This is a genomic window from Streptomyces sp. NPDC051555, assembly GCF_044454405.1.
In the GTDB taxonomy this organism is placed as follows: Bacteria; Actinomycetota; Actinomycetes; order Streptomycetales; family Streptomycetaceae; genus Streptomyces.
Genome location: NZ_JBITDP010000017.1, coordinates 75,373 through 178,267 on the forward strand (window position 1 = coordinate 75,373; position 102,895 = coordinate 178,267).

147 protein-coding genes, 1 tRNA gene and 1 pseudogene are annotated in these 102,895 nt (G+C 70.0%); 33 read left to right on the forward strand and 116 right to left on the reverse strand.

All coding sequences use genetic code 11. The features are described 5' to 3' along the window. Positions 1 to 138: 138 nt before the first annotated feature. From ACIBEA_RS29475 to ACIBEA_RS29495, 5 genes are all read right to left on the reverse strand, one after another. The gene (locus ACIBEA_RS29475; protein ID WP_385776113.1) at positions 139 to 1,404 is read right to left on the reverse strand and encodes a beta-ketoacyl-[acyl-carrier-protein] synthase family protein; all 1,266 of its coding nucleotides are present in this window, start codon (positions 1,402 to 1,404) and stop codon (positions 139 to 141) included. 79 nt (positions 1,405 to 1,483) lie between these two features. Further along, entirely contained in the window at positions 1,484 to 1,735 is a 252-nt protein-coding gene (locus ACIBEA_RS29480) for an acyl carrier protein (RefSeq protein ID WP_399266017.1), read from the reverse strand. A gap of 60 nt (positions 1,736 to 1,795) precedes the next feature. Continuing rightward, entirely contained in the window at positions 1,796 to 2,800 is a 1,005-nt protein-coding gene (locus tag ACIBEA_RS29485) for a ketoacyl-ACP synthase III (protein WP_399266018.1), read from the reverse strand. A gap of 19 nt (positions 2,801 to 2,819) precedes the next feature. Next, positions 2,820 to 3,737, reverse strand: a complete 918-nt coding sequence (locus ACIBEA_RS29490; protein WP_399266020.1) for an ACP S-malonyltransferase — start codon at positions 3,735 to 3,737, stop codon at positions 2,820 to 2,822. A gap of 89 nt (positions 3,738 to 3,826) precedes the next feature. Beyond that, a complete protein-coding gene (locus ACIBEA_RS29495) occupies positions 3,827 to 5,053 on the reverse strand; it encodes a PucR family transcriptional regulator (RefSeq protein ID WP_399266022.1) in 1,227 nt (408 codons plus the stop codon). A 95-nt stretch (positions 5,054 to 5,148) separates the two neighbouring features. On the opposite strand from ACIBEA_RS29495, the gene ACIBEA_RS29500 reads away from it, so the two are divergent. Beyond that, a complete protein-coding gene (locus ACIBEA_RS29500; RefSeq protein ID WP_399266024.1) occupies positions 5,149 to 5,877 on the forward strand; it encodes a pirin family protein in 729 nt (242 codons plus the stop codon). A 10-nt stretch (positions 5,878 to 5,887) separates the two neighbouring features. Here the strand turns inward: ACIBEA_RS29500 and ACIBEA_RS29505 are convergent, their stop codons facing one another. Both ACIBEA_RS29505 and ACIBEA_RS29510 read right to left on the reverse strand, forming a co-directional pair. Then, positions 5,888 to 7,048 (reverse strand): peptidoglycan recognition protein, encoded by a 1,161-nt coding sequence (locus ACIBEA_RS29505; RefSeq protein ID WP_399266026.1) that lies wholly within the window; start codon positions 7,046 to 7,048, stop codon positions 5,888 to 5,890. Positions 7,049 to 7,197: 149 nt separating this feature from the next. Then, positions 7,198 to 8,019: a serine hydrolase domain-containing protein gene (locus tag ACIBEA_RS29510; protein ID WP_399266319.1), complete on the reverse strand. Its 822-nt coding sequence runs from the start codon at positions 8,017 to 8,019 to the stop codon at positions 7,198 to 7,200. Between the two features lie 70 nt (positions 8,020 to 8,089). Between ACIBEA_RS29510 and ACIBEA_RS29515 the strand changes: the two genes are divergently transcribed. Next, complete coding sequence (locus ACIBEA_RS29515; protein WP_399266028.1) at positions 8,090 to 8,530, forward strand: MerR family transcriptional regulator; 441 nt, start codon at positions 8,090 to 8,092, stop codon at positions 8,528 to 8,530. Next, the gene (locus ACIBEA_RS29520) at positions 8,527 to 9,600 is read left to right on the forward strand and encodes an aldo/keto reductase (RefSeq protein WP_399266030.1); all 1,074 of its coding nucleotides are present in this window, start codon (positions 8,527 to 8,529) and stop codon (positions 9,598 to 9,600) included. The genes ACIBEA_RS29515 and ACIBEA_RS29520 overlap by 4 nt, the downstream gene beginning before the upstream one ends. Positions 9,601 to 9,644: 44 nt before the next feature. On the opposite strand, the gene ACIBEA_RS29525 is transcribed toward ACIBEA_RS29520, so the two are convergent. The 3 genes from ACIBEA_RS29525 to ACIBEA_RS29535 all read right to left on the reverse strand — a co-directional run bounded on the left by ACIBEA_RS29525 (position 9,645) and on the right by ACIBEA_RS29535 (position 12,617). Further along, the gene (locus ACIBEA_RS29525) at positions 9,645 to 10,505 is read right to left on the reverse strand and encodes a DUF4429 domain-containing protein (RefSeq protein ID WP_399266032.1); all 861 of its coding nucleotides are present in this window, start codon (positions 10,503 to 10,505) and stop codon (positions 9,645 to 9,647) included. 74 nt (positions 10,506 to 10,579) lie between these two features. Next, positions 10,580 to 11,719 (reverse strand): alpha/beta hydrolase, encoded by a 1,140-nt coding sequence (locus ACIBEA_RS29530; RefSeq protein WP_399266321.1) that lies wholly within the window; start codon positions 11,717 to 11,719, stop codon positions 10,580 to 10,582. Between the two features lie 199 nt (positions 11,720 to 11,918). Beyond that, positions 11,919 to 12,617 (reverse strand): TetR family transcriptional regulator, encoded by a 699-nt coding sequence (locus ACIBEA_RS29535; protein WP_399266034.1) that lies wholly within the window; start codon positions 12,615 to 12,617, stop codon positions 11,919 to 11,921. Between the two features lie 129 nt (positions 12,618 to 12,746). On the opposite strand from ACIBEA_RS29535, the gene ACIBEA_RS29540 reads away from it, so the two are divergent. After that, positions 12,747 to 14,351, forward strand: a complete 1,605-nt coding sequence (locus tag ACIBEA_RS29540; protein WP_399266037.1) for an MFS transporter — start codon at positions 12,747 to 12,749, stop codon at positions 14,349 to 14,351. 221 nt (positions 14,352 to 14,572) lie between these two features. Then, on the forward strand, positions 14,573 to 14,953 hold the full coding sequence (locus ACIBEA_RS29545; RefSeq protein WP_354381865.1) for a peptidase inhibitor family I36 protein: 381 nt from the start codon (positions 14,573 to 14,575) through the stop codon (positions 14,951 to 14,953). On the opposite strand, the gene ACIBEA_RS29550 is transcribed toward ACIBEA_RS29545, so the two are convergent. Together ACIBEA_RS29550 and aceE are read right to left on the reverse strand one after the other, a co-directional pair. Continuing rightward, a complete protein-coding gene (locus tag ACIBEA_RS29550; protein ID WP_399266039.1) occupies positions 14,934 to 15,728 on the reverse strand; it encodes a potassium channel family protein in 795 nt (264 codons plus the stop codon). The two genes, ACIBEA_RS29545 and ACIBEA_RS29550, sit on opposite strands and share 20 nt — an antisense overlap. 91 nt (positions 15,729 to 15,819) lie before the next feature. Continuing rightward, positions 15,820 to 18,552 (reverse strand): pyruvate dehydrogenase (acetyl-transferring), homodimeric type, encoded by a 2,733-nt coding sequence (gene aceE, locus ACIBEA_RS29555; protein ID WP_399266041.1) that lies wholly within the window; start codon positions 18,550 to 18,552, stop codon positions 15,820 to 15,822. A 435-nt stretch (positions 18,553 to 18,987) separates the two neighbouring features. Between aceE and ACIBEA_RS29560 the strand changes: the two genes are divergently transcribed. The 6 genes from ACIBEA_RS29560 (at position 18,988) to ACIBEA_RS29585 (ending at position 23,435) form a co-directional block, all read left to right on the forward strand. After that, positions 18,988 to 19,419: a DUF3052 domain-containing protein gene (locus tag ACIBEA_RS29560; protein ID WP_351044148.1), complete on the forward strand. Its 432-nt coding sequence runs from the start codon at positions 18,988 to 18,990 to the stop codon at positions 19,417 to 19,419. A 144-nt stretch (positions 19,420 to 19,563) separates the two neighbouring features. Continuing rightward, complete coding sequence (locus tag ACIBEA_RS29565) at positions 19,564 to 20,022, forward strand: peroxiredoxin (RefSeq protein ID WP_399266043.1); 459 nt, start codon at positions 19,564 to 19,566, stop codon at positions 20,020 to 20,022. A gap of 125 nt (positions 20,023 to 20,147) precedes the next feature. Continuing rightward, positions 20,148 to 20,723: a TerD family protein gene (locus ACIBEA_RS29570; protein ID WP_330330217.1), complete on the forward strand. Its 576-nt coding sequence runs from the start codon at positions 20,148 to 20,150 to the stop codon at positions 20,721 to 20,723. Positions 20,724 to 20,868: 145 nt separating this feature from the next. Continuing rightward, the gene (locus tag ACIBEA_RS29575; protein WP_399266046.1) at positions 20,869 to 21,444 is read left to right on the forward strand and encodes a TerD family protein; all 576 of its coding nucleotides are present in this window, start codon (positions 20,869 to 20,871) and stop codon (positions 21,442 to 21,444) included. Between the two features lie 25 nt (positions 21,445 to 21,469). After that, positions 21,470 to 22,585 (forward strand): DUF475 domain-containing protein, encoded by a 1,116-nt coding sequence (locus ACIBEA_RS29580; RefSeq protein ID WP_399266048.1) that lies wholly within the window; start codon positions 21,470 to 21,472, stop codon positions 22,583 to 22,585. 100 nt (positions 22,586 to 22,685) lie between these two features. After that, positions 22,686 to 23,435, forward strand: a complete 750-nt coding sequence (locus tag ACIBEA_RS29585; protein ID WP_399266050.1) for a Tellurium resistance — start codon at positions 22,686 to 22,688, stop codon at positions 23,433 to 23,435. Between the two features lie 81 nt (positions 23,436 to 23,516). Here the strand turns inward: ACIBEA_RS29585 and ACIBEA_RS29590 are convergent, their stop codons facing one another. Beyond that, positions 23,517 to 24,284 carry a TerD family protein gene (locus tag ACIBEA_RS29590; RefSeq protein ID WP_399266323.1) on the reverse strand — a complete coding sequence of 256 codons (768 nt, stop codon included), beginning with the start codon at positions 24,282 to 24,284 and terminating at the stop codon, positions 23,517 to 23,519. Positions 24,285 to 24,490: 206 nt separating this feature from the next. On the opposite strand from ACIBEA_RS29590, the gene ACIBEA_RS29595 reads away from it, so the two are divergent. The 4 genes from ACIBEA_RS29595 (at position 24,491) to ACIBEA_RS29610 (ending at position 29,786) form a co-directional block, all read left to right on the forward strand. Further along, entirely contained in the window at positions 24,491 to 25,654 is a 1,164-nt protein-coding gene (locus tag ACIBEA_RS29595) for an HpcH/HpaI aldolase/citrate lyase family protein (RefSeq protein WP_399266052.1), read from the forward strand. Between the two features lie 69 nt (positions 25,655 to 25,723). Continuing rightward, positions 25,724 to 28,309 carry a phosphoribosyltransferase gene (locus ACIBEA_RS29600; protein ID WP_399266325.1) on the forward strand — a complete coding sequence of 862 codons (2,586 nt, stop codon included), beginning with the start codon at positions 25,724 to 25,726 and terminating at the stop codon, positions 28,307 to 28,309. Continuing rightward, positions 28,306 to 29,127, forward strand: coding sequence for an HAD family hydrolase (locus ACIBEA_RS29605; protein ID WP_399266054.1), 822 nt, complete (start codon positions 28,306 to 28,308; stop codon positions 29,125 to 29,127). Before ACIBEA_RS29600 ends, ACIBEA_RS29605 begins: the two co-directional genes overlap by 4 nt. Beyond that, positions 29,124 to 29,786 (forward strand): O-methyltransferase, encoded by a 663-nt coding sequence (locus ACIBEA_RS29610; RefSeq protein ID WP_399266056.1) that lies wholly within the window; start codon positions 29,124 to 29,126, stop codon positions 29,784 to 29,786. The genes ACIBEA_RS29605 and ACIBEA_RS29610 overlap by 4 nt, the downstream gene beginning before the upstream one ends. 57 nt (positions 29,787 to 29,843) lie before the next feature. On the opposite strand, the gene ACIBEA_RS29615 is transcribed toward ACIBEA_RS29610, so the two are convergent. The 3 genes from ACIBEA_RS29615 to ACIBEA_RS29625 all read right to left on the reverse strand — a co-directional run bounded on the left by ACIBEA_RS29615 (position 29,844) and on the right by ACIBEA_RS29625 (position 32,172). After that, positions 29,844 to 30,065: a zinc ribbon domain-containing protein gene (locus ACIBEA_RS29615; protein WP_354381856.1), complete on the reverse strand. Its 222-nt coding sequence runs from the start codon at positions 30,063 to 30,065 to the stop codon at positions 29,844 to 29,846. 9 nt (positions 30,066 to 30,074) lie between these two features. Next, the gene (locus ACIBEA_RS29620) at positions 30,075 to 30,827 is read right to left on the reverse strand and encodes a DUF4383 domain-containing protein (RefSeq protein ID WP_399266058.1); all 753 of its coding nucleotides are present in this window, start codon (positions 30,825 to 30,827) and stop codon (positions 30,075 to 30,077) included. Positions 30,828 to 30,927: 100 nt separating this feature from the next. Then, positions 30,928 to 32,172 carry a hypothetical protein gene (locus ACIBEA_RS29625; protein WP_399266060.1) on the reverse strand — a complete coding sequence of 415 codons (1,245 nt, stop codon included), beginning with the start codon at positions 32,170 to 32,172 and terminating at the stop codon, positions 30,928 to 30,930. Between the two features lie 115 nt (positions 32,173 to 32,287). Between ACIBEA_RS29625 and ACIBEA_RS29630 the strand changes: the two genes are divergently transcribed. Both ACIBEA_RS29630 and ACIBEA_RS29635 read left to right on the forward strand, forming a co-directional pair. Continuing rightward, positions 32,288 to 32,359, forward strand: a tRNA-Val gene (locus tag ACIBEA_RS29630). Between the two features lie 390 nt (positions 32,360 to 32,749). Then, on the forward strand, positions 32,750 to 32,980 hold the full coding sequence (locus ACIBEA_RS29635) for a helix-turn-helix transcriptional regulator (RefSeq protein ID WP_399266062.1): 231 nt from the start codon (positions 32,750 to 32,752) through the stop codon (positions 32,978 to 32,980). Positions 32,981 to 33,234: 254 nt separating this feature from the next. On the opposite strand, the gene ACIBEA_RS29640 is transcribed toward ACIBEA_RS29635, so the two are convergent. Then, entirely contained in the window at positions 33,235 to 33,435 is a 201-nt protein-coding gene (locus ACIBEA_RS29640; RefSeq protein ID WP_399266064.1) for a hypothetical protein, read from the reverse strand. 225 nt (positions 33,436 to 33,660) lie between these two features. Between ACIBEA_RS29640 and ACIBEA_RS29645 the strand changes: the two genes are divergently transcribed. From ACIBEA_RS29645 to ACIBEA_RS29665, 5 genes are all read left to right on the forward strand, one after another. Next, complete coding sequence (locus tag ACIBEA_RS29645; RefSeq protein WP_399266327.1) at positions 33,661 to 34,818, forward strand: helix-turn-helix domain-containing protein; 1,158 nt, start codon at positions 33,661 to 33,663, stop codon at positions 34,816 to 34,818. Then, positions 34,784 to 35,227 (forward strand): GNAT family N-acetyltransferase, encoded by a 444-nt coding sequence (locus ACIBEA_RS29650; RefSeq protein WP_399266066.1) that lies wholly within the window; start codon positions 34,784 to 34,786, stop codon positions 35,225 to 35,227. Before ACIBEA_RS29645 ends, ACIBEA_RS29650 begins: the two co-directional genes overlap by 35 nt. 32 nt (positions 35,228 to 35,259) lie before the next feature. After that, positions 35,260 to 35,406: a hypothetical protein gene (locus ACIBEA_RS29655; RefSeq protein ID WP_399266068.1), complete on the forward strand. Its 147-nt coding sequence runs from the start codon at positions 35,260 to 35,262 to the stop codon at positions 35,404 to 35,406. 9 nt (positions 35,407 to 35,415) lie between these two features. Continuing rightward, the gene (locus tag ACIBEA_RS29660; protein ID WP_399266070.1) at positions 35,416 to 35,643 is read left to right on the forward strand and encodes a hypothetical protein; all 228 of its coding nucleotides are present in this window, start codon (positions 35,416 to 35,418) and stop codon (positions 35,641 to 35,643) included. A gap of 188 nt (positions 35,644 to 35,831) precedes the next feature. Further along, a complete protein-coding gene (locus ACIBEA_RS29665) occupies positions 35,832 to 36,086 on the forward strand; it encodes a hypothetical protein (RefSeq protein WP_399266072.1) in 255 nt (84 codons plus the stop codon). Positions 36,087 to 36,250: 164 nt separating this feature from the next. Here ACIBEA_RS29665 and ACIBEA_RS29670 read toward each other — a convergent pair. The 40 genes and pseudogenes from ACIBEA_RS29670 to ACIBEA_RS29865 all read right to left on the reverse strand — a co-directional run bounded on the left by ACIBEA_RS29670 (position 36,251) and on the right by ACIBEA_RS29865 (position 64,183). Next, positions 36,251 to 36,353, reverse strand: a pseudogene (locus ACIBEA_RS29670). Positions 36,354 to 36,387: 34 nt separating this feature from the next. Then, positions 36,388 to 36,561: a hypothetical protein gene (locus ACIBEA_RS29675; protein ID WP_399266074.1), complete on the reverse strand. Its 174-nt coding sequence runs from the start codon at positions 36,559 to 36,561 to the stop codon at positions 36,388 to 36,390. 37 nt (positions 36,562 to 36,598) lie between these two features. Next, positions 36,599 to 36,766: a hypothetical protein gene (locus tag ACIBEA_RS29680; RefSeq protein ID WP_399266076.1), complete on the reverse strand. Its 168-nt coding sequence runs from the start codon at positions 36,764 to 36,766 to the stop codon at positions 36,599 to 36,601. Between the two features lie 47 nt (positions 36,767 to 36,813). Beyond that, on the reverse strand, positions 36,814 to 37,848 hold the full coding sequence (locus ACIBEA_RS29685; protein ID WP_399266078.1) for a hypothetical protein: 1,035 nt from the start codon (positions 37,846 to 37,848) through the stop codon (positions 36,814 to 36,816). Next, entirely contained in the window at positions 37,845 to 38,150 is a 306-nt protein-coding gene (locus ACIBEA_RS29690) for a DUF6221 family protein (protein WP_399266080.1), read from the reverse strand. Before ACIBEA_RS29690 ends, ACIBEA_RS29685 begins: the two co-directional genes overlap by 4 nt. A gap of 116 nt (positions 38,151 to 38,266) precedes the next feature. Further along, positions 38,267 to 38,584 (reverse strand): hypothetical protein, encoded by a 318-nt coding sequence (locus ACIBEA_RS29695; RefSeq protein WP_399266082.1) that lies wholly within the window; start codon positions 38,582 to 38,584, stop codon positions 38,267 to 38,269. A gap of 46 nt (positions 38,585 to 38,630) precedes the next feature. Then, entirely contained in the window at positions 38,631 to 39,065 is a 435-nt protein-coding gene (locus ACIBEA_RS29700; protein WP_399266084.1) for a hypothetical protein, read from the reverse strand. Continuing rightward, the gene (locus ACIBEA_RS29705) at positions 39,066 to 39,428 is read right to left on the reverse strand and encodes a hypothetical protein (protein ID WP_399266086.1); all 363 of its coding nucleotides are present in this window, start codon (positions 39,426 to 39,428) and stop codon (positions 39,066 to 39,068) included. 19 nt (positions 39,429 to 39,447) lie between these two features. Continuing rightward, positions 39,448 to 39,789, reverse strand: a complete 342-nt coding sequence (locus ACIBEA_RS29710) for a hypothetical protein (RefSeq protein ID WP_399266088.1) — start codon at positions 39,787 to 39,789, stop codon at positions 39,448 to 39,450. Then, positions 39,790 to 40,428: a hypothetical protein gene (locus ACIBEA_RS29715; protein WP_399266090.1), complete on the reverse strand. Its 639-nt coding sequence runs from the start codon at positions 40,426 to 40,428 to the stop codon at positions 39,790 to 39,792. A gap of 49 nt (positions 40,429 to 40,477) precedes the next feature. Further along, positions 40,478 to 40,633, reverse strand: coding sequence for a hypothetical protein (locus tag ACIBEA_RS29720; RefSeq protein ID WP_399266092.1), 156 nt, complete (start codon positions 40,631 to 40,633; stop codon positions 40,478 to 40,480). An 8-nt stretch (positions 40,634 to 40,641) separates the two neighbouring features. Then, the gene (locus ACIBEA_RS29725; protein WP_399266094.1) at positions 40,642 to 41,358 is read right to left on the reverse strand and encodes a hypothetical protein; all 717 of its coding nucleotides are present in this window, start codon (positions 41,356 to 41,358) and stop codon (positions 40,642 to 40,644) included. Next, positions 41,355 to 42,437 carry a hypothetical protein gene (locus ACIBEA_RS29730; protein WP_399266096.1) on the reverse strand — a complete coding sequence of 361 codons (1,083 nt, stop codon included), beginning with the start codon at positions 42,435 to 42,437 and terminating at the stop codon, positions 41,355 to 41,357. The genes ACIBEA_RS29725 and ACIBEA_RS29730 overlap by 4 nt, the downstream gene beginning before the upstream one ends. After that, positions 42,437 to 43,558: a hypothetical protein gene (locus ACIBEA_RS29735; protein ID WP_399266097.1), complete on the reverse strand. Its 1,122-nt coding sequence runs from the start codon at positions 43,556 to 43,558 to the stop codon at positions 42,437 to 42,439. The genes ACIBEA_RS29730 and ACIBEA_RS29735 overlap by 1 nt, the downstream gene beginning before the upstream one ends. Positions 43,559 to 43,567: 9 nt before the next feature. After that, the gene (locus ACIBEA_RS29740) at positions 43,568 to 44,419 is read right to left on the reverse strand and encodes a hypothetical protein (protein WP_399266099.1); all 852 of its coding nucleotides are present in this window, start codon (positions 44,417 to 44,419) and stop codon (positions 43,568 to 43,570) included. A 14-nt stretch (positions 44,420 to 44,433) separates the two neighbouring features. After that, positions 44,434 to 47,772, reverse strand: coding sequence for a phage tail tape measure protein (locus ACIBEA_RS29745; RefSeq protein WP_399266101.1), 3,339 nt, complete (start codon positions 47,770 to 47,772; stop codon positions 44,434 to 44,436). 17 nt (positions 47,773 to 47,789) lie between these two features. Further along, a complete protein-coding gene (locus tag ACIBEA_RS29750; RefSeq protein WP_399266102.1) occupies positions 47,790 to 48,116 on the reverse strand; it encodes a hypothetical protein in 327 nt (108 codons plus the stop codon). A gap of 80 nt (positions 48,117 to 48,196) precedes the next feature. Beyond that, a complete protein-coding gene (locus tag ACIBEA_RS29755) occupies positions 48,197 to 48,541 on the reverse strand; it encodes a hypothetical protein (protein ID WP_399266104.1) in 345 nt (114 codons plus the stop codon). 2 nt (positions 48,542 to 48,543) lie between these two features. Continuing rightward, on the reverse strand, positions 48,544 to 48,891 hold the full coding sequence (locus ACIBEA_RS29760; protein ID WP_399266106.1) for a hypothetical protein: 348 nt from the start codon (positions 48,889 to 48,891) through the stop codon (positions 48,544 to 48,546). Positions 48,892 to 48,963: 72 nt separating this feature from the next. Then, the gene (locus ACIBEA_RS29765; protein ID WP_399266108.1) at positions 48,964 to 49,731 is read right to left on the reverse strand and encodes an Ig-like domain-containing protein; all 768 of its coding nucleotides are present in this window, start codon (positions 49,729 to 49,731) and stop codon (positions 48,964 to 48,966) included. Between the two features lie 50 nt (positions 49,732 to 49,781). After that, on the reverse strand, positions 49,782 to 50,231 hold the full coding sequence (locus ACIBEA_RS29770) for a hypothetical protein (protein ID WP_399266110.1): 450 nt from the start codon (positions 50,229 to 50,231) through the stop codon (positions 49,782 to 49,784). Further along, positions 50,219 to 50,500, reverse strand: a complete 282-nt coding sequence (locus ACIBEA_RS29775; RefSeq protein WP_399266112.1) for a hypothetical protein — start codon at positions 50,498 to 50,500, stop codon at positions 50,219 to 50,221. Before ACIBEA_RS29775 ends, ACIBEA_RS29770 begins: the two co-directional genes overlap by 13 nt. A gap of 10 nt (positions 50,501 to 50,510) precedes the next feature. Then, positions 50,511 to 50,852, reverse strand: coding sequence for a hypothetical protein (locus ACIBEA_RS29780; protein ID WP_399266114.1), 342 nt, complete (start codon positions 50,850 to 50,852; stop codon positions 50,511 to 50,513). Continuing rightward, a complete protein-coding gene (locus ACIBEA_RS29785) occupies positions 50,849 to 51,391 on the reverse strand; it encodes a mobile element protein (RefSeq protein WP_399266116.1) in 543 nt (180 codons plus the stop codon). Before ACIBEA_RS29785 ends, ACIBEA_RS29780 begins: the two co-directional genes overlap by 4 nt. Further along, complete coding sequence (locus tag ACIBEA_RS29790; protein WP_399266118.1) at positions 51,381 to 51,608, reverse strand: hypothetical protein; 228 nt, start codon at positions 51,606 to 51,608, stop codon at positions 51,381 to 51,383. The genes ACIBEA_RS29785 and ACIBEA_RS29790 overlap by 11 nt, the downstream gene beginning before the upstream one ends. 116 nt (positions 51,609 to 51,724) lie before the next feature. Next, entirely contained in the window at positions 51,725 to 51,937 is a 213-nt protein-coding gene (locus ACIBEA_RS29795) for a hypothetical protein (protein ID WP_399266120.1), read from the reverse strand. A gap of 11 nt (positions 51,938 to 51,948) precedes the next feature. Continuing rightward, positions 51,949 to 53,271, reverse strand: coding sequence for a phage major capsid protein (locus ACIBEA_RS29800; RefSeq protein ID WP_399266122.1), 1,323 nt, complete (start codon positions 53,269 to 53,271; stop codon positions 51,949 to 51,951). Positions 53,272 to 53,286: 15 nt separating this feature from the next. Next, positions 53,287 to 54,150 (reverse strand): HK97 family phage prohead protease, encoded by an 864-nt coding sequence (locus ACIBEA_RS29805; protein ID WP_399266124.1) that lies wholly within the window; start codon positions 54,148 to 54,150, stop codon positions 53,287 to 53,289. Between the two features lies 1 nt (position 54,151). After that, positions 54,152 to 56,086 carry a phage portal protein gene (locus ACIBEA_RS29810; RefSeq protein ID WP_399266126.1) on the reverse strand — a complete coding sequence of 645 codons (1,935 nt, stop codon included), beginning with the start codon at positions 56,084 to 56,086 and terminating at the stop codon, positions 54,152 to 54,154. Further along, positions 56,086 to 56,307 (reverse strand): hypothetical protein, encoded by a 222-nt coding sequence (locus ACIBEA_RS29815; protein ID WP_399266128.1) that lies wholly within the window; start codon positions 56,305 to 56,307, stop codon positions 56,086 to 56,088. Before ACIBEA_RS29815 ends, ACIBEA_RS29810 begins: the two co-directional genes overlap by 1 nt. A 21-nt stretch (positions 56,308 to 56,328) precedes the next feature. Next, a complete protein-coding gene (locus ACIBEA_RS29820; protein ID WP_399266130.1) occupies positions 56,329 to 57,981 on the reverse strand; it encodes a terminase large subunit in 1,653 nt (550 codons plus the stop codon). Between the two features lie 31 nt (positions 57,982 to 58,012). Then, positions 58,013 to 58,483, reverse strand: coding sequence for a phage terminase small subunit P27 family (locus tag ACIBEA_RS29825; protein ID WP_399266132.1), 471 nt, complete (start codon positions 58,481 to 58,483; stop codon positions 58,013 to 58,015). A 261-nt stretch (positions 58,484 to 58,744) separates the two neighbouring features. Then, complete coding sequence (locus ACIBEA_RS29830) at positions 58,745 to 59,101, reverse strand: HNH endonuclease (RefSeq protein WP_399266134.1); 357 nt, start codon at positions 59,099 to 59,101, stop codon at positions 58,745 to 58,747. Positions 59,102 to 59,147: 46 nt separating this feature from the next. Then, complete coding sequence (locus tag ACIBEA_RS29835) at positions 59,148 to 59,870, reverse strand: SGNH/GDSL hydrolase family protein (RefSeq protein WP_399266136.1); 723 nt, start codon at positions 59,868 to 59,870, stop codon at positions 59,148 to 59,150. Further along, positions 59,867 to 61,258: a hypothetical protein gene (locus ACIBEA_RS29840; protein ID WP_399266138.1), complete on the reverse strand. Its 1,392-nt coding sequence runs from the start codon at positions 61,256 to 61,258 to the stop codon at positions 59,867 to 59,869. The genes ACIBEA_RS29835 and ACIBEA_RS29840 overlap by 4 nt, the downstream gene beginning before the upstream one ends. Before the next feature lie 9 nt (positions 61,259 to 61,267). After that, positions 61,268 to 61,552, reverse strand: a complete 285-nt coding sequence (locus tag ACIBEA_RS29845; RefSeq protein ID WP_399266140.1) for a hypothetical protein — start codon at positions 61,550 to 61,552, stop codon at positions 61,268 to 61,270. Between the two features lie 10 nt (positions 61,553 to 61,562). Next, on the reverse strand, positions 61,563 to 62,783 hold the full coding sequence (locus tag ACIBEA_RS29850) for a hypothetical protein (RefSeq protein ID WP_399266142.1): 1,221 nt from the start codon (positions 62,781 to 62,783) through the stop codon (positions 61,563 to 61,565). A gap of 18 nt (positions 62,784 to 62,801) precedes the next feature. Then, entirely contained in the window at positions 62,802 to 63,248 is a 447-nt protein-coding gene (locus ACIBEA_RS29855) for a hypothetical protein (RefSeq protein ID WP_399266144.1), read from the reverse strand. Between the two features lie 11 nt (positions 63,249 to 63,259). Continuing rightward, entirely contained in the window at positions 63,260 to 63,922 is a 663-nt protein-coding gene (locus ACIBEA_RS29860) for an SGNH/GDSL hydrolase family protein (RefSeq protein WP_399266146.1), read from the reverse strand. 15 nt (positions 63,923 to 63,937) lie between these two features. After that, the gene (locus tag ACIBEA_RS29865) at positions 63,938 to 64,183 is read right to left on the reverse strand and encodes a hypothetical protein (RefSeq protein ID WP_399266148.1); all 246 of its coding nucleotides are present in this window, start codon (positions 64,181 to 64,183) and stop codon (positions 63,938 to 63,940) included. A gap of 141 nt (positions 64,184 to 64,324) precedes the next feature. Between ACIBEA_RS29865 and ACIBEA_RS29870 the strand changes: the two genes are divergently transcribed. Together ACIBEA_RS29870 and ACIBEA_RS29875 are read left to right on the forward strand one after the other, a co-directional pair. Further along, positions 64,325 to 64,711 carry a DUF6221 family protein gene (locus ACIBEA_RS29870; protein WP_399266150.1) on the forward strand — a complete coding sequence of 129 codons (387 nt, stop codon included), beginning with the start codon at positions 64,325 to 64,327 and terminating at the stop codon, positions 64,709 to 64,711. A gap of 50 nt (positions 64,712 to 64,761) precedes the next feature. Beyond that, positions 64,762 to 64,950 (forward strand): hypothetical protein, encoded by a 189-nt coding sequence (locus ACIBEA_RS29875; protein WP_399266152.1) that lies wholly within the window; start codon positions 64,762 to 64,764, stop codon positions 64,948 to 64,950. A gap of 1 nt (position 64,951) precedes the next feature. Here ACIBEA_RS29875 and ACIBEA_RS29880 read toward each other — a convergent pair whose 3' ends face one another. The 21 genes from ACIBEA_RS29880 to ACIBEA_RS29980 all read right to left on the reverse strand — a co-directional run bounded on the left by ACIBEA_RS29880 (position 64,952) and on the right by ACIBEA_RS29980 (position 74,704). Further along, positions 64,952 to 65,695, reverse strand: a complete 744-nt coding sequence (locus ACIBEA_RS29880; RefSeq protein ID WP_399266154.1) for a SpoIIE family protein phosphatase — start codon at positions 65,693 to 65,695, stop codon at positions 64,952 to 64,954. Between the two features lie 23 nt (positions 65,696 to 65,718). After that, complete coding sequence (locus ACIBEA_RS29885; protein WP_399266156.1) at positions 65,719 to 65,991, reverse strand: hypothetical protein; 273 nt, start codon at positions 65,989 to 65,991, stop codon at positions 65,719 to 65,721. A gap of 7 nt (positions 65,992 to 65,998) precedes the next feature. Next, complete coding sequence (locus tag ACIBEA_RS29890) at positions 65,999 to 66,394, reverse strand: DUF3307 domain-containing protein (protein ID WP_399266158.1); 396 nt, start codon at positions 66,392 to 66,394, stop codon at positions 65,999 to 66,001. A gap of 18 nt (positions 66,395 to 66,412) precedes the next feature. Further along, on the reverse strand, positions 66,413 to 66,616 hold the full coding sequence (locus tag ACIBEA_RS29895) for a hypothetical protein (RefSeq protein WP_399266160.1): 204 nt from the start codon (positions 66,614 to 66,616) through the stop codon (positions 66,413 to 66,415). Between the two features lie 100 nt (positions 66,617 to 66,716). Beyond that, positions 66,717 to 67,199, reverse strand: a complete 483-nt coding sequence (locus ACIBEA_RS29900) for a hypothetical protein (protein ID WP_399266162.1) — start codon at positions 67,197 to 67,199, stop codon at positions 66,717 to 66,719. Beyond that, a complete protein-coding gene (locus ACIBEA_RS29905) occupies positions 67,196 to 67,633 on the reverse strand; it encodes a hypothetical protein (protein ID WP_399266164.1) in 438 nt (145 codons plus the stop codon). The genes ACIBEA_RS29900 and ACIBEA_RS29905 overlap by 4 nt, the downstream gene beginning before the upstream one ends. 210 nt (positions 67,634 to 67,843) lie before the next feature. Further along, positions 67,844 to 69,874, reverse strand: a complete 2,031-nt coding sequence (locus tag ACIBEA_RS29910) for a hypothetical protein (RefSeq protein WP_399266166.1) — start codon at positions 69,872 to 69,874, stop codon at positions 67,844 to 67,846. A gap of 18 nt (positions 69,875 to 69,892) precedes the next feature. Then, on the reverse strand, positions 69,893 to 71,008 hold the full coding sequence (locus ACIBEA_RS29915; protein ID WP_399266168.1) for a hypothetical protein: 1,116 nt from the start codon (positions 71,006 to 71,008) through the stop codon (positions 69,893 to 69,895). Between the two features lie 29 nt (positions 71,009 to 71,037). After that, positions 71,038 to 71,253: a hypothetical protein gene (locus ACIBEA_RS29920; RefSeq protein ID WP_399266170.1), complete on the reverse strand. Its 216-nt coding sequence runs from the start codon at positions 71,251 to 71,253 to the stop codon at positions 71,038 to 71,040. Continuing rightward, complete coding sequence (locus ACIBEA_RS29925; protein WP_399266172.1) at positions 71,250 to 71,564, reverse strand: hypothetical protein; 315 nt, start codon at positions 71,562 to 71,564, stop codon at positions 71,250 to 71,252. Before ACIBEA_RS29925 ends, ACIBEA_RS29920 begins: the two co-directional genes overlap by 4 nt. Before the next feature lies 1 nt (position 71,565). Continuing rightward, positions 71,566 to 71,748, reverse strand: coding sequence for a hypothetical protein (locus ACIBEA_RS29930; protein WP_399266174.1), 183 nt, complete (start codon positions 71,746 to 71,748; stop codon positions 71,566 to 71,568). Between the two features lie 290 nt (positions 71,749 to 72,038). Beyond that, positions 72,039 to 72,221 (reverse strand): hypothetical protein, encoded by a 183-nt coding sequence (locus ACIBEA_RS29935; protein WP_399266176.1) that lies wholly within the window; start codon positions 72,219 to 72,221, stop codon positions 72,039 to 72,041. A gap of 76 nt (positions 72,222 to 72,297) precedes the next feature. Beyond that, positions 72,298 to 72,816: a hypothetical protein gene (locus tag ACIBEA_RS29940; protein WP_399266178.1), complete on the reverse strand. Its 519-nt coding sequence runs from the start codon at positions 72,814 to 72,816 to the stop codon at positions 72,298 to 72,300. Further along, positions 72,816 to 72,971: a hypothetical protein gene (locus ACIBEA_RS29945; protein ID WP_399266180.1), complete on the reverse strand. Its 156-nt coding sequence runs from the start codon at positions 72,969 to 72,971 to the stop codon at positions 72,816 to 72,818. Before ACIBEA_RS29945 ends, ACIBEA_RS29940 begins: the two co-directional genes overlap by 1 nt. Before the next feature lie 20 nt (positions 72,972 to 72,991). Next, positions 72,992 to 73,168, reverse strand: coding sequence for a hypothetical protein (locus ACIBEA_RS29950; RefSeq protein WP_399266182.1), 177 nt, complete (start codon positions 73,166 to 73,168; stop codon positions 72,992 to 72,994). Between the two features lie 17 nt (positions 73,169 to 73,185). Then, the gene (locus ACIBEA_RS29955) at positions 73,186 to 73,512 is read right to left on the reverse strand and encodes a hypothetical protein (protein WP_399266183.1); all 327 of its coding nucleotides are present in this window, start codon (positions 73,510 to 73,512) and stop codon (positions 73,186 to 73,188) included. A gap of 41 nt (positions 73,513 to 73,553) precedes the next feature. Beyond that, on the reverse strand, positions 73,554 to 73,715 hold the full coding sequence (locus ACIBEA_RS29960) for a hypothetical protein (RefSeq protein WP_399266185.1): 162 nt from the start codon (positions 73,713 to 73,715) through the stop codon (positions 73,554 to 73,556). Continuing rightward, on the reverse strand, positions 73,715 to 73,900 hold the full coding sequence (locus ACIBEA_RS29965; RefSeq protein WP_399266187.1) for a hypothetical protein: 186 nt from the start codon (positions 73,898 to 73,900) through the stop codon (positions 73,715 to 73,717). The genes ACIBEA_RS29960 and ACIBEA_RS29965 overlap by 1 nt, the downstream gene beginning before the upstream one ends. Further along, entirely contained in the window at positions 73,900 to 74,100 is a 201-nt protein-coding gene (locus ACIBEA_RS29970) for a hypothetical protein (RefSeq protein ID WP_399266189.1), read from the reverse strand. Before ACIBEA_RS29970 ends, ACIBEA_RS29965 begins: the two co-directional genes overlap by 1 nt. Continuing rightward, positions 74,100 to 74,462 carry a DUF6907 domain-containing protein gene (locus ACIBEA_RS29975; protein ID WP_399266191.1) on the reverse strand — a complete coding sequence of 121 codons (363 nt, stop codon included), beginning with the start codon at positions 74,460 to 74,462 and terminating at the stop codon, positions 74,100 to 74,102. Before ACIBEA_RS29975 ends, ACIBEA_RS29970 begins: the two co-directional genes overlap by 1 nt. Further along, positions 74,459 to 74,704, reverse strand: a complete 246-nt coding sequence (locus ACIBEA_RS29980; protein ID WP_399266192.1) for a helix-turn-helix domain-containing protein — start codon at positions 74,702 to 74,704, stop codon at positions 74,459 to 74,461. The genes ACIBEA_RS29975 and ACIBEA_RS29980 overlap by 4 nt, the downstream gene beginning before the upstream one ends. A gap of 252 nt (positions 74,705 to 74,956) precedes the next feature. On the opposite strand from ACIBEA_RS29980, the gene ACIBEA_RS29985 reads away from it, so the two are divergent. Next, a complete protein-coding gene (locus ACIBEA_RS29985) occupies positions 74,957 to 75,724 on the forward strand; it encodes a GntR family transcriptional regulator (protein ID WP_399266194.1) in 768 nt (255 codons plus the stop codon). Positions 75,725 to 75,781: 57 nt separating this feature from the next. Here ACIBEA_RS29985 and ACIBEA_RS29990 read toward each other — a convergent pair whose 3' ends face one another. Continuing rightward, positions 75,782 to 76,189, reverse strand: a complete 408-nt coding sequence (locus ACIBEA_RS29990) for a helix-turn-helix domain-containing protein (protein ID WP_399266196.1) — start codon at positions 76,187 to 76,189, stop codon at positions 75,782 to 75,784. Between the two features lie 176 nt (positions 76,190 to 76,365). Between ACIBEA_RS29990 and ACIBEA_RS29995 the strand changes: the two genes are divergently transcribed. After that, positions 76,366 to 77,172 (forward strand): phage antirepressor, encoded by an 807-nt coding sequence (locus ACIBEA_RS29995; protein ID WP_399266198.1) that lies wholly within the window; start codon positions 76,366 to 76,368, stop codon positions 77,170 to 77,172. A 48-nt stretch (positions 77,173 to 77,220) separates the two neighbouring features. On the opposite strand, the gene ACIBEA_RS30000 is transcribed toward ACIBEA_RS29995, so the two are convergent. The 32 genes from ACIBEA_RS30000 to ACIBEA_RS30155 form a co-directional block, all read right to left on the reverse strand. Continuing rightward, positions 77,221 to 77,820 (reverse strand): hypothetical protein, encoded by a 600-nt coding sequence (locus ACIBEA_RS30000; protein ID WP_399266200.1) that lies wholly within the window; start codon positions 77,818 to 77,820, stop codon positions 77,221 to 77,223. A 32-nt stretch (positions 77,821 to 77,852) separates the two neighbouring features. After that, the gene (locus tag ACIBEA_RS30005; protein WP_399266202.1) at positions 77,853 to 78,332 is read right to left on the reverse strand and encodes a hypothetical protein; all 480 of its coding nucleotides are present in this window, start codon (positions 78,330 to 78,332) and stop codon (positions 77,853 to 77,855) included. Positions 78,333 to 78,552: 220 nt separating this feature from the next. Further along, on the reverse strand, positions 78,553 to 78,735 hold the full coding sequence (locus ACIBEA_RS30010) for a hypothetical protein (RefSeq protein ID WP_399266204.1): 183 nt from the start codon (positions 78,733 to 78,735) through the stop codon (positions 78,553 to 78,555). After that, positions 78,732 to 78,941, reverse strand: coding sequence for a hypothetical protein (locus ACIBEA_RS30015; RefSeq protein ID WP_399266206.1), 210 nt, complete (start codon positions 78,939 to 78,941; stop codon positions 78,732 to 78,734). The genes ACIBEA_RS30010 and ACIBEA_RS30015 overlap by 4 nt, the downstream gene beginning before the upstream one ends. 106 nt (positions 78,942 to 79,047) lie before the next feature. Beyond that, positions 79,048 to 79,323: a hypothetical protein gene (locus tag ACIBEA_RS30020; RefSeq protein ID WP_399266208.1), complete on the reverse strand. Its 276-nt coding sequence runs from the start codon at positions 79,321 to 79,323 to the stop codon at positions 79,048 to 79,050. Continuing rightward, positions 79,320 to 79,478 (reverse strand): hypothetical protein, encoded by a 159-nt coding sequence (locus ACIBEA_RS30025; RefSeq protein WP_399266210.1) that lies wholly within the window; start codon positions 79,476 to 79,478, stop codon positions 79,320 to 79,322. The genes ACIBEA_RS30020 and ACIBEA_RS30025 overlap by 4 nt, the downstream gene beginning before the upstream one ends. A gap of 103 nt (positions 79,479 to 79,581) precedes the next feature. Then, positions 79,582 to 79,833 (reverse strand): hypothetical protein, encoded by a 252-nt coding sequence (locus tag ACIBEA_RS30030; protein WP_399266212.1) that lies wholly within the window; start codon positions 79,831 to 79,833, stop codon positions 79,582 to 79,584. Then, complete coding sequence (locus ACIBEA_RS30035; protein WP_399266214.1) at positions 79,833 to 80,018, reverse strand: hypothetical protein; 186 nt, start codon at positions 80,016 to 80,018, stop codon at positions 79,833 to 79,835. Before ACIBEA_RS30035 ends, ACIBEA_RS30030 begins: the two co-directional genes overlap by 1 nt. Further along, the gene (locus ACIBEA_RS30040) at positions 80,015 to 80,350 is read right to left on the reverse strand and encodes a hypothetical protein (RefSeq protein WP_399266216.1); all 336 of its coding nucleotides are present in this window, start codon (positions 80,348 to 80,350) and stop codon (positions 80,015 to 80,017) included. Before ACIBEA_RS30040 ends, ACIBEA_RS30035 begins: the two co-directional genes overlap by 4 nt. Beyond that, complete coding sequence (locus ACIBEA_RS30045) at positions 80,347 to 80,664, reverse strand: hypothetical protein (RefSeq protein ID WP_399266218.1); 318 nt, start codon at positions 80,662 to 80,664, stop codon at positions 80,347 to 80,349. Before ACIBEA_RS30045 ends, ACIBEA_RS30040 begins: the two co-directional genes overlap by 4 nt. Next, the gene (locus ACIBEA_RS30050; protein WP_399266220.1) at positions 80,661 to 81,332 is read right to left on the reverse strand and encodes a hypothetical protein; all 672 of its coding nucleotides are present in this window, start codon (positions 81,330 to 81,332) and stop codon (positions 80,661 to 80,663) included. Before ACIBEA_RS30050 ends, ACIBEA_RS30045 begins: the two co-directional genes overlap by 4 nt. Continuing rightward, positions 81,329 to 82,291, reverse strand: coding sequence for a hypothetical protein (locus ACIBEA_RS30055; protein WP_399266222.1), 963 nt, complete (start codon positions 82,289 to 82,291; stop codon positions 81,329 to 81,331). The genes ACIBEA_RS30050 and ACIBEA_RS30055 overlap by 4 nt, the downstream gene beginning before the upstream one ends. A gap of 48 nt (positions 82,292 to 82,339) precedes the next feature. Continuing rightward, positions 82,340 to 82,897: an HNH endonuclease gene (locus ACIBEA_RS30060; RefSeq protein WP_399266224.1), complete on the reverse strand. Its 558-nt coding sequence runs from the start codon at positions 82,895 to 82,897 to the stop codon at positions 82,340 to 82,342. Positions 82,898 to 82,961: 64 nt separating this feature from the next. Beyond that, the gene (locus ACIBEA_RS30065; RefSeq protein ID WP_399266226.1) at positions 82,962 to 83,921 is read right to left on the reverse strand and encodes a DNA cytosine methyltransferase; all 960 of its coding nucleotides are present in this window, start codon (positions 83,919 to 83,921) and stop codon (positions 82,962 to 82,964) included. Continuing rightward, on the reverse strand, positions 83,921 to 84,745 hold the full coding sequence (locus ACIBEA_RS30070) for a hypothetical protein (protein WP_399266228.1): 825 nt from the start codon (positions 84,743 to 84,745) through the stop codon (positions 83,921 to 83,923). The genes ACIBEA_RS30065 and ACIBEA_RS30070 overlap by 1 nt, the downstream gene beginning before the upstream one ends. Beyond that, a complete protein-coding gene (locus ACIBEA_RS30075) occupies positions 84,742 to 84,951 on the reverse strand; it encodes a hypothetical protein (RefSeq protein WP_399266230.1) in 210 nt (69 codons plus the stop codon). Before ACIBEA_RS30075 ends, ACIBEA_RS30070 begins: the two co-directional genes overlap by 4 nt. Continuing rightward, entirely contained in the window at positions 84,948 to 85,319 is a 372-nt protein-coding gene (locus ACIBEA_RS30080; protein WP_399266232.1) for a hypothetical protein, read from the reverse strand. Before ACIBEA_RS30080 ends, ACIBEA_RS30075 begins: the two co-directional genes overlap by 4 nt. 77 nt (positions 85,320 to 85,396) lie before the next feature. Beyond that, positions 85,397 to 86,005, reverse strand: a complete 609-nt coding sequence (locus tag ACIBEA_RS30085) for a hypothetical protein (RefSeq protein WP_399266234.1) — start codon at positions 86,003 to 86,005, stop codon at positions 85,397 to 85,399. Continuing rightward, positions 86,002 to 86,805, reverse strand: coding sequence for a hypothetical protein (locus ACIBEA_RS30090; RefSeq protein WP_399266236.1), 804 nt, complete (start codon positions 86,803 to 86,805; stop codon positions 86,002 to 86,004). Before ACIBEA_RS30090 ends, ACIBEA_RS30085 begins: the two co-directional genes overlap by 4 nt. Continuing rightward, the gene (locus tag ACIBEA_RS30095) at positions 86,802 to 87,050 is read right to left on the reverse strand and encodes a hypothetical protein (RefSeq protein WP_399266237.1); all 249 of its coding nucleotides are present in this window, start codon (positions 87,048 to 87,050) and stop codon (positions 86,802 to 86,804) included. Before ACIBEA_RS30095 ends, ACIBEA_RS30090 begins: the two co-directional genes overlap by 4 nt. A 107-nt stretch (positions 87,051 to 87,157) precedes the next feature. Continuing rightward, complete coding sequence (locus tag ACIBEA_RS30100) at positions 87,158 to 87,598, reverse strand: hypothetical protein (protein ID WP_399266239.1); 441 nt, start codon at positions 87,596 to 87,598, stop codon at positions 87,158 to 87,160. Beyond that, positions 87,598 to 87,951 carry a hypothetical protein gene (locus ACIBEA_RS30105; protein WP_399266241.1) on the reverse strand — a complete coding sequence of 118 codons (354 nt, stop codon included), beginning with the start codon at positions 87,949 to 87,951 and terminating at the stop codon, positions 87,598 to 87,600. Before ACIBEA_RS30105 ends, ACIBEA_RS30100 begins: the two co-directional genes overlap by 1 nt. Beyond that, complete coding sequence (locus ACIBEA_RS30110; RefSeq protein WP_399266243.1) at positions 87,941 to 88,294, reverse strand: hypothetical protein; 354 nt, start codon at positions 88,292 to 88,294, stop codon at positions 87,941 to 87,943. Before ACIBEA_RS30110 ends, ACIBEA_RS30105 begins: the two co-directional genes overlap by 11 nt. Then, positions 88,291 to 88,854, reverse strand: coding sequence for an HNH endonuclease signature motif containing protein (locus ACIBEA_RS30115; protein WP_399266245.1), 564 nt, complete (start codon positions 88,852 to 88,854; stop codon positions 88,291 to 88,293). The genes ACIBEA_RS30110 and ACIBEA_RS30115 overlap by 4 nt, the downstream gene beginning before the upstream one ends. Then, positions 88,851 to 89,072: a hypothetical protein gene (locus ACIBEA_RS30120; protein ID WP_399266247.1), complete on the reverse strand. Its 222-nt coding sequence runs from the start codon at positions 89,070 to 89,072 to the stop codon at positions 88,851 to 88,853. Before ACIBEA_RS30120 ends, ACIBEA_RS30115 begins: the two co-directional genes overlap by 4 nt. Further along, on the reverse strand, positions 89,072 to 89,254 hold the full coding sequence (locus ACIBEA_RS30125; RefSeq protein WP_399266249.1) for a hypothetical protein: 183 nt from the start codon (positions 89,252 to 89,254) through the stop codon (positions 89,072 to 89,074). The genes ACIBEA_RS30120 and ACIBEA_RS30125 overlap by 1 nt, the downstream gene beginning before the upstream one ends. Then, positions 89,251 to 89,463 (reverse strand): hypothetical protein, encoded by a 213-nt coding sequence (locus tag ACIBEA_RS30130; protein ID WP_399266251.1) that lies wholly within the window; start codon positions 89,461 to 89,463, stop codon positions 89,251 to 89,253. The genes ACIBEA_RS30125 and ACIBEA_RS30130 overlap by 4 nt, the downstream gene beginning before the upstream one ends. Further along, complete coding sequence (locus tag ACIBEA_RS30135; protein ID WP_399266253.1) at positions 89,460 to 89,642, reverse strand: hypothetical protein; 183 nt, start codon at positions 89,640 to 89,642, stop codon at positions 89,460 to 89,462. Before ACIBEA_RS30135 ends, ACIBEA_RS30130 begins: the two co-directional genes overlap by 4 nt. Further along, positions 89,639 to 89,923 carry a hypothetical protein gene (locus ACIBEA_RS30140; RefSeq protein ID WP_399266255.1) on the reverse strand — a complete coding sequence of 95 codons (285 nt, stop codon included), beginning with the start codon at positions 89,921 to 89,923 and terminating at the stop codon, positions 89,639 to 89,641. The genes ACIBEA_RS30135 and ACIBEA_RS30140 overlap by 4 nt, the downstream gene beginning before the upstream one ends. Further along, positions 89,916 to 90,188: a hypothetical protein gene (locus ACIBEA_RS30145; RefSeq protein ID WP_399266257.1), complete on the reverse strand. Its 273-nt coding sequence runs from the start codon at positions 90,186 to 90,188 to the stop codon at positions 89,916 to 89,918. Before ACIBEA_RS30145 ends, ACIBEA_RS30140 begins: the two co-directional genes overlap by 8 nt. Positions 90,189 to 90,299: 111 nt before the next feature. Continuing rightward, positions 90,300 to 90,596 carry a hypothetical protein gene (locus ACIBEA_RS30150; RefSeq protein WP_399266259.1) on the reverse strand — a complete coding sequence of 99 codons (297 nt, stop codon included), beginning with the start codon at positions 90,594 to 90,596 and terminating at the stop codon, positions 90,300 to 90,302. Beyond that, the gene (locus ACIBEA_RS30155) at positions 90,593 to 90,802 is read right to left on the reverse strand and encodes a helix-turn-helix domain-containing protein (RefSeq protein ID WP_399266260.1); all 210 of its coding nucleotides are present in this window, start codon (positions 90,800 to 90,802) and stop codon (positions 90,593 to 90,595) included. The genes ACIBEA_RS30150 and ACIBEA_RS30155 overlap by 4 nt, the downstream gene beginning before the upstream one ends. A gap of 217 nt (positions 90,803 to 91,019) precedes the next feature. On the opposite strand from ACIBEA_RS30155, the gene ACIBEA_RS30160 reads away from it, so the two are divergent. From ACIBEA_RS30160 to ACIBEA_RS30185, 6 genes are all read left to right on the forward strand, one after another. After that, complete coding sequence (locus tag ACIBEA_RS30160; RefSeq protein ID WP_399266261.1) at positions 91,020 to 91,523, forward strand: helix-turn-helix transcriptional regulator; 504 nt, start codon at positions 91,020 to 91,022, stop codon at positions 91,521 to 91,523. A gap of 377 nt (positions 91,524 to 91,900) precedes the next feature. Continuing rightward, entirely contained in the window at positions 91,901 to 93,241 is a 1,341-nt protein-coding gene (locus ACIBEA_RS30165; RefSeq protein ID WP_399266262.1) for a hypothetical protein, read from the forward strand. Positions 93,242 to 93,790: 549 nt separating this feature from the next. Then, a complete protein-coding gene (locus tag ACIBEA_RS30170; protein WP_399266264.1) occupies positions 93,791 to 94,150 on the forward strand; it encodes a VOC family protein in 360 nt (119 codons plus the stop codon). Beyond that, the gene (locus tag ACIBEA_RS30175) at positions 94,150 to 94,776 is read left to right on the forward strand and encodes a nucleotidyltransferase domain-containing protein (RefSeq protein WP_399266266.1); all 627 of its coding nucleotides are present in this window, start codon (positions 94,150 to 94,152) and stop codon (positions 94,774 to 94,776) included. The genes ACIBEA_RS30170 and ACIBEA_RS30175 overlap by 1 nt, the downstream gene beginning before the upstream one ends. A 61-nt stretch (positions 94,777 to 94,837) precedes the next feature. Then, the gene (locus ACIBEA_RS30180; protein ID WP_399266268.1) at positions 94,838 to 95,560 is read left to right on the forward strand and encodes a hypothetical protein; all 723 of its coding nucleotides are present in this window, start codon (positions 94,838 to 94,840) and stop codon (positions 95,558 to 95,560) included. Between the two features lie 63 nt (positions 95,561 to 95,623). Beyond that, positions 95,624 to 95,875, forward strand: a complete 252-nt coding sequence (locus ACIBEA_RS30185; protein WP_399266270.1) for a DUF2277 domain-containing protein — start codon at positions 95,624 to 95,626, stop codon at positions 95,873 to 95,875. Here ACIBEA_RS30185 and ACIBEA_RS30190 read toward each other — a convergent pair. The 5 genes from ACIBEA_RS30190 to ACIBEA_RS30210 form a co-directional block, all read right to left on the reverse strand. Next, the gene (locus ACIBEA_RS30190) at positions 95,865 to 96,767 is read right to left on the reverse strand and encodes a universal stress protein (protein WP_399266272.1); all 903 of its coding nucleotides are present in this window, start codon (positions 96,765 to 96,767) and stop codon (positions 95,865 to 95,867) included. The genes ACIBEA_RS30185 and ACIBEA_RS30190 overlap by 11 nt on opposite strands. Positions 96,768 to 96,955: 188 nt before the next feature. Continuing rightward, a complete protein-coding gene (locus ACIBEA_RS30195) occupies positions 96,956 to 97,474 on the reverse strand; it encodes a hypothetical protein (protein ID WP_399266274.1) in 519 nt (172 codons plus the stop codon). A gap of 252 nt (positions 97,475 to 97,726) precedes the next feature. Then, positions 97,727 to 98,353 carry a DedA family protein gene (locus ACIBEA_RS30200; RefSeq protein WP_399266276.1) on the reverse strand — a complete coding sequence of 209 codons (627 nt, stop codon included), beginning with the start codon at positions 98,351 to 98,353 and terminating at the stop codon, positions 97,727 to 97,729. Between the two features lie 248 nt (positions 98,354 to 98,601). Further along, a complete protein-coding gene (locus tag ACIBEA_RS30205; RefSeq protein WP_399266278.1) occupies positions 98,602 to 100,284 on the reverse strand; it encodes an alkaline phosphatase D family protein in 1,683 nt (560 codons plus the stop codon). A gap of 255 nt (positions 100,285 to 100,539) precedes the next feature. Then, on the reverse strand, positions 100,540 to 101,184 hold the full coding sequence (locus tag ACIBEA_RS30210; RefSeq protein ID WP_399266280.1) for an HNH endonuclease family protein: 645 nt from the start codon (positions 101,182 to 101,184) through the stop codon (positions 100,540 to 100,542). A 501-nt stretch (positions 101,185 to 101,685) separates the two neighbouring features. Between ACIBEA_RS30210 and ACIBEA_RS30215 the strand changes: the two genes are divergently transcribed. Then, the gene (locus ACIBEA_RS30215; RefSeq protein WP_399266282.1) at positions 101,686 to 102,267 is read left to right on the forward strand and encodes a TMEM165/GDT1 family protein; all 582 of its coding nucleotides are present in this window, start codon (positions 101,686 to 101,688) and stop codon (positions 102,265 to 102,267) included. Positions 102,268 to 102,895: the final 628 nt, after the last annotated feature.

Consider the following 102,895-nt stretch of genomic DNA (forward strand, 5'->3'; position numbering starts at 1 on the left):
TCCTTGGCGCTCCCCGGCGGGCCGTGGTGCGCGTGGCGCGGCGCCCACTCGTGTCTGTCGCTCCGCAGGGCCGCGCCCGCGTCCAAGAGGGCGCCCCCCCCCCCCCCCGCCCCCCCCTTCTCGCTGCTGTGTGCGGGATCAGACGGAACGGAAGGCGAGCGACACGTTGTGGCCGCCGAAGCCGAACGAGTTGTTGATCGCGGAGATCGGACCGTCCACGGGCAGCTTGCGCGGCTCGTCGCGGACGATGTCCGCCGTGATGTCGTCGTCCAGGTCGTCGACGTTGATCGTCGGCGGGGCGATCCGGTGGTACAGCGCCAGCACCGTCGCGACGGTCTCGACACCGCCCGCGCCACCCAGCAGGTGACCCGTCATCGACTTGGTCGCCGAGATCGCGATGTGGTCGAGGTCGTCGCCCAGGACCTTGCGCAGGGCCTTCAGCTCGGCCGTGTCACCCTGAGGGGTCGACGTGGCGTGCGCGTTCAGGTGGACCAGCTCGGCCGGGTCCAGACCGGTGTTGTCCAGCAGGTTGCGCAGCGCGGCCGCGACACCGCGACCGGTGGGCTCGGGCTGCGCGATGTGGTGGCTGTCCGCGGACAGACCCTGGCCCAGCACCTCGCAGTAGACCCGGGCACCGCGCGCGGCGGCGTGCTCGGCGGACTCCAGGACCACCACGCCCGCGCCCTCGCCGAGGACGAAGCCGTCGCGGGCCTTGTCGTACGGGCGGGAGGCCGTGGTGGGGTTGTCGTTGTTCTTGGACATCGCCATCATGTTGGCGAAAGCGGCGATCGGCAGCGGGTGGATCGCCGCCTCGGTGCCGCCCGCGATGACCACGTCGGCGCGGCCGGTGCGGATCATCTCGACGGCGTAGCCGATGGCCTCGGCGCCGGAGGCGCACGCGCTGACCGGGGTGTGCACACCGGCCTGGGCGTTGACCTCCAGGCCGACGTTGGCCGCCGGGCCGTTCGGCATGAGCATGGGGACCGTGTGCGGGGAGACCCGCCGCACGCCCTTCTCCTTCAGTACGTCGTACTGGTCGAGCAGGGTGGTGACGCCGCCGATGCCGGAGGCGATCACGGTGCCGAGGCGCACGGGATCGACCGCGGGGTCCTCACCGGCCGGGCCGGTGTAGCCCGCGTCGGCCCAGGCCTCGCGGCCCGCGATCAGCGCGAACTGAGCCGAGCGGTCCAGCTTGCGGGCGAGCGGGCGGGGCAGTACCTCGCCCGGGTCCACGGCGGCCAGAGCCGCGATGCGGACCGGGAGTTCGGCGAAGCGCTCGCCTTCGAGGGGCTTGACCCCGGAACGACCGGAAAGCAGACCTTCCCAGGTCGAAGCGCTGTCGCCACCCAGCGGAGTGGTTGCGCCGATACCGGTGACGACCACGGTGCGATTGGTCGGGCTCACAGGAATTCTTTCTCCACGTGTAAGAGGGTGCTGAATTGTCACGGCGCCACCGCCGGGTGGCGACAAACGCTCGTCAGGCTCAGGCAGCCTGGTGCTTCAGGATGTAGTTCGCGGCGTCGCCGACCGTCTTGAGGTTCTTGACGTCCTCGTCCGGGATCTTGACGTCGAAGCGCTCTTCGGCGGCGACGACGACCTCGACCATGGACAGGGAGTCGACGTCCAGGTCGTCCGTGAAGGACTTCCCGATCTCGACGTCTTCGGTCGGGATACCGGCGATCTCGTTGACGATCTCCGCGAGACCCTCGACGATCTCTTCCTGCGTGGCGGCCATGTGGCGCTCCTTCTTAGATAGCTAACTCTGGTGGTACAGGTCGGGAAAGGATCCCGGGCCCTAGGGGAGGGTAACGACCGTGGCTGCGTAGACGAGGCCCGCCCCGAAGCCGATGACGAGCGCGGTGTCGCCGCTCTTCGCCGCCCCGGTCGCCAGGAGCCGCTCCATCGCGAGCGGGATCGAGGCGGCCGAGGTGTTGCCGGTGGTTTCGACGTCACGGGCGACCGTGACGTGTTCCGGCAGCTTCAGAGTCTTCACCATCGAGTCGATGATCCGCATGTTCGCCTGGTGCGGGATGAAGACGTCCAGGTCGTCGACGGTGATCCCGGCCGCGTCGAGCGCCTGCTGGGCCACCTTGGCCATCTCGAAGACGGCCCAGCGGAAGACCGCCTGACCCTCCTGCGTGATGGCCGGGAACTTCTCGCCGCCGTCCTTGCCGAGCCACTCGTCCCACGGCACGGTCTGCTTGATGGTGTCGGACTTGTCGCCCTCCGAACCCCACACGGTGGGGCCGATGGCCGGCTCGTCCGAGGGGCCGATGACCACGGCGCCCGCTCCGTCACCGAAGAGGAAGGCCGTCGCGCGGTCCTCCAGGTCGGTCAGATCGGACAGCCGCTCGACACCGATGACCAGGACGTACTGCGCCGAGCCCTCGACGACCAGGCTCTTGGCCAGGGTCAGTCCGTAGCCGAAACCGGCGCAGCCGGCGGAGATGTCGAACGCGGCGGGCTTGCCCGCGCCGATCCGGTGCGCGATCTCGGTCGCGACGGCCGGGGTCTGCTTGAAGTGCGAGACCGTCGAGACGATCACGGCGCCGATCTGCTCCGGCGAGACCCCGGAGTCGGCCAGCGCCTTGCCGGAGGCCTCGACCGACATCGCGGCGACGGTCTCCTGCGGCGAGGCCCAGTGCCGGGTCGCGATGCCGGAGCGCGAGCGGATCCACTCGTCGGACGAGTCGATCGTCTCCAGGATCACCTCGTTGGGGACGACCCGCGTGGGGCGGTAGCCGCCGACACCGAGGATGCGCGCGTACGGGGAACCCTTTGCAGGCTTGATCTTCGACATGCTGTGTGGGCTCCTTCTCTCAGACCGCGTGCTCGGCGATGAGCGCAGCGGCCTTCTCGAGATCGTCGGGCGTCTTCAGCGCCACGGTCGGCACGCCCTTGAGGGCGCGCTTGGCCAGCCCCGTCAGGGTGCCGCCCGGGCACAGCTCGATGATCCCGGTGACGCCTCGCGCGGCGAACGTCTCCATGCACAGGTCCCAGCGGACCGGGTTGGCGACCTGGCCGACGAGGCGGGCGACGACATCGGCGCCCGTGGTGACGATCTGCCCGTCCTTGTTGGACACGTATGTCAGCACCGGGTCGGCCGGAGCGAGGGCCTGGGCGGCCTTCTCCAGCGTGGTGACCGCGGGTGCCATGTGGTGCGTGTGGAAGGCGCCCGCGACCTTGAGGGCGACGACCTTCATGGTGCCTTCGGGCTTGTCGGCCACCAGGGCTTCGATCTGCTCCACGGTGCCCGCGGCCACGATCTGGCCCGCGCCGTTGACGTTGGCCGGGGTGAGGCCCATCGCGGTCAGGTGTGCGACGACCACGTCCGGGTCACCGCCGAGCACGGCGGCCATGCCGGTCTCGGTGACCGCGGCGGCCTCCGCCATGCCCAGCCCGCGGGTGCGGACGAAGGACAGCGCGTCCGCCTCGCTCAGCACACCGGCGTACGCGGCGGCGGTGATCTCGCCGACGCTGTGACCGGCGACCGCGCCGAAGGCGGCCGGGGAGCCCAGTGCGGAAGCGGACAGCAGACCCGCCGCCACCAGCAGCGGCTGGGCCACGGCGGTGTCGCGGATCTCGTCCGCGTCGGCCTTCGTGCCGTAGTGGGCAAGGTCGAGCTCGATGGCGTCCGACCAGGCGGCGACGCGATCAGCGGCACCGGGGAGGTCGAGCCAGGAAGTCAGGAAGCCGGGCGTCTGAGCGCCTTGGCCGGGAGCGACGAGTACGAGCACCCTCACACTCTCTCTTGAGTTCGGCCTGCGCCGCCCGTGGGGACAGGGACGAAGAACCGTCGGGGTAATTGTTGATGTCCGACAAAAGTCTAGGACGGCTGTTCGCCGTCGGCCAGACGCCCCAGGATCAGGGCGATCCGCAGAGTGAACGCCGAGCGGACATCTGACGGCGACCAACCGGTGACGTCGGTCACACGTCGGAGCCGGTACCGCACCGTATTCGGGTGCACGAACAGCATCCGCGCCGCCCCTTCGAGACTGCTCGCCTGCTCCAGGTAGACGCTCAGCGTCTCCAACAGGGCGGATCCGGCCTCTTCGAGCGGTCTGTAGATCTCCTCCACCAACTGCTCCCGCGCAGAAGGGTCGGAGGCGATCGCGCGCTCCGGAAGGAGATCATCCGCGAGGACCGGCCGCGGGGCGTCCTGCCACGCCGTGCACGCCTTCAGTCCGGCCGCGGCGGCCTGCGCCGACTTCGTCGCGTTCAGCAGGTCGGAGACGACCGGACCGGCCACCACCGCCCCCGCCGCGAACGGCCCGATCAGGGACTTCGCGACCTGCATCGGGTTGTCGCTGCCGCCCGCGATCACGACCAGCCGGTCGCCGAGGACCCCGGTCAGCACCTGGAGCTTGTGGTGCCGCGCGGCCCGCCGGATCGCCTCCACCGTCAGCTCGCTGTCCCCCTCCGGGGCGGTTCCCAGCACCACGCACACGTGGTCGGGGGAGCTCCAGCCGAGCGCCGCGGCACGCGACAGCGCGCCCTCGTCCGCCTCGCCGGACAGCACCGCGTTGACCACGAGGGACTCCAGCCGGGCGTCCCAGGCGCCGCGCGCCTCGGCCGCCTGCGCGTACACCTGGGCGGTCGCGAAGGCGATCTCCCGGGCGTAGACCAGCAGCGCCTCGCGCAGGATCGACTCGTCGCCCGGGGCCGCCACCTCATCGATGGCGGACTCCATGACCTCGATCGTCGTACGGACCATCTCGACGGTCTGGCGCAGGGTGATCGCCCGGGTCAGCTCGCGGGGGGCCGTCCCGAAGACGTCGGTGGAGATCGCCTGGGGGGTCTCCGGGTGCCGGAACCACTCGGTGAAGGCGGCGATGCCCGCCTGCGCGACCAGGCCGATCCACGAGCGGTTCTCCGGGGGCATCGCCCGGTACCACGACAGCGTCTCGTCCATGCGGGCGATCGCGTTCGCGGCGAGGCGCCCGGAGGACTTCTCCAGCCGCCGCAAGGTCGCCGCATGGGGGTGGGCGGGTTGCACCTGGTGGGCGGGATGCGTGGGATGCGCGGGGGGCTGCTCACGTTCGGGTTGGGGCACGGGACAAGACTGCCCTATCCGGACCCCGCCGCGGAGTGCCGGGTCGGCGGCCCGGCCCCGGGGCCGGGAGCGGCCGGGCCGCTACGGTGGCCCCCATGATGGAAGTACGACGCGGCGCGGACCGGTACCCGGGCGGGGACCAGGAGGCCGGGATCAGCACCCGGCACGCCTTCTCCTTCGGTAGTTCCTACGATCCGGACAACCTCGGCTTCGGCCCGGTCCGGGCCTGCAACGAGGAGTTCCTCGCCCCCGGCGCGGGCTTCGAGGAGCACTCCCACCGGCACACCGAGATCGTCACCTGGGTCGCCGAGGGCGAGCTCACCCACCGGGACAGCACCGGGCACGCCACCGTGGTGCGGGCCGGGGACGTGCAGCGGCTCAGCGCGGGGGACGGCGTCCGGCACGTCGAACGCAACGACGCGCGGGTGCCGCTCCGTTTCGTCCAGATGTGGCTGGTCCCGCTGGCCGCCTTCGACGTCCTGGACGGCGGGGACGGCGGGGACGGCGGGGACGGCGAGCAGGACGGGCGGTCGCCCTCGTACGAGATCCTCCGTGACGTCGCGGACGACGCGCCCTACGCGGTCCCCGCCGCCGGCGCGGTGCTCCGGGTGCGCAGGCCCGGCGCGGGCGAGCGGATCGCCGTACCGGCCGCGCCCCGGGTCTACCTGCACGTGGTCCGCGGGGACCTGCGGCTCGACGGCGCGGACGACGGCGCGCCCGGCGTGGAGCTGGGGCCCGGGGACTCGGTGCGGATCACCAAGGAGAGCGGTCTGGAGGTCGTCGCGGGCTCCCCGGGGGAGCTGCTCCTGTGGGAGCTTCCGTAGGGCCCGCCGCTCAGCCGTGGTGACCGGCGAGGGAACCGATCAGCCCGTCGAGTGAACCGCCCTGCGGGTCCCCGGCCGGGTCGGCGGCGCGTGAGCGGATCGCCGGGAGCCGGCGGTAGAGGGCGGTGCCCGGGCACTCGGTGGAGAACGCGTCGCGGTGGCCGGAGATCCGCTCGAAGCGCGCCTGGACGCCGGTGCGGAACTTGCCGTTGTCGAGCCCGGACGTCAGCGTGACGCTGCCCTGCGGGTCGTACCCGTACCGGCCCAGCTTCCAGGCGGCGAGCCGGGCCACCGCGCTCATCGCGGCGTCGGAGGGTTCCTGCGTGGAGTACTCGCCGATGACCGCGACGCCCATGGTGTCGGTGTTGAAGCCGAGGGTGTGCGCGCCGGTCACCGGCCGGTCGACGCCGCCGCGACGGCCCTCGAAGACGGTGCCGCACTTGTCGACGACGAAGTTGTAGCCGAGGTCCTTCCAGCCGTTCGTGCGCACGTGCAGGGTCTGCAGGCCGCGCATCAGGGCCGCCGAGTCGGTGCAGTCGTAGGCGTTGGTCTGCGCGGTGTGGTGCACGAAGACCGCCTTGACCTCCTTGCCGTACACGGGGTCGTTGCCCGGTTGTTCCTCCGCGCCCCAACCGGAACGGGACACCACGTCGGGGTGGGCGACGCCGTCGCGCCGGGCGGCGGGGGCGCCCGCCGGGTACGCGGCGGGTACGGCGTCCCCCGCGGCCCCCGCGTCCATGTCCGATGCCGCCGGGTCGGCGCCGGGGTCGACCAGGTCCAGTCGCAGTCCGGCGGGCAGCGCGGCGCCGTGGCCCGCGACCTGGACCTCGACCCCGGTGGAGGGCCCGGCCCACAGCGGCTCGGACACCCCGCGCACGCCCTCGCCCCGCTCGGTGCCCAGCACGGTCCAGGGCGACCAGTCCCCGGTCCGCGCGGACTTCGTCCGGACCCGGATCGCTCCGTCGAGGGCCCGGTCGGGCTCGTCCCAGGAGACGGCGAGCATGCTGAAACCGGCGGTGTCCCCGTCCTCGAAGGAGGCGCCGGACCCGTTCGCCCGCAGGGGTTCGGTGCGCAGGGCGGCGCCCGGCACCCCCCGTACGGCGAGCAGTCCGACGATGCCGGTGGTGAGGGCGGCGGTGGCGGCCGTCACCACGATGCTGCGGGTGCGCACCCGGTTCTCCCCGAAGATCAACGGTGGATGGGAACCGGAATCTATCGATGCGGCGGGGCCGGAACCGGGACGCGGGTCCCGGCAATCGGGTCGGATGGGGGCATAGCCCCGGCGGCGTCACCCGTTCGACACCGCCGTCGAACGTCCTTTCAGCGGCGCCCGGTCAGCGCGGCGAGCACCCCGTCGGTGAACGGCGGCCAGGCCTGGACCGCCCACGGCCCGAAGGGCCGGTCGGTCAGTGCCACGCAGGCGGCGCGGGCGTCCGGGTCCACCCAGAGGAAGGTGCCGGCCTGCCCGAAGTGGCCGAAGGTGCGCGGGGAGGAGCCGGCGCCCGTCCAGTGCGGGGACTTCCCGTCGCGGATCTCCAGGCCGAGGCCCCAGTCGTTGGGGGACTGGTGACCGTAGCCGGGCAGGACGCCCTTGAGGCCCGGGTGCACCACGGCGGTGGCCTCGGCGACCGTGCGGACGTCCAGCAGCCGGGGGGCCTGGAGCTCGGCGGCGAAGCGGACGAGGTCGGCGACCGTGGAGACGCCGTCCTTGGCGGGGGAGCCCTCCAGGGTGGTCGAGGCCATGCCCAGCGGCTCCAGCACCGCCTGGTGCAGGTACTCGGCGAAGGCGATGCCGGTGGCCTTGGTGATGTGGTCGCCGAGCACCTCGAAGCCGGCGTTGGAGTACAGTCGCCGCTCCCCGGCCGGGGCCATCGCACGGTGCTCGTCGAAGGCGAGGCCGCTGGTGTGCGCGAGGAGGTGGCGCACGGTCGACCCCTCGGGGCCGGCCGGTTCGTCCAGCTCGATCGCCCCCTCCTCGTACGCGACGAGCGCGGCGTAGGCGGCGAGCGGCTTGGTGACGGAGGCCAGCGCGAAGCGGTGGTCGACGGGGCCGTGGGCGCCGGCGAGGGTCCCGTCGGCGCGTACGACGGCCGCTGCGGCGGTCGGTACCGGCCAGGTGTCGACGATCCGCAGGCTCTCCATGATCTCCGTGCTCTCCATGAGGCCGAGCCTACTTGCTTGGAGTGCACTCAAGGGTTTTAGCGTGGTGGTCATGAGCCTGACGCAGATGCAGACCCAGACGCAGACGCGGTACACGATCAGCGAGGTCGAGGCCCGGACCGGGCTGACCCAGCACACCTTGCGCTGGTACGAGCGGATCGGGCTGATGCCGCACGTGGACCGCTCGCACTCGGGCCAGCGCCGGTTCAGCGACAAGGACCTCGACTGGCTCGCCTTCGTGGGCAAGCTGCGCGCCACCGGGATGTCGGTGGCGGACATGGTCCGCTACGCGGAACTGGTCCGCGAGGGGCAGCACACCTTCCGGGAGCGGCGGGAACTGCTGGAGCGGACGCGGCGGGAGGTGCGGGCGCGGATCGACGAGCTGACGGACGCGCTGGCCGTACTGGACTACAAGATCGGCTTCTACGCGGACACCGCGGACACCGCGGACACCGGGCAGACGAACACGGGACAGGGGAAGGCACAGTCATGACGAACACCTTTGAAGGCACCGGGAACACCCCGAACACCCCGAGCACCTCGAACACTCCGGCCGACCGGATCGCCCGGGTCGAACTGGGCAAGGGCGGCCCGCCGGTCGGCGTGCAGGGGCTCGGCTGCATGGGCATCAGCGAGTTCTACGGCGACACCGACGAGGCGGCGGCCCGCGACGCCCTGGGCGCCGCCCTGGAGGCCGGGATCACCCTCTTCGACACCGCCGACGTCTACGGGCGGGGGCGCAACGAGGAGTTCCTCGCGCCGTTCGTCGCCGCGCACCGGGACGAGATCACCCTGGCCACGAAGTTCGCGATCGAGCGGACCGACGACCCGCAGTACCGGGGCGTGCGCAATGACGCGGCGTACGTCCGCCAGGCCGTCGAGGGCAGCCTGCGGCGGCTCGGCGTGGACGTCATCGACCTCTACTACATGCACCGGCGCGACCCGCAGGTGCCGTTCACGGAGTCCGTCGGCGCGATGGCGGAGCTCGTGGCGCAGGGCAAGGTCCGCCACCTCGGCCTGAGCGAGGTCACCGGCGCCGAGCTGCGCGAAGCGCACGCCGTGCACCCGATCGCCGCGCTCCAGTCGGAGTGGTCCCTGTTCAGCCGGGACGTGGAGCGCAGCGCGGTGGCCGCGGCGGCGGAGCTGGGCGTGGCCTTCGTGCCCTACTCCCCGCTCGGGCGCGGCTTCCTGACCGGGGCGTTCGCGGATGCCGGTGCGGAGCTGTCGGAGGGCGACTTCCGGCGCTACCAGCCGCGGTTCACGGGGGACAACGCCCGGGCCAACGCCGCGCTGTTGGAGCCGGTGCGCCAGGTCGCGGCGGCGCACGGTGCCACCTCGGCGCAGGTCGCGCTGGCCTGGGTGCACCAGCGGGCGTCCGTCCACGGCCTGACGGTCGTGCCGATCCCGGGCACCCGCAAGCGGGGCCGCCTCGCGGAGAACGCGGCGGCGACCCGGATCGCCTTGACGGAAGCCGAGCTGGCCCTGCTGGAGCCGATCGCCTCCCGCGTCGCGGGCGACCGCTACCCCGACATGACCTCGACCTCGGCGGCCCGCGAGTCCTGAAGGACCGGGACCGGGGCCGGGGCCCGACCCGACGGAGCGGTGGCCTACGCCTCCGACGCGTACCGGTCCCGCAGGGCCGCGTACTCGGCGTCCGTCAGCAGTCCCGCCCCGTGCAGTTCGCCGAGGTGGCGCATGCGGTCCGGCTCCGGCGGGGACGGGGCCGAGAGCGGTCCCGCCGCCACCGGCGTCCGGCTGCGCACGGCCGCCAGCACCGCGGCCGCGAACGGCAGCGATTCGTGCACGGCCCCGTACCCCAGGGAGAACAGCACCGTCGCCGGGTCGTGCTCCGGCGCCCGCTCCTCCGCGTCGTCCTCGCGCGATCTGAGCCGCAGGTATCCGCCGGGATTCTCCGGCGTGCGCCACTCGACCCCGGTCAGCGCGGCCAGCGGGTAATGCCGGTCGCCCGACTTCCACTTGGTGCTGGAGGCGCCGGTGCGCGACCAGCGCAAGCTGACCCCGCTCTCGTCGAGGGTCGCCCGGGCGTCGTACGCCTTGAGGTGGAGCGGCGGCTTCGGTGCCTCGACCAGGAAGCGCGGGGCCGGCTCGGTGGGGTCCGGCCCCAGCCGGGCGCGCAGCCCGTCGGCCAGCGCGGTGGCCAGCGGCGCCCGGTCGGCGGGCAGCACCAGCCGGTAGGGGTCGCAGAGGTCCTTCAGCTGTCCCGCCGCGGCGTCCATCAGCGGATCGGCCCCGGGCCGCGGGACGGCACGCAGGACCACCGTGTCCCGCTTGCCCGCGGTCACGGTCACGCTCACCTCGGACAACGCCTCGTGGGGAATGCGGCGCTGACTCAGCGCATGCCAGAGCCGCGGCATCCGCAGTGCGGACATCCCCCGTTCGAAGCGGATGAGCACCGAGTCCGAGTCGAACTCCCAGACGGCATGGTTTCCGGCCAGTACGTCACCCATGCGGCTCATCGTAAAGGGCGGCGGGCCTGTGCGTCCCCTGACTGTGGGGGTCGTTTTCCGGCCGTCTACGTGCTTCAGCCCGCTTCTGTGCTGGAAATTCCCCGTCGGCAGGAGTCGTCCCCGCTCGCGCACACCGCGGAAGCGTACGAACCGGTTCCGATTCGCGCGAAGTTCTCCAATGAGCCGGTACCCGGCTCGAAATAGCCGGTGTGGCTCTTGGCCCCGGTGGCCGAGAGCCGCCGCGCGCCGAAGGCGGCCGAGACCGGATCGGCCCCGTGCCCCACCCCGCCGAGCTCCAGGTGCGGCACGTCCGCGATCCAGTCCCCGGAGTCCCGCATCGCCCACACGCGCGCCGAGGTGTGCAGCTCGGCCGCGTTCTGCACGCGCATGCCCGGGCTGCCCGAGACCACCACGTCGGTCACCCGGCGCGGCAGGTCGGGGGCGGCGACCCCGCAGACCACCGATCCGTAGCTGTGGCAGAACAGTGTCACCGGCGCCGCGCCGGGCAGCGCCGCGGCCAGCGATTCCAGTCGTACGGCGCCCTGCGCGGCCAGCCGGCCGGTGGCCGCGTCCACGCCGAGCCCGTCGGGGCTGACGTAACCGGCCCAGGCGATGACCGCGGTCCGGGTGTCCGGAGCGGTCGTCCGCTCGGCCTCGTAGAGCGATTCGGCCATGCCGACCGGAGCGCTGTAGCGGCGCTGGGACCGCTCGAAGGTGATCAGGTCGGTGTCGACGCCCGGCACGACGATCGAGACGCGCTGCGCCCGGTCCAGGTCGCCGAAGACCTCGGCCACCAGGCCCTCGCCGGTCGGGTCGAAGACGAGGATCTGCCGCGAGGGGTCGGCCAGGGACTCCAGGCGGTGCAGCCGCCGGGTCGCCTCGTCCCGGTCGGCGGGGGTCAGCGCCACGTCCTGGGAGCGGACCTCCTCGGTCCGGCTCGCCTGGGCGAGGGAGCGCCGGTTGGCCCGGAAGCGGGTCTGTGCGGGTACCCCGTCGAGGTTGCCGACGACCAGCGGATAGGTGTCGGCGAGCCGGCCCCGCTCCGCGCCGTCGAGTTCGGAGAAGAAGCGCGCGACGGTCCGTACGGGGGCGTCGGCGGTCGGTACCGGGCGGCCGCCGATCCGGGCGCCGGCCCAGGCGGCCAGGGCCGTTCTGCGGACGGAGACGTTCTCCTCGGGCCGGTGCACGGCCGTCCAGCCGGTCGTCGCCAGCATGACGAAGACCACCACGAGCGCGAGCAGGGCGTGCACCGCGCCCGGGCTGGGCGAGGTGGCGGGGGAGGCGGGGCCGTGCAGGCCGGAGAGGTTCACTGGGAGACAGCCTAGGAGACCATTCCGGCCTGCGGGACGCCGGGTGACAGGGGTCACGGGTCCTCGGGCGCGGTCGTCACCGAGGGGTTGCGGACCGTCTCGTTCAGGTACGAATCGGGCGCCAGTCGGCGGCCAGGGCGGGGCCGATCTGGTCGAGGTAGTCCTCCGTCATCCGGCGGATCGCGGCGACGCTCGTGTCCTCGCCCTGGCCCCAGAGCCGCCCGGTCACCCGCATCACCCCGGAGAACGCCGCCACCACGACCCGGGGCCGCGGGTCGGCGTCCACGTCGAGGCCCTCGCGCGCCGCGATCAGCCGGGCGGTGCGCTCCTCCAGCTCGGTGGAACGGCGCAGGTGGACGGCGAGCAGCGCGGGCGTGGACTCGATGAGCTGGTAGGCCCGCATGTGCAGGTCGACCGGGACCACCTCGCCGACGGCCTCCTCGATGGTGTCCCAGGCGGTGAGCACCGCGTTCCGCAGGGCCACCAGCGGCCCCTCGGTGGCCGGCCGGGCCGCGAGCGCGGCCACGAAGTGGGACTCCACCAGGTCCTGGACGGCGAAGGCGACCTCCTCCTTGCTGGCGAAGTACCGGAAGAAGGTGCGCTGGGAGACCTCGACGGCGTCGGTGATCTCGTCGACGGTCGTCTCCTCGTAGCCCTGCGTGGTGAAGAGCACGAGGGAGGCGCGCAGCAGGGCGTCGCGGGTGCGGCGCTTCTTGCGTTCGCGCAGGCCGGCGGGGGCGGGCGGCGGCGGGGTGGGGGGCGCGGGGGGCGCCGTCGGTGCGCCGGTCCGCTGGTCGGTCATCACCGCGGAGGGTCCTCTTCTTCGGGCTGCGGGTCGGGGTGGGCGGTCAGGGTACCTGTGACCGACGTGACAGTGGCTGTCTTGTTGGGCCGTCTGTGAAGTGTCAGTCGCTGTCACTAGCCTGTTCGTATGACTCGTCAGATCAGTCTCGACAAGCAGGTGCCCGACCAGGACACCGCGGCGGGAAGGCTTCCAGGTCTGCGCGGCCACCCCTGGCTGACCCTCTTCGCCGTCGCGCTCGGCGTCATGATGGTCACCCTCGACGGCACGATCGTCGCGGTCGCCAACCCCGCCATCACCGATGAACTCCACGCCAGCCTCGCCCAGGTGCAGTGGATCACCAACGGCTACCTCTTGGCCCTCGCGGTCTCCCTGATCACCGCGGGCAAGCTCGGCGACCGCTTCGGCCACCGGCAGACCTTCCTCATAGGCATCGCCGGATTCGCCGCGTCCTCCGCCGCGATCGGCCTCTCCTCCAGTGTCGAGTTCGTCATCGGCTTCCGCGTCGCGCAGGGCGTCTTCGGCGCCCTGCTGATGCCCGCCGCGCTCGGCCTGCTGCGCGCCACCTTCCCCGCCGAGAAGCTCAACATGGCCATCGGCATCTGGAGCATGGTCATCGGCGCCTCGACCGCCGGCGGCCCCATCGTCGGCGGGCTGCTCGTCGAGCACGTCAACTGGCAGTCCGTCTTCTTCATCAACGTGCCCGTCGGCATCATCGCCCTCGGGTTCGGCCTGTTCATCCTGCTCGACCACCGCGCCGAGAACGCCCCCCGGTCCTTCGACATCGTGGGCATCCTGCTGCTGTCCGCGGCGATGTTCTCGCTGATCTGGTCCCTGATCAAGGCCTCCGAGTGGGGCTGGGGCGACAGCAAGACCCTGCTCTTCCTCGCCGGGTCCGTCATCTGCTTCGCGCTCTTCGCCTTCTGGGAGACCCGGGTTGCCGAGCCGCTGGTCCCGCTCGGGATGTTCCGCTCGCTGCCGCTCTCCGCGGGCGTCGTGCTCATGGTCCTGATGGCCTTCGCCTTCATGGGCGGGCTCTTCTTCGTCACCTTCTACCTGCAGAACGTGCACGGCATGAGCCCCGTGGACAGCGGCCTGCACCTGCTGCCGCTCACCGGCATGATGATCGTCGGATCGCCCCTCGCGGGCCTCGCGATCACCAAGATCGGCCCGCGCCTCCCGCTGATCGCGGGCATGGTCGCCACCGCCGTGGCCTGCTTCGGAATGTCCCGGCTCACCCCGGACACCGGCACCGTCACGATGTCCGTCTGGTTCGGCCTCATGGGCCTGGGCCTCGCCCCCGTCATGGTCGGCGCCACCGAGGTCATCGTCGGCAACGCCCCGCTGGAGATCTCCGGGGTCGCCGGCGGGCTCCAGCAGGCCGCCATGCAGGTCGGCGGCAGCCTCGGCACCGCCGTGCTCGGCGCGGTCATGGCGAACGAGGTGTCCTCCTCCTTCGCCGACAAGTGGAGCGCGGCGCAGCTGCCGCCGCTCACCCCCGAACAGGCCGAGCAGGCCGCGGGAGCCGTCACGGTGGGCGTGGCGCCGGTCCCCGAAGGGGCCCCCGAGGCCCTCGCACGGGCCATCACCTCGGTGGCCCATGACACCTTCGTGTCAGGCATGCACACCGCCTTCGTCGTCGCAGGCTGCGTCGCCGTGGTCGCCGCAGTGGTCGCGGGCTTCACCCGGCGTGGGGAGAACGCGGCCGCGGGCGCGGGCGCGGCCCACATCTGACCCGCGCTCTCCCTTCCCACGGAGGCGTCAACTCCGCGGCCCGCGCAGCCCCGCCGGACCCGTCCGGCGGGGCTGTCGCCTATCCGGGTGGACCGGCCCGATGGGTCTTCCGCCCGACCGTCGTCGCAGGTCAGCGTGGTGTCAGCGGCACTCGCAACGGACCTCTCGGCCCACCGGGCCACCCGTAGGAGTGCCTTGTGACCACAAGGAGTTGACCCGTCATGCGTACGAGTTCCACCGTGCTCGCCGCCGTCTTCCTGGCCGCCACCACCCTGCTCCCCGGCGCGGCCTCGGCCGCCCACGCCGCCGGGCCGCCGCCGCTCGGGGCCTGTGCCACCGGGCAGCTCTGCTTCTGGGCCAAGCCGGACTTCAAGGGCACGAAGCAGATCCACGAACTGACCGACCTGACGACCAACGACTGCGTCTCGCTGCCGCCGGGCAAGAGCGCGCAGGCCCTCGCCAACCGCACCGGACGGCCGGTGACCACCTACCAGTCGGCCGAGTGCATCGAGACAGGCGAGTTCCAGACCTACCCCGGCGACGGCACCTGGCTGCCCCAGTCCCCCTACCAGGTGAGGGCGTTCAAGGTGTGGGAGCGATAGCCGCCGCGGGCTCCGGGTGCGGAGCCGGTACGTCGGCCCCCGCACCCGGGGTCCCCCCGCCCAGCCGGGCGACCTCGGCGCGCAGGGCCCGTACCTCCTGGGTCAGTTCGAAGAGGGCGGCCGCCTGGAGCCGCTCCGCCTGGTCGTCGCGCTCGAACCGGGAGATGAACCAGGCCGCGATGTTCGCGGTCACCACGCCCAGCAGCGCGATCCCCGACAGCATCAGGCCCACCGCGACCAGCCGCCCCAGACCCGTCGTGGGGGAGTGGTCCCCGTACCCCACGGTGGTCATCGTGGTGAAGGACCACCACACCGCGTCCTGGAGGTTGCGGATGTTGCCGCGCGGGGCGTCGCGCTCCACGCTCAGCACGGCCAGCGAGCCGAACATCAGCAGCCCCACCACGGCCCCCGCCACATAGGTGGTCAGCCGTACCTGCGGGGCCATCCGGGCCCGCCGCCCCACCAGCAACAGCGTCGACACCAACCGCAACAGCCGCAGCGGCTGGATCATCGGCAGCAGCACCGCCGCCAGGTCCAGCCAGTGCGTGCGCACGAACAACCGCCGGTCCGCCGCCAGGCCCAGCCGCACCGCGTAGTCCCCCGCGAACACGCTCCACACCACCCACTCCGTCAGCAGGCACGCCTCGTGCACGGAGCGGTCCGCGTCGGGAACGATGATCGGAACGGCGTACGCGACGCCGAAGGCCACCGCGCACACGAGCAGGGGGAGCTGGGTGCGTCGCTCCCAGCGGAGCTGCGCGGGCTGTTCCTTCATGCGGGGCATCGTAGGGAACGACGGCGGGGCGCCGGGGACTCAGGTCCCCGACGCCCCGCCGGACAACGCACCCGTGACGGCTACGTGACGGCTAGGCGTCCCCGCCCGCCGCACCGGGGTCGGCCGCCGTGACGTCCAACAGCTGGTAGCGGTCGATGGCCTGCTTGAGCACCGAGCGGTCGACCTGCCCGGCCTTGGCCAGCTCGGTCAGCGTCGCCAGCACCACCGACTGGGCGTCGATGTGGAAGAAGCGACGGGCCGCGCCGCGCGTGTCCGCGAAGCCGAAGCCGTCCGCGCCCAGCGAGGTGTACGGACCGGGCATCCAGCGCGCGATCTGGTCCGGGACCGCCCGCATCCAGTCCGAGACGGCCACGAACGGCCCCTCGGCACCGGACAGCTTGCGCGTCACGTACGGGACGCGCTGGTCCTCCTCCGGGTGGAGCAGGTTGTGCGTCTCCACCTCGACCGCGTCGCGGCGCAGCTCGTTCCAGGAGGTCGCCGACCAGACGTCCGCCCGGACGTTCCACTCGGCGGCCAGGATCCGCTGCGCCTCCAGCGCCCACGGCACCGCCACGCCCGAGGCCATGAGCTGCGCCGGAACGCTGCCCTGGGTGCCGCGGGAGATCCGGTGGATGCCCTTGAGGATGCCGTCCACGTCGACGTCCGCCGGCTCGGCCGGGTGCTGGATCGGCTCGTTGTAGACGGTCATGTAGTAGAAGACGTCCTCGGCGGCCGGGCCGTACATCCGGCGCAGGCCGTCCTTGACGATGTGCGCGATCTCGTACCCGTAGGCCGGGTCGTAGGCGACGCAGCCCGGGTTGGTCGAGGCCAGCAGCTGGGAGTGACCGTCGGCGTGCTGGAGACCCTCACCCGTCAGGGTGGTCCGGCCCGCGGTCGCGCCGAGCACGAAACCGCGCGCGAGCTGGTCGGCCATCTGCCAGAACTGGTCACCCGTGCGCTGGAAACCGAACATCGAGTAGAAGACGTAGACCGGGATCAGCGGCTCGCCGTGCGTCGCGTACGCCGAACCCGCGGCGATCAGCGAGGCCGTGCAGCCGGCCTCCGAGATGCCGTCGTGCAGCATCTGGCCGGTCGGGGACTCCTTGTAGGCGAGCAGCAGATCGCGGTCGACCGCCTCGTACTGCTGGCCCAGCGGGTTGTAGATCTTGGCGCTCGGGAAGAACGCGTCCATGCCGAAGGTGCGGTACTCGTCGGGCGCGATCAGCACGAACCGCTTGCCGATCTCCTTGTCCCGCATCAGGTCCTTCAGGATGCGGACGAAGGCCATGGTGGTGGCGATCGACTGCTGTCCCGAGCCCTTCTTGGCGGCCGCGTACGTCTTGTCGTCCGGCAGCTGGAGCGGCTTGGCCCGCACCACGCGGGTCGGCACGTAGCCGCCCAGCGCGCTGCGCCGGTCGTGCATGTACTGGATCTCGGGGGAGTTGCGGCCCGGGTGGTAGTACGGCGGGGCGCCGCCTTCGAGCTGCTGGTCCGTGATCGGGATGTGCAGTCGGTCGCGGAAGCGCTTGAGGTCGTCGACCGTCAGCTTCTTCATCTGGTGGGTCGCGTTGCGGCCCTCGAAGTTCGGGCCCAGCGTCCAGCCCTTGACCGTCTGGGCCAGGATCACGGTCGGCTGGCCCTTGTGCGCCTTGGCCGCCGCGTAGGCCGCGTAGACCTTCTTGTGGTCGTGCCCGCCGCGGCCCAGGTGCTGGATCTGCTGGTCGGACATGTTTTCGACCATCGCGCGCAGCCGGTGGTCGCCGCCGAAGAAGTGATCACGGATGTACGCGCCCGACTCGGTGGCGTACGTCTGGAACTGCCCGTCGGGGGTGGTGTTCATCTTGTTGACCAGGATGCCGTCGCGGTCCTGGGCCAGCAGCGGGTCCCAGGAGCGGTCCCAGATCAGCTTGATGACGTTCCAGCCGGCGCCGCGGAACTGCGACTCCAGCTCCTGCATGATCTTGCCGTTGCCGCGCACCGGGCCGTCGAGGCGCTGGAGGTTGCAGTTGACGACGAAGGTCAGGTTGTCGAGGCCCTCGCGGGCGGCGATGGACAGCTGGCCGAGCGACTCCGGCTCGTCCATCTCGCCGTCACCGAGATACGCCCAAACGTGGGACTTGGAGGTGTCCGCGATCCCGCGCGCCTCCATGTACCGGTTCATCCGGGCCTGGTAGATCGCGCCGAGCGGACCGAGGCCCATCGAGACGGTGGGGAACTCCCAGAAGTCCGGCATCAGCCGCGGGTGCGGGTAGCTGGAGAGACCGTACGGCGCCTTCGACTTCTCCTGGCGGAACGCGTCGAGCTGCTGCTCGGAGAGCCGGTCCAGGAGGTAGGCGCGGGCGTAGATGCCGGGGGAGGCGTGGCCCTGGAAGAAGATCTGGTCGCCGCCGTCGCCCTCGTCCTTGCCCCGGAAGAAGTGGTTGAAGCCGACGTCGTAGAGAGAGGCGGAGGAGGCGAAGGTCGCGATGTGGCCGCCTACCCCGATGCCCGGGCGCTGCGCGCGCGAGACCATCACGGCCGCGTTCCAGCGGGTCGCGTTCAGGACCTTGCGCTCGATCTCCTCGTTGCCGGGGAAGAAGGGCTCGTCCTTGGTCGCGATGGTGTTCACGTAGTCCGTGCTGCGCATCTCGGGCACGGCCACGCGCTTCTCGCGGGCCCGCTCGATCAGCCGCAGCATCAGGTAGCGGGCACGCTCACGGCCCCGCTCGTCGACCGCTGAGTCGAGGGAGTCGAGCCACTCCTGAGTCTCCTCCGGATCGAAGTCCGGGACCTGACTCGGCAGGCCGCCAATGATGATCGGGTTGCGATCGGATGCGGAAGCCACGCTGTTCCTTCGCTGTCGGGGGAGTCGTGCCTTGGGGCGCCGGCTCCCATCGTCTACCGCTCGGCCGAAATCGTCATCTGTACCGCTGGGTAACAGCTGGAATATCAGGCCACACTCAAGGGGTGGGGAGCGGGTCCGGCCAAATCGCAACCTTACGCCCAAGTCGTTCGGCGCCTTCGTAAGGCCGTTCGTCCTTCAAACAAGTGCCAAAGTCCCCATCGCGTGCCGAATGCGTCGCAATGGTGTGGGATGAATCACGAGGGGTTCGCGCGGGCAGGCTTAAAGTTGCGGCGAGACCGCCGTAATCGTCACCGTTTCGACGGTCTCGGCTGCCGGGTACTTGCGCGATCCGCCGCGTCCGTGTGGACTACGCCCAATGCTGCGCGTACGCGCGCCGCCGAAGACATTCACCGATACATGAGCAGGAGGCACCCCGTGAGCGCGACCGCGGACCACGCGGAGACCAGTCTGGTTTCCAGGCTGGGTTTCGAGTCCGAACAGGTGGTCCAGGAGATCGGCTACGACGACGACGTCGATCAGGAATTCCGTGAGGCCATCGAGGACCACATCGGGGGTGATCTCGTCGACGAGGAGTACGACGACGTCGCCGATGCGGTGCTGCTCTGGTTCCGGGACGAAGACGGCGATCTGACGGACACGCTGGTCGACTCCATCAACTTGGTGGAGGACGGCGCACTGATCCTGCTGCTGACCCCCAAGACCGGTCGTCCCGGTTACGTCGAGGCCAGCGACATCAGCGAGGCCGCCCAGACGGCGGGCCTGGCGCAGACCAAGAGCGTCAGCGTCGGCAAGGAGTGGGCCGCCAGCAAGCTGGTCACCCCCAAGGCCGCCAAGTCCAAGCGCTAGCCACGCGCCCAGACGAAGTGGAGGAACCCCGTCGGCCCCGGCCGGCGGGGTTTCTGCTGTTCCTACCCCCGGGCGCATACGGTCCTGTCGGGGCCTCGCCTAGGCTGGGCCTCACCCGAACGGCTCAATGAAGGGATACGAGAGATGGCGATCGAGGTCGGCACCAAGGCTCCGGACTTCGCACTGAAGGACAATCACGGCGCCACCGTGCGGCTCGCCGATTTCCGCGGCGAGAAGGCCGTGGTCCTGCTCTTCTACCCCTTCGCCTTCACGGGCGTCTGCACGGGTGAGCTGTGCGAGCTGCGCGACCAGCTGCCGCGGTTCCAGAACGACGACGTACAGCTGCTGGCGGTCTCCAACGACTCCGCGCCGACCCTGCGCGTCTTCGGCGAGCAGGAGGGCCTGGAGTACCCGCTGCTGTCGGACTTCTGGCCGCACGGCGAGACCTCCCGCGCCTATGGCGTCTTCGACGAGGACAAGGGCTGTGCGGTCCGCGGCACCTTCATCATCGACAAGGACGGCATCGTGCGCTGGACCGTCGTCAACGGGCTGCCCGACGCGCGTGACCTGAACGAGTACATCAAGGCGCTCGACAGCATCTGAGCCGCTATCGCACGTTTCCGTACGAAAACCCCGTACGGGCGGGAACCCGTCACTAGGATCGAAGCGTTGATCCGGTAGCAACCGCACGACGGGGCCCCGCCCCACACGAAACCAATGGAGGACCCGTGGGAGTCAGCCTCAGCAAGGGCGGCAACGTCTCGCTGACCAAGGCCGCGCCGAACCTGACGGCGGTCATCGTCGGTCTGGGCTGGGATGCTCGCACCACCACCGGTGTCGACTTCGACCTCGACGCCAGCGCGATCCTGACCAACGACCAGGGCAAGGTCGCCAGCGACGCCAACTTCGTGTTCTTCAACAACCTGAAGAGCCCCGACGGTTCGGTCGAGCACACCGGTGACAACACCACCGGTGAGGGCGAGGGCGACGACGAGGCCATCAAGGTCAACCTCGCCGGCGTCCCGGCCGACGTCAACAAGATCGTCTTCCCGGTCTCGATCTATGAGGCCGAGGCCCGCCAGCAGAGCTTCGGCCAGGTCCGCAACGCGTACATCCGCGTCGTGAACCAGGCCGACAACACCGAGCTCGCCCGCTACGACCTCTCCGAGGACGCCTCGACCGAGACCGCCATGGTCTTCGGCGAGCTGTACCGCAACGGCGCGGAGTGGAAGTTCCGTGCCATCGGCCAGGGCTACGCCTCGGGCCTGCGCGGCATCGCGCAGGACTTCGGCGTCAACGTCTGAGACCGAGCGTGAGCCCGGGCCCGAGGGGGTCCGGGTCCGAGGGGCAAGAACAGATCACCGTCCGGCGCCGTGCACAGTCGTGTACGGCGCCGGATGTTCTTCATCGGCGTACCGTCGCCGGCACATCTCCGGGGAGGACCACATCATGGGCGTCACACTCGCCAAGGGGGGCAATGTCTCCCTCTCCAAGGCCGCACCGAACCTGACCCGGCTGCTGGTCGGCCTCGGCTGGGACGCGCGCTCGACCACGGGCGCGGACTTCGACCTCGACGCCAGCGCCCTGCTGTGCGCGGGCGGCCGGGTGCTCGGTGACGAGTACTTCGTCTTCTACAACAACCTGAAGAGCCCCGAGGGATCCGTCGAACACACGGGGGACAACCTCACCGGTGAGGGTGAGGGCGACGACGAGTCGGTGCTGATCGACCTCACCAAGGTGCCGGTGGCCTGCGACAAGATCGTCTTCCCGGTCTCGATCCATGACGCCGATGCCCGCGGGCAGTCGTTCGGCCAGGTCACCAATGCGTTCATCCGCGTCGTGAACCAGGCGGACGGACAGGAGTTGGCGCGCTACGACCTTTCGGAAGACGCGTCCAGCGAGACCGCGATGATCTTCGGAGAGGTCTACCGCTACGGCGCCGAATGGAAGTTCAGGGCGGTGGGGCAGGGGTACGCGTCGGGCCTGCGGGGCATCGCTCTAGACTTCGGGGTCAACGTTTCGTAAAGCCGCACAAGACGATGGGGTGCCCGTGGTTCTGAAAACCTTCGGCTGGTCGTTCGCGATTACCGCGCTCGGCCTGGCCGCGGCGGTTCTCTACGGGGGGTGGAAAGGGTTCGGGATCGTGGCGATCCTGTCCATCCTGGAGATCTCGCTGTCCTTCGACAACGCGGTGGTCAACGCCGGCATCCTGAAGAAGATGAATGCCTTCTGGCAGAAGATCTTCCTCACGATCGGCGTCCTCATCGCCGTGTTCGGCATGCGCCTGGTCTTCCCCGTCGTGATCGTGGCGCTCACCGCCAGCATCGGTCCCTTCGAGGCCGTCGATCTCGCGATGACCGACAAGGACCGCTACCAGCAGCTCGTGACGGACGCCCACCCGTCCATCGCGGCCTTCGGGGGCATGTTCCTGCTGATGATCTTCCTCGACTTCATCTTCGAGGACCGGGACATCAAGTGGCTCGCCTGGCTGGAGCGTCCCCTCGCCAAGCTCGGCAAGATCGACATGCTGTCGGCCTGCATCGCGCTGATCGCCCTGCTGATCACGTCGTTCACCTTCGCCGCCCACGCCCACCAGCACGGCGGCCTGGAGGTCGACAAGGCGCAGACCGTACTGGTCTCCGGCATCGCCGGTCTGATCACCTACATGATCGTCGGCGGTCTCTCCGGCTACTTCGAGAACAAGCTCGAAGAGGACGAAGAGGCCGAGCACGAGGCCGAGGAAGAGGCCAAGCGCACCGGCAAGAGCGTCTCGGCGGTCGCCATGGCCGGCAAGGCCGCGTTCTTCATGTTCCTCTACCTGGAGGTCCTGGACGCGTCGTTCTCCTTCGACGGGGTCATCGGCGCCTTCGCGATCACCAACGACATCGTGCTGATGGCCCTCGGCCTCGGCATCGGTGCCATGTACGTCCGTTCGCTGACGGTCTACCTGGTCCGCCAGGGCACCCTCGACGACTACGTCTACCTGGAGCACGGCGCGCACTACGCCATCGGCGCGCTCGCCGTCATCCTGCTCGTCACCATCCAGCACGAGATCCCCGAGATCGTCACCGGCGGTGTCGGCGTGCTGCTGATCGCCTGGTCCTTCTGGTCCTCGGTGCGCCGCAACAAGCGCATGGAGCTGGAGGAGTCCACCGCCGAGGCATGATCACGGCGGTAATGCGGAACGCTCAACTGCGGGGCGGCTCACGGGTCCACGGATCCCACGGGCCGCCCCGTCCCGTACCGGGCCGACCAGGGGGATGGACATGGGCTTCACCGATTTCTTCGACGGTCTCAGGGGCGCTCGCGCGTCGCAGTTCCAGTCGGGCAGCGCCTCGTCGAACGCGATCGAACTGACGAAACGCCACCCCACGGTCTCGCTCACCAAACAGGGGGCGGTGCACGGGAACCTGCGCGTCAACCTGTCCTGGAGGATGCGCACCTCGGACTTCGGAGGGTCGTCCGGCGCCGGCGGACAGCGCCTGCGCCATCCGTTCAAACTATTCAAACCGGACATGGTGCAGGCGCACACCCAGGGCGTGGTCAACGTCGACCTGGACCTCGGCTGCCTGTACGAACTGACCGACGGCACCCGGGGGGTCGTACAGCCGCTCGGCAAGCTGCTCGGCGACATCAACGACCCGCCGTACGTCAAGCTCAGCGGCGACGACCGGTTCGGCTCGGCCTCGGGGGAGACCCTCTACGTCAACCTCGACCACGCGGACGAGATCAAGCGGCTCCTGGTCTTCGTCTACATCTACGACCAGACCCCGGCCTTCGACCGGACGCACGCCCTGGTCACCCTCTACCCGATCGCCGGGCCCCGGATAGAGATCTCCCTCGACGAGCGGCAGCCGCAGGCGCGTTCCTGCGCGGTGGTCCTGCTGGAGAAGGTCAAGGGGGAGCTCGTCGTGCGGCGCGAGGTCAAGTTCGTCTACGGCTTCCAGGCCGAGCTGGACCGGCTGTACGGCTGGGGGCTCCAGTGGGGGCGGGGATACAAGACCACCAAGGCATGAGGGCGGCTCCCGCGGCGGCCGTGGGCCCCGCGGCCGCCGCGGGGCATCCGGTCGCGACGGGGCCTCCGGCCGGTGCCGGGCTCAGCGGCGGAGGAACTGCGGCCCCTGGACGGGCAGCCGGAAGGACGGGTCGCCGATCGGCACCGGCGACACGTGCTGCGGGTAGCCGTAGGCGGGCTGCGCGGCGGGCGGGGCCTGCGTGGGCCCCACCGGGGGCGCCGTCGGCGCCGTGGCGGGCGTCTGCGGCCGCATCGCGGCGGTCCGGTCGGCCTGCCCCGTCGGCGCGGCCTCCGGCTCTCCCGCGCCGTCGTCCACCGAGATCCCGTGATCGGTGGCCAGTCCGACGAGGCCGTTGGAGTACCCCTCGCCCAGGGCGCGGAACTTCCACCCCTCGCCCCGGCGGTAGACCTCCCCGCACATCAGGGCCGTCTCCGCACCCGTCTCGGGCCGTACGTCGAAGTAGGCGAGCGGCTCGGCGCCCCCGCTGACCGTGGCGTCGTAGAGCAGGATCCGCAGGTCCCCGACGCGCTGGAAGGGCACGTCCTCGGCCGAGACGACGACCAGCACCCGGTCCACCCAGGCGGGCACCGAGACCAGGTCCATCTGGACGGCATCGGTGATCGCGTCGCCGACCCGCTTCTTGCCGAGGCGCCAGACCGCGCCGGAGGGGTGCCGGGGCTGGTTGTAGAAGACGAAGTCCTCATCGGAACGCACACGGCCGTCCGCCCCCACGAGCAGCGCCGAGGCGTCCACGTCCGGCACCTCGGGTCCACCGGTCCAGCGCAGCACCGCCCGGACCGCAGCGGCGGTCACCGGGACGTTGGAGCCCTTCTGCATCGCGTGCGTCATGCCGGTCATCCTGCCCTCCCGGGGCGGGCCTGGACAATGCGGGCCCCCTGGAGTGTCGTGCGCGGCCCTTGTGAGTGGTCGCCGAGCTGTGCATGGTGCAAGAGGGTTACCCGAACTTCATGTGCTTGAGGAACTCTTGGAACTCATTCGTACGTACTATTACCGGCCATGCCACTGGGGCCGCCGAGGCAGTACGGGGGAAGCACATGCGTCATTTCGGGCACATTTCGCCCACCGTCCGTGAGGGCCTCTTCCATCAGGAGCCGGTCGAGTTCACCGCCGACTCGCCCGCCCGTACCCTCGCGGCGGCGCTGGGAGCCACCCTCTACAGCCCCGCCACCCGACCCCACCTCGCGGCCGACGTGGCCAAGCAGGCGGACCGCGGAGTCGTCTCCATGGTCCTCTGCCTGGAGGATTCCATCAGCGACGCCGATGTGACGGGGGCCGAGGAGAACCTGATCCGGCAGTTCGCCGAGATCGACGCGAGCGCGGAGGAGCCGCCGCTCCTCTTCATCCGGATCCGCGAACCCGAACAGATATCCGATCTCGTGCGGCGCCTCGGCCGGTCGGCGCGCCGATTGGCCGGATTCGTACTGCCGAAATTCACAGAGAGTCGCGGAACCGCCTTCCTCGACGCCGTGCGGCAGGCGCAGGAGGAGGGCGGGCGCCACCTCTACGCCATGCCCGTCCTGGAGACCCCCGACCTGCTCCACCTGGAAACCCGGGTGGAGGCCCTCGCGGGCATCTCGCGCACGGTCAACGCCTACCGCGACCAGGTGCTCGCCCTGCGGCTGGGCGTGACCGACTTCTGCTCGGCGTACGGGCTGCGCCGCACCCCCGACATGACGGCCTACGACGTCCAGATCGTCGCGGGCGTGATCGCCGACGTGGTCAACGTCCTGAGTCGGGCCGACGGCACCGGTTTCACCGTCACCGGCCCGGTCTGGGAGTACTTCCGCAGCCAGCAGCGCCTCTTCAAGCCCCAGCTGCGCCGCAGCCCCTTCCTGGAGGAGGGCGTCGAGGAACTGCGCACCGCGCTCATCGAGCACGACCTGGACGGCCTGCTCCGCGAGATCGAACTCGACCGGGCGAACGGCCTGCTCGGCAAGACCTGCATCCATCCCGCGCACGTCACGCCCGTGCACGCGCTGTCGGTGGTCTCCCACGAGGAGTTCAGCGACGCCCAGGACATCCTGCGCCCCGAGCGCGGTGGTGGTGGAGTGATGCGGTCGGCCTATACGAACAAGATGAACGAAGTGAAGCCCCACCGGGCCTGGGCCGAGCGCACCATGCTGCGCGCGGAGGTCTTCGGTGTGGCCAAGGAGGAGGTCGGCTTCGTCGATCTCCTCACCGCCGGACTCAAGGTCTGAACCGGGGTCCGGCCGGTGTCGTCGACGAGGAAGGGCAAGAAGATCGAAGCGGTGTGGTCGGGAGCAGGGGTGCCGTCGGGAGCCGAGGGGCGGCCGGGAGCCGAGGTGTGGTCCGGGACCTGGGTCGCGGACCGGCTGGGCGTCGCCCTGGAAGCGGCGCAGGCCCCGGCCGGTCCCGGCGCCCCGGACGCCCCGGCTCCGGGGCCCCGGCTCGAAGAGCTGCTCGGGCTGGCGCTGCGCCGCAACCCCAAGCGGGCGCACCTGCTCGTGTCCCAGGTGCTCGGCAAGCACGTCCCGCAGTCCCCGGCGGTCGTCCACGGCGCCGGCTACGGGATGGGGCTGCGGGTGCGCGAGCTGCTGGGTGACGCGGCCGCCTCCGCCGTGGTGCTCGGGTACGCCGAGACCGCGACCGGGCTCGGCCACAGCGTCGCCGACGGCCTCGGGGCGGCCCCCTACCTGCACTCCACCCGCCGCCCGGTGCGGGGCGTCGCGCCCGCCGGGGGGTTCGAGGAGGCCCACTCGCACGCCACCTCGCACCTGCTGCTGCCGCAGGACCCGCGGCTGCTGGCGGGCACCGGTCCGCTGGTGCTGGTCGACGACGAGTTCTCCACCGGCAACACCGTCCTGAACACCATCCGTGACCTGCACGAACGCCACCCCCGCGGCCACTACGTCGTGGTCGCCCTGGTGGACATGCGCTCGGCGGCCGACCACGCCCGGCTCACCGCCTTCGCGGACGGACTCGGCGCCCGGGTGGACCTGATCGCCCTGGCGAGCGGCACCGTACGGCTTCCGGAAGGGGTTCTGGAGCGGGGCACGCGGCTGGTCGAGGAGTACGAGTCCCGCACCGCCGACGCGGCCCCGGCTGCCCCCGCGGCCCCCGTCGCCCCCGCGGACCGGATCCGCCTCGACTGGCCCGCCGGGCTCCCCGACGGGGGTCGGCACGGCTTCACGCCCGCCCACCGGGCCCGGCTGGAGGCGGCCCTGCCCGCCCTCGGGGCGCAGCTCGCCCGCGCCCTGGGCGAGCGCCCCGGTCGGGGTCCTGGTCCGGGTCCGGGTCGCGTTCTCGTACTCGGCAACGAAGAGCTGATGTACGCACCGCTGCGGCTCGCCCTGGCCCTGGAGGAGACCGGCGCCGCCGCCGAGGTGCGCTTCTCCACCACCACCCGCTCGCCCGTCCTGGCCGTCGACGACCCCGGCTACGCGATCCGCACCCGGCTGGTCTTCCCCGCCCATGACGACCCGGCCGACGGGCCCGGCGAGCGCTACGCCTACAACGTCGCCGCCGGCACCGCCGGAGCGCGCTTCGACACCGTGGTCGTGGTCGTGGACTCGGTCGGCGACACCCCGGCCCTGCACACCCCGGACGGCCTCCTGGCCCGCCTCGCCCCGCACACCGACCGGGTCGCGCTGGCCGTCGTACCGTCCTACGCGCCCGTACCGGCCCACGCGGCCGGGCCCGCCCCCGTATCCGACGACCGGCGGGAGCCGATCATGCTGCCCGAGCCCCTGCGCGGACCCGCGTTCTCCTCCTACCCGGCCGAGGACGTCGGCTGGCTGCTCCAGGACCTCTCGGACCTGGAGCTGGAGGCGCCCACCGAGGAGCGCGAGGAAGCCATCCAGGCGGGCGGCGCGCACTACGCCGAGTCCCTGCCCGTCGAGTACCAGCCCAGCCCGCAGTACCAGGAGCTGTACCGGAGCGCGCTGAGCGCCTCCGCCGCCCGCATCGCGCGCGCGGTCGGCACGGTCACCGAGACGGTCCTCGCCGAGCGGTCCCCGCGCCCCGTACTGGTCTCGCTGGCCCGCGCGGGCACCCCGGTCGGGGTCCTCATGCGCCGCTGGGCGCAGCACCGGCACGGCCTGGACCTGCCGCACTACACCGTCTCCATCGTGCGCGGCCGGGGCATCGACGCCAACGCCCTGCGCTGGCTGGCCGCCCACCACGACCCGGCCGACGTCGTCTTCGTCGACGGCTGGACCGGCAAGGGCGCCATCACCCGCGAACTCAAGGCGGCCCTCGACGCCCACCGCGAGGAGACGGGCGGCCCCGGCTTCGACCCGGAGATCGTCGTCCTCGCCGACCCCGGCGGCTGCGTGTCGACGTACGGCACCCGCGAGGACTTCCTGATCCCCTCCGCCTGCCTCAACTCGACCGTCTCCGGGCTCATATCCCGGACCGTGCTGCGCTCCGACCTGGTCGGCCCGGACGACTTCCACGGCGCGAAGTTCTACCGCGAGCTGGCCGGGGCCGACGTCTCCGTCGACTTCGTCGACACCGTCGCCGCCCGCTTCGACGAGGTCGCCGACGCGGTCGACGCCGAGGTCAAGGAGCTGTTGGCCGCGGACCGTTCGCCGACCTGGGAGGGTTGGGCGGCGGTGGAACGGATCAGCGAGGAGTACGGCATCCACGACGTGAACCTGGTCAAGCCGGGCGTCGGCGAGACCACCCGGGTGCTGCTGCGCCGCGTGCCGTGGAAGATCCTGGCCCGGCGCGGCGCCGGAGCCGACCTCGACCACGTGCGCCTGCTGGCCGAGCAGCGCGGGGTACCGGTCGAAGAGGCCGACGGGCTGCCCTACACCTGCGTAGGACTCATCCACCCCCGCTTCACACGTGGCGCCACGGGCGCCGACGGAAAGGCCGTGTCCTCCAAGTGACCGTTCTGGTAGCCAGTGATCTCGACCGTACGCTCATCTACTCGGCGGCCGCCCTCGGGCTGACCATGCCGGACCCGGTGGCCCCCCGGCTACTGTGCGTGGAGGTGCACGAGAGCCGTCCGCTGTCCTTCATGACGGAGACGGCGGCCGCGCTGCTCGCCGAACTCACCGCCGACTCCCGCGTGGTGTTCGTCCCGACCACCACGCGCACGCGCAAGCAGTACCAGCGCATCCGCTTCCCCGGACGGCCCGCGCCCTACGCGATCTGCGCCAACGGCGGGCAGCTGCTGGTCGACGGCGCGCCCGACCGGGACTGGCGGCGCCAGGTCGGCAAGCGGCTCGCGCAGGAGTGCGCGCCGCTGGAAGAGGTGCACGGACACCTGCTGGACACCGCCGATCCGCTGTGGCTGCGCAAGGCCCGGGTCGCGGAGGACCTCTTCGCCTACCTGGTGGTGGAGCGGGACCTGGTGCCCGAGGAGTGGCTGAAGGCGCTGACCGAGTGGGCGGGGACGCGCGGATGGACCGTCTCGCTCCAGGGCCGCAAGATCTACGCCGTCCCGCGCCCGCTGACCAAGAGCGCGGCGATGCGGGAGGTGGCCCGGCGCACCGGCGCCACGCACACGCTGGCCGCCGGGGACTCGCTGCTGGACGCGGACCTGCTGGAAGCGGCGGACGAGGGGTGGCGCCCGGGCCACGGCGAGCTGGCCGACGCGCGGTGGCACGCCCCGCACGTGCGCGCGCTGACCACCGAAGGAGTCGTGGCGGGTGAGGAGATTGTCCGTCAGTTCGGCCGCGCGGTGGGCAGACTGAGCGCATGAGCAAAGGCAACAGCACCAAGATCACCGATGAGTTGTACGCGTACGTGCTCGCCCACAACCCGCCGCTGGACGAGGTCCAGCGCGGGCTGGTCGTCACCACGGCCGAGAAGTTCCCGGACGACGCCGGAATGCAGTCGGCCGAGGAGCAGGGGCCGCTGCTGGCCTTCCTCGTCCGACTGACCGGCGCCCGTCACATCGTGGAGGTCGGCACCTTCACCGGGTTCTCGTCCCTGTCGATGGCCCAGGCGCTGCCCGCGGACGGCCGGCTGATCGCCTGCGACGTCTCCGAGGAGTGGACGGCGTACGGGCGCGAGGCCTGGGCCGCCGCCGGGGTCGCGGACCGCGTCGACCTGCGGATCGGGCCCGCCCTGGACACGCTGCGGGCGATGCCGTTCGAGGAGCACATCGACCTCGCGTACCTCGACGCCGACAAGCAGAGCCAGATCTCCTACTGGGAGGAGCTGGTCCCGCGGCTGCGTCCGGGCGGCCTGATCGTCACCGACAACACCCTCTTCCACGGCACGGTGCTGGACGAGCACGCGACGGGCTCGGCGGCCGGGGTCCGCGCCTTCAACGAGCACGTGGTGGCGGACAAGCGGATGGAGTCCGTGATGCTCGGCATCTCGGACGGCCTGACGCTGTCGCGCAAGCGGGCCTGAGGGCGGTCGGCGGGGCGGCCGGTCTCTTGGCCGACCGCCCCCAGCCGCACGCGTCGCTCAGCCGCAGCCTCCGCCGCCGCAGCAACCGCCTCCGCCTCCGCCGCCCGCGCGTACGGGCGCGGGGGCGGAGCTGGTGCCGCCCACGGCGACGGCCGACAGCAGCTTGACGGTGTCGCCGTGTCCGGCGGGGCAGCTCGCGGGCGCGGCGGACTCGGCCATGGGCCGGCTGACCTCGAAGACGTCCTCGCAGGTCCGGCAGCGGTACTCGTAACGGGGCATGCGCACAGGCTAAGCGCTCCGGGGCGCCCCCGGGGAGACCGGGACGAAGGCCCGTGCCCGGTCCTCCCTGGCCGCCTGCTCGGGGTGGCGGGCGCGCCAGTACGGATTGTCGTGCGGCAGGGCGCTGCCCACCCGCCCGTACATCCCGAACCACATCAGCATCACGCCGACGACGAAGCTGAAGAGCACGTTCTGGATCCGGAAGGCCAGGAAGTTCAGGCCGGTGTCCAGCAGCGCGAGATTGACGAACCCGCTCGCGATGAACAGCAGGCCCAGCATGATGTTGAGGGTGGAGGCGAAGCTGCCGCCGATCACCATCCCGAGCACGAGCAGTGCGCCGATGCAGATCGACAGGATGCTCAGCGTGCCGTTGGTGTTCAGGGCGAGGACCGTGTCCCCGCGGGTGTCGAAGAACCCGATCCGGTTGATGAGCCCCAGGATCCCGAAGACGATCAGCAACAGCCCGGTCAGCCCGGCGCCGACGCGGTAGACCTTGCTGAGCTTGTGGTCGGCGGGCAGGTGCTCGTCCAGCTGGGCGTTGACGGGATTGAGCAGCCGGCGCGCCAGCCCGGGGGAGCCCTGTGGGCCGTGGGACGCATAGGGCTCGTGGGCCACGTACGGCGCGTAGTGCTCGTGGGCCTCGTGGCACCCGTAGAGCGCATGGGGCGCGTAGGTCTCATGCGGACCGGGGGGCGCGGGGGATGCAGGGGACGCAGGGGTCACCTGGGACTTGCGGGGCCTGTGGAAACTGTGGGCGGCCATGACGCCCTCCTCTGCTCCGGCTGCTCTGCTCCGGCTCTGCTCCGTTGCGGCACCTTCCAGCATCCGCCGATGCCCACCGCCGGACAACCGGGCCGGGGCCTCAGGCGGTGCCGCGCCGCCCCCGCATCTCGTGGACGACCCCGGCCACGGCCGCCCGTACGCCCTCCATCTCCTGGAGGAAGTGCCAGTAGTCGGGATGCCGCCCCTCCAGCCCGGCCAGCGCCCGCTCCACCCGCGCCACCGCCTCGTCCAGCGGCCGCGCGTGCCGCGGATCGGGCACGCTGCGCCCCTCCATCGCCAGCCGCTGCGCGTCCCGGATCGCGAACCGGGTCCGCTGGACCTCGCCCTCCGGATCCTTGGCCACCGCCTCCAGCCGGGTCAGCCGGTCCTGGGCGGTCGACACGGCCTCGTCCACCGCGTCGAACAGCTCGCGGACGGTCGTGATCAGCGCGCTGGCGTCCTCCCACCGCTGCTCCTGCCGGGCCTGGCCCGCCTCCGTCAGCCGCTGCTCCGCCTGTCGTACGGAGGCCAGCGCCTGCTCCGGTACGTGCTGCAGGTCCTGCCAACAGTCGGCACTGAACCGGCGCCGCAGCTCGCTCAGGACCGGATCCACCCGGTCCGCACGGTTGCGCAACGCCTGCGCCCGGGTCCGCAGGCTCGCCAGCCGGCGGTCCATCTCCGCAGCCCGCTCCGGCAGCCGCTCGGCCTCCGCCCGCACCGCCTCCGCGTCCCGCAGGATCCGGTCGGCGCGCTGCACCGTGGCGGGCACCCCGTGCTGCGCGGCGCCCTGGTTCAGCATGGTCAACTCCGGGCCGAGCGCCGCGAGCCGCGCGGCCAGATCGTCGGCGCGCAGGCCACCGGCCCGTACGGCGTCCAGCGCGTTGGCCGCCGCGAGCAGCGCGGCCTTGGCCCGCTCCCGGGCGGGCGCGACCCGCGCCAGCTGCGACTCGGCGTTGTCCAACAGCGGCCGCAGCCCCTGGTCGAACCGCTCCAGCTCGCCCTTGACCCGCACCAGCTCGTCCCGGGCCCGCTCCAGCTCCCGCTTGGCGCGCGCGGCCACAGCGCCGTCGAGGTCGTCCCGGTCGAGGTCGTGCGCGTCGACGGCCTCGATGTAGACCTGACTGACCTCGTCGATCCGCCGGCCCAGCTCCGCGAACCCCTCGACGGCCCGCCGCCCGGCCAGAGATCCGTCCGCGGCCGTGATCGTCTCTATCGAGATCCGCAGATCCCGCTGAGCGGTGTCCAGCTCGTAGAACGCGGAGGCGGCCGCGTCCTTGGCGGCCTGTGCCTCCGCCCGCCGGCTCTCGTCCCGCCCACCGAACCACCGCCGGGAAGCCGTCGTCACAATCCCTCTCCCGTACCGCGTCCAACCGCGTCCACCATGCCCTCGCCCATTCTCCCCCACGGGATCGCGTTTGCGTCCGGGGTCCGCCCGCCATGTAGGCTGTCCACTCATCCAAGGGTGCGTAGCTCAGGGGTAGAGCGCTGCTCTTACAAAGCAGATGTCGGCGGTTCGAAACCGTCCGCGCCCACCGCGTTGACCTCGAACGAGGTGAAGGAAAGCCCAGGTCAGAGCCACATCGACCCGGGCTTTCCGTGCATCTAGTGCACCTTGACTACGCGTCAGTGCAGTCTCGCTACGTTCTGACGCAGCACTACTACGGGGCCGGGACCCCCAAATTCCCCCCAAGGGATCTCGTTGTCTTTGCAGCTCAGAGCCCCAATGACGGTGGCCCCCCTCCGCGTACTGGAGGGGGGCCACCTTTGCCGCAGATGCCTGACGCCGCCCTGCCGCGCTGACGGTGGGGCCCGCGCCGCTGCATCCACGGCGGCCTGTGTGCCGATCAAGTGATCGGCCGTGATCACGAAAAGCGGGATATATCCCGCAGACAAAACGATCTTGAGGTCTGAATGTCTAGTAGGTGCAACCCGCTACACCGCCTTGGATCCTGCAAGCCCGCATCGACCTGGGTAACCGGATCCGCGACGCCCGGCTGGCGGCTGATCTGACACAAGACAAGCTTGCCGAGTTGGCCGGAGTCGATCGGACAACCCTGCAGAAGACCGAGGCTGGCAAGACGGATCCCAAGTTCTCACTCCTGCTCCGCCTCGCTCGCGTCCTGCACCTCCCGGCAAGAGACCTCATGCCGTAGCACTCTGTCGTATGCCCAATTTCGGCCATGCGAACGGAATCCAGTCTGCCTGTCCTGTGAAACTTTCAACAGTGTGTAAATGGATATATGCAGACGGATACTTCACGTCGGGCGCCAGCCTGTCTCAACGGTCACGCTCTAGTGGTGACTTGGCTGCTGGCAAGTCGAACATACGCGCGAACATTTGTGGCAGCGAACGCCCGTTCACGTGGCCGGATTCCCGCCTCCCCCGCCGCCGCAGGAGAGGCGGGGGTCTATGGGGCAGCGCTGGCCAGGCTGAGATTGCCCAGGGCGGTGGACCACTCCACCTGCTTCGCGCTTCGGACGTAGGCCAGCCGGGCCACGCGAGGGGCGCCGGACGCGAAGCCCGTCGGCTCCTCGACGACCGCGGCCAGGGTGCCGGTCTGGCCGCTGGCGATGTCGTAGACGGTCTGGCCGATCCAGGGGTGGGTCACGTGGCCGAACGTGTCGCTGGGCTGAGGGGTGCGCGGTGTCACGGAGTTCTCCCGGTTCGCTCACTACGGCGTGTGCTCAGGGATAGCCTTTCGCTCACGGACCGTCAGGCCTAGGTGCTGCGTGTCCGCTCCCGTCCGCAGCTCTGCGGACACCGCGGACAGCGGAGGTCCCTCGTGCCTGAATCTTTCGGCGATGCCTTACGGCGCTTGCGCGGCAGCCGGTCAGTGCGGGATGTCGCCCGCCTCGCTGCCTGCGGGAAAACGCACGTCAGCGACTTGGAGACGGGCAAGCGGCAGCCGACGACCGTGATCGCTGCGGCCCTCGACCAGGCCCTCGGCGCGGGCGGTGAGCTGATCGCCCTGGCGGATGTTCGCCCCGGCTCGTCGCCACTGGATCAGGCGGACGCGCTCCAGCAGGGCCTGCACCAGACCCTGGCCGCGGGGCCGCTGACGGACGCGTCTCTGGATGAGTGGGAGTACACGGTCGGCCGGCACGGGCGGGCGACCCGGTATCGGCCGGAGGGTGAGCTGCTGCCGGAGCTGCTGGCCGACTTCACGGATCTACGCCTCGTCTTGACGCATCGGCATCCGGCGCCCGCGCGGAAGCGCCTGACGGTCGCGGTGGCGCAGATGTCGGGACTCATGGCGCTCACCTTGCTGAAGCTGGGCGACAGTCGCTCGCGGGCGTGGTGGCGTACCGGCCGGGCTGCGGCTGCCGCGGCCGATGACCGGACGACCTTGGCGTGGATTTACGCACAGGAGGCCTATCAGCTGTACTACGGCGGTGACCTCGAGGGTGCGGTGGAGCTGGCCGCGCGGGCCCAGCAGCTGGCCGGGGGTCTGCCGTGCGTGGGTCCGGCGCTGGCCGCGCCGCTCGAGGCGCGGGCGCTTGCGGTCCTGCGGCAGCGGGACGGTGCGGTCGAGGCCCTGTCTCGCGCGGAGGTGGCGTTGGAGCGGCTGCCGGAGACGGAGCGGATTGGGTCGGCCTTCGGGTACTCGGAGTCGCAGCTGCGTTTCCACGCTGGGAACGCCTGGACGCACTTGGAGGACGTCGAGCGTGCCGCGGAGCAGCAGGAGCGCGCCCTCGAGCTGTACCCGCGGCGGGATCACACCGACCGGGCGTTGATCGCGCTCGACCAGGCCATAGGGTCCGCGATCCGTGGTGACGTCGCGGGAGCCGCGGTCCGCGCGACGACGACGATCGTGGATCTGCCGGAGGAGCACCGGTCCGCTCTGATCATCTACCGGGCGCGGGAGGTGGCGGCTAGGGTGCCCGAGGCACGGACGGTGCCGGAGGTGCGGGTGTTGCGCGAGATCCTGGCGCTGCCCCCTGGCGAGAGGGACAGCAGTGCTGATCGAGCAGGCCACCGAGCAGGACGTTGACGTCATCTCCGTGATCCTCGGCGAGATCGAGGCGTACTACGGCGGGGAACCGGCGCCCGGGAATCCGGCGCAGATCCGGGCCGCGCTCTTTGGTGTCCGGCCCGCGGCGACGGTGCTCCTGGCCCGCGACGGCGAGCAGGTGCTGGGCCTCGCCTCGTACTCGCTGCTGTGGCCGGCGGCTGGTGCGGACACCAGCCTGTACCTGAAGGAGCTGTACGTCCGGAAGGCGGCTCGCCGCCGCGGTGTGGCGGGCGCCTTCATGGAGCAGCTCAAGGTCGAGGCGGCTGCGACCGGCTGCTCGCGGGTGGAATGGACGGCAGACCGCGACAACCCGCCCGCGCTCGAGTTCTACAAGGCGCTGGGCGCCGAGCCCCGCGACGGGAAGGTCTTTTACCGGCTCGAGCAGTAGCTCTGTGGGTGCTGCCCGCTAGCCTGTGCGACATGATCCCTGATGCTGTCGCCGAGGACCGCGCGGCCGAGCTGAACGAGGCGATCCGGGCCCTCGTCGCGGCGGGGCGGGCCGGCACGGACGAGTACGCCGCGCTCCTCGCCGAGTGGCTGCGGGCCACTGTCGTACCCGCCGCCTAAGCTCCGCCCGTGGCAGATATCGAACTCACCGACGAACTCATCCAGCTTCAGCGCGCGGCCAACGAGGCCCGGGAGACGGCAACGGCCGGCACGTACAGCGTGGAGGCGTGGCAGCCGTGGCATGACGCTGTCGACGCGTCCCAGGCTGCCATCACCGCGCACGCCGCGGCGACCGGGCAGAACCGGTACGAGGTGGAGATGGCGACGAAGAAGGCGGCCCGCGAGGTCGAGGCCTGACAGTGCTCCGCCCCGCCGGTCGCTGTCCCCTATATGGGGTCCGGTGGGGCGGTGTCGCACGGCTGCAGCCAGCAGCAGTCCCGCGTGCTCAGGATGCTCGCGGATGATGCCCTCATTGTCGGTGACGGCACTGACAGCGGCCCGATTCCCGAGATGCCGCGTGGACCGGCAGCCTGCAGGCTGGAGGTATGGACCACGCCCCGATCGTCGTGCACCGGATCAGCCCGTCGGGCGGCCGCAGGGTGACCATCCGCGTGCAGGGCCACGACACGATCCTCGGCGTCGCCTATGGGGATGCGGACGTGATCGAGTTCCTGCGGCGGATCGAGGTCCCGGACCCGGACGACCTGGTCCTCGGAGACAGCGTGGCCATCGAATGGCAGGGCGACGCGCCGCACACGTATGAAGCCGAGACCGGACCGCCTCCGGCCGACCTGCCCTGACGGCGCGCGGCAACCCTCCCGTGGGGAGCCGGGAGGGCGCTGGGCCCGGGATGGTCCGGAGCCACACCATACGCACGGAGATCCGCAGGCCGGTAGGCATATGACAGAGCAAGATTCCGGATAGCAGAAAGCCCGCCCCCGCTTATGTCAAGGACGGGCGTCAGGCCCTTCGGCGGGATTCGAACCCGCGACCACTCTTTCCGTAACCCCGAGGGCGTTACCCCGCGGGGCGGTGCACCGAGCACTCTGCCGCTGAGTTACGAAGGACGCCGCCCAGTGTGGCACGGGGCGCCGACAGGCGTCAGGGGTTGCCCTCCAGTTGAACGTGTACCCGAACCTCGTCGTCGAACTGGTCTGGCATGAACCAGACCACCTCGACAACGCGTCCCGTCCTCTCGCCACCGGCGATGATCTCGCCTACGCGGGGCGGCGCCGTCAGGTCGAGCTCCCACGTACCGTCGATGATGACCTTCACGGCGCCTCCTTCGGCTGGCTTCAGTGTGGCAGGGCGGTCAGACGCGGGTGAGGACGATCTGCCCGTCCTCGGTGAGCCGGCGCCAGAACGTCCCCTCGGACTCGTGCGCCAGCGCGGTCGCCTCGACCGGATCCGCTGACTCCAGCAGCAGCGTCCAGTCGGCGTCGGACGGGTGGGCCTTCGTCGTGCCGTACACGCGGTACATCGGGTCTCCCTCCAGTCGGTAACGCATAACGGTCCCCTAAGGGCTGGTCAGAGCCCGATGTCGTCGCTCGCGGCATCGACCCAGCGGTCGGCCTCCTGGATGTACCCCCAGAACACCGGGCTGTTGGCGGCGTGGCCGGACTGGGCGCGGATCTTTTCCTCGCGCTTCCCGGCCTTGCGGGAGGTGGTGATGAACCCTGACCGCATGGAGTGGCCGGTGAGCCGGACGGCGACTCCGGCGCGTTCGGCGCTGCGTGAGATGACCTCTTGGCAGCCGGACGGGGAGAGGCTCTCGGAGCCGAGGTGTCCGTGGATGCTGACGGGCCGGAACGCGGGGCCGCTGGTGATCCCGGCAGCGGCCTTCCAGGCGAGCCAGGCGCGGACGGGGCACGTGTCGGGGTTCCTGCCCTTGGCGACAACGACGTCTCGGGGCGGGCGTCCCTTGACGCTGGGGACGTGGACGTCGAGACCCTCGCTGACGTGCTTGATGCCCTCGACCCGGAGGGCGGAGACTTCGGCGGAGCGGCCGGCGATCCCGAACGCCACGAGCCAGAGCGCGCGGTCGCGGAGTCCAGCGAGTCCAGCGGGGGCGGCGGCGTGCATCTGGCGGAGCTGTTCGGGGGTGGCGGCGGGCGCCTTGCCGCGGCCGCGGGCGATGCGGTCGGGGTCGAGCTTGAGCGGCTTGAGCGCTTTCCGCGCGGCGACGGTGGCGTCCTTGGAGACCGCGACGCCCAGCGAGCGGGCGGTGACCGTGACTCCGGTGATCCGCCGGTCGATGCTGGCGGGTGCTGCGATCTTCACCGTGTCGAGCCAGATGACGAACCCGACGAGCGTCCCCTTGGTGACGTCGGTGAGCGCCAGTGGGTGGCCGGTGCGTTCGGCGAGCCACCTGTGGAACTCGGCCCAGAGGTTCCAGTCGTTCTCGTAGCCGCGTTTGGTGTTGTGGGGGCGGATGGCGTCGAGGTGCTCCTCGGCCGCTTGTTCCATGGCGGCGAGGACGGCGAGGGTCGCCGGGTCGTAGGCGGCGGGTGCGGCAGACGGCGGCACCGTCTGCCGTACAGGGAGGGCGTGGTCGTGGTTCACGAGGCGAGGGCCACAGGGAACTTCGGGTGTGTAGCGTAGGGGAGCGCCATCTCCCGCAGGGTCTGCTGGATGAAGTGAGTGAGGCGCGGCATGCCTGCCATGAGTTCCTCTTGGCAGCGGATCAGGGTGCGCCGCTTGGCTTCAATCTCAGCGAGGACGCGGGTCGGGTCGTGACGCGCGATGTGAAGCGCGTTGACTCCGTCGCCGGGGTCAACCTGCCAGTCCGGCCCCGTGCAGTCGTCGGCGATGGCGGCCTCTTCGTCGAGGCAGATCCGCAGGAAGTTGATCAGCTCTTCGGTCATGCTCAATTGTACCAATTCTGGGCGCCGATATGGCATCTTATCGCTGGTGCAGGCCAGTTGACGGCACAGCAAAATGCCCCCTCCCGGCCGGGAGGGGGCTGCTCGCACTCCAGTTCTCACACGTCGCTGCGCTCAAGGACGCGGGCTGCGCGGGCGGACATCGGTCTCGGATTCGGCGGCTCCCCGCCGGACTTGCGGATGTAGGCGACGAGGTCCCGGATCCGGATTAGGGCCCAGGCGATGGCCTCGTCGTTCTCGGCGAGGCGCTCCTGCTGCGCGGCCACTTTCGTTTCGCCCTGCTCGACGCGCCGCTCCAGTCTCTCGATCGCGCGCCCCTGCTGGTCGTTGATGGCGGCCTGCTGCTGGCTGACAGCGGTGAAGTCGTCCCGCCGGTCCTGCTTCGGCGTCCTCCGTGCCGCCCGCACAGCCCACACGCCGCTGGCGCCTGTCACAGCCGACACGCCTATCGAGGCCCACGTCTCAGCATTCATACGGAGGATCCGCTCTCTTGCGGCGGGACGGCTCGGGCCACCCCGCAACCACCAGGACGGGCACGGTGATGACCGTCCATACCGCTGCCGCCACCCAGCCGCGGGGGTAGCCCCCGGAGAGCCAGGCCACCAGGTACGTCGCTGTCCACGGGACGACGATGAGCACGAGGGCAAGGAAGGCAGCGGCGTCTCGGCCCGGCGGAGCCCATGCGCACACCAAGGCGACGACGCCGGCGGCGATCCAGCACCACGCCCAGGCGTCGAGCGGCATCATCCGCAGCAGCAAGGCGAGGCCGCGCTGGTCGACTTGCGGCGTGACGAGCTGGGCGTAGCCGTACAGCAGCCAGACGAGTCCGTAGGAGGTGAGAATCGCACCGCGGCGGCCCAGCCTTCGGCTCAGCCGCCGGACCGCACGGCACCGCATCTACACGCCCGTGAGTGGGGCGCGCTGGACTGCCGCCGCCGGTACCGGTGCGGTGATCTGTGTCCGGTCCCACATGGCGACGACCGCGGCGGCTGCGGCGAGGACGACGGCCTGCTGCTCGGCGGACCAGTTGAGGCCGAAGCCGACTGCGAGGGCGAGGGCGGCCTGGGCGAAGCCGAGGACGGCGGCGCCGATCGCGTCGTGCGCCATGACGGCGAGGGCCAGGCCGACGAGGGCCGCGGCGACTGCATTGATGACGGCCTGCTGGTCGGCAGAGACGTCGAGGCCGAATGCGGCGAGGAGCTTGACGCCGATGGCGACGAGGCCGAGCCAGAGCGCCGGCTCCCGATTGAAGATCTTCATGAGTGTTCCGTTCCCGCGGTCAGGGCTGAAGGGTGGTCTCGAGGAGGTAGGCGACGGGGCAGTCGCCGGTGTCGGTCGCGCCCGCCTTGACCCGGCCGACGGAGACCTTCTCGTCGCCGTCCTGGATGTAGATCGCGGCCCGGCCGCCGGTGGAAGTGACCTTGAGTTCGCTGACCCGCCAGATCGAGTTGCCCCAGATCGCGACGCGGAGGGTGGCGTCGCCGAAGTCGGTGGCGAAACTCACGTACACCCGGCCCCAGCGCAGCGTGCCCCCGTTCTGTGGCGGCAGGGGGATCATGGTGGCGTTGGCCTTGTTGTCCGCCAGGAATCCGGGCTTGACCTCGCCGATGACGACTGCCATCTACCTCACCTCTTCGTCGAGTCGCCGCCGGTCGGCGGACGTTGGGTTGTTGGGAGCTGGCACGCTGCCCGCGGAGAGAAGGGCTCCCCGGTCGATAGCGCCGGGGTCCCAGTGATCGTTTCCGGGTATGTTGCAGTGCCCGTAGTGGCCGCCCTTGGTCGTCCAGGTGGCCAGGGAGCGGGACACGTCGTCGCTGCCCGACTTGGACAGCGCCCCCGCAGGCCACGCGTCAGGGACTCCCCACGAGCGGAGTGCCCGCAGAAGCGCTGCGAAGTTCTTGCCGGGCTTCCAGTAGCCGGTGAACGGAGTGCCGGCCCGGGCCATGACCTCGATCTGAATGCAGACGAGGCCGGTCCGGTTGGTGCGGGTGCTGCCCGCGTTGGCCAGCGCCTTGGCTGACTGGTTGAGCGGGCCGAACTGGCCGAGCTGGTCCGTCTTGGGGTCGTACAGCAGGTGCGGCTCGTAGTTCTCCGACATGAGGTAGTTGGCTGTGTCGTGGAACGCCGCGTTGGTTCCGGAGCTGCCCTCGGTGGTGTGCCAGACGGCGCGGGGCGGCAGGGTGGGGGTGTCCATGGCGCCTGCGCCTGCGATGTTGCCATCGCCGAGGCGTTCGGCTTCGGGGATCCAGATCTCGCCCATGCTGGGCCTTTCATCAAAGAGCCCCCGACGGCGGGTTCGGGGGCTGAGGTCAAGTGGTGAGCGTGGTGTCGCCGCCGCCCGGGCCGGGGTCCTCGGGCTGCTCGGGGATGTCGGGGATCTCGGGCGGCACCTGTACGGACATGGGCTGTGGCAGCTCGGGGACGGGCAGGCTGCGGGCGCCGGGCGGCTCTTCGGGCGTGGACACGGGTCCCCCTAGGCCTGGATCTCGGATGCGGCGATGACCTCGCAGCGGACGGTGCCGGTGCCGGCCGTCCGGCGGGCCTGGACGCGGAGGTCGACGGTGCCGCCGTAGTCGCCAGGCAGTACGAAGGGGCCGATCGTGGCGGTAGTCGCCAGGAACGAGGTCGTTGTCACTGATCCGGGCACCACGGTCCCGTTGGCCGTGACCTGAATCTCGCCGGTTGCTGCCGCGGTGTCGTTCGTGTGGGCGATCACCAGGTAGGCCGACGCCTGCTGCCGCCGGATCGTTGCCTGGTGCAGGTCGGCGAATGTCGCCGACGAAGTGCCGGCCCAGTCGAGGTAGTAGGAGCGGCCGAACGGGATCGGGATGTGCGGTCCGGCGAGGCCGCCGCTCACGGGGTCGTCGCCCACGATGGCCTTGCCGTTCCGGTCGTAGATCGTGAGGGACTGCGTGTCCGATCCCGACACCGACGGGACCGCGGCGACGGTCAGGGCGAGGGTCCCGTCCTCGCGGTGCATCCGCACCCCGTACTGGGTTGACCCGTCCAGGTGTGTGTCGGGTACGGGGCCGGCCTCGACGAGGACGACCCCGTCCGGGGTGTAGACCCGCAGGGTCCCGATCCGCGCGGTCGAGCGGGCAGCCCGTAGCTCTTTGATGTCCCGCCGCAGGTCTTGGACGGCTTTCCAGAGGCCGGCGAGTCCGGACGGCAGCTGGTCGGCGGGGATCACGATTCCTCCAGGAGGATCGGCGAGATCTTGTTCGCGGCCGCGTCGAGGTCCCAGCCGTAGGCGCGCGCGACGAGCTCGGTACCGAGCGGGTGCCGGGGCGAGGATTCGACGAGGAGCCGGACGCTGTCGCCGAGCGCCCAGTCGGTGCCGAGCCGCGGGGCCGCGGACGCGACGGCGTCCACTGTCCATGCCCGGGCGCCGGAACGCAGCAGGGCCAGGGTGGCCTGCGCGTGGGCGTTGAGCTGGTCCACGTCGGTGATGCCGGTGCCGGGGCTGTAGCGGTGGATCCAGCGGATCCAGCCTGCGGCGATCAGGTCGTCGGCGGTCTGGACGTCGGAGGTGATGCGGGTGTCGCCTTCGCCCTCGCCGGTCGCGATGACGACGGTGGCGCCCTTGCCCTGCTCGTAGGACTCGGTCAACTTGTAGGTGGCCACGCAGCCTGGCAGGTCGAAGACGCTTTCGGGAGTGCTGGTGACGGTGCCGATATGGGGGCGGATCCGCAGGACGTGCTGGACGCGGGTCTGTGCCGCGTCCGCCCACACGGTGTCGATGGTCCACTCGGGGGCGCCCGCCATCGCGGTGATGGTCTGGATCGTGGAGAGGATCGACTTGTCGTCGGTGTCGGCGAGGTCGTAGTCGATGAGCAGCCCGGACGCCGTCGTGTCGAAGATCATCGGCAGGCCCGTTGATGCCGCGGGCGCCGCCAGATCGGCCATCACCGAGGAGGCGTCCGTGCCTGTTGCCGTGTAGGTGCCGGGGTATCGGCGGTCGAGGTAGCCCTCCGGGGAGCATGCGCTGAGGTGGATGGAGTCCTCGGACCCGCCCTCGCGGACGAGGGTGATCCCCGCCCATATAGGTAGCCCGGTCAGGGTGTCCACGGCCATGAGGAGGGTGCGGCCCGGGTCGGTGGCCGACTCCCAGTCCGGAGTGATGTCTCCTAGGTGCAGGTCCATTTGGCTGCTGGTGACCGCGCCCAGGCGCCGCGACAGCTGCCCGGCCGTCAGGCTCGGGAGTTCCTCCGCGACCCTGCCGGACGCCAGATCGCAGGCCAGCCAGGTGAGTTCGTAGGCTGCGGCCATCAGGAGATCCGGGTGACCTTCACGTAGGAGCCGCTCCGGACGATGGTGCCGACCGCGCCGGACACGATCTGGGCCCAGCGGAAGGTGAGCGATCCAGCAGACCCGGCAGTGATCAAGATGCCGCGGACCGTCATCGTCGCGATCTCGCTGTTGGATCCGGCGACGCGCCCACCCGCCTGGTAGCCGAGGTCGCCGAGGATCTGTCCGTCGATCGGAAGGTTGTCCGCGGCGGCCCCGGTCTCGAAGCCCAGCAAGTTGTGGCCGACCCACTGCATGCTGGAGGAAGCGGGCCCGGACCAGCCGAGCTTGAGGTCGCGGTCCGCGTCGGCGGAGTAGAGGATCAGCGCCTCCACCTCGTAGACGGCGTTTGCCAAGACGGCCACCGTCAGGTGCGGGTCGGCGGAGTAGGCAGTCGTGGACGCGCGGGTCGTGTCCGCCGTCTTGCGGGCATAGATCGACTTACCGATCGTCGTCGCACCGGCCGAGTCCAGCAGGACCGCCTTCGTCGTGCCGTCGGCCTTGAAGTACCAGAATGTCTCGGTGTCCGTGTAGTACATGATCTGCCCAGGTCCGCCGGTGGATGGGGCCGTCGCCGTCGTGCATGGCAGGACGCCGCCCGGAGCCACCGTGTACGGGCGGACCGCGGTAGACACGGAAGGGGAGCCGCCGCCGGACGCGGGGACGGAGATCGTGGCGAGGGGGAGGTAGATCTCCGTGGCGCCCGGCGTCGGGGCAACCGGCGATCCGGACGCGGTGCCCTGGAGGTAGACGACGTCAGCCTTCAGGAGTCCGCTCGAGTCCACGGACGTGTCCCACACCCGCAGGTACACCAGGTCGATCCTGGCAAAGGTCGCGTGCGCCGCCGCGACTGACCCCGGCGAGGTAGACGTACTCAAATAGGCGCGATAGAGGCCCTGTCCGGACCGGTGCAGGGAGGCCACTCCGGCAGAGACGTTGATCACCGATCCGGCGAGGGTCGTCGTCAGCCCCGGGTCGCCCGGGCGGACGCCCGCGCGGGAGCCGAGCGCCGAGCCATTGCCCATGACCAGCAGCGAGTCCATCCTGCGGAGCTCGTCCTCGGCGTAGGAGATCGTCGGGAGCCACAGGGGGTCGGTAGGCATGGAGGCTCCTCACATCCAGGCGGACCGGCAGGAGCCGGTGAGCATCGCCGACGGGTCGTAGGACGGGGACGTCCAGGACAGGGACACCGAGCTGTTGGGCGGGATCTCCAGCCAGGAACCGGACAGGTAGCGGCGGCGGGAGACGCTCCCGTTGAGGGTCACCGTCCGGGCGGCGGAGTCGATGACGAGGACGTCGCCGGCGCCGAGCGCGTCCGTGTACGTCTGCTGGGTGATCGTGCCGTCCGGGCGCGCGGCCACGATCACGAAGCTGGGCAGCGGGCCGGTGATGGTGAGCGTCGGGCGGGTGCCGATCGACCCGGCGTTGGCGAGCGTGATCGTGCCCGACACGGTCGTCGCGGTGATGGTGATCGGCAGGACGATGGGCAGGACCAGGCCGCCCGTTGTGGACGGCAGGCCGGTGGAGGCTGACTGAAGAGTGGTTGAGTAGCGCCGCGGGTCGTAGGCCGTGACGAGGACGCTGTACGTGGCGCCGTAAGGGCCCTCCAGCAGGATGAGTGGTTCGCCTGACCGGCGGACGGTGACCTGCTTGGGGGTGGTCTCGGCGACAGTCAGCGTCGTGTCGTCCAGAGAGACTGCGGCGATGAGCTGCTCGACTGCAGCGTCGCGGTCAGCCTCAGTCGGGGCCTCGATGCTGCCCTCGATGGTGATGGGCCGCGGGTCGAGATAGACCTTGGAGGGCCATCCGCCGTGGTCTGACTGCCGCTGCGAGGACTCGGCTCGCACTCCTGGCGAGCCCCACCCCTTCACGTCGGTGACGACCCAGTCCACTCCGGAGTCATCCGATACGGAGAGCTGGCGGGCGCCTAGGGTGACGGTCCGGGAGCCGAGCTGTGTTGCCATCAGGCCTCCCTCGCTCAGGTCGCGAACTGCATGTGCCGGACGAGTTCAGCAGCCTGCTCGGCGGCGGTCATCTGGGAGCCCTGCAGGGTGATGTGGTACTGCCGCTGGTCGCCGCGGTCGGTGCCTCTCTGAGTAATCCCCCTCCACTGCTCCGCCGTGAGGACGGCTTCCGGCTGGCCGGTCTTGTTGTGTGCGAGGGTGAGGCCGGGCTGGAGCCAGCCGCCGGAGTCGTATCCGCCCGCGCGGTCGTAGGCCCGCGACAGGCTGCCGTAGGTCGCGAGCGCGTACCGCATGGAGGCATAGATGTTGGCCAGCGGGTCGTAGATTCCGCGTGACCGGAGCGGCCCCGCATAGGCGTTGAAGGTGCTGCCGATGGTCTGCATCAACCCGCGGCTCGGGTCGCCTGCTTGGGCGTTGGAGTCCCAGTTGTTGATGGCGAAGGGGTTGCCGCCGGACTCCTGGTTCATGCGGCGCAGGGTGGTGGCGAGCATGCTGGCGGGCTGGCCGACCATGGCGAGCGCCTGAAGGACGACGGGGGCCCAACGCTGCACGCCGCTGCCTCCGATGTCGCCACCGCCGCCGAAGCTGCTCATCGCGCTGACGATCTTGTCCTTGAGGGTGGAGAGCATCTTGGTGGGGATGCTGGCGATGAGCTTGCCGTAGCCGGTCCCGGAGATGCTGGCGATCTTGTCTCGGATGAATCCGGTGGCCGACTGCCAGGCCTTACTCGGGTTGGTGATCAGGTCGGTCATGTCGCCGAAAAACTCGCCGACCGAGCCGACGGCGCCCTTGAACCAGCCGACGACACCGCCGTCTTTGAACCGCTGAACCTGCCCGCCATCAGCAAGCCCGGGCAGGTTGCCGTAGCGGTTGATGTAGTCCAGCGTCCCAAAGCCCAGCTTGCGGGCGGAGTCGCGCCGGATGACGTACTCGTCCGCCATCATCAAGGCCGGGATCGAGTCCCTGCCCGGGGTCCCGCCAGCAGTGCGCCCGCCGTCCGCGAAGTTAACGGTCCCGAGCTTGCCTGCCCCAGTGAAGTCGGCGACCGTGTTCCACACCTTGCGGATGCCGTTGTTGTAGACGGTGTCGATGATGAACTGGACGGGCTTGCGGGTGAGGTCCCTGAGCCTGTCCCAGATCCGGCCGATGCTGCTGACCCCGGAATCGAAGGAGTCGCGCACTGTCCCGACGCCGCGGCCCAGGGCGTCGAAAGTGGGCTTGATCGCGTTCTGCCACGCCCAGCGGATGGTCGCGCTGATGCCATCCCACACCGGCCTGATCGCGTTCTGCCACAACCACATCGCTGCGTCGCCGACCGCACGTCCTCCGGCAACGATGTTGGCGAACGCAGGCTTGAGCTGGGTGGTCCACAGCCACGCGGCGAACTGGCCGATGGCAGCGAAGGCGGGCTTGATCGCGTTGTTCCACAGCCACATCGCCGCGTCCCCGACCGCCCGGGCGCCCGCCACGACATTGAGGAACGCGGGCTTGAGCTGCGTGTTCCAGAGCCACATCGCGAGCTCCCCGATGCCCCTGAAAGCCGGGCCGATCGCCACTTCCCACAGCCACGAGAAGATCACGCCGAGGAGCTTCAGCGCCAGGTAGACGGGGGTGATGAGGATCGTGAGGATGACTGTCGCGAGGATGCGCACCGCATCGGCGATGGCGCTGAAGACGGGCTGGAGGATGGTGCCCCACAGCCAGACGGCGGCGACACCGATGACCCGGAGTCCTGTCATGAATCCGTCAATAAGGGGCTTGAGGCCCTTCTCCCACACCCATATGGCCGCGGTTTGGATGGCCTGCCACACGGCCTGCACGATCGCACGGAAGGTCTCGCTCTTCTTGTACGCAACGATCAGTGCGGTGGCCAGCGTTACGAGCGCGATGACGATAAGGGTGATCGGGTTGAGCGCCATGATCGCGTTGAGTAGAGCCTGCGCGGCAGCGAATCCAGTGGTGACCGCAGTGCCGATCAGGATCGCCGCACGATAGACGGAGAACACCGCGGTGACGGCGGCGGTGGCGATGGCCTGGGCGTTCAGGGCCAGGGTGAGCCCGCCGACCAGGACGACCACCGGAAGGAGCCAGGCGCCCCACTCGCGCAGCCAGCTGATGATGGCAAGGCCAGCAGTCACGAGGTCGCGCAGGGCAGGCAGAAGTACGGACGCGGCGACCGACGCCACGTCCCGGATCGGCGGCAGAACCTCCGCATTGAACGCGTGTCCCATCCGCGAAACGACCGGCAGGACTTCGCTGCCGAGGAAGTCGACCAGCCCCTGCTTGAGGGTGCGGACGAAGACCTCGATCTCATGGCTGGGTCCCGAGTGCAGAGTGTTGCCCAGCTCGCCGGCCGCGCCTGTGATCTTGCCGAAGCCGTCAATCGCAGTGTTCGGATTGAGGGCGAAGAGCGCGGTGCCAAGGTCTTCGGCCTGCGTGCCGAAGAGGCCAACCGCGGCCGCGTTCCGTGCTACCGGATCTTCGATGCTGCGGAGCTTGTCGAGGACCAGCTGCAGTCCCTCGCCCGCGACGTCGCCGCCCTTGGCGATCTGCAGCGACATCTTCTCCGCGTCCAGGCCGATGGCCTTGTACGCGTCCTGCGAGGACTGGGACATGTCGATCGCGCGGATGCCGAATTCCTTGAACGCGTCCGCGATGATGTCGGTGTCACGGGCACCTGCGGCGATGCCCTGCTGGAAAAGCCCGAGGGCCTCCTCGCCGTTGATGCCCAGCTTCTTGAACTGGACCGAGTACTCCTGGAACGTCTCGAGCAAGTCCTCGGCGTTCGGGCCCAGCTTCTGGAAGCCAACCGTGATCAGGTCGAGGGCGGCCTCCGCTGACGGGGCGACCCCGTTCTTGAACATGGCAGCCACGGCCTGCGTCTGCAGCGACATGTCGACACCGAACGTCGAGGCGACGTCGGACATCTTGGCGCTCAGCGACTCCAACTGGGCGTTCGTCGCGTCGGGCGAAATCAGGCCTGCGTTCACCACGGCGCGGATGGCCTCGGCGCCCTGCGCGAACTCCTCCGTGATGCCCTTGCTGTACAGCTGGCCAGCGATCTTCCCGTAGCGAGCCGCGTCCTTGCCGGTCGCGCCGAGCTGTGCCTGCAGGGTCGAGGTGACGTTCGCCTGCTCCATGGCCTCGACGAGACCAGCGACGAGCAAGGCTCCCGCGGCGACACCAGCGGCGGCAGCCCCGACGAGGAGCTTCTTCTTGAGGCCCTCGCCCGCCTCCTCGCCGGCGTCGGCACCGGCCTCGCCGGCGGGCCCGACGAGCTGGCTGCGGATCTGGTCGCTGATTCCGCGGACGGAGGGGATGATCTGAATGGTTGCGTAGCCGACATTCGGCATAGTTCACCCCCGTCGGTTCAGGCGATGCGGCCTTCGGCGATGTCCTTTGCGCGTGCGCGCTTGCGCTCGCGCGCGGCCTCCAGCCGGACGACGCGGTCTTCGCTCCCGCTCTTCGAGCTCTTCGTGAGCCACCAGCGCGGATACGGCTTGGGCTGCTTGGGGGGCTTGCCCTTCTCCGAGTTCACTGCCTCGAGCGTCCAGTTGAGGCGCTGCAGCATGTCGAAGAGGTCGGCCAGCAGCAGCTGTTCGCCGGTTGGCTCCGGCTTGCCTTCGTTGAGGACGGTGCGTATTCGCGCCTGCGCGGAGAAGCCTTCAACGTAGGAGGCGAGCTCACGCCACGTCATGTCACCGGTGTGCAGGTCTCGCAGTCGAACGCCGTACTCGCTGCGCAAGTCGGCGTCGAGCGCTCTGGGATGCCTCCGGATCAGGAACCGGAGGCGTCCGATTCCCCCGGCTTGAGACCCGAGTGCGCCTGCCACGCCTTGAAGAGGGTCATCAGCTTGTGCTGCGGCATGGGCACACTGCGGAAGTCGTCCCACTGGTCGCCGAGGGCGAGCTTCATGCTCTCCACCACGACGCCGACGTCACCGGACTCGGCCGCTTCGATGGCGTCCCAGGCGTTGAGCGCCTGCATGTGAGTGAGCTCGAAGCGCTTGCCGCCGAAGTGGACGCGGAAGGGGCGGAGTTCGACCTCGGCCTCGACGGCGTCGAGGTTGAAGTCGAAGGGCTGGTCGTCGGGGGTCTTGCTGGTCGCGGTTCGGGCTGCCATCACTACTCGCTTTCGGGTCGCGGTTCGGGGCGGATGACCTGCACGGCGGCGGCCATCAGGGTGAGGCGGACGGTGCTTACGCCGTCGGGGTTGAGACCGATCTCCATGGGCTGGGCGGCGACCAGCCACGGAAACGGTTCGCCGTCCACGAGGATGGAGCCGCCCGGCTGTACGACGATCTCGCCGGCCAGCTGCGGCTCAATTGGTGCGCGGCGCTCGGCAGCATCCAGGTGGGCGAGAGCGGCGACGGCCTTGCCCCGCAGATTCCGGGGCAGTTCATCGCCCTCGGCGATGAGGCCCAGATGTACGGCCTGTACGTGAATCTGCTCGTCGGTGTACTTGATCGGCATGGCTCTCCTGTCGCGGTTCGGGTGGTGCACCGGGGCGCGGCCGAACCGCGACGAACCACCGCGCCCCGGCGATCAGGAGACGGTGACGGCGCAGGTGTCGGAGAAGCCGCCGTAGGTGGCGGTGATGGTGGCGGAGCCGGTGGCGACGGCGGTCACGTAGCCGTAGGCGACGGTGGCCTTGGTGAGGTTGCTGGACATCCACGAGGCGGACCCGGTGACGACCGCGGTGGAGGCGTCGTCGTAGGTGGCAGTGGCGACGAGGGCGCCTATCCCCGCCACGGCGAGTGTTTTGGTCGCGGGGCTGACGTCCAGGGCGGTCATGGTCGGGGTGCTCTGCTTATTGAAGAGCACGCCCCCGCCGGTGGGGTAGATCGTTGCGACGAAGGTCATCGACTCGAGGTCGGTCTCGTTCTCGCCGTGGTCGCCGTCGAGTGAGACTTCGGCGTAGTTCGCCGAGATCAGCCGACGGACCTTGCTGCCCTCGCGGGTCTCGAACGCGATGAGCACCTTGGCCGGTCGAGGGACGATGATCTGCGAGGACGTCGACCCAGGCCACAGCAGGGAGGAGGTGGTGTCGTTGTCCTCGAGCGCGGTGAAGCTCTTCGTCAGCTTGAAGTGATTCCGCGAGGTGCGGACGAGGATGCCGCCCCAGGCGAATTTGTCGTCCGTGTCCTCGTCGCGGGACTCCGGGAATCCGTCGTCTCCATCAAGGAGGCCAACGAGATCCCAGTCCACGCCGAACGCGGTGCCGGCGTTGGCGGGCAGGGTCGCGGAGAGGTTGGTCGAGATGTAGACGTCCGCGTCCGTCCACAGATTTGCCTTCAGCGGGTCGCCGGCCACGGCGTCCTCCTTTGTCGGTGCAGGGGTTACGTCGCAGTTCGACGGACAGGTCAGGCTGTGAGAGGGACGGGCTTCACGTTGGCGAGCACGGTGAAGGTGGAGAGGTCGATGCCGGAGGCGGCCCGCTCAGCGCCTTCATCGACTGCTGCAATCGGGCCGGTCGCGGGGCGGGTGCCCCGGATGACGGGCCCGGAGTGGACGAGCAGGAGGCCCTGGCAGAGCATGGCTAGGTCATGGGCCTGGTCGGCGTCTTCGTGCCAGACGGTGACGCGGAGCGTGCACCGTGAGTTGGCCATGGATGAGTGAGGGAAGTCGGCGTCCTTGCGGACCATGACGTAGGGCAGGTGCGGCGTCTCCGGCGATCGGTCGCCCGGGACCCTGGTACCGACGGAGACACCGGCAACGTAGTCCTCGAGCCGTCCGGCGAGTGCATCCCGCAGCACGGCTGCGCCTGCGGACTGCGCGTCCCCGAAGACCACGAGCGGCTTCACCGCTGCCACGCCTTGACCTCGAGGCCTGCGTGAGCAGCCGCCCTGGTGAGGATCCCGTCGCGTGCCTGCCAGGCCATGGCGCGCACGTCGGCCACGACGACCGTGGCGGCGCCGCGGTCAGTGGTGTACCTGCGGACCTCGACCGGGACGCCGTCACGGACGAGCGCCTTGACGTTGTCGGCGACCTGCTGGGCGTAGTCGTCGACGAGGTCGCGGACGGGCTGTCCCTTCAGGAGTTCGCGGACGCTGGCCGAGTCGAGCTCGAACTTCTCCAGCACGGCGCACCTCCTATCCGGTGGACCGCTTCATCTCGAACTCGACGTGATGGATCGTGCTGCTGAACAGGTCTGGCCAGCGGGCGACCTCGCCGTCGACCTCGAGGGTCATGCCGTCCCACTCGATCCGGTCGTCCGCCCGGATGTCGGGATTGGTGCCCTCATCGGACTGGACATGCCACCCGGTGACCTTGGATGTCCGGGTCTCGTCGTGGGCTTCCTGCTGGACGCTGGGCTGGATGTTCACCCTCGTCACCGTGATCCGGGTGGCGGTTGTCCAGTCGGGGATCTGGTTGCCGCCGCGGTCCGGGCGGCTGCCCGAGCGCACGCGCACGAAGGTCTGGTTGAACATCATGCGCTGCTCCCGGTCTGAACCTGGTGGCGCTGCACCGCCTCCGACCACTGACTGGTGACGCCGGTCTCGAACGTGACCGACTGCCCGCCGACAGCCTTGGACTTGACGCCCGGCTCGGACCGGAAGGCGGCCCGTGCCTGCTCGATCACCGCGTCGGAGATGTCCGCTGGGATCTCCGCCCAGCCGTGGCTGTAGGTGACTTCGACGCAGCGCAGCCGGTCAGGCCAGACCTGGCAACCGAGCCGCCGGAGGATGCCCGCCTCGGACCAGGAGTAGTCGGTGCCTTCGACGAGCTCCTCGTCATCCAGGAGGACCACAGTGACGGCCGTGGTGGGCCAGACCGGCAGGAGCAACGACTCCCGCCCGTTGCCGTCGAGGGTGATCTCGTCACCCTCGACGAGGTTGACCTCGTGACGGACGGCGCCCCGGAATCGCCGGGACGCGGATCGCAGGGTTGCCAGGAGCAGAGGGTCGTCGGCCGGGACGCGGAGCCAGGTCGCCAGCTCGGCAGGATCGGCCAGCGGCGCGTCAGTCGCCACCACCCGCACCGCCCTTGCCGCGAGGCGTCCGCCCCTTGTTCGCCGACTCGGTACGAGCCTTGTTCGGAATCGGAGCAGTCGCCTTGGAGCCGCTGCCGGACTCGACCAAATCCTCGTCGGACAAGCCGTGCTTCTCGGCGTCCTCGCGGCTCAGCTTGAGGACGGACTCGCTACCGCCGGGTGATACGTACCGGTACTTCTTGAGCGGGCCGCTCATGGCGGATACCTCCACGATGTTCTGATCGACGGGGGTAGAGGCCGAGGGCGGGCCGCACGCCGCATGCTCGGCGCCACATGGGCACCGCCCTCGAGCCGTCTGCCGGGTGAACACGCCTACGGGGCCAGCTGGCCGGATGTCCGCATCGCTGCGAGCAGGGCGTTCACCTTGGTACGGAGGGCCAGGTAGTCGACGCGCAGGGCGTCGTACTCGGCCTTGGTGGGGTTGGCTCCAGCCGCAACGACCGAGGTGGCAGCCCCCGCGTCAGCGACCGCTGCCGTCTGGCGACCCTCGCGGGCGGCACCGGCTGATGTGTTCAGGTAGGCCATGACGTGCCTCCTTACGCGGTGAGGTCGATCTCGACGAAGGCGTTGGGCTGCAGGACACCGAACGCAGCCCGCATCTCGGCGAGGATTGCGACGAGGTTGCGGACGAAGAAGTCCGCGTGGCTGTCGGTCATCTGGATCGACGCCTGCTCCCGGTCCCACAGGACTGCCTTGCGGAAGTCGCCGACGTAGCCGGTGCCCGCGGGGACAGCCTCGGTCTCGATGACCGGGACGCCCCACAGGGTGCCAGCCGAGCCGGAGCCGGAGGGGCCACCGAAGTAGTACCTTGCCTCGTTGTCCTGAAGGAGGTCGATCGTCTCCAGGTCCGCAGGGTTCAGGAGGTAGGCGTTCGCGACCGAGCGGCCGACCGTGCGGACCTTCGTCTTGGCCTTGCGGGTAGTGGTCAGGGCGTTGGTGTCCCAGGCCTGGGCCTGTACGCCGGAGACATTGCCGAGGCCCTCGAAGTTCTCGCCGGTCCCGTCGCCCGAGATCATCTGGTCCTCGAGTTCCTCCTCGAGGCCGTACCGCAGGAACGCGTCGATCAGGGTGCGGATCTGGGCCGCATCGGACAGAGCCCGCTTGGTGACCGGAATCCAGTGCGCGATCGTGCGCACGGGCGTGGTGACCTTCGCCGCGGCCAGCGCCGACTCCGGCTTGTAGCCGCCGCCCGCGTTGTTGACGAGGGCGCCAGGCACGGATGCCGGAGCGGTCGGGGCAGCCGAGCTGGTGGCCTCGGCGACCGGGGCCGCGTTGTTGGTGGTCGACGTCATCCGCACGTACTCGACGGTGTCGCTGGTCGTGGTGCCGTTGGTGACCACGTCCCGCAGACGCAGCGGACGCTGGAAGGCCTCGAGCGCGACCTGCATGCCGATGCGGTCGTTGTTGACGAACGCGCCCGCGGAAGTGTCGGACAGGCCGGTGACCAGGCTCTTGTATCCGACAGGCAGGGACTGGACCCGCTGCTTGGCGCCGAACTGCCCGTTCGCGGTCGTGCCCATGAGGGCCGCGTACTCAGCGGACTTGACGAAGTGCTCGCCGAGAGAGGTCTTCTCGTCGGGGATGATCAGGCCCGCGGGACTGCGGCGCTCTCCCGACTTCTTCTCGTTGAGGCCGATGTCGTCGCCGAGGCCGGCCAGCGTGGACCGCAGTGCGGCGTCGCCCTTGGCTTTCTTCAGCTCGTCGCTGCCCTCGGTGGCCTTGGCCATGTGCTCGTTGAGGGCGGACCGCTCGGTGTCCGTGAAGTCCCGGTCCTCGGCCTCCGCCTTCGCGGCGATGGCACGGGCCTCCGTGAGATGGTGCTTGATCTGCTCGGTGAGTTCGTCGATCTTGACGCTCATGTCTCCTCGTTCCGGTTAAGCGCCCAGCTCGAGCAAGTCGAGGTCCAGGCGAGTAAGCAGGCGGGAGGCGGCGGCACCGACCTTGGCGGCATCCTCGGTGGATGCTTCGCGGGGGTCCGGCGTGGACTCTTCCTCTGTGCTGCTGGGGGTGGGTTCTGCCTTGAGTTCCTGGGCGGGCTGGGGCTCCGGCTGCTCGGGCGGCTGGCTGCCGTCGGGGGCGGGAGTCTCCTGCTGGCCGGGCTCTTCGGTCTTGCTTTTCTCCGGCGTTGCCGCCGCGAGTACCTCGCCGATGGCGGCGTGCGCCTGGGAGAGGGAGTTGAAGTTGGCCTGGCTGAGAACGCGGCCGGCCTTCGCACCGCGGGCCAGGCCGTGGGCCTTCGCTGCGAGAAGTTCGGTTTCCTGGTTGGCGCCGACGAGGCAGGGGCCGACCTCGTGAAGCTGGAGTCGGCGGAGCTCGTAGTAGCCGCCGTATCGGTGACTCTCGTCCTCGACCCAGGCGCCTTCCTTCACGTCATAGGCGAAGGAGAACTGAGTGACGCGGCGGCCCTTCAGCAAGCGGTACACCTGCTGGCTGGTGGGGTTCGTGTCGAGGTCGTCGATCTGGCCGGTGACCTCGAGCCCCTGTAGGGTCTCGACGGCCTTGACGACAACGCCGACGTGAGCGAACGGGTCACCCCAGGCGTGAGACCAGATGACTGGGATCGGGTCGCCCTTCGCGTCCCACTGGGCCAGCGTCTCCGTGAAGGCTCCCGGGCGGACGACGTCGCCGACCGAATCTTCGTTGCCGAACACGCTGACGATCGCCACGAACTGCCCCTCGGCCAGCCCGTCGGCGACGCCCGCCGCCTTCACCCTCGCGGTGAAATCCTTGGTGCGCACGTCATCCCTCCTTCGCGTAGTCGAGAGTGCAGTTGCAGTTGACGAGCTCGGCGACCTTGCCCTGTCCGTCGCCCGGCCACCGAAGCCCGTTGGAGAACACGTCGTCGAGACTGACGGCCTCGCCGTCTTGGGCCTTGTGGGAAGGCCGGGGGTTCTTGCCGCCGGTGCGCCAGATCTTCTTGGTGAGGCCGGACGCCGAGGCGGCGTCGTGCCCGCCGAAGCTGCGGAGCTCGGTCGTGGCGGTCGCCGCACGCAAGGCTGCTGCCGCGCCCCAGGCTGCTGCGGCGCCGAGCAGGCCGTCGCGCCAGTTGTCGCCGCCCTTCTCCTGCACGGCGGCTACGGCCTTGCGGCCGGCCTCCTCGTGCTGCTCCGCGTGCGTGCCCGCGGCCGCGAGGATCCAGGCCAGCATCACGTCCGCCGACCAGTCCTCGGCGCCGGGGTTCCACTCACTCAGGACCTCCCAGGCACCGACCTGCGCGAGGCGGTAGCCGTGGTCAGCAAGGAGAACCTCGAGCTGAGCGAGCCGGTCCTTGGATCCGGCGGCCCATAGGGCGAGCAGGTCGGGCATGTCGCCCGCCTTGACGCCCGCCGCAGCGAGCAGCTTGCCTGCCGCACGCGCCGTCCACTTCTTCAGCGACGTCGCGAGGGCGTCTCCTTCAGTGGCCGCGGTTCCGAGGTCAGCCGGCCTGCCGCTCTTGGTCAGCGCCAGGCCTCGCGCTTTTGGGAGTGCCGCCGGATCCGGGGCCGTGTCCCGCGGCGAGGCAAGCCCGCCCTCGGTCACGTTCATTGGGGTGATCAGCGAGTCGCCGCCGTCAATGGCCGGCAGATTGTTCCGGGCCCTGGTCTCGTTGACCGTCATCCACGGGCGGCCCGTCGCGGTCGATGCCGCGACCGCCTGCTCCTCGAACGAGCCGCGGAGCTTGGCGTCGATGTTGAACTCGCAGTACACGTCACTGTTGTCGCCGGGCAGGTCAGGCAGGATCTGCGCGACGATCTCCTGCTGCAGCATCACCATCCACGGACCGAGCGTGTCCTGGTACAGGTGGGCGTGCTGCTCTTTGATGTTGCTGTAGGTGGCGTGGTCGAGGATCCCGATCAGCGGAGGCGGGATGAAGTAGGCCGCCGACACTTCCTCGCGGGTCAGCTTGCGGGCCTCGATGTACTGGGCCTGCTCCGGGTTGAAGCCGACCGGCACGTAGTCCATGCCATCCTCGAGGATGGGCGTGCCGCCCTCGGCGCCACCGCCCTGGGAGAACGTCCGCCACATCTCGCGGAAGCGGACCTTCTCTTTGTCGCCCCATTCGGGGGCGTCAGACGGCCGCTTCAGGACACCGGTCAGGCGGGCGCCGCCCTTCCACATCTGCGATCGCTGGCGCGACGCCTCGGCCGATTCGAGAAGCAGATCGCGCAGCGACTCCAGGGGCGATGCGCCGACGGTCAGGTTGTCGGGCGCGTAGCCGTGAATGTGGACGACCTCGTCGGGCGCGAAGTCCCGCCCGCCCGCCGTCTCGTAGTACTTCGGGGCGATCCAGTTCCCGCCGTGCGGGCGGATCAGCGAGGGCGGTACCGGCAGGATCCGCAGCTGCCCGTCGAGCGTCAGCTTGATCCCGTACCAGTGGTCGTACACGCCGATGTCGGACACCATCCGCTCGACGAACCGGTACGTCGTCATGCCCGGCATCGGGGCCGCCAGCAGCTTCGCCAGCGGGTGGTCCGTCAGCCGCTCCCGGTCGGTGTCGCTCACCCGGCGGAACGTGTGAATCCCCAGCTGGGCAATGTTCCTCGACAGGAAGCCGATGACGGTCCGGACCTGCGGCTGAGTGCGCCAGATCGTCTCGTACTCCCACGGCGCCGCGGGCAGGCTCATGGCCGCGTAGCCAGGCGTGACCCCGGCGCCAGTGACCGCGAGCTGGCCGGAGGAAACGACGAACGCCATCACCCACCGCCCGTCGCGAGGACCTGAGTGAACTCGATCCGGTGCCGCTCAATGACGACCTCGCCGTCCATGCGCTGCGGAGCCCGGCCAGGCTCGAGCAGCTCCGCGTCGCGCAGTACGAGCAGGGGCCCGCGCTTGGCCCAGAGGACCCCCGCGAACGCCTTGTCCGACAGGTTGACGATGACCCTCTTGCGCACTGCGGTACGGCGCCAGGCGAACATGCGGCCCCCCTGTCCCGGCCGCTAAACGACCATGATTTCTTCGTCGTCCGCGTAGCGGGACTTCCGCCGCGGGGGCCGGGCAACAACCTCGGCCATCGCAGTGGCCAGGGCAGAGACGCCATCGATCTTGTCGCCGGAGTTGGCCTTGTCCGGCTTCACGTTGCCGGCCGGGTCCATAGCGACGGCGAGATTATCGACGCACCATCTGGCCACCGGATGCCCGCCGTGCCGCAGGGCTGGCGACTCCGGCGTGCCCTGCAGCGTCAGGCGCTGGATCTCCTTCAGGACCGGGCTCATGGTCGCGAAGCCCTGCCTGACCTTGACCATCGGCGCCCGCTCGGAGACCAGATCATTGGTCAGCTGACTCGCGTTCCACGGGTCGTAGCCGATCGACTTGACCTTGAACAGGTCACGGTCCCGGCGGATCTGCTCCTTGATCCAGTCGTAGTCCGCGACGTTCCCCGGCGTCGCCACCAGGAAGCCCTCGCGGACCCATCGGCTGGCCGCTCCCGCGGTCCGCTTGTCCAGCGCGCGGAGGTTGTCCTCCGGCGTCCAGAAGCGGAAGACCGCGTCCAGCGTCCCGGTCTTGTCGTCCGGGAATAGCCAGCACAGCGCACACAAGTCACTACTGCTCGCGAGGTCCAGGCCGCCATACGCCTCCCGCCCCTCGAAGCGCCGCTCGTCGACCATGCCCGCGTTCCGGTCCCAGGCGTCCAGCGTCAGGAATCTGGTGGTCTGCTTGGTCCGGATGCCCAGGTGCAGGCGCAGGAACTTGGAGAGGTCGGCTGGCGACTGCTGGGCTTCGGCTGACGCGCCCCTCAGGTACGCGGCTGACGGGCTGACCCCGTAGCCGGGGTTCGCCTTCCGCCACGTGGCCTCGGCGTGCGGGTCATCCTCCTCACCCGCACCCCAGACCACGCCGTAGGTGTCCAGGTCGTGCAGGGCGCCGCGGGCCAGCTGCTCGATGTACTGCCGCTTCCGGTCGTAGATCGACTCCTGCTTGCCTTCGTCCGCCGTGGTGATGATGATGACCAGCGGCTGCCGGCGGGAGCCGGTGCCGGTCTCGATGGTCTCCACCAAGTCCGGGCTCTTGTGGACGTGCAGCTCGTCGATGATTCCGCCGTGCACGTTCGCGCCGTGCAGGGCCTCCGCCACCGACGAGACGACGGTGAAGTACGAGCCGGAAGCCGGGTGCGTGATCTTCTTGGTGAACGCCTTGACGTTCCCTTTCAGCGCAGGCGCCCGCTCGGCGATCGTCTTGATCGGGTCGAACGTGTACCGAGCCTGCTTCTCAGAGGTGGCCGCCGCGTACACCTGCGCGCCCGGCTCCGAGTCTGCGGCCATCAGGTACACGGCGATGCCGCCGGAGAGGGTCGTCTTGCCGTTACGGCGGGGCACGTCCACGTAGAGCTTGCGGACGATCCGCACGTAGCCGTCAGCCTCGTCGTCCCAGCGGACCCAGCCGAAGACCGGCGCCAGGATGTACGCCACCTGCCAGGGGTCAGGGTCGAGGGGCTTGCCTGCCCACTTGCCCTGCGTATGCCGCAGCAGGTGGAAGCACATCAGAACCTTGTCGACCTTGGCCGGGTCGAACACGGCGCCTGGGGCCTCGCCCGGGTTGGGGGTCTGAATCTTCGGCCGGCAGTCGGGCAGCGGGATCCCGCGGGACTCCATGTACCAAAGAACCTCGGGGGATATCCCCAGGTCAGCCGGAGCCGACAAACGGGTTCGTCGAGTCCCCATCGTCGTCCCCCTGCCGGCCCACCCTCGACTCAGCCGAAGGCGTCAAGCCGAACTCGCCGGCCCAGGCCCGCAGCTCCTTCGACGCTGCCTCGATCACCGCCACCGCCGGATGCCGGACGCGGCCCTGGGAGTTGGTCGCCAGCACGGAACCGTCCTCATCCATCTGCCGCTGGGCCTGGACGAGCCGGTCCCAGGTGAGGCAGTAGGCGGTGAGGGCAGAGCGATCGACAGGCTTGAGGAGGTCGAGACGAGCGAGCTCGGGGACGACCCGCTCCCACTCGGCGCGCGCCTCGGCAGGCAGCCATTCGGGCGCCTCGGGCGGGACGCGCTTGAAGGCGGGCGGCTCGGCGACCTTGCGGCCGCCGGAGTCGCGGCCCGGACGGGTGCCCTCGACCAGCTTGAGGCCGGCCGGGCGGGGCTTGGGAGAGGGCACGGGAACCCCCTCACGGAGCGTCACGGATCATGGGCTGGTAAACATGCAGGTCAGGGGGGTCCCGGGCTTGACTGTGCGCCATCCCAGCTCACCGCGGCGCTGTCCAGGATGTCCGATTTGGTGATTTTGACCCCCCTACCCCCTCCGGGGGGCTCCCCCGGGCGTAAATCCGGGGTTCGAAGGTCAAATCCAGGCTCTCAGAGGCCTGAAAATCGAAGGTCTGAGCCCCATTTTCTCACCCCAAAACGACCTTGTACAGGGTCAAAATGTGAGCCCTGGACCGTCCGGACGGGTCCTGCGGCGCCTGTCCTGGTCGGATTTGACCTCATGACAGCTCACGCAGAGCGTCTGGAGGTTCGCCGAGTCCCACTTCGAGCCGCCTTCGGACAGCGGGATGATGTGATCGACTTGAAGATCCACCTTCGCGCCACACCAGCGACATTGAGGCTCTCGATCAAGCACCTGAGCCCTGAATGCGCGCCACTTGCGTGTACTGCCTGAGCCCCAAGCCTTGGACTTGTTGACCCACGCCCTCCTCTGGTGCGCCTCACATCGCCCCTGGGTGGTCAGCTCCTGACACTCCGGATCACCACACCTAGAGGGGGGCGACGTGGGCATACCTCCCCCCTCCCTACCCCCTGGGGGGGGTAGCACCCCTGGGGGATTAGCCCTGGGGGGTGGTGCTGCAGCCCGTCTGCCCCCCAGGGGGGAGGGTCGAGTGGCCCTCGAGCATCACTTGATCCAACCCCATGCCGAACGCTTCGGCCATCCGCCCGTACCCCAGATCGTTGGGGTGCAGCCGGTCGGCCATCTCGCCTGCGGTCAGCGCGGGCGGTTCCACCCACCGATACTGGTGAGCACTCGCTGCCCCGCGCACAGTGGTGTTGAAGGCCTGCGCTTGGCTCTCCAGCTCGCCCGTGGTCGGGATGAGCCCCTGCACGAGCACGAAGGCCGTGGGCTGGTCTTCGTGGATCCGGTCGACCAGGGCGACGAGCCGGTCGGCCGCTCCTGGCCCCTGGCCGCGGTTGAGGTCGTTGATCCCCAGGTGCAGCAGGATGACGTCGGGCTGGGAGGTGGCAAGCCATCCGTCGACGCCTGCCCGGATCTGGTCGACGGTATACCCGCCGTGGCCTTCGTGGTCGGCGTCGGTGAGCGGTCCGTCGTGAAGGCTTCCCACGAAGTCGACCCGCACGTCGTGCTGCTGCGCGAGCCTCTTCTCGAGCGGTAGCCGGTAGCCGCCGCCGTCGGAGCTGCCGGAGCCGTAGGTGATCGAGTCGCCGAGCGGCATGATCCGCAGCGGCACGGCCTTCGTCTGGCTCGGCGTCGTGCAGGGTGCCGCGGGTCCGGGTCCACAGCTGACGATTCCGATCAGTGCGGCCAGGATCACGAGACGGCGTACCACTGAGACCCCCATCCGGTGTTGATGATCGTGGTGGTCTGCGAGGCCAGCGTCAGCGACGATGGCAAGCTCGTCTGCCCGGTCAGCATGTTCGAGTAGCGCAGGTTCGGGGCGACCAGCCCGGCATTGACGCTGACACCAGCGCCAGATGCCTTGAAGGTCAGGCTGTTCGTAGCCCAGGTAGATCCATTGCCGAGCAGCATGGCGATGAAGTAGGTCCCGGCTGCCGCGCTGAACGAAGCCGTCAGTGGCAGGGCCTTCGCGGTGGCACCGGTCATCAGGGATGAGCTGATGTCCGCCGTGGTGCCCTTGAGCGCACCGCCCGAGTCGTAGACGCCGAGGTAGCAGTTGGACAGGACCGCAGCGGCGTCGATCCCGGCCAGGCCGATCCAGATGTTCGACCAGGTGATCGCGTCACGGAGGATGATCCGCACCAGTGTGACGCGCCCCGCAACGCCCGCGTTCGACTGCGCGGTCACGTGGCCCGCCATGTTCGGGTCGTAGGTCCAGGCCAGCAGGTTCTGATCCGAGGGGCGATCTGCCCAGCCAGAGGCGAGCAGTGCCAGCGCGGCCGGAAGGCCGGTGACCTGCGCCTGCGTGAGCGCGACGGGGTCGCTGCCCGCTGCCGTGTGCGTTGAGGCGTGCGCGGTCGGCGTGCGCGAGTCCGTGAGCCGGGCATCGTCGCCGGCGGCCACCGTGCCACTGGTAGTGCCGACGGCCCTGGTGGCGCTGCTGCCGAGTCCGAGGCTAGTCCGCGCGGTGGCCGCGGAGTCGAGGTCGGACAAGTTCGCGCTCTTGGCCAGCTTGCTGCTGTCCGCGTAGGCCCGGTCGGCGTGGGGGTCCGTGGCCGCCACGTGGGCGGAGACCTTGGCCGTCGCGTCGAGGGCCGCAGCGGCTTGAGCGGCAGTGGCAGCTCCCGCCGGATCGAAGGCGGCGATTGTCGAGGCGGCTAGCTGCGGGTTGGGGTACGCCCCTGTGAGCGCGCCGCCGGCGGGGCCGGTTGGCGGGAGTGACCGCCCTCCTCCGCCGGGCCCTGTGACGGGTGCGACTGTGTCGAGGTGCACCGTGGGCCCGAGGGTGGAGGGGAGGTCGATCCAGTAGGGGGTGCGACGCCGACCGTCGGCCAGCTGTTCGTCGACCTCCCACCGCCACCCTGTCGGCTGTACGTCCGGGTCGTCGGTGCAGAGCAGAACGACGCTGAAGGTGCCGCTGCCGACGACGACCGGCCCGCCACCGCTGTAGATGGCGTGATTGGTGGAGTCGACGAGGACGGCGGAGGGCGTGAAGACGATCCGCCCCTGTCGCCCGACCCCGCCGACCGGCGAAGGGAGGGTGCCGATCACGGTGATGGTGGAGGCGCCCGCGGGGAAGGCCACTGGTACCTCCTAGGTGATCGAGAACGGCTCCGAGACGACGACGGGCTTCTCGGGCGGTGCGGTGATCTCGGTCCAGGTCCGATGCGGCCCGGGCTCCAACTCGACGACTCCGCCGGGCCCGACGAGGATGGCTGTGTGCGGGGCGCCGCCGATGGTCACCCATGTCGCGGGGTGCCAGTCAGCTGCCTGAGGTCGCACGCCGTCGGGCAGTACGGCGACGCGGACTCCGTAGCTGGTCGGATCGGCGCTCGCTGTGATCGGCGTGAGTAGCTCCTCCAGGCTGGACCGGTCCACGTCGCCCCCTCTAGGTTCGCGGTGTGCCGGCGGATAGCCAGGCCCTACGGGGTCGACTGGCCGCCCAACGGCCGAGCGGGGTTCCCGCGGCGTATCCGTCGATGCGCTCTCCGGCCGGCCCCGCCAGGTGCACGGCGGTGGCTACCTCGGTGGCGGAGCTCAGGGTCGCGGCTTTGGTGCCCTCCAGCGGCCTCGCCGTCTCGATTCCTACTGTGAGGCCCAGGGTGGGGGCGACGGCCCCGGGGAGTGGGCGGGCCGTTTCGGTGTGCTCCGACATAGCCAGCGCGGTCTGCTTCGTGCCGGCGGGCCCCTGCGTCGACTCCAGGGCGGTGACGACGGAGATCAAGCTGGCCTTCGCGCCTTCGACTGCCTGCGTCGCCTCGCTCTCGGCGGCGAAGCCGATAGCGGACGTTTTGGCTCCTGCGAGCCCTTGCGCGGTCTCTACGGTGGAGGCGGGCGTGAACCCTCCGGCCTTCGTGCCCGTGAGGGGCGGCGCCGTCTCGCTGGCGGCCCCGACACCGAGGGTCAGGGCCTTGCCCCCGGCGAGGGCCAGGGCGGCTTCTCCGGCCGACGTTGTGGACAGGGTTGCGACTTTCGCGCCTACGAGGGGCTGTGAGGTCGCAATGTCGGAGGGGAAGTTGAGCGGTGCGGTCTTGGCGCCGGTCAGGGCCTGGGTAGTCTCCGTGGCTGCCGGGATGGCTAGCGTGGCACCGGCGGTCACATCTCCAGCAGAGAAGTCATCGAACTTGAGGGCCGCCGCAGACTCGGAGCGGATGCCGACGCTGGTGCCCGTCGTGACGCTGGTGTCGGTGACGGAGACGCGCTGAACCCCGCCAACGTAGCCCTTGATCGTGGATCCGACGGCCTGGATCTTGGCTACGTCGCCGGATGCCGCAGCTGCGGCGTAGCTGCCGATGACCGTGAAGGAGCCGCCGACGACCGAGAAGAGATCCCACGACGTGCCGTTGTTGCGCCACAGGTAGCCGGAGCTGATGTTGGAGTTGCCGCGACACCAGATGCCCTGGCTCGCGGCGGCGGTGGCGGCGATCGTGAACTGGGCGAAGTTGTCGTCGCTGGACATCGCCCCTGCAGCACGCAGGATGATCGTCCCGCCTGCCGCGCCTGGGGAGAGCTGGTTGGAGACGATCGACCAGTCGCCGCTGACCTCGACCCAGCCAGCGCCCAAGGTGCTGGAGTCGGCCCGGTTGAAGTCGTCGGTGAAGGCGGCCACGACAATCTCCTGTCGGGGCTACGCGGCCGAGGTGACGCGGCAGAAGTCCGCGATCGACAGGGTGAAGTTGTTGCCGTCCGGGGTCCACGCCAGGTCGTGCTTGGTGAGGGGGATCAGGTCGGAGTCCGTGCCGCCGGTGGTGTCCGGGTCGTAGCAGATGACGACCGCGCCGATCGCATTGCCGGTGGGTGCGGTCCAGGTGACGTCGGCGGCGTCAAGGGCGACGCGGTCGTTGGTGTCGTCGATGGTGACCGTGACGCTGGAGAGCGTCTTCCTGGTCACGGTGGTCTGCTCGTTTGTAGTGCCGGCTACGACGGCAGCGAGGTCATCCTTGTCGCGCAGGACGGCGTCGGTCTCGAGGCCGCTGGACTCCAGCGCCACGAGGATCAGGGCGTCGTTCGCGGCAGGGAGGGAGGCGTAGTAGGCGACCCGTCCGAGGGCCACGTTGAAGACGATGTTGGCCACGGCGGGGCCTCCTAGGGAGTCATTGCGTCGCAGAGGGCCGCGGCGATTCGCTGGTAGCCCAGGTCGTTGGGATGCAGCCGGTCGGCCATCTCGGCTGGGGTGAGGGCTGGCGGGGCCACGTAGCGGTAGCGGTGGCCGGCGGCGTCGCGGACCTTGGCGTTGACGATCCGTGCCTCAGCCTCGAGCCTGCCGGTGGTGGGGATGAGCCCGAGGACGAGCACGGTTGAGCGGGGCCGGTCGGCGTGGATCCGGTCGGCAAGTGCGATCAACCGGTCGGCTGCGTGTGGTGCTTCGCCGCGGTCGAGGTCGTTGATCCCGGCGTGCAGGAGGACGACGTCGGGCTGGGCGGTGGCGAGCCATCCGTCGATGCCCGCACCGAGCTGGTCGATCATGTAGCCGCTGTGGCCCTCATGGTCCGGGTCGGCGACGGCGCCGCCGTGCTGACTGCCCACGAAGTCAACGCGGCGTCCTGCGAGTCGGGCCTGGAGCGGTAGCCGGTAGCCGGCGCTGGTGGAGCTGCCGACGCCCTGGGTGATCGAGTCGCCGAGCGGCATGACCCGGAGGGCGTGCGGCGGGGCCGAGAGGGAAGCAGTGCCGGGCGCCGCGGCGACAGGGGTGCAAGCGGCCAGGGTGAGCAGGGCAGCGGCGAAGGCCAGTGCGAAGCGAGGAGGCATGACACCTCCACACGGCTACGCAGCCTTGGGACGTCGCTGTGGCGTCGGCCGGTAAGTAGCGGCTCGGGCCTCGATCTCGGGGAGCGCGTACATGGTAGTGAACTCGTGCCCGTTGCCCGCGTATTCGCTGGGCCTCCCCGGGAACCGACGGATCTTGCCGCGCCGCGCCCACTGTCGGATGACGGTGCCCGGGACGCCGGTTGCTGCGGCGGCTTCGTTCTCGAAGACGAAGTCGTCTGGGAATAGCTCGTGCAGATCCATGACCACCTCCAGGAATGCGAAAAGCCCCCGGCGAGGCTGGGGGGCTGGAAGTGGCGACGGGCATACGTATCTCGCCTGGGGTCACTGTGACATATGCCGAAAGAGGGCGTCAAGGAAGGCGCGTTCGAGCCACACTGAGGCATGGACGACCTGATGCAGTTCCTCCGCGCCCGCCTTGACGAAACGGCCACGAAGGCGCGTACCCACCGGCAGGCCTCGGCCTCGTGGTACTACGACGACGCTGCTGGCGAGATCCGCGACGAGACCAACAGCGGAACGGTTGCGTTCGTGCCGAGCGCGGCTGATGCCCAGCACATCGCAGAGCACGACCCTGCGCGCATCCTTGCCGAGGTCGATGCCAAGGAGGTGCTCTTGCGGGTACACGGCCCGGCGCATGATTGCGCCGCCGATCGCGATGGCGTCGACTGCGCGACCGAAGAGGAGCCCTGTCTCGTTCTTCGCCTGCTAGCCCTGCCTTACGCCCTGCACCCCGCCCACCGGCCGGAATGGGCCCCCAATCTGGTGTAGCCGACCCGGTTCCGCATTCCCGAGCCCGTCGCGCCCGGCATGATGCCCGTATGGGCGTCTCGTACATGGTCCGCGGCAGCACCCGCGAGCAGTGCCAGCATGCGCTCGACGAGCTGTGCCGCGCCGTCGGGGCGGTGGCGACGATCCTGCCGACGGACCGGCACGGGGCCGGCTGGATCGCCCGCGCCGTCCCCACGCCGGAGGCCCCCGCGGTCGGCGAGGGCCTAGTCGAGCGTTAGGTCAGCGGGGCGGGAGGATGACGATCGCGGTGGCGTCGTCGCGGTAGGTCTGCCCGTGCTCCTCGCCGCCCTCGGCGGCGGCGACCAGTGCGTCGGCTAGGGCCTGGGCGTCGGCCTGGTGCTCGCGGACAAGCGCCTCCAGGGTGGCGGTGGCCATCTGGTCGTGGACTCCGTCGCTGGTCAGGACCACCGCGTGACCCTTAGGGATCGCAACCTCGTGGCAGCCGGCGATGGACAGGTCGCTGAAGCTCACGGTCAACTTCGAGGAATAGGCGGCGGCTTCTTCCTCGAGCATCCCCTGCGCGGTGAGGTAGGCGGCGACGTTGTGGTCGGTGGTGTACCTGGTCAGGATCCCGGCGTCGGGGTCCCAGCCGTAGGCGCGGCAGTCGCCGGCCCAGGCGATCCAGATGCTGCCGTCGGCCTTGACTCGGGCGGTGATCCCGACAGCGTCCGGGCCCCCGCGAGGCGCCCCGGGATCCTGCAGGAGTTCGGCGGCGCCAACGAGCCCGGCCATAGGGTGCCGCAGTACCGCGCGGCGGGCGGCGTCCACCGCGAGGATCGGGACCAGGGCGTGGAGTTCCTCGCTGTGGCCCATGCCATCGATCACTGCAGCGCCGATCGCTCCGCTGGCAGCGGTCCAGGCGTGGGCGGCGTCAGCGGATCCCGGTACGTCGCCCTTGCCGATGGTCCGGAGGCCCGGGCGGGTGGCTACGCCGATACGAGGTGGTGCCTGCTCGGTGGGCATTGAGGTCTCCTTCGTGGTCGTGTTCAGGAGCCGAGGGGGTCCTGACGCCGGTAGGTGGTGATGCAGGGGCCGCAGAGGTCGCCGACCTCGTCCTCGCCGCTCATGTACAGATGGCGTTCGCAGTAGTAGCCGCCGCAGCCGCACTCGTCCCCGCCGGGCGTCCTGCCGCACAGGTAGGCGAGACCGCGGTCGATTGCGGTGTCGCAGTCGTCCCGCTCGCAGGTGGCGGCGACGTCGTACCCGGCTTCGATCGTCTCGCCGTCGCGGGTGACCTTGTAGTAGGCGTTGCCCATCATGATCTCCTTAGCTGAAGGCCAGGCCCAGCGCGGCAATGGCCAGTGCGGTGATGTGGAAAGTCTGGTCTACGTGAGCCGCCCCGCCGCGGCTGATCCACTCGGTGGACCCGGTGTGAGTCATCCACCAGGTGACGGGCCAGCGGCGGTCGATGAAGGCGTGGCTCGCCGTGATCCAGACGACCGCGACCGCCGTGGCCAGCAGACCGATGCCCAGGTTGAGTGCCCACCACGCGATGACCAGAGTGATCACCGTGGTGACGGTATGGGTGCTGGCGTGGCTGAGGTTGGCACGCCAGCCCGCGGCTGACGCGTCGGCCTTGAGGCCGGCCTGCGCATCGGTCTGCAGGACGTAGTCAGCGATCAGGTGTGCGACGTACAGCAGGATGAAGATCGTGGCGAACACAAGTTCTCCCAGCGTGAGTCAGCGGAGCAGGGTGGCGCGGGCGACGATCACCCGGCCGCCCTTCATGTCCGGGCGGCTGTTGAGGATGAGACCCATGGCGTACTGGACGACGTCCTTCTCGGTGACCGGCCTGCCGTCTATGGGTTCCACGTTGATCCGGTCGTTGTACTCGACGAACTCGCCGCGGTGCTCCACACGGACGTTCGCAAACCAGACAAACAAGTGATGTCTCCTTGTTGTGAGTTGTTGATTCGATGGTGACTGCCTGCTGCCGGCCGGTCTGCTCCGATGGACCACACCGGACGTAACGTGGGTCACAGGGTCAGTAGCCGTGCCGGTCGGCGTGGCGCGCTGCCTGGTCGAGCATGCGGAGCGGCGCCCGGCCGTCGCGCTGCCCGTCGTTCCAGCCGCTGACGGTCGCGGCGTCGGGGAACTCCTGCTGGACGAGCCGGAGCAGCACCTCCTCGGCCCGGTCCTGGTGTCCGCTGCCTCCGCCTGCTGCTCGGATGGCGCCGAGGAGGCAGACGGCCCCGTCCTCGTTGGCGAGCCAGCGCTGGCACCATCCGCGGTCGGCCATCAGTTGGTGGGCCGCGCGCAGGACTTCGGCGACCGAGGCGGGCGGTCGTGGGGCGGGGTCGAGCAGCGGGCCGGTCAGGATCTCGGGGATCTCGATGCCGGCGGTCCGGACGTCGTACTCGACTCCGGCGGCGCCGAGGCGCTCGTCCATGGCCAGGCCCGACAGGGCCATCCGCTCTTCGAGGGTGGGGACTTTGGCGGGCGGGCGCCGGATCAGGGTGGCGCTCACCGGAATCCCCACTTGCGGCGGCCGGCCTTGCGGTCCTCGCCGTACTGGTCCGCGGCCTCGCCGGACAGCTTCTCCATGTAGGCGATCTCGTCACGGTCCAGGCGTCGTGTCTCGTTCTCCCAGCCGCGGGGCATGCCGTAGCCCTCGTCGCGGCAGTCCGGCTCGGGGCTGGCCAGGTCGCGGAGGCCCGGGGGCGGGTTCTCGAAGACCTGCTTGTACTGCTGGATGAAGCCCTTCGCGGAGATGTTCGAGCCCATCTCCCAGCCGCCGAGGATGGGGTGGCGGCCGGTGCACTTGTGGGCGCTGTACGTGTTGCGGTCGAACTGCCCGGGCATGTCGGCGTGCACGTTGATCACGTAGACGGTCTTGCCCTTGCCGAGCCACTGCTCGAAGTCGCGGATGCCTCGCGTTGTGTTGCTGAAGACCTTGCCCATGACAACTCCTTCGGTGGTGGGTTTGTGGTGGAATGTCCTGCTGCTCGGCGTGCGGTGCCGCTGCTCCGTTGCAGGTCAGGGGCTGCTCGCGGTCTGCTCGGCCCCTGCTCGGAAGGTGGTGCGAGCAGTCGGCGAGCAGGGGTCGATCGGGCTCTGACCTGCGGTGGAGCAGGCCGAGCAGAGCCCGATCAGGGGTACGATCTGCGCATATCAGGCGCCGGTGAGGGTGTCCCGCTTGTAGCCGCGGGGGTTCTGCAGGCCGTCGATCGCGCCGATCGGCGTCGGGTCGGGGATGCCCGCGGCGCGCAGCTTGGCCTTCAGCTCGTCGACCGTCAGGCGCATCGCCGTGGCGAGGGTCTCGGTCCGCATCCGGTCGACCTGCCGTTCATCCATCACCGCGAGCGCCTCCGGCACGAAGGCCCTGGCTTCCGCGACCTTCCTTGCTTGCTCACCGCGTGCGGCAGCATCGCCGGTCAGGGTTCCGGCGTCGATGCGGAGCTGCCGGCCGCGTTCGCAGATCTTGGCGAAGTCGGGCAGGTCGATGACGTCGCCGCGCATTGTGCGGTAGCCGTCCTCGGCGCCCTCGTCGAGGACGAAGATCCCCTTGGAGCTTTCGAGCAGGGCGTGGGGGGTGGCGCCGGACTTAACGGCTTCCTCGCCGAGGACCATCTCGGAGCTGGTGCGGGTCTTGGTGCGGAACGAGGCCCGCTTGATGCACACGTCACGCAGCTCGGTCGGGACGCTGCCCGCGTCGGGCCGCTGGGTGATGTAGACGCCCATGCCGAGGACGTAGCGGGAGGCACGGTTGAACCGGGCGAAGAGATCGACGAGCGGCGTCTTGGCGGACACCAGTCGCGGGTTTTCCGACTCGTCGTCGGGCATGGCCATCTTGGTGATCGAGGCCCCGTCGAGGACCTCCTGCAGCTCTTCGACAAGGAGAAGGACCGGGCCCATGCCACCCTTGGCCTTCGCGATCTCGGGGGTGATCTTCCCCTCAGGGACCTTGTGCGGCTCCTCCTCGAACAGACGGTCCAGCTCCGTACCGCGCGCCTGCATGTCCCCAATCGTCGAGGTCATCAGGGCGAAGATCTCCCGGATGGTGTCCGGGTCGGAGCCGGAGATGTAGCGGTGCGCGACCTGCTTCAGGGGCGCCCAGTCGGGCCCGGTCTTCCCAGTGATGACGATGATCCGCATGGTCGGATCCAGCGCCGCCGCAGCGGCGATGAGGCGGGCCAGGTAGGACTTGCCGTAGTCCTGCAGACCGCCGATAAGCATCGACGACCAGATCAGCCGCAGGATCTGCCGGGCCTGGCGGGCGTCAGTGCCGAGCGGGACCCCGTCGCGCCAGAAGTCCCAGCTCTGCGCGTTGATCAGCTCGCTGTACACCTTGGGGCCAGCGAACGGGGTGGGGCTGTCAGCGACCCACAGGCTTGCCATGCCTTCGTGTCCGGTCTCGGACGAGTCGGGCTTGAACTCGACCTGAAGGCCCTTCTTGCGCAGGGCGCTGGCCAGTTCGCCAGCCTTGGATGTGGCTTCAATAGCCTTCATGCCTTCGGGAAGTTCGATCGTGGCCGCCCAGCCGGGGCCTTCGGGGCGGATGCCGCCGAGGATCCCGGTCTCGGCACGCTGGGATGCACTGATGATCCCTGCCTTGACCAGGGCGAACAGAAGCGCTTCTTCGCCGGCGGAGCCGGATGCTGCCGTGATCTGAGGCAGTACGGCGGGGGGCTGCTGCGTGACTTCGATGGCTGCGATCTGGTCAACTGCCCCGTACCGCAGACCGATCAGGTAGGCGCCGAGGGCGGCGGCGAGGTCGACGGTCAGGCCGCCGGTGGCGGTGCCAACAGCGAGGCCGGTCCCGCCTGCGAGGGTCCAGGCGCTGGTGGCGCCGACGTGGATGAGCCGGTGCCAGCGGTACTCGGCGCGCAGTTCTCGAATGCGCTGCTTGAGTTCGGCCTGCTGTCCGACGGGCGCTTCACGGAGTGCTTGCCGCGCCGTCCTGATCATGTGGGGGTAGTCGTCGCCATGCCGGTCGGCCCAGCGGCGGGCGAGAGCGCCCCAGCCGCGGGCGGACCGCGGCAGGTACGCGCGGTTCTCGACGACATGGTCCTTGGCGGCGCTCAGCCAGGTCGGCTGGGCCTTCTCGACGGCCGCGGTCTTGTCGACGACGACGCCCTCGATCGGGGCCGCCGCGGGGGGCGGGACGACGGTCAGGTGTGGGTGCTGCGCGGCGGTGCTCATCGCTGGTCTCCTCTCGGGTCAGTGGTGGTGGCCGTTGACAGCGGCGATCCGGGTCCGTGCCTCGTGCGAGTGCTGGAGCTTCGCCACGTCGTGGAACGGCAGGGCGTCGCCCTTGGTCCGGCGGTGCACGGGAGGCTTGCCGCGGACACCCTTTGGAGCCTTCACCTCGGCGCGTTCCGGGAGGGGGGATAGATCGGTAACGAGCTGCGGCTTCTCGGCGCTCGCGGGGGCCCTGTGGAGGACTTCCAGGAGGCGGCCGCGAACACTGACCGGTGACCCGTTCGCGGCGTCCAGGGCGGCGGCGTAGGCCTTCCGGGAAGCGTGGCGTTCTGCATGCGTCGCCGGCTCCAGGCCAAGCTCCAGGGTCCCCTTCTTGATCTCCCAGGCGAGTGCGAAGGCTTCCTCGAAGAGGAGTTCGCCGAACGGCCGGGCGGACACCAGACGGTTGGCGAGCGCGGCGACGTCCTTGTGGTCCTTGCGCCGCTTCTTCTCGTGGCGAGCCCGAGCCTTCTCCTTGGCCCGGGCCGGGTTGGCGGCGGCTGCGGTAAGCGTGCGAACCCACTGGCGGATCTCGAAGACAACCGGCCCGGCCATCGTGACCGCGGCGAGGCCGGTCCCGACCGTCTGCGCTTCGTCAGCAGTGAGGCCGTGGCTCTGGAGGCTGAGCCCGTAGGTGAAGTTGATGTATCCGGCGAATCCGGCGGCGCAAAGGGTCAGCGCCCGAAGGAGCCAGCGCACCCAGGGGGCGAGCTTCTTCTCGTCGGCGTAAGCGACTCCCGCTGCCATGACCCAGGCGAGACCCTCGATGGCGGGGCCGATCGGGAAGAGCATCCAGTAGAGGCTGACGAAGTGGATGATCTGTGCGGGCAGGGAGGCGGCGGCGGAGAAGGCGACGAGGATGAGCGTCCCCTTGCCGTACACGTTGGCGGGGGTCAGGTCGCGCTGGCGCTTGGCGGCGCGAGCGGCTTTGCGGGCGGCGTGATCGCGGCGGGCCTGGGCCTTCTCAGCTCGCGCTTCCTCGTGGTCGCGGCGTCGTTCGTCGCGGCGCAGCTTGGCCTCGTGCTCCTTGTTCTCGCGGGCGGTGCGGGCTTCGGCGGCCTTGTCCGCGCGGCGCTCTTCGTGCCAGCTGCTCACGGTCGTGATCCTTTCGGGTGGTGTGGGGGTTAGGCGGTGGGGCGGTGCTGTGTCGGGACGCTGCGGAGGGTGCGGCCCCAGATCCGGTGGCCGTCCGAGGCGGTCTCGAGGGCGACGGCGGCTCCGACGGCCAGAACGACGATCACGCGAGAGCCGGCCGTCCAGTCGAGGCCGAAGAGCGACAAGATCCCGACGAAGACCAGGAGCGTGCGGGCCTTGGTCACCGCAGCGACGACGGTGCTCATGACCACACCCAGGGCTCTCCGGACTGCCAGGCGCGATATCCGGCCGCTGACCAAGCGCGGATGGTGACCGCCCAGTCGTGGGGCATCTTCGGGTGCTGCGAGGCGCGCGAGAAGGCGTAGGCGATCTCGCCTGCCTCATCCGGGTTGATCAGGAAATCGGCAGGGAGGCGGCCGGTGAAGAGATGCCGCACCTTGCCCCAGTCCCGGCCAGTCATCACATTGGCGAGCTGCTTGCCCATCTGATCGTGTGACGTGTACGAGAGGCGTTCCTGACCCCACTGGTTGGAGCCGTGGGAGATGTTGATCCCCATGTCAGGCCTCCGTTCCGTCGATGAGGCGGACATTGACGTCGAGGTCGCGGGGGTCGTTCTCGGCGAGTGCGATCCGCCGGTTCAGGTCGTGTTCGTCGTAGACGGCGATGCTGTCCGTCGGGGCGCCGGTGATGATGTTGACCTTCTGGCCGGTACGGCTGGTCGCGGTGAAGATCCAGGGCATGACGAAGCTCCTCACGAGGCAGGGGTGGGGTGGTGCTGGCCGGATTTCCAGGCCCCACGTGCGCGACGTGGAGCGTGGGCTACCTGCCAGCCGACGGCCAGAAGACGGTTACCGCGTCAGCCGGTACCAGCTGCTGGCTTGGCCGCGGGATGCACGGCAGTTCGGGTTCGGGCAGATTCGCGGATGTTCGGCTTCACGGACTTCCTCCGAGCAGCACTCGCAGGTCCACAGGCTCTCGGGGTTCTCGTTCTTGGACTTCACGTGGGTTCCCTCCCTGGGCCGGACTACCGTCAGTTGTGGTTGCAGTCGGTGCGGGTGCAGGCGGTGTTGCATCGGGCGCGAAGCCCACCGAGAGCGGCGGTGGCGATGGCGTCTCCGACACGACCGCCCTTCTCGCCGCCGATCTTCTTGCCTGCGTCGTGCAGAGCTCCGGCGGCCGTGTCGAGCTTGGCTGCGATCTTCTTGCCGAACATGCGGTTCCCTCCCTGGGCCGGGGCTGTCCCGGGCTCCCCTCACCGCCCGCACCTGTCGGACGGATCGGGCAACCGGTCAGCGGATCTCGCGGGCGAGGCGCTCCAGGGCTGCGGCCTCGCGCTCGTCCTTGCCGATGCCCCGGTTGGTCTTCCAGGCCCGGGTGAGGGTGAGCTTCTCGATGCCGTAGTTGTTGCGTAGGCCCTTCATGGCCAGCTCTCGCGATCCTGGCCGGCCGAACTGGACGGCGTGGACGAGCTCGTGCACCACTGTCTCGTCGAGCCAGCGCTGGGGCTGTGATGCGAGGGCGCCCGCATTGATGACGATGAGCGTTCCGCCGCCGTCGAGCACAGTGATGCCGAGGTAGTCGACAGCCGGTTCACGGAGGGCGGGTCCATGACCGACGCTGAGGGTCCGCTGGGCTGCCTGGCGCACGACCTCGGGGCAGTGCTTTTGGGCAGCGACGACGATTCGTGTGGGCGTCAGCCGCTCCCGCATCTTCTGTTGGACGAGGTAGGCGGCCTGGTCGGCGGTCCCCTGGACTCGCTCCAGGAGCGGCGTGAACCGGCGGTGTAACTGGTAGCTGGCGACGTCCATCACGCGGCCTCGGGATAGTGCTGCCGGAACTCGACGACCTGGATGCGTGCCTCGAGGAGCGCGGTTACCGGGTCGATGGTGTCGGCCTGCGCCTCACGTTCGGCGAGGGCGAGGTCGTACTCGTCCGGCGTCTTGATCAGAGTGAAGATCGGCATGGCGGTGGTCCTTCCGGTGGTCAGGCGGGTCGGATGGTGAGTTCGTGCGGGTAGTGAGCGCTCTGGAAGCCGTCGTCGTCCTCGATGTAGACGAAGCCGTGAGCGAGGCGGTAGACGGTGCCGGCGTCGCCCTGGCGGTGCTCGAAGCCCTCCTGCGGGCTGGTCACCTCGACGTAGTCGCCGATCCTGATGGGCATGACGGTGCTCCTCGTGGTCAGGCGGTGGGGCGGGGCATGGCCCGGCAGGTTTCGGCGTGGGACTGGGCTGCCGGACGGGACCTGTCCGCCAGGTACCGGGTCATGTCTTCGCGGCTCGCCTCGTAGTACTCGTTGCCGCCGCAGGTCTCCGCCGTCGTGCCGCAACCGGAGCAGGTGATCCGGCCGGACATGTCGAGGAGGCCGGGCTGCACCTCGTAGGTCTGGGGGTGCAGGCTCGGGACGGCATCGACCGTGATGTCCACGGCGAGTGCGGGATCGGCGAGCGCGGCCCCCGCGGCGGTCAGGTAGCGGGCGATGACGCCCTCGGGCCAGGTTTCGGGCATGACGGTGCTCCTCGCTGGTCGTGCCAGGGGTGGGGTGGGGTCTAGCTGCGGTGCGTGTGCGGCTGGGCGCCGGTCGCGGACCCGAGCTGGTCCCGCTGCGCGCCAGCGGACTCGGCACGCTGGGACTGGGCCTGCCGGTAGTCGTCGGCGCAGGTCTGGGCGTCCGCGGGCCGGTCGACGATGGAGTGCTGCTGCTCGGCCATCACTCCGCCTCCGTCAGCTCGTCGATGACACGGAGGACGTGCGCGAGAACGATCTCCAGGCGGCCGATGGTGCGGCACAAGTCGCCCTCGGTTGCGGCGCCGAGGTCCAGCCCGTGCGAGGCAGCGAGCGCCTCACGGCCGTTCTCGACGAACGCCTGCTGGCCCGGCGTCAGGCTGACGGCCATCACGGCCTCCCAACCGGCTGCTCGGCGTTCGCCGCGGCCGTCTCGAACGCGAGTCGGGCGGCCAGCTGGTAGGCGGGGAGGCTACGGCGGGACGGGTTCGCCGGGTCGGCGAGGATCTCCACGACCCGGGTCGCGAGGCCCTCGGCACGGTGCTCCTCGGTGATCGCGAGGGCGGGCGCGGGTGTGGTGGGGTTCGACATCACGCGTCACCCCGTGCCGTGCGAGCCATCTCGCGGATCTGCGGCGCGAAGGCCTCGAGGTTGTCGGCGAACTCGTCGGCCTGGTCGGGCGTCATGTAGGCGCCCTCGCCGCCGTCGTCCACCGTGATGAACGCCCGCTGCCGCTCCGGCTCGGAGGCGAAGGGGTCGATCCCCAGTCGGGCGAACAGGACCAGCTCGGGGTCCTTGCCGATGCGGGGAGCGTTCAGGTCGGCGTAGTTGCTGGCATGCCAGAGGTCTACGAGGAAGCCCTCGGCGTGCTCCACGTGATCGACGGTGCACCAGGACGGGCATTCCACGAAAATCTGCTGGCCGCTGACCATGGCCGGGACGATGCGGGTCACAAGGCCACCGCCAGCTCACTCGCAGGGATGCCCCGGTCGTCGAGGTATTGCATGAACGCGACTCGGCTGACGCGGATGGTTCCGCGGCCGGAGCCGACACGGTAGGAGGGGAGCCGGCCGGACCGGATTTCACGGTAGATCGTGGTCGGCTCGACTCGGAGGGCTGTGGCGATGGACCTGACCACCAAGGGGCCGCCATCGGATGCCTGCTGTGGGGCAGACACGGTAAGCTCGTGCTGCATCTCTGAGACCCAATCTCTGATGCGCAGGCCCTGACGGGCTCGGTGTTGGTAGCACCGAGATCTCCCCGTCGGGGCCTTTGCTGTTGAGGCGTGGCTGAACTTGCCGGGTTCGCTGTTCCTGCCGACAACGAAAGGTTATGACGAATAGCCGAAGCTGCGCAAGTGCGTGAGCGTGTCGTCACGCAACCAGTTGTAGATGGCCAGCTCAGTGCCGTGGTTCACTGGTTGTGACAAATAGGCGGAAGGGGCAAAGTGGCACACCAGGGCAAGCCGGCTTACCAGCAGATCGCCGACGACCTGAGACAGCAGATCTTCGATGGCGAGCTTCAGGCTGGGGATCAGCTGCCCACCGAGGTTGACCTCATGGCGGAGTACGGCGTCTCCAGGATCGTGGTCCGCGCGGCAGTGGAAGCGCTGCAGAACGAGGGCCTCGTGATCAAGCAGCGGCGTAAGGGCACTTTCGTGCGCGAACAGCGGCCTCCGCAGAAGCGCATCTCCGGTGACCTGTACGGCAAGAGGGCCGTCGGGTCTCCAGTGAAGGCGGCGGCGGAGGCGAACGGCCGCCGCGGCGAATGGGAGTCGACGGCGCGCCGAACCACGGCAACCAAGGCCGTGGCGGAACGTCTCGCCATCGAGCCGGGCGACGAGGTCATGCGAACCGCCTACAAGTTCTTCGCCGATAGCGATGTGATCAAGCTATCCATCTCGTATGAGCCGCTTGCTTTGACGCGCGGCACGCCCGTGGAGCATCCAGAGGGTGGCCCGGTGTCGGGCGTTGTGCCGCGCTTCGACCTCATCGGCCTGCACATTACGAAGGTTGTCGAGGAAGTCACTGCACGCGCGCCCCGCCCCCAGGAAGCCGAGAGCCTCAAGCTCCCGCCAGGCGTGCCGGTCATCGTCGTGGCTCGCACGTACTACGTAGACGAGCTGCCTGTCGAGACGTGCGACATCATCGTGGCAGCCCATCAGTACGCCCTCTCGTACACCATCCCGATCCCGCCAGCCGAAGCTGTCGGGTAGAGCCGCAACGCAAAGAAGGGCCCGACCGCAGGATGCGGTCGGGCCCTTCTCGTACCACTACAGCAAGCCGCGCTGCTTAAGCTCCCCAATGACCCCGTCCCTCATGGCGCGAATCTCGGCTGCCGAGAGGTCGGAATTCTTGACGGCCATGATCATTACGGCATCGCCAATATCCTCCTCCCTGATCAACCGCACGGGTTCGACGAGGGGCGCTTGCCCGACTGCAGGAGCCGGGTCCCCGCCGGCGCGAATCGCAGCGCACGAGCCGGGTGCCCACTCCAGGGCCGCGTCGATCTTTGCGTAACTGGTGTCGCGGATCGGCTGCCCTTCCTCGACGCGATGACACGTTCCCTTCGAGATGCCCGCCCGCTCCGCCAAGCCGGCGCGGCTGAGCCCAAGCTCCAGTCGGCGAGCTCGGACCTGCGTGGCTAGCCGGTCATGGTCACGATCGTTGGCATGAGTCATGCGAACAGTATGCCAACTTGGCCTCGGTTGAATCAACTAAGGCGATCTAGTTGGGCGGAGTTGTAGCGAAAGTGCCGATGTTGCCACTACCGTGAAACGCGGCGGGCCCACCCCGAACCGCCAAGAACCGGGTGGGCCCATCGATCCATCCACTGTGTCCACAGACCGGAGAGACCATGACCATCGTCGCACCTTCCGCGCCGGAGCGCGGCCAAGGGTTTCAGGCGTTCAACTTTGAGGGCGCTGAAATCCGTACAGTCCTTGTCGACGGAGAGCTGTGGTGGGTAGCCCGCGACGTCTGCGCCGTTCTCGGGGTAGCCCAGACCGGCCGCGCCGTAGAAGGGCTCGACGAGGATGAGGTGAGTACTACTCACGTCACCGACTTGGTGGGTCGCCAGCAGGAGACGTTCATCGTCAACGAGCCGGGCCTCTACTCCCTGATCCTCCGGTCCCGGAAGCCTCAGGCGAAGACGTTCAAGCGCTGGATCACTCACGAGGTGATCCCGACGATCCGCCGGACCGGCTCGTACATGGCAACCCCTCCCGCCATTCCGTCTCCCCGCGACCTGGCGCTGCTGGTCCTGGCCGAGGCGGACCGCGCGGACGCGGCGGAAGCGAAGGTCGCCGAGCTGGAGCCCGCGGCGAAGGCCTGGGATGTCCTCGCGTCGGTCGAGGGCGACTACTCCCTCCGGGACGCGGCCCACATCCTGAACCGGGACCCGAACATCAGCACGGGCCAGCAGCGCCTCATGCGGTCGGTCCGGGAGCTGGGGATGATCGACCGGAACGGGGTGCCCTACGCCAAGAACGCCGCCCACCTGAGGGAGCGGATCCAGACGTACCGGCACCCTCGCACCGGCGAAGCGACCCTCGCAAAGCCGCAGATCAGGGTGACGACGCAGGGACTGAAGTACCTGCACGGGAAGCTGGGCGGGGCCATGCCGCTCCGGCTTGACGAGGAGCAGCTGCCTCAGACCGGATAGCCCCGGACGCAAGTGAGCCCCGCCCACCTCCCGGTGAGCGGGGCTTCGTTATGCCGCGGACCTCTCCGCCATGGGCAGCTGCAGCACTTCGGCGTGCCCGTACTGGGCTTCGCATCCGGGGCACCGTGCTCCGGGCGTGTCGAGGGTGACGCGGAGGACGGTGCCGCAGGGGCAGGTGACGGGGATCCGGCGGGGCGGCCGGTCGCCGCCGATGATCGCGTCGCATTCGGCACGGACCCGCCTTACGTCATCCGCGAGTTCGAAGACTGCCTCGTGGGCGTCGCAGAACCACGGGACCTGGGCGCGGAGGAAGGCGACGGCCCCGTCGACGGTCTGCTGGACGTCGCCGCGGAAGGGTGCCGGGTCCCAGGCGAGGTCTTCGCGCGCAACCCGTTCCCAGGTGGTGACGACGCCCTCTATGCCGCCGCGGGATCGGAGATCCAGTACTCGCTCGTTGACGGGCAGGGGCGCGGTGCGGCTGCCGGTCCGGCCGCCATCGCCGTGGCTTCCGGGGGCGAGGTGTTCCTCGAGCTGGCGGTACAGCTGGGGCAGGGCGGAGAGGTTGTCGTCCAGGCGGTCGCGGCAGCCTTCGTGGACGCGGACGGTGGACGGGTTCCGGCAGATGGCGCAGGCGCTGATGGCGTTCACGGCGATCTCCTGTGCGGGCGGTACGGGGCGGGTCAGGCGGTGTCGACGCGGATCCCCGTCGGCGGCGGGAAGATCTGCAGCGCGTAGTCGATCCGGTCGCAGGTGACGGTGACGGCGTCACTCCAGGCGGATGGCAGGTTCTCGGCCTCGTAGTCGGCTACTTCGGCGCGGCGTTCGGCTACGGCTGCGCGAACCCGGTCGATCTGGCCGCGCAACTCGGTGAGGTCCTTCGGCTGGTCCCCGCGGAGCACGCCGAGGAGTTCGGTCTGCTGCTCCGGGTCGGAGTTCTGGCGGGCCCAGGTGCGGGCGGCGTCGATGCGGGCCTGGAAGCGGGCCGCGTGCTGTCCCGCCGCGTCGTGATCGCGCCGCACGTACTCGACTGCATCCCGAAAGGCGGCGGCCATGCTGCTGTGTGCGATGCGGGCCTCAGCAATGTTGGCCTTGGCGGCGCACTCTTCGTGCTGGTCGGCGTCGGCGAGGAGCTTTTCCAGCACGGGCCGTTCGGCGCTCACAGGTACCTCCGGGGTGGGGTGATCGTGCTGATGTGGACGTCGTCTCCGCCGGGTATCCACCGCCGCCTCCCGCCCGCGGCCCGTCCGGCTTCGGGTTCGACCCGCCGTTCACGGAGGCGGCGGAGGCTTTCCGCGGCGGCGGTACGGGGTCGGGGTGGGGGGTCGGCGGTGTCGCAGGGCTCGATGTCCCAGCCGGGCAGGAACAGTTCGAGCTGACCGGTCACGGCGCGGCCTTGAGGGCGGCGATCCGGTCGCGGTTGCTGTGTGGGGGTTCGGCGCTCTGCTGCCACCAGCGGCCAGCGTCCTGGTCCCAGTGCTTCCACTCGGGGTGGGGTCCGGCGAGGAGGGTGCACGTCCAGCCGTTCTGCTGGTCGGCGCAGGCGAGGGGCTCGGGGGCGGTCACGGCTGGCTCCCGTCGGGCTGAGTGCTGCGGATCGCGTCGGCGATGGCGAGGAGGCTGGATGCGATGGCGAGGTTCGAGCGGGCGGCGAGTACGCCAGCGGCGATATCGCCGGGGATGCGCCCGCTGCCGGTGATCACGTTGAGGGCTTGGTTGATGTCGTTGATCTCGCTGAGGGTGTGCTCGTAGGGCGTGCGCGCAGTCGGCATGTCGGGCCTTTCGGGAGTCGGTTCGGGGTGGCGGGCTTCCGTGGGGCCTCTGAGCGCCTCACAGAAGCCCGTACTCATCAGGGGGCGTTCGCGGGCTCTTAGGGCGTCAGACGGCCTCCTGTGGCGTTCTGGCGCCATCCAGGGCCGCTGCTGGCGGTATCAACCCCCGCTTCCGGGCCACCCGCACCGCTGCGGCCCGGCGTTCACCGCGCTCCATCCACGCGACGTCGAGCCGCTTGTACGCCTCCGACAGCCGGGCCGCGACGTGCTCCCGCCGGATCCCCACCCGGGCGGCCACGACGGCGAGCGGGGCCCCGTCGGCAGCGGCCTCGAGGACGGCGGCCTGCCGACGGGTCAGCGGCATCCGCGGCGGGCCGCTCACGATCCGGCCTGGTTCTGGGCGCGGCGCAGTGCGACGAGTTCGCCGCAGATGGCGTCGTACCGGCTGCGGGCGGCGGCGAGCGCCTTCCGCGCGTCCTCGGCGTCGGCTTCGAGTCGGCGGCGCCGGGCTTCGTACTCGGCGGTGGTGAGGGCCATCAGGTTCTCCTCGTCTGGGATCCTGGCCGGGGCCCGCCCTCGGTTGCATCGAGGGCGGGTCCTCCGGTTGCGGTGCGGGCGGTTGCCGGTGCGGCCGTGCGGGTCAGTCCTCGGGTGCGTCGTGGTCCTCGTCGCCGACGAGTGGGTAGCCAGCAGTGCGGAGCCGGTCGGCGAGGTCGTTGCAGTCGAGGCCGCCGACGTCGTTGGACTCGATGACGTAGTCGGTGACGATCTGCATGACGGGGGCTGCGGCTTCCCAGGCGTGGTTGTTGAGGAGCTTGTTGGCCTCGTAGCGGTTCAGTCCGGCCTCGTAGAGGGCGTTGTAGGCGGTGGCGCGGGCGGGCCGGTCGGTCATCAGCTGGCCTTTCGGTTCGGTTGGCGGATTGCCGGTGTGCGGGAGAGTGCGGCAAGCAGGTCGGCCTGGTGCCGGGCGGCGGACTTGCTGCTGGTGCGGGGTACGTACCGGGGCCGCTCGGGGCGCGGGCCGCCGAAGGTGCCGTCGGGCCACTCCTCGGCGAGGACTCGGTCGAGGGCGGTCACCGGTCGGCCTCGGTTGCTTCGTGCGCTTCCAGCGGCTTGGCGCACCGGTCGCATCGGATGTGATCGCCGACGTGGCTGGTGCACTTCGCGGCGGCGGCCAAGGCCTCGCCCGTGGCGAACGCGGCGGTGAAGCAGCGGGCGCAGTGCCGGTCTCCACAGGGCTGGCCGCTGCTGTGGGCGTTGGCGATGCGTTCCAATTCGGCTCGGATTGCCGGGTCCTTGACGATGCCGTCGGCGATCCAAAAGGCCAGCTTCCAGGTGTCGACGCTGAGGTTGATCTGCTGCGCGAGGAGGTGCTTGAGGCGATCGTCGATGGGCGGGTAAGCGCTCACGCGGCGTCCTCCTGGGCTTCGGTGTACCGCTGGGCGTGGACGGGGCTGCTGTCGGGCCGCTGGACGCCGTCGTCGTGGCAGGGGATGCCGGGCTCGACTTGGCAGGTGGGGCAGACGGCGGTGGCGGTGGCGTGGGCGGCGAGGCGGGCGGGGCAGGGGTCGAGGCGGACGGTGCGGGCCCGGCCGGAGCGGGTGGTGCAGCGGGTGTCGACCGCGGCGGCGCAGTGGGGGCAGCGGACCGCGAGCGCGGCATGACGGGGCGGGCGGCCGGTGCGGAGGACGGCGGGCATCGGCGCGGAACGGGGCTGGGTCATGCGGACTCCTCGTCAAGATCGGTAAGCTGTTCGAGGGCGATGCGGGAGGCTTCCTTGCCGCGGGCTTCTCCGGCGGCGTCGTGGCCGGCAGGGAGGGGCTGGCCGGTGGCGAGGGCGACCCGGATGGGGTGCGGTTCCTTCATGGGCTCGCCGAGCGGGTAGCGCTCGCTCGAGCCGGGCTTCTTGCAGGGCCTGCCGCGGGCGGCTTTGCAGCGGGGGCAGATGATCCCGAGCGGGCCGGGTCGGCGGACGGCGGACAGCTGGTTCGGGATGGGCTTGGGGATCTCGCCCGTGATGCCGGCGAGGAGTGCCTTCATGGGGCGGGGCTTCAGCTCAAGACCGTCAGCAGCTCGGTAGCGCTGGGCTCGGAGAGCAGCGATGTACGCCACCGGGTCGTCGGGGTCGGCGTCGGGGACTTCGGCGGGGAGGCCGGGGCCCTGGAAGTCGGAGGCGGCCTCGGCGCGGACGTCGACGATCTCGGCGATGATCTCGGCCGGGCTGATGAACGGCTGCCGACGGGCCAGCCGGATCACGGCGCGCCGCGCTTCGTCGGCGTCGATGTCGGCGAGGACGTCTCCCCAGGCATCTGAGGTGAACTCGTCGAACTTCTGCTGGGGGCAGATCGCTTTGACGTAGCGGGTGAGGGTGACGGCTTCGATGGGGTTCATGAGCTCTCCTGCTGCATGCGTGCTTGGGCGCGGGCCATGGCTCGGTCGAACTGGGCGTCGGTGTCTTGTTGCTGGCGTCCTACGGGGCTGGCGATGCCGCGGGCGGCGGGGAGGTAGGCGACGCCGTCTACGGGTTCGCGCTCCGGCTCGAGGCCTTCCCAGTCGCCGATCCAGGCGCTGGCTCTGCTGGGTGCTCCGCGGTAGCGGGCGTTGCCGACGGCCATGGCGACCATGGCGGGGATGCCGACGCGTTCTCGGACTTGGCGGACTCGTTCGATCTGGGAGGCCTGGAGGTTCCAGCTGACGCCGTTGATGCCTGCTTGGGAGATGGCCTGCTTCAGGTCGGCGAGGGTGTCGTAGGCGAGCGGGTTGGGGGTGGTGCCGCTAGCTGCTGCCCCCCTACTTCCGAAGGAAGTAGGGGGTACTGGCGTGGTAGTGGCATGGGGGGTCGCACGGGGTTCAGCGGACGTGCGCTGTGACAGACCCTCTTGACCTGCGGTGGAGTCCTCAAAGTGGGGTTCATTTCGCGCGCGATCTGAACTCATTTGAGAAGAAGTTGCATACTGAATGTTGTTCTGTTTCGGCTCAGAATCGTTCGCGTTTCGCGCTGCACGGCTCTTCGCGGCCCGGTCCGCGGCCCCCTTCTTGTTCGCCTCGTGCTGGGCCTTGGTGATGTTCCGGCCGCCCTCGAAGTAGTCGTGGATCATGTAGCCGTCGGTGGGCTGCGGGCACCGCTTGCAGTCGTGGCCGGCGTCGTGCCAGAGGCCTGCCTCGAGGAGCTTCCGAACCTGGGCGGGGGTTCCACCGAACGGCTTCACGACGGACTTGGGGATGAAGCCCTCGAGGAGGTGCTGTGCCGAGTAGGAGCCGCACCTCAGCCAGAGACCGAGGGCAGCGTTCCCAGCCCGCATGAACTTCGGGTGGGAGTGCGCCGAGTCGTCGATCTTGAACCAGGGCATCGAATGCTTCTCTCTGGCAGGGCGTGCGGGTGGGAGTGAGAGGGCCCGTTAGACCCGATCGCGCTTGCGGCTGTTGCAGGAGCGGCACAGGGTCTGGAGGTTCTCGACCGTGTCCGGTCCGCCCAGCGACCACGGGTAGATGTGGTCGAGGGTGAGGTTTTCGTTGCTGTGACAGGCCTGGCAGGCGTGGCCATCACGGTTGAGGACCACCGCGCGGACGCTGTCGGGGATGGCTGCTCGATTAACCTGGCCGCCGCGAAGGGCGATTTTGGCGGCACGCTGTGCGTCCTTCTGCCGCTTGATCTCTGCGAGTTCAGCGTCGTCAGCGCGTCGTCCGGGGGTCAGAAGCTGCAGGACGTTGCCGTCGTAGTGCGAGTGATCGGTGACCACACGGGCGAAGTCGTGCCCGACAAGGTGACCCACCGCCGAGCGGAGCTCGTGCTCAGTGAATTCCAGGCGCCAGGCGAGCCGCGGGTAGTCCAAGGGGCATTCGGCGCCGCCTCCAGAGGCACTGATGTAGGTGATCAGGGCCTTGGCGATACCGGAGCCGAACTGGGTCTTGCTGCACCAGACGGTGTCTTCGTATCCGCCGATGAACAAGGGCATCGCTCCTCCTCTCCTCGAGCCCCGCGTTCACCGCGGGGCTTTGTCGTGTGCGGGTGGTGGTGGGCTAGGCCGCGGCGGCGGCGCCGAGGAGTGCCGCGGCGAGCGGCGGGGGGCAGGCGTTTCCGACCTGCTGCGGGATGTCGGAGCCCATCCACGGCCAGGTGGGCGGAAAGCCCTGGAGGACCCCGGCTTCGGCGTGGCTGAACCGCTCGAGCTCGGTGCCGTCGTCGGCGACGATCCGGTTGCGGCTGACCTTCCCGGTGACGGTTGCCGCAGGTTCGTCGTGCCGCCGGCGGCCGCGGTTGCGGGGGTCTCCGCCGGTGCCGTAGTTGGAGATCACCGACCACGGTCCGCGGCGGTGCGGGAGGACGTCGGCCATGGACAGCCACGGCAGCAGGTTCGGGTCGCCTTCGTCCTGGTGGACGCCCTTGCGGTACGGGCGGTGGGTGGGCGCGGGAAGGGCGACGGGCTGCTGCCAGCGGGCGACGAGGACGGCCCGGCGGCGGGTCTGGGGTACGCCGTACTGCTCGGTGCGCAGGATGCCGGTGGCGACGCTGTACTCCAGCTGCCGGAGGGCGTCGGCGTAGGCCTCCCAGATCGGCAGCACGGCAGGGACCTGCTCGAGGGCGATGCCCTGGTACGGGTGGCCGGCCTCGGTGGCCTCCAGGATGAAGCGGAGCGGCTCGAGGACCAGGCCAGTCCGATCGTCGCTGAACGCGCCAGCGGTGATGAACTCGGCAGCCATCATTCGCTTGATCCCGTCGAGGACTGCCGCCATCTCCAGCCGTCCCATGCCGGTGCCGGTCGCCGAGAACGTCTGGCAGGGCGGCCCCGCGGTGAGAATCTCGGCGTCGGGGAAGTCGGTGGCGTGCTGGTGGCGGACGTCGGCCTGGATGGTGGGCCAACCGGCGATCCGGCGGGTCGTGCAGGCGGAGGGGTCCCATTCGATGCCGACGCTGGTGCGGCCGATGAGGTGGCCGCCCCAGGTGAAGCCGCCTGCGCCGGCGAAGAGTTCGAGGTCCATCAGGCGGCCCTCCGCATGTCGTCGCGGGCGAGGGCTTCGTCGACCTCGCCGAAGGTCAGGCCGAGCCGGGCGGCGGCTTCGGTCCGCGGGACGCCGGCGACGGTGACCATCCACACGGCTTCCTCGGCACGGAGTTCGGGCCTCGTCTTGCCGTACTCGGGGGTGAAGTGCGGGTCGTCGATGGCGCCGGGGAACTTGTCCCAGTAGGAGGTCGGGGGCCAGCGCAGAGTTGAGGCCCTGGCCCGGGCTCGCGTGGCCGATTTCTTGCTTACGCCTGCCCGTTCGGGCCGCGTCGTCCGCAACTGCTCATAAACCTCTCGGGCGGCCTCAGCGGTGGCCCGCAGCACTCGGCGCTGGGTCAGCAGGTCGGGCATGTACCTGGGCTGGACGCCGATTCGGATGCCGAGCGTCTCCATCGGCCAGCCCTGCGCGGAGAGGGCTTGGAGGCGTCGGTGGGTACCCGTGGCATCGATCTTGGCGGCCAGGTTCGGGTCGGGCTGGATGGCCAGGATCTTTGCTGCGATCTCGGCTGTGGTTCCGCGCTTGCGTCCCTTCATGCCCTGGCGGCGGAGGAAGCCGTCCACCGTGCGGCGGGGCAGGTCTGCGAGTTCGGTAACCCTGTGGGAGGTGATGCCGACCGCGGCCAGCGTGAGCAGGTGCTGGCGGACAGGTTCGGCGTCGAGGAATGGCTGCCAGGTGCCTGCGACCTGAGCGGCGTACCTCTTCCGGTTGTAGGCGCGGAGGGCTTCGCAGCAGTCCACACACTTGCAGCCGTGGTGCTTGCGGCGGGAGATCGTTCCGTGATCGGGAAGGCTGCGGGTCACTGGTCTTCCTCCGTCCGGCGGGTCTGGTGGGGGATGCCGTACTCGGCCGCGACGATCTTGTTGAAGTCGGCGCGGTTGCGGGCGACGCGGCGGGCTTCGGCGTCACGGCGGACGCGGTTCTCGCGGCGGCGGTGGGCCGACCACAGGGCGGCGAGGATGAAGTCGCAGATCAGCCAGGTGGCGAGGCCCCACAACAGCCAGCTCATGCCGCCTTGCCCTTCGGTGCGAGGCGTGAGGCCTTCCGCTCGGCCAGCCAGGCCCATCCAGCGCCGGTCAGCAAGTACGTCTTGACCGGCTTGCCGTGCGCCTTCTCGTTGATCGACGTGACTTCGCCGACGCAGATGAGGAGCTGCGGGCGGCGGGTGACCAGGCCGCGGAAGTACAGGCCGGCGGCCTTGCGCCCCATGTCGGGCAGCACCGCGCGGAGGTCGTTCATGCTGAATGGGCGGCCGTCGCCGGCTATCGCCTCGATGGCTTGGTCGAACACTCGGGCGTCCCACTGCGAGACGTTGGCGAACATCGTTGCGAGGAGAGCGTTGGCCTGGTCGCGGGCCTGCTCCGGGGTGAGGGTCATGGCGTGAGTCCTCTCGCGTGTGCTGTCCTGGGGTGGGCGGCCCCGATTCCCGCGGGGCCGCCCGGGTTCTGCGTCGCCTAGAGCGGCGGCGGTGTCGCGGGCGCGCCCGCCAGCTGGGCAAGGAGCGCCATCACGGCGGGGTTCGCCAGCACTTCGGGCGGCAGCGCGGCGGCTGCGGGCGCGGCGGTCGGGGTCGCGACGGTCGCGGAGACCGGGGGCTGCTTGATCGGCTCCGGCGCTATCAGCTCGGCGTTGGCGGCCGTGACGTAGCGGGCGGTGTACTGCTTCGGCGGGTGCTTCTTCGGGTTCTTCTGCTCGCCGTCCGCCGTGTACGTGACAGTGAGGTGCCCGCCCTCTTCCATCCCGTCGGCCTTGACCGCCTTCAGTGCGGCCTGGACCGCGGTCTTCATCTGGCCCTTGATGAACAGGCGCCGGACGCCGTCGTCGTCGCGGATCTCCGGGTCGCGCTCCCCGGTGGCCAGGGTGGCGACGATCTGCCAGCGGGGCTTGCCGTCGGCCCAGTACAGGGGTTCGTCGGTGTCGTAGTCGCGCTGCTGCTCGACGGTCGGCTTGCCGACGATGCGGCCCGCGTTCTCGTAACCGAGGACGGGGAACTTGGCTGAGGGGGGACCGCCGCCACCCATGAGGAGGTCGTCGGCGCTCGGCGGCTGCGGGGGTGTGGTCACGGGGTCGGCTCCTTGGCGATGAGGGCTTCGAAGGAAGCGCCGGGGTTGGGGTCGGGCTTGCCGGGGCAGCCCTGCGACAGGTCGTTGCTGCCGGGCTTGAGCCATGGGCACCAGATGCACGTCGGCTCGTCTGCGATCGGGACCGAGGCCCAGTGGCTAGGGTTCGCGAGCAGATCCAGGGCGGCGGCCTGTTCGCGGATCCGGTCCAGCCGGGCCAGCGCATCGACCGCGACCTGCCGGTCGTAGGGCTCGGACCAGACGTGGACCTGCAGTTCGTGGTACCGGCCGATGAACGTGATGGCGACCCGGGCGGGCCGGCGTCCGGCGTTCTCCTGGCCCAGCCCGTAGAGGTGGCCCTGGATGCGGTACTTGGGTCCCGGCCCGTGGCGTCGGTAGCGCTCCAGCGAGCTGATTCCGACGAGCTTCCAGTCGTTGTTCAGTGCGGCGGCCCGGTCGAACAGGTCGGCGGTGCCCTCCATGCCGTCCCGGACGGTGACGCGCTCTTCGATCAGGTAGCGGGGGCCGCCGTCAGGCAGACTCGCCTGCCGGTTCTCGAAGGCCTGAGCCATCCACATGTGGAACCCGGTCCCGATGATCGCGGCGATCGGGTCCCGCTCGGAGTTGGTCTCCGGGACGCCGAGGATCTTGTAGGTGAGCTGGCGCTCGCACGGCTCACCGGCCTCGCTGGGGCCGATCGAACGCTGCAGGGAGCGAGCCGAGTTCCGGTCCGCGTCCACGATGAACTGGGCGATCTGCTCGGCGAGGATCTCGCCGTACTCGTCGCTGCCGGTCGTGATCACAGCAGGTTCCCCGCGATTCGCTGGAGCTGGTCCATGCCGTCCTCGTCGTACTTGGCGAGCCGGACAGCGGCGACCTCGGCCGGGTAGACGGTTGCGAGCTTGGCCGTGTTGCCCTCATCGGCGTAGGCGAGCAGCTCGAGGAGCTTCTGTGTGTAAGTGCCGGGGCGGTAGCCGCCTTCTCGGCCGAACGTCCAGATGACGTGGCGAGCGGTCTCGGCGGGGATGGAGGGTGTCTCGAGACTCATGTGGTCCTCACGAGGGTGTGCGGGGCCGCGGGCGGGCGGTGGTCGCCCGTCCGGGGCTGTGGTTGGTGCGCCGGGCCGGCCGGTCAGGGCACGACCGGCCCGGCGGGTTAGAGGCGGCCTTCCTCGGCTGCGGCGGCCAGGTGCAGCGGCACGTACTCGATCGGCCTGGTGCCGCCGAAGCGGGCACGGAGTCTGCTGACGTCGAGGCCCTGCGGGTGCGTCGGGTCCTCGCCTGGGGTGATGTCGCGGACCCCAGCGGCGACGTGAACGGAGGTGGCGTTGTCCAGCGCAGCCTTCAGCCGGATGCCTTCCTCCCGCGCCGTCGCCAGGTCGAGAAGCAGACCGGAGATCTCGATCCCCGCGGTGTCGACCTGCTGCTCGAGCAAGTCGCGTTCGGCCCGCAGGTCCGTGGCCTCGGTGGCGTAGGTGATCGCGGTGAACTTGGCCCGGGTCAAGGCCCGCTCCAGGCGGGCGATCTTCCCGAGGAGCTGGGCCGGGCTCAGACCGCGGTGCCTGCCCTGGGCGCGGGCTATGTCGAGGAGGCTCATCAGGCCGCCTCGTTCAGGCCCAAGGCCCGCTCGTAGAGCTTGTTCTCGGCCGCCAGCTCCTCGACCCGCTGCTCGGCGATCTTCAGTTGGATGCGGGCCTCGTCCCATTCGGCCTGCAGACGGGCGACCTCAGCCAGCAGCCAGGGGACGTCCTCGCGGGCGTTCAGGGTGAAGGCGAGGTCCGCTTCAGCAGCCTCTCCGTCGCCGAAATTCATGTCTCCCACGCCGATGAGCTGGGGGCCCTCGAGGTAGGCATAGAAGGCGGGGCCGTACTTCGGGTACAGCTCCCACGGCCCGTGGGTGGCGGCCTGCTCGCGGTTGCGGATCTCAGCGAGGCGGGTGTCAGCGTCCATCGGAGGCCACCGCCTTCGCTGCGTCCTGGCGGGCGAACTCGGTGTCGATCCAGGCCTGCGGGTCGAAGCCGAGGCCCTCGGCCACGCCGACCGGGTCGGTGATCTCCGGCCACTCGCCTTCCTCGTTGAGCTGTTCGACGAAGGCCCGCACCCCAGCCGGGTCGACTTCGGCGAGCCGGCCAAGGAGCCGGTGCACACACCAGGCCGCGCCGCTGCCAGACGCCCGCTCCCACATCACAGACGGAGTAACGTCCTTGGCCACGCGCATGCTGATGGTGATGTGCGCGTGCAGGGCGAAGAGGTGCATGTCGAGGATCGGGTCCGCGGGCGTGCTGTCGGTCATCGGGTTGCCCCCTTGGTCGGCTTGGCGCGCTCTTTGGACCGGCGCTTTGACTCGCGATTGCAGGGGCGGCAGGTGCGCTGCCCGTTGCGGACGTAGGTGTTCTCCGTGGACCGCGGATGACCTGCCCGGCAATGGGTCTCCGGGTGGGTGCCGCTTTCGCCCAGGTGCTGACGGCGAACATTGATCGACCCGGTGACTGGCTCGAGGTGCCACGGGTTCACGCAGGATCGGCTGCGGCAGAGGTGGTCAAGCTGCAGTTCTTCCGGTATCTCCGTGACCATGTGCTCGTAGGCATATCGGTGAGCGAGGACGGTCTTGCCGGCGATCGAGAACTTTCCGTAGCCATCCCGGTCGCGCTGCAGGCCCCACTCCCAGCACGCCGAGACGTCTGTTCCCCGAACCTTTGCCCAGAAGCGTTCGCTGGCGGATGCGTCGCGGAGGGACGGAATTCCGAGGCTCTTGCGCCAGCGGTTCCAGCGTTCGTAGTGCCGCTTGCACATGCCCCGCTTGCCGCGCGGCTCGGTTGTGCTCTCCGAGCAGCCGGTCATGGAGCACGTCACGGTTGGCTCCCCTCCGGGCCTTTGGCGATGTGGCGCCCGAGGGCGAGGAGCCCAGCGGATGCGGTGGTCAGTCCGAGAGCCGCAAGGATCGCGGTCCGCTCGTCGGTGTCCTGGAACCGCCGCAGGATGTACTCGACGGCCGACCGTTCCTCGACCTCGGTGTTCCCGGAGAGGGACACCAGAGGCGTGTCGTCGTGCGGGCCAGGGTCGATGCCCATCACGCACCCCCGATCCGGGCGTCGTACTCGTCGAGGGACTCGGTCAGTCCGAGCCGCAGCGACTCGAGGTAGTCCGGGTCCCGGTCCAGCAGGCCGAGGCCTCGCAGGAGAGCTGGCGCCACCAGAACCGGCGGCGGGTCAGACAGCAGCACCGACGTCGCCGATTCGACTCGAGCCGTCATGAGGTCACCGCCTTCGCGTCCGCCGCGGCCTTCCGCAGCGCCCGCAGGGTCGCGTCGATCCGTCGCACGTAGCAGGCGTTGCATGCGCAGCCCCTGACGTGAGTCCGGCACCCGCGAGCCCGTTCCTTGGCCACCGCCCGGATCAGCGCGGCCTCCTGCCGCGGCGTCAGCCTCGACGTCCGTGCGTCGTGTGCGTCCCAGTCCGTCATGCCGCTTCCTCCCAGCGTGTGGCGATCAGGCGGGCGACGTGCTGGTCGCGCCGGTACTCGATCTGCACGGCCTCCGACCACAGGTCCGGCGGGCCGAAGAGTTCCTGGAAGGCGAAGTCAGCCTTGGCCAGGGCGGCCTGGACGACGTCCTCGTGGCGGGGCTCCAGCGGGGCGGTCACGACTGGCCTCCGGTCAGGTAGGAGCGGCAGCAGGCGCCCGGGATCGTGAAGACGGAGTCGGCGTCCAGGTCGAGGACCCAGTGCTCGTCGGTGGCGTGCCCCCCGGCCTTGATGTACTCCTCAGGGGAGAGGCCCAGCGCGGCAGCCGACTGGATCAGGTGCTCGTTGGCGGCGGCCTGGCGGGCCAGCTCCGCCGGAGAAGGCGTGTACCGGCTGGCGGGCGACCGGGGCAGTCCGGCGATCGCCAGGGACGTCGTGTCGGTGGGGAGGGTGTCAGCCACGGGACTCACCGGCCTTGAACAGGCGGGTGATCGCGGCGACGGCATCCGCGATGCCGTGGTTGTGGGCGATGTCGCTGCCGAACAGTGCGTTCGTCACGCGCTCACTGAGAACCGCCTCGATGGCCTCGGCCAGTACCTCGGCGCGGAGGCGGGTGAGGACGCGGTCGACCTGAGCGGGCCACTCGTCGCTGCCATCCAGCATCAGCAGCTCGGCACGAGCGGTGGGGTTGGTGGGAGCCGGATCACCGGCGATGATGCTCGACATCGGAGTCCTCTTCTCCTTGCAGGTGAATGCAGGTGAGGGGCGGTACTTCGGGAGGCCCTCGGTCGCCGGTGACCGGCAAGAAACCGGCGTCTGGGGGCCGTAGAGCCGCAGCTAAGCGGCGACGGGCACGATCTGAGTGCGGGCGTTCTCCAGCCGGATGTCCTCCGGCGTGAACGTGATCCGGCCGTTGTCCTGGTGGTGGTAGACCTTGCGCTTGTAGCAGGCCTCCTTCAGCAGGCGGACGCTCCGGTAGGGGAGCAGCTGCTTCTCGATGACCTCCTCCGGCGTCCAGCGCACGAGGTCCAGCTCCTCTTCGGCCTTGCGCCGCTCGGCCCTTCTGGCGGCGGCAGCGAAGGCGCGGGCCTTGGGGCCTTTGAGCGGGGGCGCCTTGGTGGCGACGGCGGTCACTTCGTCTCCTTGTGGGTTATGGCCCCGAGGGCCACGTGCAGGGCTATGGCGACCTTTCGGACCTGCGCGTCGTCCGATTCCCGGATGTGACCCCTCTCCATACGAGAGAGGTAGCCACGATTCAGGCCTGTCATCTGCTGGAGCGTGCGCAGGCCAATTTTCTTGGCTTCGCGGATCTCCCGGATTGCTTGTCCGTTCGGCCTCACGACAAGAATGTACGCGCAGTCTGGCTACGAAAACAAGCACTACTGCCACGTAACATGCTTGCTTTTTTAGCCTCGACACTCCGTGACAGGGGGTGTGCGCAGGGGGCGCCGGGGTGTGCGATGCAACCCTGGATGCTTGAAATGCCTACTAATGCGCTGGTCAAAGGCTGAGAACTATGCTTCTTGGTTGCACACCTTTAAGGCATCATGAGGACCCATGGACCAGGACTGGAAGAAGCTGGGCGAGGCACTCAAGGCCGCGCGACTGGCCCGTAAGCCCAAGCTCACACAGGTGCAGGTCGCCGCCGAACTGAACGTGAGCCGGCCGACCATCCAGAACATCGAGCGCGGCGTGGGGCTGGCGAAGGTCACCCAGACGCTCCGCGCCTATGCGCAGCTGCTCGGTTGGACGCCCGAGTCGCCAGCCCAGATCCTTGCCGGGGGCGAACCGACCGACGCGACCCGCGGTACTGAGTCCGAGCCTGGGCGCCCGTTGGGCGACGGCCTGCCGATGACCGTGCAGGACGAACTTGAACGCGAGGGAGCGGTCGTGGACACCGCAGTCATCCAGCTTCCCGACGGCACCAGCGTCACCGTCATCGTGAAGGGAGCCTCTAAGGTGCCCACCCCTGAGGAGCGCCAGCGGCACCTTGAAGCCTGGCGGCGCGTCCAGCCCATGCTGCGCGAGCTGAGCTTCCCGACCGACCGCGACAGCGCGTAGCAGCAACCGATCATTTCTGTCACACCAAACCCTCCACATATCACTCACATGTGTGGTTGCATGACTGAACGCTGACGGTGGGGCCCCAACTTGAACGGGCGGGGTGCCAATGTGTGTTCATGTGCTGTGCGGTTGTGCGCTACCAGACGACGCTGTCGTGTGGGTCGACCCGACGGGTGACCATCTCCTCGTCTACGTCGACCCGCAACTGACTGCCGCGGGGGCGCTGACGGAGGCCGGTGTCGGCCAGGTCAACGCCGCGCTTGGCCGCGTGCCAGGCGCCCCGTCACTCGAAGCGGCCGTCTCCTGCCGCTAGACCGCCTCTGCAGCGGCGGCTGCTCCAGCATGGGTCTGACCACGCGAAAGGAGACAGGCGTATGGCCTGGGCCGAGAAGGTCTACAAGGTACGTAACGGCAAGCAGACGACGAAGTTCACGTGGCGGGCGCGCTGGACGAAGCCCGACGGGAAGCCGGGTAGCGAGCCGGGCTTCGAGACCAAGAAGCTCGCCGAGAAGTTCGGTGAGAAGCAAGAGGCGGCCATCGAGGCGGGCCGGTGGATCGACCCGGCGAAGCAGCGGGTGAAGTTCGGGGTGTTCGCCAAGCGGTGGATGAAGGCGAAGCCCAAGCGTGGCGCGACGATCGCCAAGCGGTGGAACCTGCTGGAGCAGCACATTCTCCCGCAGTGGGAGCACACCTCGCTGATCAACATCACCTGGTTCGACGTGGACGACTGGCAGCTCAAGCTGCCCTGCGAATCCGTGACGGCCGGACATGCGGTCAGCCTCATGTCGTCGATCATGACGGGTGCCGTAGATGCCCGGCACCTTGAGGTGAACCCGCTGTTCGGGAGGCGCCGGACGCTGCCGACCGGAGCAACCGCGGCAAAGCCGAAGAAGACCGACGAGGAGAAGTGGGCCTCACCTGAGGTCGTCCTACAGATGGCTCGTCGGCTCGGGCCGGCCGTCGGCCTGCATGTGCTGACCACTGCGTTCACGGGGCTCGGCTGGGGTGAGAGCACGGCGCTGCACCGGAGCAACGTGCTGCGCACCCGGAGGCAGGCTCACGATGGCGGCTGGTTCGAGTGCCCGATCATCCGCGTCGACAGCGAGGTCGGTGAGCTTGCCGAGTACGAGGGTCGCGACGAGGATGGCGAGAAGACTGGCCTCGTCCTCCGACTGGAAGCCCCGAAGAACGGTAACCGCGCTCGAGACATCGACGTCCCGCCGTTCCTCGCCGAGCTGCTGGAGAGGCACCTGGAGGTCTGGCCGCACGAGTACGTCTTCTGCACGCCGTCGGGCGTCTTCTGGCGCCGCTCCAACTTCACCCGGGCGAACATCAGGCCCGCCGCGGACGGCCGCAAGGCGCTCACGGTGACGCGGGGGAGGGCGGAGCGGGCGGCCTGGGAGCCCATCATGCCGGGCCTGACCATGCGGGACCTGAGGCATACGCACGACACGTACCAGGACCAGCTTGGCGTCAAAGCGTCCCTCGCCTACGACCAGGCGGGGCACCTGCGCCCGGGGATTAAGAGGATCTACCAGCACCCGACGCCGGAGATGCGGGTCGAGCGGCTGAAGGGGTTGCAGGGTATCTACGAGCGCGCGATGGGTAACCTGAAGTGGACGGAGGTGTGGCCGGCAGCCCCTGAGTTGGGTCAGCAAGCTCGCCCCCTAAATTCCTCCCAAACGATCTTCAACGAGGGGGAGGCGGCGGCTTAACCGCAGGTCGCTAGATCCATGGAACGCTCAGAGGCACGGTTTAATCCGGCTCTTACAAAGCAGATGTCGGCGGTTCGAAACCGCCCGCGCCCACCAGCACGAAGGCCCCCGACCGGTCACGGTCGGGGGCCTTTGGCGTGCGTCGGGTCGCAGGTAGGATGCGCGCCGACTCTCCGGGTACTTGCCGGCGCACGTGGCAGGGGTGCACAACGTTGAGGTGATCTCCGCGGTCACGGCCTGGAAGGGGACGAACGCGGCGGCCCACGGCCGTCTGCTCGGGGCGAGGTCCTGTGCACCTGCTCGGCGCGGCGGCAAGGGTCAGTAGAGGGTGACGTCGCCCAAGTCAGCGCGGATCCGCGTCCGCGTGTGAACGGCACCGGTGCGATCTCTTCCACGCTGGTGGGCATGTGCCGAACTTGGATCACCGCACTGACAGGGCCGGGGGCACCGGGGGACCGCAGTCGTGCTTAGGGTGTCGTCGGAGCCCATCGATTGGATCGATTGGATCGACGGGATCGTTCGGATTGGTCCGGAGAGGTCCACGCGCATATGAAGTTGGTTGCGATAACGCTCGATTGTGCCGATCCGCTCGTTCTGGCGGCGTTCTATCAGGAGGCCACCGGATTGGAACCACATCCCAAGTCCGATGCCGATTTCGCGAGCCTGAATGGTGAGCACGGGCTCTGCATCGGCTTTCAGCGGGTCGATGACTACCGGGCCCCGAGCTGGCCCGACCAGATCGTTCCACAGCAGCTCCACCTCTGTTTCGCGGTCGAGGAGGGTCTGGACGCGGCCGAGGCCAGGCTGCTGGAGTTGGGTGCCGGCAAGCCGGAACACCAGCCCGTGGGGGACAAGTGGCGGGTTCTCACGGATCCGGCTGGGCATCCCTTCTGCATTGCGACGAGCTGATGCCGGACGGCGGCGTGCCGATCTCCGAGGCCGAGGCCGCGCAGAGGTGGGCGGGTGCGTGGACGCCCGCTGAAGTGGCGGCGCGGCTGGCGGGTGTTTCGGCGCCCTGGTACGTGGCCGGGGGCTGGGCCGTCGACCTGTTCGTGGGCGAGCGCACCCGCGAGCACGCCGACCTGGAGATCGCCGTTCCGGCCGCTCGATTCCCCGAGGTCCGGGACCGGTTCACCGAGTTCGAGTTCGACGTCGTCGCGCACGACCGGATCTGGCCGTACGCACCGCAGGTGTCGGACCTGACCCACCAGACCTGGTTGCGCGATCCGTCGAGCGGGAACTACCTCGTGGACGTCTTCCGCGAACCGCACGACGGTTCGACCTGGGTGTGCAGGCGCGATCCGTCGATCCGTCTGCCGTACGCCGAGGTCATCCGTCGCACGACGGACGGGATCCCCTACCTCGCCCCCGAGTTGGTGCTGCTCTTCAAGGCCAAGGCGGTCCGTCCCAAGGACCAGCAGGACTTCAGCAGTGCCCTGCCCCTGATGGATGCCGTCCAGCGGCAGACCTTGGCCGAACTCCTCGCCCGGGTGCACCCCGGGCACGGGTGGCTGGCCTACCTCCGCCGTCCGTAGGGGCGGCGCGAGCTCCGGTCGTGGGATTCCCTGCGCGGGTACGGCGTGGGATCGTCGGGGGATGGCGGGGAGCTTCGGATGGGCCGACGCGGGGCTGAGTGCCGCGTTGGTGGTGGGTGTCGGGGTGGGCGGGCTCGTGCTGGGCCTGCGCGACGGGGTGCGCTTCGACCGCAAACGGGACGAGGAGCGGGAGCGGCTGCTCGGCCAGGTCCACCAGGTCCACCAGGTCGGTCAGGTCAGCCAGCCGGGTGGGGACGAGGGTGAGGACGAGGACGAGGCCGGGGACGAGAGGCCCAAGTACACGGACGTCGGGGGGAGCCGGCCGGTCGTGCGCCGGCCGGCGGGACGACTCGGGGACCGGCGGGACGACTTCACCCCGCTCCTCGTCGAGTACTACGCCTACGGGCTGACCCAGGCGCGCAGCAGCTTCGCCATCAGTCAGCGGTTCGCCGGGTTCGGGGCGACGATCCTGCTGCTCGGGGTGGGGCTGGCGGTGTGGAAGGCCGAGAGCACCGGGGACCTGTACCTGGGGATCGTGACGAGTTCGGTCGGGGCGGTGGTCACGTTGATCGGGCAGCTGTTCCACCGGCGGGCCGACCTCGCGCTGCGGCACATGTCCGAGCAGACCGCCTCGCTCCGGGACGACCGGCGGGCCGCCGAGACCACGCAGCAGGCCATCGGGCTGCTGGCGGAGGTGGCGGATCCGGCGCTCAGGGCGCGGCTGCAAGCCGGCCTGATCATGAAGTTGTCCGGCGCCGAGCTGCCGCCGTCGGACGGCAGGTGAAGGACCTGAAGATAGGGGGCTGGAGCTGGGGCTGGGGGCTGCGGGCAGGGGGATAGTGAAGGCATGTGCCGGAGTATCAAGACGTTGCGACCGCCAGCCATCCCCGAGAAGGCCACCGAGGAGGAGGTCAGGGCCGCCGCATTGCAGTACGTGCGCAAGGTGTCCGGCTTCCGGGTCCCCGCCGCGCACAACCGGGAGGTCTTCGACGCGGCCGTGGCCGCCATCGCCGAGGCGACCCAGGCCCTGCTCGACGGGGTGCACGTACGCGGCCGGCCGCCCCAGCAGCAACAGGAGGCAGCCGCCGTCACGCCGTGACCGGCACCGCGTCCTCCTCCAGGGGGACCACGGCCGCCGGGCAGGCCGTGTGCAGCAGTACCGCATTGGTCACCGACCCCAGGTGCGGTGAGAGCAGCCGCTTGCGGTGGCGGCCGATGACGATCAGGTCCGCCGCCCGGGAGGCCGCGACCAGGTGACCTGCGGCATCGCCAGGTGCCGTGACCACTTCCACGACCACGTCGGGATACCGCGCCCGGTGCGGGCGCAGGTGCGCCTCGGCGAGCGCGGTCACCTCGGAACCGGCCGTCGTCCCGTCCTGCACCGCGGCGGCGGTGGCGAGGGTGCCGCCCGGGGCGAAGACGGGACCCGGCCACGTGTGCGCCACCACCACCTGGAGGCGGGCCCCGCGCCGGGACGCCTCGCGGAAGGCGAAGTGGCTGGTGCTGTCGTCGGGGGCGGCGCTGTTCAGACCGAGCACCACTTGGTCGTACGGGTCCCGCAGCGCGGGTTCGCCGCTCGGCACCACCACGACCGGGCAGGCGGCGCGGCTCGCGCACGCCAGACCGTTCGAGCCGAGCAGCAGGCTGGCGAAGCCGCCGCGCCCGCGCGAACCCAGCACCATCATCTGCGCGCCCCCGCCCAGCTCCGGCAGCACGTTGTCGGGGGTGCCGGGGTGCGACGCGTACGCGATCACCGGCAGCCCGACCCGGCCCGCGAGGGCGGCGCGGACCCGGATCAGCACCGGGTCGTCGTCCTGTCCCGGCTGCTCGAAGGCGCTGGCCATGACCGAGCCGATCGAGGACGCGTAGAGGCGGGCGTGGACGATGCGCAGGGGCGCCCCGGACATGAGGGCCTGCGTGATGGCCCATTCCAGTGCCCGATTGCCGTTCTCCGAACCGTCTACGGCGGCGATCACTGGGCGCTGGTCCATGGCGGGCTCCTTGCGAATAGTGCGTGGCCTCAGCCTTGCGGAGCGCGGTGCGGAGCGGGAGGGGGGAAGGTCCCGAAGCGACGGGACCATCGGCCATGCCTTGCCCCCCCCCGCGGCACCTTGCCTCCGCGCCCCCCGGTCCCGCGGCCCCTCGGCCTTCGGGCCGGGGTGCTCGTTCGCCGCGGGGCTCAGGCGTCCGCTTCGGAGCGGCGCCGCATCACGTGGAATCCCGCGCCGAGCGCGCCCGCGACCAGTGCGCCGCCGACCGCGATCTGGCCGGTGCTCGTCGAGCCGATGCTGCCGCCCGAACCGCCGCGCGCCGCGCCGGCGATGACGGTCAGCGGGACGGTGACGCGGGTGCCGCCCGGGCCCCCGCACTCGAAGGTCACCGGGTGGGAGCCGACGGCCGCGGTGCGCAGGACGTCGGCGCTGCCGAAGAGGTTGCTGGCCTCCAGGTTGCCCGGGGTGAGCCGGACCTCGCCGAACGCCCGCGACGAGGCCCGGCCGGTCTTGGTGCCGCAGCCGCTGATGCTGAGGGCGATCCGCTGGCCCGGGGCCGGGGAGCCGGGGGACACGGTGGCGGAGGGGGAGGCGTGTGCGGGGGTGGGCGCGGCGGCGAACACGGCGAACAGGGCGAGCGCGCAGACGGAGGCGGCGGGGAGGGCGGCCGCGGCGGTCGGCGGCAGACGGCGGTGCGTGGCGGGCATGTAGAGGACTCCTCGGCTCCTGGCACGGCGCAGCCGGTTGCGCACCGTGCTGTGGACGCTAGGAGCCGGGCCCCGGGGCGGCGATCGGGACCGGGTGAACGGGTGAGCGCACTGGTCCGCCCGAGGGAGCCGGGGCATGCGGAGCACCCGAAGCACCAGGCGATGCTTCGGGCGCTCCGGGTGTTCTGGGCTCTCCTGGTACTTCGGGTGCTCCGGGTACCTTGCGGGCCCCGGGTGCCTCGGGTGCCTCGGTCAGGAGGCCGGGGCGGGTACCGGGGTGGGGCGGCGGACCATGTACGCGGCCAGGGCGCCCGCGCCGAAGAGGGCGATCACCGAGACCGCCGTGCCGAGCCAGGTCGCGCCGAGCCACTGGGTGCCGTAGTAGCCGAGCGAGACGCTGTAGCCGGCCCAGGCCATTCCGGCCAGCAGCGACCAGGGCAGGAACTCCCGCACCTCGCGGTTGCGCTTGCCCGCGCCCAGCGACACCACCGAGCGGCCGGCCGGGGCGAAGCGGGCGATCACCACGAGGGCCCCGCCGCCGCGGGCCAGCGCCACGCCGAGTCGCTCTTGGGCGCGGCTGAGCCGGCGCGAGCGGGAGATGGCCCGGTCGAGCCAGTCCCCGCCACGGCGGCCCGCCCGGTACGCGGCCAGGTCGCCCAGTACCGATGCGCTGGTGGCCACGGCCAGGAGTGGCAGGATGTCGGGCACCTGGCCCGGCATCGCCACGGGCGCGCCGCCTCCGGTCGCCGCCGCGGCGGCCGCGGCGATCACCAGGACACCGCTCGGCAGTACGGGCAGGAAGACGTCGAGCAGCACGGAAAGTGCCACCACGGCGTAGATCCACGGGCTCGTGGTCAGCGACCCCACAGTCTCAAACAAAACGGGACTCCCCAGTCCAGTGACGTGCTTCAGCGTTGAAGCGCCGCGACGTCGCGGGGGAGCGGCAGGGGCGGCTGACAGCCATACAGCGTACGCCGCACGCTGGCACCATGTGTCCCCGGGGCACCTCCTATGTCATGTTTGCTGTCACACCCGTACGTGCCCTGCTGCCACAGAGGGCGTCGGATCCGTGTCAGAACGGTGCCGGAACCGGGCCGCCACGCCCTCAGTCCCTGGTCGGGCCCGGCTCAGCCCGGGTCGGCAGCGGTCAGCTCGCGGTCCAGGACGGTCACCAGCGTGGGCTCGCCCCGTCGTGGCCAGCGCTCCTTGTGCGCCTGGTCCAGCCGCAGCCGCGCGGTACGTCCCTTCAGGGCCAGGGTCATCAGCTGGTTGCCGAACCAGGGCCCGCCCGTACGTCGCCAGCTCAGCGGCGGTCGGCCCGTCCGTCCGTGCCGCGACAGCCCGCGCCCCAGCCACCGCCCCGTGCGGGACCAGCCGAGCCGGAAGCCGAGCTTCACCGCGGTGTGGATGGAGTTGTGCACCGGGGAGCAGGTCAGCTGGTAGACCCGGGACGTGGTGGGTATTCGGGGCTCGGCCACATACGCGTGGTGTACGTCTCCCGACAGGACGCAGACAGTCGCCGGAGCCCGTGGCCCCGTCCCCACCTGCTCGATCAGATCGCTCAGTGCCTCGAAAGAGGCCGGGAAGGCGGCCCAGTGCTCCAGATCGGCGCGCCGGCGCAGGTCCTCCGCGATCCGCGCCCAGCGCGGCCCGCGCTCGCCCCGGCACAGCGTTGCGTTCCACACCTCGGCGTCATGGATCAGAGGTGGCATCAGCCATGGCAGCGAGGAGCCGATCAGGAGGTGGTCGTAGCCTCCGTGCCCCTCCATCGCGTTGTCCCGGACCCACTGCTGTTCGGCCGGGTCGAGCATCGCCCGCCCGTCCTCCGCCAACACCCGCGCGGCCCGTGTGTCCACCATCAGCAGGCGGGTCCGTCCGAAGTCCCGGCGGTAGCTCCAGCGGACGGTGGACGGGTCGGCATCGGCTGTGGCGGCGAAGGCGCGCAGCGCCTCCGTCCCGTCGGGGGTCTGTCGAACGGCCTCGTAGAGCGGGTCCGCCTCCAGGTCGTCGGGGGAGAGGTTCCCCAGGTGCTGGTGCACCCAGTACGACATGAGCGCGCTCAGGATCCGCTCCCGCCACCACGGGGTGGCCCGCATCTGGGCCAGCCAGGCGGCGCTGGTGTTCCAGTCGTCGCAGACGTCGTGGTCGTCGAATATCTGGAGGCTGGGTACGGTCGACAGCAGCCAGCGGATCTCCGGGTCCAACCAGGATTCGTAGTAGAGCCGCGTGTACTCCTCGTAATCGGCGACCTGCGCTCCGGGCGCCTCGCGCAGGTCCCGGCGGGCTGCGAGCCACTGTCTGGTAGGCCGGGAGAGCTGGTCGGCGTAGACCTGGTCGCCCAGCAGGAGCAGGAGGTCGGGCCGCTCCGCCGCGGGATCGGCGGCGAGCCGCGCGGCGAGGGTGTCGAGGGCGTCCGCGCCGTGCGGGCCGCGGCGGCCGGCCGGCGGGGCGGCCTGGCGGCAGGACCCGAAGGTGACCCTCAACCCGGGACCCGGGCCGGGGCGACCGCGGCCGGCGACGGCCGGGGTGCTGATGGTGCTCGGTGGGAAGCCGCTGTCGGGCTGCGGCCACACCCGGACGCCGTCGAGCACCACTTCGTACGCGGTGGTGCTGCCCGGGGTCAGGCCGGTCACCGGAACCAGCGCGTAGTGGTGACCGGCTATCTGGAAGGTGCGCGCGCTCCCGCCCGCGCCGTCGGCGCAGCGCACCTCGGCAGTGGCCGGTCGGTCGGACTCGACCCAGATCGTCGCCGAACCGCCCGTGTCCCAGTCGACGTACCGCAGCAATGGCCCCAGACGCAGTCCTGCCATCGAACTCCCCCTCCTCCATGTCCCCTTGGATCACAAGGTACGGCGTGGAGGAGGGAGAGCGGTTCCCCCTGGCGGGGGAGATCGATTCCCCGCACGGGGGAGGTGGACGGGGGCGGCGATGGGCGAGTGTTGAGAGGACAAGGACGAGAGGTGAAAGGGAAGAGGGGAGGCGTTGGGCGTGAGGTGCGAAGTGCGCGGTGCGAAGCGCGAACGTGAGGTGCGAAGGGTGCGGGAAGAAGGCGGTGGGGCGCGGGCTCAGCAGCCGTTGAGGACGTTCGTGAGGGCGGTCTTCTCGGCGGAGTCGATGCTCAGACCCCAGTACTGCTTCACGTTCACCCACATACGGACGTAGGTGCACCGGTAGGCGGTCCGGGACGGCAGCCAAGCCGCCGGGTCCTTGTCTCCCTTGGCCTGGTTGACGTTGTCGGTCACGGCTATGAGCTGGGGGCGGGTCAGGTCATTGGCGAACTGCTGGCGCTTGGCGGTCGTCCAGGAGCTGGCCCCGGAGCGCCAGGCTTCGGCGAGCGGCACCATGTGGTCGATGTCCAGGTCGGAGGCGGCCGTCCAGGTGGCGCCGTCGTACTCCGAGTACCAACTCCCGCTGACGGCCGCGCAGGAGGAGTCCTGGACCACGTTCACGCCGTCGCGCTTGAGCACGACCTCGCGGGTGTTACAGGTACCGGACTGGGTGATCCAGTGCGGGAAGAGGCCGCGGCTGTAGCCGCTGGAGGAGCCTTCCGCCTTGGGGGTCACCGTGGCCAGGTACGAGCGGGCGGCAGCGGCACTGATCGGCGCGGGCGGGGCGGCCTGGGCGGCCGGCGCGTTCACGAGGGCGGCGAGGGACGTGAGGGCGGCGGCTGAGGCGAGCATGCCAATGCGACGCGCGTAGACGGCGGGCATGAAGGACTCCCTTGGTGTGGGGGGACTGGCCGTGCGGCCCCGGCGGGGCTCGGTCATGGTTGCGGCGCCGGGTTTCGCGGGGATGGGCGCCAGGTGACAGCGTGGCGACATGGGCACGTCACATCAAGGTGTGCAACGGCCTTGATGCAAAAGGAGGTTGTGATTCCGGATGAGGCGGGAGGTGGTGCAGTGGCGAGAGAGGGGGTGGTGCGCGCGAGGTGGCGGGGTCCAGAGGGGACCAAGGGCCTATTTCGGGCGGCGCCTGGGGTCGCGTAGGGTGTATCGAGCAGAAGGGGAGTAGCTCTTCGCCGGACCGTCGACATACTGCTGGGTCATCCCAGCCGGCGCCCGGAGGCAGGCCGCGTCAGCGGTCGGCCAGCGAGACCTTCGGCCGCAGTGTCCTGTTTGCACACAGGGCGCCGCCGTGCCGAAGCGACCCCTGAAACACCCAGGTCTCTCGGTTCCGATGGCGTCCTGCCCGACCGATTGAGGTTTCACCCCGTGATCAGCTTCAGCATTCTGGCGATCGCATTCGGCGTCGTCTTCCTCGCCGAACTCCCCGACAAGACGGCCCTCGCCGGACTGATGCTCGGCACCCGCTACCGGGCGTCCTACGTCTTCGTGGGCGTGGCTGCGGCCTTCGCGGTGCACGTGGCGCTCGCCATCGCCGCGGCCAGCGTGTTGACCCTGCTGCCGCACCGTCTCGTCCAGGCGGTCGTGGGCGTCCTGTTCCTGGCGGGCGCGGCGATGCTGCTCTTGAAGAAGAACGAGGAGGACGAGGAGGTCAAGGAGCCTGCTGACCAATCCTTTTGGAAGGTGTCGGGGGCGGGCTTCATGTTGATCCTGGTCGCCGAGTTCGGTGACCTGACGCAGATCATGACGGCCAACCTCGCGGCCCGCTATGACGACCCCGTCTCGGTCGGCATCGGAGCGGTCCTGGCGCTGTGGGCGGTCGCGGGGATCGGCATCCTGGGCGGGCGCACGCTGATGAAGTACATCCCGCTGCGCCTGATCACGAAGGTCGCGGCATGCGTGATGGCCGCGCTGGCCGTGTTCTCGCTGTACGAGGCGATCGCGGGCTGAACCGGGGGTTCCCGTGGGGGCGGGTAGTGCGGGCGGGCCCGGCCGTGCGTTGGGGCTGCGGCGCCCCTGCCTGCGGGGTCCGGGCCCCGGGTCTGGCTGGCTGGGTCTGGACCCGGTCCGCCGGCCTCGGAGCCGCTCGCTTGGCCCGGCTTCGGTGGCGGTGGCGGTGGCGCTGGCGTGGCGGTCTTCCGGGTCCGGGCCCCGGACGGCGAGCCGGGCCCGGCGCCCGGTCTCGGTGTCCTGCGCCCGGGTCTTGCTCCGGGTTCCGGTCTCGGCTTGGGCGCGCCGGCCTCGGTGTTCTGGGCCGCCTGGCCACGCTCTGCTGGCCTTCGCGTGATGGGTGCGTGAGCCGGCTCCGGCGCTTTGCTCCGGTGCTCCGGCGTACCGGGCCCGGCTCGGCCCCGGCGTATCGGCGTCCGGTCCCGGCGTACCGGGCCCGGCTGGGCCCCGGCGTACCGGCGTCCGGCCCCGGCGTACCGGCCCCGGCTCCGGCCCCCGGCGTACCGGGCCCGACCGTCGCGCGCCGGACTCGGGGGGCTGGGCCCGGTGGCGGTCGGTGCTGGGGTCGCCCGTGCCGTATGACTCCTGGGGTAATCGACCGCCTCGGGGCCCCGGGGTCAGGATGGCT

What these genes read in the sequence shown, in the direction of transcription:
- ACIBEA_RS29745 (WP_399266101.1), bottom strand. Translation starts at nt 47,772, where the DNA reads ATGCCGAATGTCGGCTACGCAACCATTCAGATCATCCCCTCCGTCCGC.
- ACIBEA_RS29515 (WP_399266028.1), top strand. Translation starts at nt 8,090, where the DNA reads ATGAGCCTGACGCAGATGCAGACCCAGACGCAGACGCGGTACACGATC.
- ACIBEA_RS29950 (WP_399266182.1), bottom strand. Translation starts at nt 73,168, where the DNA reads ATGCCCATCAGGATCGGCGACTACGTCGAGGTGACCAGCCCGCAGGAG.
- ACIBEA_RS30180 (WP_399266268.1), top strand. Translation starts at nt 94,838, where the DNA reads ATGGCGGGGAGCTTCGGATGGGCCGACGCGGGGCTGAGTGCCGCGTTG.
- ACIBEA_RS30080 (WP_399266232.1), bottom strand. Translation starts at nt 85,319, where the DNA reads ATGACCCTCACCCCGGAGCAGGCCCGCGACCAGGCCAACGCTCTCCTC.
- ACIBEA_RS29910 (WP_399266166.1), bottom strand. Translation starts at nt 69,874, where the DNA reads ATGAGCACCGCCGCGCAGCACCCACACCTGACCGTCGTCCCGCCCCCC.
- ACIBEA_RS29935 (WP_399266176.1), bottom strand. Translation starts at nt 72,221, where the DNA reads ATGTTCGGCAAGAAGATCGCAGCCAAGCTCGACACGGCCGCCGGAGCT.
- ACIBEA_RS30050 (WP_399266220.1), bottom strand. Translation starts at nt 81,332, where the DNA reads ATGAACCCCATCGAAGCCGTCACCCTCACCCGCTACGTCAAAGCGATC.
- ACIBEA_RS29795 (WP_399266120.1), bottom strand. Translation starts at nt 51,937, where the DNA reads ATGGCCTACCTGAACACATCAGCCGGTGCCGCCCGCGAGGGTCGCCAG.
- ACIBEA_RS30130 (WP_399266251.1), bottom strand. Translation starts at nt 89,463, where the DNA reads ATGACGGACTGGGACGCACACGACGCACGGACGTCGAGGCTGACGCCG.
- ACIBEA_RS29690 (WP_399266080.1), bottom strand. Translation starts at nt 38,150, where the DNA reads ATGACCGAAGAGCTGATCAACTTCCTGCGGATCTGCCTCGACGAAGAG.
- ACIBEA_RS29595 (WP_399266052.1), top strand. Translation starts at nt 24,491, where the DNA reads ATGCGTCATTTCGGGCACATTTCGCCCACCGTCCGTGAGGGCCTCTTC.
- ACIBEA_RS30165 (WP_399266262.1), top strand. Translation starts at nt 91,901, where the DNA reads ATGGCCTGGGCCGAGAAGGTCTACAAGGTACGTAACGGCAAGCAGACG.
- ACIBEA_RS30095 (WP_399266237.1), bottom strand. Translation starts at nt 87,050, where the DNA reads ATGAGTCTCGAGACACCCTCCATCCCCGCCGAGACCGCTCGCCACGTC.
- ACIBEA_RS29930 (WP_399266174.1), bottom strand. Translation starts at nt 71,748, where the DNA reads ATGCCCTGGATCTTCACCGCGACCAGCCGTACCGGCCAGAAGGTCAAC.
- ACIBEA_RS30015 (WP_399266206.1), bottom strand. Translation starts at nt 78,941, where the DNA reads ATGCCGACTGCGCGCACGCCCTACGAGCACACCCTCAGCGAGATCAAC.
- ACIBEA_RS29480 (WP_399266017.1), bottom strand. Translation starts at nt 1,735, where the DNA reads ATGGCCGCCACGCAGGAAGAGATCGTCGAGGGTCTCGCGGAGATCGTC.
- ACIBEA_RS29970 (WP_399266189.1), bottom strand. Translation starts at nt 74,100, where the DNA reads ATGTCGAACCCCACCACACCCGCGCCCGCCCTCGCGATCACCGAGGAG.
- ACIBEA_RS29740 (WP_399266099.1), bottom strand. Translation starts at nt 44,419, where the DNA reads ATGGCAACACAGCTCGGCTCCCGGACCGTCACCCTAGGCGCCCGCCAG.
- ACIBEA_RS29620 (WP_399266058.1), bottom strand. Translation starts at nt 30,827, where the DNA reads ATGGCCGCCCACAGTTTCCACAGGCCCCGCAAGTCCCAGGTGACCCCT.
- ACIBEA_RS29535 (WP_399266034.1), bottom strand. Translation starts at nt 12,617, where the DNA reads ATGACCGACCAGCGGACCGGCGCACCGACGGCGCCCCCCGCGCCCCCC.
- ACIBEA_RS29965 (WP_399266187.1), bottom strand. Translation starts at nt 73,900, where the DNA reads ATGGCCGTCAGCCTGACGCCGGGCCAGCAGGCGTTCGTCGAGAACGGC.
- ACIBEA_RS30125 (WP_399266249.1), bottom strand. Translation starts at nt 89,254, where the DNA reads ATGACGGCTCGAGTCGAATCGGCGACGTCGGTGCTGCTGTCTGACCCG.
- ACIBEA_RS29750 (WP_399266102.1), bottom strand. Translation starts at nt 48,116, where the DNA reads ATGACGTGGCGTGAGCTCGCCTCCTACGTTGAAGGCTTCTCCGCGCAG.
- ACIBEA_RS29575 (WP_399266046.1), top strand. Translation starts at nt 20,869, where the DNA reads ATGGGCGTCACACTCGCCAAGGGGGGCAATGTCTCCCTCTCCAAGGCC.
- ACIBEA_RS29960 (WP_399266185.1), bottom strand. Translation starts at nt 73,715, where the DNA reads ATGGCCGAGCAGCAGCACTCCATCGTCGACCGGCCCGCGGACGCCCAG.
- ACIBEA_RS29500 (WP_399266024.1), top strand. Translation starts at nt 5,149, where the DNA reads ATGATGGAAGTACGACGCGGCGCGGACCGGTACCCGGGCGGGGACCAG.
- ACIBEA_RS29540 (WP_399266037.1), top strand. Translation starts at nt 12,747, where the DNA reads ATGACTCGTCAGATCAGTCTCGACAAGCAGGTGCCCGACCAGGACACC.
- ACIBEA_RS30195 (WP_399266274.1), bottom strand. Translation starts at nt 97,474, where the DNA reads ATGCCCGCCACGCACCGCCGTCTGCCGCCGACCGCCGCGGCCGCCCTC.
- ACIBEA_RS30145 (WP_399266257.1), bottom strand. Translation starts at nt 90,188, where the DNA reads ATGTCGAGCATCATCGCCGGTGATCCGGCTCCCACCAACCCCACCGCT.
- ACIBEA_RS29860 (WP_399266146.1), bottom strand. Translation starts at nt 63,922, where the DNA reads ATGCCTCCTCGCTTCGCACTGGCCTTCGCCGCTGCCCTGCTCACCCTG.
- ACIBEA_RS29925 (WP_399266172.1), bottom strand. Translation starts at nt 71,564, where the DNA reads ATGGGGATCAACATCTCCCACGGCTCCAACCAGTGGGGTCAGGAACGC.
- ACIBEA_RS29735 (WP_399266097.1), bottom strand. Translation starts at nt 43,558, where the DNA reads ATGCCTACCGACCCCCTGTGGCTCCCGACGATCTCCTACGCCGAGGAC.
- ACIBEA_RS29865 (WP_399266148.1), bottom strand. Translation starts at nt 64,183, where the DNA reads ATGGATCTGCACGAGCTATTCCCAGACGACTTCGTCTTCGAGAACGAA.
- ACIBEA_RS29980 (WP_399266192.1), bottom strand. Translation starts at nt 74,704, where the DNA reads ATGCAGCACGAGCTTACCGTGTCTGCCCCACAGCAGGCATCCGATGGC.
- ACIBEA_RS30210 (WP_399266280.1), bottom strand. Translation starts at nt 101,184, where the DNA reads ATGCCCGCCGTCTACGCGCGTCGCATTGGCATGCTCGCCTCAGCCGCC.
- ACIBEA_RS30065 (WP_399266226.1), bottom strand. Translation starts at nt 83,921, where the DNA reads ATGGACCTCGAACTCTTCGCCGGCGCAGGCGGCTTCACCTGGGGCGGC.
- ACIBEA_RS29715 (WP_399266090.1), bottom strand. Translation starts at nt 40,428, where the DNA reads ATGGGCGAGATCTGGATCCCCGAAGCCGAACGCCTCGGCGATGGCAAC.
- ACIBEA_RS29730 (WP_399266096.1), bottom strand. Translation starts at nt 42,437, where the DNA reads ATGGCCGCAGCCTACGAACTCACCTGGCTGGCCTGCGATCTGGCGTCC.
- ACIBEA_RS30110 (WP_399266243.1), bottom strand. Translation starts at nt 88,294, where the DNA reads ATGACCGACAGCACGCCCGCGGACCCGATCCTCGACATGCACCTCTTC.
- ACIBEA_RS29705 (WP_399266086.1), bottom strand. Translation starts at nt 39,428, where the DNA reads ATGAAGATCTTCAATCGGGAGCCGGCGCTCTGGCTCGGCCTCGTCGCC.
- ACIBEA_RS29880 (WP_399266154.1), bottom strand. Translation starts at nt 65,695, where the DNA reads ATGCCCACCGAGCAGGCACCACCTCGTATCGGCGTAGCCACCCGCCCG.
- ACIBEA_RS29655 (WP_399266068.1), top strand. Translation starts at nt 35,260, where the DNA reads ATGATCCCTGATGCTGTCGCCGAGGACCGCGCGGCCGAGCTGAACGAG.
- ACIBEA_RS30075 (WP_399266230.1), bottom strand. Translation starts at nt 84,951, where the DNA reads ATGAGCTGGCTGTTGTGGGGCCTCGCCACCTGGCTGATCTGCGACTTC.
- ACIBEA_RS30185 (WP_399266270.1), top strand. Translation starts at nt 95,624, where the DNA reads ATGTGCCGGAGTATCAAGACGTTGCGACCGCCAGCCATCCCCGAGAAG.
- ACIBEA_RS30120 (WP_399266247.1), bottom strand. Translation starts at nt 89,072, where the DNA reads ATGGGCATCGACCCTGGCCCGCACGACGACACGCCTCTGGTGTCCCTC.
- ACIBEA_RS29680 (WP_399266076.1), bottom strand. Translation starts at nt 36,766, where the DNA reads ATGTACCGCGTGTACGGCACGACGAAGGCCCACCCGTCCGACGCCGAC.
- ACIBEA_RS29585 (WP_399266050.1), top strand. Translation starts at nt 22,686, where the DNA reads ATGGGCTTCACCGATTTCTTCGACGGTCTCAGGGGCGCTCGCGCGTCG.
- ACIBEA_RS29485 (WP_399266018.1), bottom strand. Translation starts at nt 2,800, where the DNA reads ATGTCGAAGATCAAGCCTGCAAAGGGTTCCCCGTACGCGCGCATCCTC.
- ACIBEA_RS29800 (WP_399266122.1), bottom strand. Translation starts at nt 53,271, where the DNA reads ATGAGCGTCAAGATCGACGAACTCACCGAGCAGATCAAGCACCATCTC.
- ACIBEA_RS29665 (WP_399266072.1), top strand. Translation starts at nt 35,832, where the DNA reads ATGGACCACGCCCCGATCGTCGTGCACCGGATCAGCCCGTCGGGCGGC.
- ACIBEA_RS29875 (WP_399266152.1), top strand. Translation starts at nt 64,762, where the DNA reads ATGGGCGTCTCGTACATGGTCCGCGGCAGCACCCGCGAGCAGTGCCAG.
- ACIBEA_RS30045 (WP_399266218.1), bottom strand. Translation starts at nt 80,664, where the DNA reads ATGACCCAGCCCCGTTCCGCGCCGATGCCCGCCGTCCTCCGCACCGGC.
- ACIBEA_RS29530 (WP_399266321.1), bottom strand. Translation starts at nt 11,719, where the DNA reads ATGCTGGCGACGACCGGCTGGACGGCCGTGCACCGGCCCGAGGAGAAC.
- ACIBEA_RS29955 (WP_399266183.1), bottom strand. Translation starts at nt 73,512, where the DNA reads ATGCCCGAAACCTGGCCCGAGGGCGTCATCGCCCGCTACCTGACCGCC.
- ACIBEA_RS30175 (WP_399266266.1), top strand. Translation starts at nt 94,150, where the DNA reads ATGCCGGACGGCGGCGTGCCGATCTCCGAGGCCGAGGCCGCGCAGAGG.
- ACIBEA_RS29945 (WP_399266180.1), bottom strand. Translation starts at nt 72,971, where the DNA reads ATGCCGATCTTCACTCTGATCAAGACGCCGGACGAGTACGACCTCGCC.
- ACIBEA_RS29940 (WP_399266178.1), bottom strand. Translation starts at nt 72,816, where the DNA reads ATGGACGTCGCCAGCTACCAGTTACACCGCCGGTTCACGCCGCTCCTG.
- ACIBEA_RS29820 (WP_399266130.1), bottom strand. Translation starts at nt 57,981, where the DNA reads ATGGAGTCCCGCGGGATCCCGCTGCCCGACTGCCGGCCGAAGATTCAG.
- ACIBEA_RS29710 (WP_399266088.1), bottom strand. Translation starts at nt 39,789, where the DNA reads ATGGCAGTCGTCATCGGCGAGGTCAAGCCCGGATTCCTGGCGGACAAC.
- ACIBEA_RS29610 (WP_399266056.1), top strand. Translation starts at nt 29,124, where the DNA reads ATGAGCAAAGGCAACAGCACCAAGATCACCGATGAGTTGTACGCGTAC.
- ACIBEA_RS29830 (WP_399266134.1), bottom strand. Translation starts at nt 59,101, where the DNA reads ATGCCCACGTCGCCCCCCTCTAGGTGTGGTGATCCGGAGTGTCAGGAG.
- ACIBEA_RS30205 (WP_399266278.1), bottom strand. Translation starts at nt 100,284, where the DNA reads ATGGCAGGACTGCGTCTGGGGCCATTGCTGCGGTACGTCGACTGGGAC.
- ACIBEA_RS29615 (WP_354381856.1), bottom strand. Translation starts at nt 30,065, where the DNA reads ATGCCCCGTTACGAGTACCGCTGCCGGACCTGCGAGGACGTCTTCGAG.
- ACIBEA_RS29550 (WP_399266039.1), bottom strand. Translation starts at nt 15,728, where the DNA reads ATGAAGGAACAGCCCGCGCAGCTCCGCTGGGAGCGACGCACCCAGCTC.
- ACIBEA_RS29545 (WP_354381865.1), top strand. Translation starts at nt 14,573, where the DNA reads ATGCGTACGAGTTCCACCGTGCTCGCCGCCGTCTTCCTGGCCGCCACC.
- ACIBEA_RS30025 (WP_399266210.1), bottom strand. Translation starts at nt 79,478, where the DNA reads ATGGCCCTCACCACCGCCGAGTACGAAGCCCGGCGCCGCCGACTCGAA.
- ACIBEA_RS29780 (WP_399266114.1), bottom strand. Translation starts at nt 50,852, where the DNA reads ATGATGTTCAACCAGACCTTCGTGCGCGTGCGCTCGGGCAGCCGCCCG.
- ACIBEA_RS29790 (WP_399266118.1), bottom strand. Translation starts at nt 51,608, where the DNA reads ATGAGCGGCCCGCTCAAGAAGTACCGGTACGTATCACCCGGCGGTAGC.
- ACIBEA_RS30100 (WP_399266239.1), bottom strand. Translation starts at nt 87,598, where the DNA reads ATGAGCCTCCTCGACATAGCCCGCGCCCAGGGCAGGCACCGCGGTCTG.
- ACIBEA_RS30055 (WP_399266222.1), bottom strand. Translation starts at nt 82,291, where the DNA reads ATGCCCTGGTTCAAGATCGACGACTCGGCGCACTCCCACCCGAAGTTC.
- ACIBEA_RS29760 (WP_399266106.1), bottom strand. Translation starts at nt 48,891, where the DNA reads ATGCCGATCAAGTACACCGACGAGCAGATTCACGTACAGGCCGTACAT.
- ACIBEA_RS30190 (WP_399266272.1), bottom strand. Translation starts at nt 96,767, where the DNA reads ATGGACCAGCGCCCAGTGATCGCCGCCGTAGACGGTTCGGAGAACGGC.
- ACIBEA_RS30060 (WP_399266224.1), bottom strand. Translation starts at nt 82,897, where the DNA reads ATGCCCTTGTTCATCGGCGGATACGAAGACACCGTCTGGTGCAGCAAG.
- ACIBEA_RS30030 (WP_399266212.1), bottom strand. Translation starts at nt 79,833, where the DNA reads ATGACCGACCGGCCCGCCCGCGCCACCGCCTACAACGCCCTCTACGAG.
- ACIBEA_RS29815 (WP_399266128.1), bottom strand. Translation starts at nt 56,307, where the DNA reads ATGTTCGCCTGGCGCCGTACCGCAGTGCGCAAGAGGGTCATCGTCAAC.
- ACIBEA_RS29525 (WP_399266032.1), bottom strand. Translation starts at nt 10,505, where the DNA reads ATGGGTGACGTACTGGCCGGAAACCATGCCGTCTGGGAGTTCGACTCG.
- ACIBEA_RS29885 (WP_399266156.1), bottom strand. Translation starts at nt 65,991, where the DNA reads ATGATGGGCAACGCCTACTACAAGGTCACCCGCGACGGCGAGACGATC.
- ACIBEA_RS29810 (WP_399266126.1), bottom strand. Translation starts at nt 56,086, where the DNA reads ATGGCGTTCGTCGTTTCCTCCGGCCAGCTCGCGGTCACTGGCGCCGGG.
- ACIBEA_RS30160 (WP_399266261.1), top strand. Translation starts at nt 91,020, where the DNA reads ATGGACCAGGACTGGAAGAAGCTGGGCGAGGCACTCAAGGCCGCGCGA.
- ACIBEA_RS30170 (WP_399266264.1), top strand. Translation starts at nt 93,791, where the DNA reads ATGAAGTTGGTTGCGATAACGCTCGATTGTGCCGATCCGCTCGTTCTG.
- ACIBEA_RS29755 (WP_399266104.1), bottom strand. Translation starts at nt 48,541, where the DNA reads ATGGCAGCCCGAACCGCGACCAGCAAGACCCCCGACGACCAGCCCTTC.
- ACIBEA_RS30105 (WP_399266241.1), bottom strand. Translation starts at nt 87,951, where the DNA reads ATGGACGCTGACACCCGCCTCGCTGAGATCCGCAACCGCGAGCAGGCC.
- ACIBEA_RS29905 (WP_399266164.1), bottom strand. Translation starts at nt 67,633, where the DNA reads ATGGGCAAGGTCTTCAGCAACACAACGCGAGGCATCCGCGACTTCGAG.
- ACIBEA_RS29990 (WP_399266196.1), bottom strand. Translation starts at nt 76,189, where the DNA reads ATGACTCATGCCAACGATCGTGACCATGACCGGCTAGCCACGCAGGTC.
- ACIBEA_RS29510 (WP_399266319.1), bottom strand. Translation starts at nt 8,019, where the DNA reads ATGGAGAGCCTGCGGATCGTCGACACCTGGCCGGTACCGACCGCCGCA.
- ACIBEA_RS29920 (WP_399266170.1), bottom strand. Translation starts at nt 71,253, where the DNA reads ATGAGCACCGTCGTCGCTGCGGTGACCAAGGCCCGCACGCTCCTGGTC.
- ACIBEA_RS29565 (WP_399266043.1), top strand. Translation starts at nt 19,564, where the DNA reads ATGGCGATCGAGGTCGGCACCAAGGCTCCGGACTTCGCACTGAAGGAC.
- ACIBEA_RS29870 (WP_399266150.1), top strand. Translation starts at nt 64,325, where the DNA reads ATGGACGACCTGATGCAGTTCCTCCGCGCCCGCCTTGACGAAACGGCC.
- ACIBEA_RS29590 (WP_399266323.1), bottom strand. Translation starts at nt 24,284, where the DNA reads ATGACGCACGCGATGCAGAAGGGCTCCAACGTCCCGGTGACCGCCGCT.
- ACIBEA_RS29520 (WP_399266030.1), top strand. Translation starts at nt 8,527, where the DNA reads ATGACGAACACCTTTGAAGGCACCGGGAACACCCCGAACACCCCGAGC.
- ACIBEA_RS29700 (WP_399266084.1), bottom strand. Translation starts at nt 39,065, where the DNA reads ATGCGGTGCCGTGCGGTCCGGCGGCTGAGCCGAAGGCTGGGCCGCCGC.
- ACIBEA_RS29995 (WP_399266198.1), top strand. Translation starts at nt 76,366, where the DNA reads ATGACCATCGTCGCACCTTCCGCGCCGGAGCGCGGCCAAGGGTTTCAG.